Origin of the sequence: Nocardia sp. NPDC046473 (assembly GCF_040645995.1) — a bacterium.
GTDB lineage: Bacteria > Actinomycetota > Actinomycetes > Mycobacteriales > Mycobacteriaceae > Nocardia.
Genome location: NZ_JBEYZJ010000005.1, coordinates 398,903 through 512,446 on the forward strand (window position 1 = coordinate 398,903; position 113,544 = coordinate 512,446).

Here is a 113,544-nt window from a genome sequence, read left to right on the forward strand (position 1 = left end):
TGGCATCCGCCGCTGATGTATGCCGAGCACTATCGCGCTGTTGGTCAAGCCCGGATCATGCTCGTCGGCACCGCCCCTGAACGCTGGATTTCCGAGCGCCGGTTGTGGCAGCGCGCCAAGGATGAAGCCAACGAATCCCGTTCCGGGCTGACCGATTTCAGCACCGGCCGCGCACCGCGGGCAGGGCGACCGCACATCCACGATGGCCGGTTCCTCGGCGAGGTGGAAGGCCAGCGCGGTTGGTGGGCACTGGAGGTCGAACTCAGCGTCAAACACGGCGCACACATGGATACCGCCCTGCAGGGCGCATTGCGCGCCGCCCGCGACGCGACTCCGGAGTCGGTGGTCGGTCTCCTGTATCTCTGCCGGTCGGCATCGGTGGCCGACAACGTCAACGCCGCCTATGACCGGCTGCCGCGCGAGCTGGCCGAGCTCTCCCTGCTGTTCGCGATCGGTGATTTCGACGACGAGTGGACCAGCTACCTCGCGCGCCGCAACAAGGCCAAGGCGGCAAAGCGCCATGGCGGCAACGGACTTCACATCACAGGCAGGGCGTCATGAGCAACCAGAATTGCCAACCCATCCTCACCCCCACCGATTGCGACCCGCTCGGCACCAACACCACCACGCCGACACCGGCAACGCCGACCGCGGTGCAGGAGCCGTCGCACACCGGGCTTATTCGCCCCGACGCGCCGCCGATCAAACACCTGGACGGATTGCAACTGCCTGACCTGTCCGGCATCGCACACGTGGCGACCACGGCGACGGTGTGCGGGGTGGTGGTCGTGGCGATGCTGGTCATGATCGTGGCCGTCGCGGCGCGGTGGCCGTTGGCGCCACATCGGTTGCGTAACTTCGCGATCGCCTCACTGCTGCTGCCCGCGACCTCTGCGCTGGCCGGCGGTTCGTGGTCGGTACCCGCGGTGCTGTTCGTGGCCGGCGCCTCCCGCGTCACAGATGGCGACTGGGCCGGACTGCGGATGATGCTCGCTCTCGGAGCGCCGTTCGCATCGCTGATCGCCTCCTACTGGTGGGCAAAGTTCGTGCACAAAACCAACAGCGTCGGCCTCAAGTCACTCGGTCGCACCGAGCGAGTCCAGCATGCGATCGCGGCCCGCAAGTTCAAGGGCGCGGCTCGTGCGGCGAAGCTCGGTGCCCCCTACAGCGCTGGCGATTCGATCGTGCTGGGCCCGCTGGCCGACCGCACAACCTCGAATCCGTTGGGGGTCTGGTCGGAGCTGACCGCGCGCCATCAGTCGTGGCTGGCGATCCCCCACAAGGAAGCCCGCCGCCACTTCGGGATCTTCGCCACGACCGGTGCAGGCAAGACCGAGCTGATGAAGCGCTACGCGCTGGCGACGTTCGACTACGAGTGGCGCGCCTGGCAGCAATGGAAAGACGTCCCAGGCATGCGCAAGAAGCATCCCCGCCCGCTGCTGGCCGTGATCTCCTGCAAGGGCGGCGAGGACGACAAAGACCTCGGAATCGAGTTGCGGGCCAACGCAATCACGATGGGCATCCACCCGGACCGGATCGCGATGATGCCGCTGGCCGACCGGCTCGACATCTGGACGGGAATGCCCGCCCGCGACCTGCGCGCGATTGTCGGTGACCTGCTCAACGCGGGCGAAGCCAGCACCTCAGAGGGCCAGCATTTCGACGAGATCCGCCGCCGGATCGTGTCGCTGGTGGTGGACGCGCCGGTCGGGCCGCCGCGCAACTCGACGGAGTTCCTGGAGCGGCTCAACGAAGAGAAGCTGCTCGACATCTGGGGCAACGCCCCGGACGTGAAGCGCATGATCGAGGCGGCGCAGGCGGAGAAGACTCCGCAGCTTGATGACGCATTGATCAAGTGCACCAACTTGTTCGACCTGCTGCAGGACCACCACGGACACGTCGTGTTCGACGGCGGCAAAGACATCAACGACCTCGACGTGCTGTTCGTGACCGTGCCTGGGCTGGACAAGGACGCCGCGCGCGCCCAGGTCGCGGCGATCCTGCGCCTGATCATGCAGCGCGCCGGGCGCACCGCCAAGGACCAGCGCCGCTCGGTCACCATCGTGCTAGACGAAGCCAGCGCGCTGACCACCAAACAGGGCTCGATCGGACTGGAGGAAGTCCTTGAACGCGGCCGTTCCCAGGGCGTGGCAATGGTGCTGTCCTCGCAGTCACCCGAGGGCGTGGCCGCCGATCAGTGGTCGCTGAATCGGCTGCTAAAAGCCTGCGCGGGCGGAGTGGTCATCGGCTACTGCGAGAACGCCGGAGACCTGTGCAAGCACTTCGGATCTATTCGCCGGATGCTGCCCTCGCGGCACCTGATCAAGGGTCAGCGGCACGGCGATGAAGGCCAAGTCAGCGTCGGGGAGATGTGGCTGGTCGACCCCGACCGCGTTCGCCGCTTCGAGACCGGCCAGGTCGTGTACGCCAAGGCAGGACGCGCCCAGTGGGGCCACGTCGTCCCCGTCGACCCGAGCGAACTCTCCCCGCTGCCTGGAACCGCCGCCGCTGCGGCTGCATCAACTTCAGGCGCCGAAGTCGCCGCCTGACCAATCCGCATCTCCCTGATTCATCCAATTCGATTGTGAGGCAGCACCAATGCGCATTATCCGTAACCACGACCACGACGACGAAGACCCCGACGACTTCGAGCCGAACGACCCGAAAGACCAGGGCGAGAAGCTGGCCGACGAGGTCTCCGATTTCCTCGCCGCCGTCGCCGAACGAGCACCGTTCCCTACTGGGCAGGACGCACCGGGCCCGACCGAGCAGGCGATGAAACCCGCACTGCACCTGGTCAAAACCGATGCCAGCGCCGACCGGGAGGTCAACGACGAGTGGACAGTCGCCGCGATCAAGTCCCGTGGTCCGCGACCGCGGCTAGTGCGCGCCGGGGTGGGCGGCTCGGCTGTTGTGATCGCTCTGTCGGTATTCGCGACCTGGGGCGAACCGTCCAGTGTGGTTGTCCCGATCTCGGTCTACGGCTTCGGCTGGATCGCCTACCTGTGGTGGAACGCCGCTCTCCGGCCACCGATCCCGCAAGCAGTCGCCGTAATCACCACCGCATTCAACCGGTCCATCGCCGCCATCTTCAGCTTGGTTGTCGGACGGTTCCGCGCCCTGCTCAATCGAGCCGACGCGGCACGGACTCGGCACGAAACCACCCGCACCGCAACCACCTAACCCGACACCGAAGGAGACGAAACGCCATGCCCGACAACCAGAACGAACCGATCCTGCCCATCCCCTCAGACCTCTACCTCGAAGTGGGTGCGGTCCAAGACCAGCTGGAAGACCTCCAGCGCAAGCTGCTCGATCTGCAGCAGCGCTACCACGAATTGGGCCAGTCACCACGATCACTGGACGTCGACAACCTCGGTGACCCGATCAGCCCCCTCCATGCCACCCAGAACACCGAGGGGTGGCTGGCCAGCGCCGACAGCAACCTGTGGCGAGCCAGCGAACAGCTCAGCCGGGCACGCGGCTACGCCAGCCGCTTGAGGCTCACCGCCCAAGCCTGCGAGGAGCGCGAACAGCAACTCTCCCACCGCCCCCCGATCGAACGCACTCGATAACCACCGCCTGAAAGGACCACGGCAATGTCTGAAATGGACGAAATCACCAGTGAGGCCCGCAAGTTCGTCGTCTCGATGAGCTCCATGCTGCGCCAGCACGCCCAAGCCTCGAACTGGCTGGAACGCAACCTGATCCGCCGCGATATCACACGGCAATGGCGAGCCAAGCTCAAGCAGCAGCGAGCCGAACGCAGTCACCAGCTCACCTGGACCGTCCACGGCGTCGACAACTACCGCATGCACGCCCTGGCTGCCGCACAACGCCAGAACGACTCGCGCGTGGACGAGGACCGGCGCCGCCGCGACGCCGCCGCGTTGATACGCCACTACGAAGAGAAGCGTGACCGCATCCTGGGCAACGAGCACCTCACCGAGATCGAAAAGGGCATCGCCCTCGATGGTCTTGACGCTGCCACGGTGTTCCCCGCGTACAAGCCGGGCAAGCTCTTTTCCCGGGCACACAAGGTGCGCGGGATCGAAGCACTGCGCTACCGCGCCCAGGTCGCACGGGCACGTGACTCCGCCGGCATGGCGCGTCCGCTGCTCCGAGTGATGTCGTACGCGCCTGCCGAATCCCGCAGCCGCGACGAGCAACTCGAACGCCTGCACACCCCAGCTCCAGACCGAGCGCCGACCGCGACGGACAGCAAGCCGTTCGTTGCTCTGGTGGGACCGGCCGACGTGATCCACCTCGAAGAACACGAGTACGCGGCGGTGCCACATCAGGACCGGGACCGGTTGAAGCGCTTCGCTACTCGCGAGCAGGCCTATGAGTGGACATTGACGCAGCTCGACACCTACCGAACCACCAGCAATCGTGGCGGGGAGGACTTCACCGCCTCCATCCGCGAGGTCGGGCGCAGCAACAGCAGTGAGATCGCCAACGGCCCACTTGGGATGGTCGCCGACGAAGTCCGCGGGCTGCACGCCGAACACCGGCGGCGCCAGGACCATAGCCGAACGGAGGGCCAGCAGGCCCGCCCGGTCGAGCAGCCGCCCGACACCAGCGCGGATCAGGAACGATTTGCCAAGATCGAGCGCCGCCTGGGGGAGATCGCCGCCGACCGGGACCGGCTGACCAACCGCGTCGGGATGCTGCAGCGTGGACTGGACGCGGTCACCGCAGACCGAGACGAGTTCAAACGGCAGCTGGCCAAGTCCGACGGCCGAATCGAGGCGCTGAAGAACCGCAACCAACGCCTTGCGGCCGAGATCGAAGAACTGCGTCAACGTCCCCAGGTTGGCAAGGTCGCAGCCGAGCGTGACCGCTACAAGCGTGAGCGCGACAAAGCCTACGAAGACCTCGATGACACGTTAGTCAGGCTCACGGAACGGGATCGCCACGGTAGCCGCGAACGTGCTGAGTTCGACAAACTCGGCAACACCCAGCGACAGCCCCGCGAGACCGATCAGGATGTCGACGGCGTGAAGCGAAACGGGCAGCCGCGCAACGGAACCGAACGGAGCCGTTGACGTGAAAGACACCCCATCGTCGCTGAGAATCGACCCCGAAACCCTTCGGCGCGCCCGGCTCACCGTCGCCGGACACGCGGCCAATCGCGCCGACGCCGGGGAACTGCTGGCAATGCTCGGACTGACCGAGCAACAGCCAACCCGACCCGTGCCACGGCCTAACCCGATGCGCAATCCAGGCAGTTGCGTGAAATGCGGTGTGGCGACCGGTGATCGGCGCGCAGCCGGTCACGGTGGCGCTCGCTACGGCGGGCGCGGCCGCTGCGACGCCTGCTATAAGCGCCTGATCCGTGCCGAACGCAAAACCGGTCAGCGCGCACCGACTCCGCAGCGACGCGTGATCGAACGGAGCCGCTGAGATGGAACGCGAACACGAAGAAGCGATGCGGACGGAGTTCGTCGCGGCAGACCGACTCAACGCGAAGGCTTTCCGCGACCACTACGCGGGACGATGCACCGAAACCGAGTTCCAGCAGCAGATCGAGCAAGGTGCCGAGATCGATGACCGCTGGGTGACTGGCCCGTATCGCGAGCAGTGGATATTCCTGCGCAACGCCTGCGACGGCTGGCACCTCAATCCCGAACGGATGCAACGCGAGCTGGCCGCGGACGGTCTCGATGACGTGCAACGTCGCAGCCTCGAACAGGCACAAGAGATCGAACAAGACCGCGCGAGCAGACGACAGCAACTCCTGCGTCAGTACGAACGGAGCCGCCAGAGATGAACCACAACGACGAGCTGCGCGTCCCGAGTGACGCCGAGATTCAGGCGGCGGCAAGCGAACTGCGGCAGACGATCGCACTCAAGACCGGGGAACTGGCCGACCGGCTCCTCGACCGTCCAGAGTTCGGCACCGCGGACTGGAAGCGAGACCGGGACCAGCGCGACACCCCCGAAGGGCGTCGGCGGCTGGCGAAATGGCACCTGACCAAGATCCGCATCGACCGTGCCGCCGACATTGATCCGATCGGAAATGTGCTCAACGCCCGCGGTTTCGGTGCCAGCTGGGACCAGATCGGCGCCGCGTACGGAATCAGCACCGAAGACGCCGCCGCCCGCTGGGAGCGGCCAGCGACCAGCTACATCGAACACTTCAGCGGAACCAGCATCCTCCCGACACGCGAAACCGGCACCAGCACAACCGAAACCGAGCCGACCGAGCAACGGCCACACAACCGGATCGAACGGAGCCGCTGACATGGAACGCGAACACGAAGAAGCCATGCGCGTCGACTTCGCCGAACACACGCGTCTGAACGCCGAGCTGTTCCACGCCGAGTACCTCGACCGCTGGGACGCCGACACCGATGAGCAGGCGCGCCAGCGTGACCAGATCCACGAACGCTGGTCGGCCAGCCCACACGCCGAGCAATGGAACTACCTGCGCAAGGCGCACCACGGCTGGGGACTGCACCCTGATCGCACCCGCCAGTTCATGGACTGGGTCGAGCACTACCGCGACCTCGGACACGACCAGGTCACCGACGTGCAGCGGCGAAGCCTGGAACAAGCCCGCGAGCTGGCCGGGGAGACCTTCCCGGTCGACTACGAACGCAACGCGCCCGACGTCGCCAGATTCACCCCGCAGACACCGGTACCCGTCTTTGGTGCCGCTCGCCAGCGTCGCGGGATCGAGCGGGGGCGGTGAGAAATCATGGAATCGCCTGTGCCGCAGGGTCGTTCGTGGCAGATCATTATCGCCGCGTTGGACCGCAAGGTCGGGAACGGGAAAGGCTCCGGAACCGGATGGGTGCGCTACTTGTGCCCGGTCCACGAAGCCGACGGACACCACCACAATCCATCACTCGGAGTGCGGTACGACCCGAGCCAGTCCAAGACGATCGTTCGCTGTTTCGCCGGGTGCGATGACCGGGATGTGCTGTCGCGGTTGGATCTTCGAGTCCGCGACATGTTCGACCGGCTACCCGAGCGCGACCCGAACCGCGGCGACCGACGGTGCCAGCCACCCCAGCCGCAGGTTCGGCGAGAGCTGAATCCAGTCGACAGGGCAATCGAAGCGGCATGGTTCCCGGCGTCCAGGAAACAGGATCTGGGGGAGCAGACCGGGCCTCCGGTGAATGTCGACACTTACGTCTACCGCTGGCACACCGGCCAGATCGAGGGCGCGGTCACCCGCGTGCACACCCCACACGAACACGGATACAAGAAGGACTTTCCGCAGCAGCACTGGACCGGAACCGCATGGGAACCAGGAGGTTTCGCACCGATCCCGTGGCGCCTGGATCATATCCGCGAAGCCCTCGATACCGGCCGCGAGATCTTCGTGTGCGAGGGCGAGAAGGACGTGCTACGCGCCAACCAAGCCGGACTGATCGCTACCTGCAATGCCATGGGAGCAGGCAGCTGGAAGCCAGAGCATGCGCGCTGGCTGGCCGGGGCGGGGCGGGTGATTGTGGTCGCCGACCGCGACCGCCCCGGCTACCGCCACGCCGCCAAAGTCGCCGACACCCTCGAAGGCCGGGTCGGGGAGGTCAGGGTCCTGCAAGCCCGCGGCGGCAAGGACCTCTGCGACCACTTCGACGCCGGATACCAGCTCGAAGACCTCGAACCCGTCCCGTACCTCGACAGACCACAACAACAGAGGTTTCGGCCACCCGTAGGCCGAACCCGCAGCCGCTGAATAGACCACGAAAGGACACCGGATGAACCACCCGACTCCCGATCCCCGCGAAATCCACGACCGCGCCCAGCAACTCGAACGCGGGGTGTTCAACGCCACCGCCGCTGCGAACAACCCGGACATGGTCTACCCCGACTGGCCCGACGACGTGCCGTTGCCCGACCTCAGCCACGACGTGGTCACCGCCGAGGCCGCTTACTACCACCACCTGACCCAGCATCGCGAGCACCTGGAACGCGACACCGCTTTCCAGTCCGACTACGAGTTCCTGGACTGGCTGCGCGCCGAGGGCGCCGACCTGCGCGACTACCAGAGCTGGAGCTGCGACCCGGAAGAACCGCTGCGCCGCAGCGACCGCCGCCGCAGCCGCTGAACACTCTTTCACCTTCATACGCATTGCATCCCCGGAGGAACACATCATGAGCATCGACTACAGCCAGCGATTCAAGGCCGCCGCAAGCAAGCCGCCAAGCGCGTTTGGTAAGAACACCCCACCCAGCACCACCATCTACGGGCGCATCGTAGAGATCGGCGAGCAGCCGAAACTGAAGTACAACGGCGCGCCTGGTGAGGTCGACAAGGACAAGAAGGGCAACCCGGTCCTGCAGCTGTTCATCACGATCGACACCCCCGCCGGACCGCGCAACTTGTACCCGACATGGCGGATGGAACAAGCAATCGGCACCGCCCTGGAAAAGGCCGGCGCCGGAGCGTTCGAAATCGGTGCCGTGCTCTCGGTCACCTACGTCGGCCAAGACCCCAACGACGAACGCGCCAAGCTCTACACCGCCGTCTACACCCCGACCGGCACGAACGGCGGTGCATGAGCCGTGACCGAATCCTGGTCCGGTGCAGAAGCGGTGCGCAGCAACAACGCTGCGCACCGCAGCGCACCAGATATCAGCGCGCGGGCGGTGGGTGTGCCGCCGAGGGCGTGGCCGGTACTGCTGCTGGCGCTACCGGCGTTCGTGGCGATCTGGTCCGGCTGGGTCGGACTCGGTGAGCTGACCGGGTTCGGCCCGGTGCACCCGCTGCCCGGGATCGCCGACGACTTCACGATCAACACCGCCATCACCCTGCCGATCGGGATGGAGGCATACGCCTCCTACGCGCTCTACGTGTGGCTATCGGGCCGGATCCGCTCGGACCGAACCCGCAGCTACGCCAAGTATTCTGCGTTCGGCAGCCTCAGCTTGGGCGCGGTCGGGCAAGTCGCCTATCACCTTATGCAAGCCGCGGGAATGACGACGGCACCCTGGCCTGTCACCGTGCTCGTTGCCTGTCTTCCTGTTGTGGTTCTCGGCATGGGTGCAGCGCTGGCGCACATGATCGGCGGTGAGCACCGTCATGGACCGGCCGTGCGCAGCGAACCGGAACCGGTGCACAGCCTCGAACCAGTCCGCACCATGGCGGTGCGTGAAATACGCACCGAGACCCGCTCGACCTCGACGGAGTTGACCGAATCCCGCACAGCGGGCGATCTCGAACCAGTCGAATGCATCGAAATTGAGGCCAGCGCTGCGCCTGATCGTTGGTCCGTGGTCGCCAATCGTGTCTGCGGAGCAGACCCCGCCGGACGCCGCGATCCTCGCAAGGTAGCCGAGATCCTGCGCCTACGCCACGACCACGGCTGGTCCCACGCCCGAATCGCCGAGCAGGTCGAACTCAGCTCATCAACCGTCACCCGAACCCTCACCGCCGCCCAGGAATACACCAGAAACGAAGGAACCCGACCATGACTGACACCAATGCACGAGACGTACGGGAGCTGACCGAGAACGCCTGGTACACAACTGAGGAAGTGGCCGCGCTGCTGAAGGTGGATGCGTCTAGCCTGCGACGGTGGCGGACCGCCCGACCACCGGACGGTCCTCCGTTTGTCCGGCTGTCGGATCGGGTCACCCGATATAGCGGCGCTGATGTCATCGCATACTTGCAGCACCGACGAATCGATCCGACGGCGGCGTAATGGACAAAGACCAGATCCACATGATCCCGCTCGGCGTTCAGATCCGCGCGGACATCGAAGAGCGGGACCGGGCAACGCCCTTCCGGGCTCGTGTGCGATGGACCGACCCGGTGACGAAGCAACGTCCGTCCAAGTCAGAGGCCTTCGATACCCGCGAGGAAGCCGAGGAATGGGTCGACCGCATTCAGCAGGCCGCTGCGCGCGGTGTGGATCCGAAGACCGCAACGGCGACGCTGGCGGAATACGGCAAGAACAATTGGGACACCGCGATGCGGGGAGTCGAAGAAAAGACCGCAGGCGATGCGTACGCGCCCGGGTGGCGCCTACGGGTTGTTCCGGCGCTCGGGCATCTGCCGGTCACCATGATTTCTGCGGGTGTTGCCGACCGGGCGGTGATGAACTGGATTTCGGACGGGGTGAGCAAGTCCGGGGTCAAGAACAGTTTGGCCGCGCTCGCCCGCGTGCTGGACCAGGCGGTGCGCGACGAGGTCATCGAACGCAATCGAGTTGAGGTGTCCGGGTGGCAGCGCCAGTACGAGCGCTATGAGGACGAGCTGGATGATCCGCGGTCGCTGGCGCTGCCTGACTGGGCGACGTTGACCAAACTTGGGGATGCCTTGGTGGCGGCGTCGGCGGACCAGTACCGAGGCTGGGGGGATGTTGTGATCTTCGCGGCCTGTACGGCCGTGCGCATTGGTGAGGTGTCCGGTTGCCTGGTCGGTGACATCGATACCGACCAATGGATCTGGCAGCTGAGGCGTCAGACCTCGCCGGGGCCCGGAGGGCTGAAGGACAAGGGCACGAAAGGTAAACGGTCTCGCAAGATTCCGATCATCGAAGAGATCCGGCCGTTGGTGCTCAAGCGCATCCAGGCGGCTGGCAGTAAGGCGGAGGCGCGCCTATTTGTCGGACCGCGCGGCGGCCGCATCCAAACCGGTGTGCTGCGTAAGGCCACGCACTGGCACGACGTGGTTGCGAAACTCGGCTACGAGCATCTGCGTCGCCACGACCTCCGGCACACCGGACTCACCTGGTTCGCCGACGCCGGTGTGCCTTTGCATCGGCTCCAGCAGATTGCCGGACATACCGACCCGAGGATCACTCAGAGGTACCTGCACCCCGATATCAAGGCACTGCAGAACGACGGCGATCTGCTGTCGAAGTTCCTAACCGCGCCCACCAGCGGACCGCTGAGTCAGGAGCTGCCAGCCGCTGTGAGCAAGGAACGGTCCCCAAATGGTCCCCAACTCCGCATTGTCAAATGAGAAAATCCCCTCCGACCGCTGGTCAGAGGGGATTTTCTTGGTCGGGCTGACAGGATTTGAACCTGCGACCACCTGACCCCCAGTCAGGTGCGCTACCAAGCTGCGCCACAGCCCGTTCTGCGCCCGTTGCTGGGCGCTCGAAGAGATTACCTCAGGTTGGGCCGGGGGAGCGAATCGCCTGGTTAGCGGCGTGGCGGTGGGGTGAAAGGTGGTTGGGCGCAGGGGGTGTGGTGGTGGGTGTGACGGGGGTCCGAGGGGGTGGGGCGATTGGTGGCGGGCAGTGGGGGCATTCCGAGAAGAAGGAAGGGTCGGGTTCCTCGGGGCCCGGCGGAGTGGAAGGAGACGGCGGGTATGAGTCGGGAGCGGCGACTGGTCGAGGCGTTTGTGCAGCTGGCGGACTCGTTGGTGGAGGATTACGAGCCGGTGGACGTGGTGCAGGAGTTGCTGGATCGCGCCGTTGACCTGCTACCTGTCGATACTGCCGCGGTGTTGCTGGCGGGGCAGGATGGTGAGTTGAAGGTGTTGGCTTCGACGAGTGAGGCGACGCGGTGGCTGGAGTTGCTGCAGATTCAGGCGCAGGACGGGCCGTGTGTGCAGTCGTATCGCAGTAGTGAGCGGGTGATTGTCGAGGACCTCGAGGGGGCACGTGATCGGTGGCCTGCGTTCGCCAAACAGGCTCTGCTGGACGGGTTTCGGTCGGTGTATGCGCTGCCGCTGCGGTTGCGGATGGACCGGGTGGGTGCGCTGAATTTGTTCAGTGCCGGCGAGGAGCAGCTGACCGAGGATGATTTGCTGGTGGGGCAGGCGCTGGCGGATATCGCGAGTATCGCGATTCTGCAGGCTCGGTTGCTGGCCGACCATAAGACGGTCAACGGGCAGTTGCAGTCGGCGTTGCAGAGCCGGATCGTGATCGAGCAGGCCAAGGGCATGTTGGCCGCGCACGGTGATCTCGACCCGGAAGCGGCGTTCGATGCGCTGCGCGGCTACGCCCGGCACACCCGTGGGCGGCTGCCGGAGCTTGCTCGGGCTGTGGTCGACCGCTCCATCGACCCGAGCAAGATCCTCGAGCGCTGAGCTCACATGCGTTCGTGCACGGTCAGTAGCAGGTGGTCGAATCGGGTACGCAGTTCGACCATCGGCCCGTCGAGCGTCGTGACCTCGGACACGAGCTGGGTGGCCAGCGCACGCAATTTGGTCCCGGTCTCCTGGGACCGCCAGATGAGCACCCGAAACGCCTGGTCGGCCGTGATCCCGTAGATGAGCATCAGCGCACCTTTGGCCTGCTCGATCTCGGCCCGTGCGGAGTAGAGCTCGGGCAGCGCGCCGTCGAGGGTCTGCCTGCGGTCTTCTTCGAGCGCGTTGGTGATGTCGACGTAGTAGCCCGACGTGCCGATCACGGTGCCGTTGTCGTCGACCATGTCGTCGCCGACGACGAGGACGTGGTGCACGCACCCTTTGGTGTCGATGATCCGGTGGCGGCTGCAGAACGGCTCGCCCGTCTCGATCGTGCGGGCGATGATGTTGGCCACCTGCTCGCGATCCTCGGGATGTTTGTGCGACAGCAGCAATTCGGTGGACGGCCGCACCGCCCCGGGCTGGTAGCCGTGGATGATCGCGACCTCGTCGGACCATTCCCAGCGCTGATCGGCCAGCCAGAAGCGAAAGGTGCCCGCGCTCTGCGCCCGTCCCGCGCCCAGCACTTCCTCGACCGGTCGAACCGTCTCCGACCCGGCAGCCCCGGCGAGCACCGTGCTCGACGTTTCGTCGCCCCCACGTGCGACATCAACAGACTGATCCAACGACCTGCCCCTCTCAACCTAAGACCGATGTCAGTATCAATTTCGGTCGGCTGACGGGGTCTGGGGCAGCACGGTCCGGTCGACAAGAGTACCTGGGCGCACCGACTGTTCGTCAGCGAGGCGGGGCGAGGCCGAGAAAGGGGGCGTGACCTGGTGAAACGCTGGGCTCAGACGTACCGGTGGGCCGTGTGTAAGCGGATCCGGGCGGCGCACGTGGCGGGGATGGGCGCGGGCAGTCGGTCGATCCGCGCCGACCGGTGCTGGGGCGAGCTGGGTTGTGGCACAGCGATTCTCCGATCAGACGCGCCGGGCGACGGTGAGCACGTCGGGCACGAGCGGAGCGGGGAGCGGCCTGCGCACCGCGCGTTGTTCGGTGACTCGGAATCCGGCCGCCTCGACCAGCAGTCGCATCTCGTCGGGCGACGGGAAGTAGGCGACGCTCTGAATCGGTGTGGGCTGCAACAACTGGGCGAACCGGTGCCGCGGATTGATCAGCACGATCGCGAGTAGTCCACCGGGGGAGAGGATTCGGTGGAACTCGGCGAGTGCCGCCGGATGGTCGAAGAAGTGGAAGGCGTGCGTCGAGACGACGGCATCCACCGCGCCGTCGGGCAGTCCGAGGTCCTCGGCTCGCCGGTTGACCCAATTCACCTGCCCGGAGCGCGCTTTCGCCTGCCGCAGCATGCCGACGGAGGCGTCGCAGCCGTACACTACATCGGGTTTCCGGTCCTGCTGGATGCGTGATGCGAGAATCCCTGTGCCACAACCGACGTCGGCTATCCGGCGAATGTCGTCGCGCCGCAGCTGCGCGATGATCTCGTCCTGCGGTGGCCGGTAGGCGACCCGCTGTACCAGGGGGATGTTGTACACCCGGGCGAGCCGATTCCAACCCTGGGTGACGAGGCTGTTGAAGGCGCGGGTCGGTGCGTGCGGCATGGCGGCTGACATCGGTGTCCCTTCGGCGTAACTGGCCTCAAGACTAAATTGTCTGAGACAATTTAGGAAGGCTTGGCGGCGCTCAACGGTTTCGCGATGTCCTCGAGCGAACGCCCTTCCGCCTGCACGCCATACGCCAACTCGACGAGCCCGGCGGCGAACATCGCGGCGGCCCCGATGGCGAAGGCGAGCGCGGTCTTGCCCGGATCGCCGTCGGCGGCCAGCTTCGAGAACACCAGCGGTCCGGCCACGCCACCCGCGACGGTGCCGATGGCGTAGAAGAACGCGATGGCCATGGCGCGCGTCTCCATCGGAAAGATCTCGCTCACCGTCAGATACGCCGCGCTGGCGCCACACGAGGCGACGAACAGCACCGCGGTCCAGCACGCGGTCAGCGTCACCGCGGACAACGCCCCGGCCGCGAAAAGCCATGCCGTGCCGAACAAGAGCACCGCGGAGCCGAGATAGCAGCCCGCGATCATCGGCTTGCGCCCCACCGTGTCGAACAGCTTGCCGAGCAGCAGCGGCCCGAGGAAGTTGCCGAAGCAGATCACGGCGAAGTAGTACCCGACCCGATCGTCGGCCACGTGGAACGACTTCGACAGGATGAGCGCGTAATTGAAGGTGATGGCGTTGTACAGGAACGCCTGCCCGATGAACAGCGAGAGCCCGAGCACGCCGCGCTTCGGATACTGCCGCACCATCACCTCGGCGATCTCCCGGAAGCTGATGGTGCGCCGCTGGTGAATCTCGATCCGCTGATCCGACACGTCTTCCAGCTCGCGGCCGGTGTCGGCGCGGACCTGCTTTTCGATGTCGGCGACGGTCCACTCGGCTCCGTCCTCGCGCTCGTGGATGAACATCCATCGCGGACTCTCCGGCACGTGTCGGCGCGCTACCAGAATGATCAGCCCGAAGATGGCGCCGAGCGCAAAGGTCAAGCGCCAGCCGATATTCGCCGGAAACAGGTTGGTGTTCAACGCGACGATGGACAGCAGCGAACCGCCGACCGCGCCGAGCCAGAATGTCCCGTTGATGACAATGTCGATGCGCCCCCGATACTTTCGCGGGATGAGCTCATCGATCGCGGAGTTGATCGCCGCGTACTCGCCGCCGATGCCGAATCCGGTGAGGAAGCGGAACAGGATGAACCACCACATCGAAAACGACAGTGCCGTCATCGCGGTCGCGAACAGGTACACGGCGAGGGTGATCAGGAACAGCTTCTTGCGGCCGAATCTGTCGGTGAGCCAACCGAAGAACACTGCACCGCAGCCGGCCCCGGCGACGTACATCGCCGCCGCGAGCCCGGAAACCTGTGCCGCAGTGATGGATATGCCGCTACCCGGTTCGGAAAGCCGGCTGGCCACGCTGCCGACGACGGTGACCTCCAGGCCGTCCGGGATCCAGACGGAGCCGAGCCCGATCACCACCATCCAATGCCAGCGCGACCACGGCAGTCGATCCAACCGCGCCGGAATATCGGTCGATATCGTCGTCACAGGCCACCCGCCTTCGGTCAGTGCCGACCGGTTACCCGAGGGGATGGCAAATATTCAGAGCAGGGTGAGGCTGCCGTTCGGTCCGTCGAGGGTGGCGATCAAGCCAGGTCGCAGGCCCGGACGCACGGTGAGATCGGCCGACAACGCACGCAAACGAGCCGAGGTTTGCACGGGATCCGGATGCACGGCCTCGAACGCGCGCAACGTCACCTGCGGCAGGCTCTCGGCGGGATGCGCGGTCGCACCCCAGTCGATAAGGAACGGAATCACACCCGTGTGTTCGCCCGGCAACGTCAGCCGCCAGCGCAGCACCTGCCCGTCCGGCGTCTCGCGGGACATGTCGGAGGCCGGGCCGGGGTCGTAGCCGGCCGCCCGAGCCTCGGCAACGGCCGCATCGATGTCTGTCACCCGCGCCGCCCAGGTCACCAGCCGCGACTCGGTCAACCCATCGACCCCGAACGGCCGTGGGAGCGCGGGCGCAGGCTGGTCGTCGTCCGGACCGATGATCTCGAGATACCCACCGTCCCCGAGACCGAGCAGAAAATTGCGCGTCCCGCGACCGCTATGCCGCCCACCCGGGACCGGCGCTACGCCGAGCAACCGCGTCACCGTGGCCACAGCGTCCGCCAGCTCCGGCGTCGCGAGCACCAGATGATCCAACCTACTCACACCGCAAACCGTAGCCGGTTTCTCGCACCGCGATCGGCACCGAACGGGAGTGAGCTACGCTGCGCCGAAGTGAAACCTGTTACAGAAAGTGGCCGCGCGATGAAGGTGATGTTCGCACTCTGGAACATCGGCGATCTCCTCGCCGAGGAGCTGACCGCCCGCCTGGCAGCCGCCGGAACCGTTGCCGTGCAGGCGAATATCTCCGACGTCGCGGTGGCGAACGCGATGTTGCGGCTGACCACCTTCGACAAACCGGTGGCGGCAGTTGTCAGCGTGTGGCTGCCCGGCCAACGCGAAACGGCCACCGTCGCAGACATTCTCGCCTCGGTCGCGCAGTGCGTCGCCGGTTGGCGCGTCGAGGAGACGCGGCCGATCGAGCCGCCTATCGTCGCGCTCCGCGAGCGGGCGCCGGGCCTGGCCAACCTCGCCTTCCTGCGCCGACCCGACACCCTGTCGCAGACCGACTGGCTGCATCGCTGGCGCGACCAGCACACCGAGGTCGCCATCGCCACCCAGGCGACCTTCGGCTACGTCCAAAATCTCGTGCTCGAACCCGTCACCGCCGGGGCGCCCGACATCGCGGCCATCGTCGAAGAACTGTTCCCGATCGAGGCCCTCACCGACCCGCACGCCTTCTATGGCAGCGCGGGCGACAACGCCGAACTGACCCGCCGCATCGATCGATTGATGAAGAGCGTCAACACCTTCGGCGCCGACCGCGACATCGACGTGGTCCCGACCAGCCGCTACCTGCTGCGCTGAGCCAACCCCGCGGCATCGATCGCCGCGACCGAGGCGCGCAGTGCCGAGCGGGCGGCCAGCACGGCGGGATGGTCCCCGGTGCCGCGCCGATACGCCAGCAGTGTCCGCCGCCGCGTCGCCAGCGGCGTCAGCGTGACCTCCGCCGGACACGCCAACGCGCCGAGTTCCGGAACCAGCGCCACTCCCTGTCCGGCCGCGACGAGCGCGAGCACGGTGCCGAAGTCGTCGGCATGGTGCCGAATCCGCGGCGTGAAACCCACTGCCTGGCAGGCACGCACGGTCATCGTGTGACACAACGTATCGGGAGTGCCTGCGATCCAGGATGTTTCGCGCCGAGACGCCAACGAATCGCCGGAAAGCGCTGCCAGATAGATGGTCTCCTCGAGCAACGGCTCGGTATCCAGCGCCGGATCTGGCTCGACGGGCACATAGTCGTACTCCTGAACCAGCGCGACATCCAAGGTCTCCGCCCGCAACGCGGCGGGCGCGGTCGCTGGGTCCAGCTCGGTCACCATCAGCTCGAGTCCCGGATGATCGCGGCTCAACGCGACGAGCGCGGGGGACAGGATCGTCCGAACCGCGGTCGGGAACGCGCCGATCCGCAGCGTCCCGGTCAGTTCGGCGCGCGTGGTCGCCAGCTCGGCGGCCGCCTGTTCGAGCACCGCGAGGATCGTCTCCGCGTGCTCGACCAGCGTGCGGGCGGCCGGTGTCAGCGTGACCCGCCGCCCGGTCCGCTCCAGCAGCGGCACGCCCGCCTCGCGTTCGAGCGCGCTGAGCTGCTGGGAAACGGCCGAGGGCGTGTAGGCGAGCGCGTCGGCGACCGCCGCGATGGTCTCGCGATGCGCCAGCTCGCGCAGCAGCCGCAACTTGCGAATATCGAGCATCAGTCAATCTTATGCTCGACTGTAGAAACGTGAACTGGACCTGAACGTTCAAGCTGGTCAAGCTCATACTTATGACGCTCGCAGGCTTATACGTCCCCCTTGTCACGCCATTCACCGCCGACGGCGCGCTAGCCGCTGACGCGTTGGCAGGATTGGCCCACTCGGTCCTGGCCGACGGCGCGACCGGCCTCGTCGCGCTCGGCACCACGGCGGAAGCTGCCACCCTGAGCCCCGCCGAACGCGAACGAGTCGTCGACATCTGCGCTCACGTGTGCCGAGAACATCACGCCCCCTTGATCGTCGGCGCGGGCTCCAATTCCACCGGCGACTCGATCGAAGCGGTCGCGGCCCTCAGCTCGGACGTCGCCGCCGCCCTCACCGTGGTCCCGTACTACACGCGCCCCTCCGAAGCAGGCGTGCTCGCCCACTTCCGCGCCCTCGCCGCCACCAGCCCCGTGCCGCTGATCATCTACAACATTCCGTACCGCACCGGCCGCACCCTCAGCGCCGACACCCTGCGCCAGCTGGCCGAACACCCGAACATCATCGGCGTCAAACACGCCGTAGGCAGCATCGACGACGCCACCATCGAGCTGATGGGCACGCGCCCAGCCGATTTCGCGGTCCTCGCGGGCGACGACATCTACCTCTCGCCGCTGCTCGCCCTCGGCGCGACGGGCGGCATCCTCGCCTCGGCAAACCTCGCCGCCGGGTCCTTCGCCGCCCTCGTCGAGGCCTGGCGCGCCGGTCGGCTCGACGAGGCCCGAGCCCTCGGTCACCGCCTCGCCGCCCTGTCCAGCGCGCTGTTCGCCGAGCCGAACCCCACCGTCATCAAGGCGGCCCTGGCGGCACAGGGCCGCATCCCCAGCCCGGCCGTCCGACTTCCGCTGCTACCCGCCAGCGCGGCCGCGACAGCCGCCGCCCTGACCGCTTTGGGAAATTCTTCTGCCGAAATACCAGAGAAATTGCTGGTGTAGGAGCCGAAGAGGTGGAACGCTGAAGCGGTGACTCAACCTCCGGATAATCAGGCAGCGGCGCCTGACCTGACCGCCGACAAACTAGACCCGGCGGTCTTGAAAGTAGCGAGCGTGGTCGTGCTCGGCGCGATCATGTCGATCCTGGACATCACCGTCGTCAACATCGCGCTGCCCACCTTCCAAGCCGAATTCGAGACGAGCTACGCCATCGCGGCGTGGACGATCACCGGCTACACCCTCGCGCTGGCCACCGTCATTCCGCTCACCGGGTGGGCCGCCGACCGGTTCGGCACCAAACGCCTGTACATGGCGGCGTTGACCTTCTTCGTACTCGGGTCCGTGCTGTGCGCCACCGCATGGAACATCGAGTCGCTCATCGCATTCCGCGTGATCCAGGGCATCGGCGGCGGCATGCTGATGCCGCTCGGCATGACGATCATGACGCACGCGGCAGGCCCGCAGCGGGTCGGCCGGGTGATGGCGGTGCTCGGCGTGCCGATGCTGCTCGGCCCGATCTGCGGCCCGATCCTCGGCGGCTGGCTGATCGAATTCCACTGGCAGTGGATCTTCCTGATCAACGCGCCGATCGGCGTCGTCGCGCTGATCCTGGCCTACGTCGTGTTCCCCGCGGACAAGCCGGAGCCGTCGGAGTCGTTCGACTTCCTCGGCATGCTGCTCGCCTCGCCCGGACTCGCGTTGTTCCTGTTCGGTGTCTCATCGATCCCCGGCGAGGGCACGGTGGTAGCGACAAAGGTGTTGCTGCCCGCGATCATCGGCGCGGTGCTGATGGTGTTGTTCGTGTTCCACGCGCTGCGCACCGAGCACCCGCTGATCGATCTGCACCTGTTCCGCAACCGCTCGCTGACCTTCGCGGTGCTCACCATGGTGCTGTTCGCGATCGCGTTCTTCGGCGGCGCGTTGCTGCTGCCGACGTATCTGCAGCAGGTCCGTGGGGAATCGGCGCTGCAGGCCGGATTGCTGCTCATCCCACAGGGTTTGGGCGCGATGGTCACCATGCCGGTCGCCGGCAAGCTGGTCGACAAGATCGGGCCGGGGAAGATCGTGCTGGTCGGCATCACGCTGATCGCGGTCAGCACGGTGTTCTTCACCCAGCTCACCGTGGACACCTCCTACTCGCTGATGCTCGGCGCGCTGTTCGTGATGGGTCTCGGCATGGGTTGCACGATGATGCCGATCATGACCGCGGCCATCCAGACACTGAGTCATCAGCAGGTCGCCCGTGGTTCGACGCTGATGAACATCGTCAACCAGACCGCCGGTTCGATCGGCACCGCGACCATCTCGGTGGTGCTGACCAACTTCCTGAACAACCGGGAATTCGCCAAGCCGGCGATCGCGGCCAATGCCAATCCGGAGTTCGCGAGCAAGCTGCCGCCCGGCGTGCTGGAGACCGGATTGAGCCAGGCCGCATCGGCATTCAGCCACACCTACATCGTGGCGCTGGTGCTGATCATCCTCACCCTGGTGCCCGCATTCTTCCTGCCGCGCACCAAGCCGAAGAATCCGGAGCTCACCGACGCGGTTGCCGCCGTGCACGTTTAGTGATCACGCGCCGAGATCACCTGCCCGGCAGGTGATCTCGGCGCATGGTTGTCAGCCGGGCAGATCTTCCACGGTGGCCGCTTCGTTCCTGGACAGGTTGATGCCCAGATTCGCCGCGGCGCGCTCCAGATCCTCGTCCTCGCCGTCGCGCATCTCGATCGCGAGGCCGTCGGATGAGAGCACCTCGACGTTGAGGCACAGCGACTGGAGTTCCTTGAGGAGCACCTTGAACGACTCCGGAATGCCCGGCTCCGGAATGTTCTCGCCCTTGACGATCGCCTCGTAGACCTTGACCCGGCCCACGATGTCGTCGGACTTGATCGTCAGCAGCTCCTGCAATGTGTAAGCAGCGCCGTAGGCCTGCATGGCCCAGCACTCCATTTCACCGAAGCGCTGACCACCGAACTGTGCCTTACCACCGAGCGGCTGCTGGGTGATCATCGAGTACGGGCCGGTCGAACGGGCGTGGATCTTGTCGTCGACCAAGTGGTGCAGCTTCAGGATGTACATATAGCCGACGGCCACCGGGTACGGGAACGGCTCGCCGGAGCGGCCGTCGAACAGCGTGGCCTTGCCGTCGGCGCCCACCATCACATCGCCGTCCCGATTGGGCAGCGTCGAGCCGAGCAACCCGGTGAGCTCCTCGTCCCGTGCGCCGTCGAACACCGGGGTGGAGATGTTGCTGTTCGCGGGGGCGGCCCGCATCTCCTCCGGCAAGGTCGCCGCCCAATCGGGTGTGCCCTTGACCTCCCAGCCGGTCTTGCCGATCCACCCGAGGTGGGTCTCCAAGATCTGGCCGATGTTCATCCGACGCGGCACACCGTGGGTGTTCAAGATGATGTCGACCGGGGTGCCGTCCTGCATGAACGGCATGTCTTCGACCGGCAGGATCTTGCCGATAACACCCTTGTTGCCGTGGCGACCGGCGAGCTTGTCGCCGTCCTGGATCTTGCGCTTCTGCGCCACGTACACGCGCACCAGCTCGTTCACACCGGGCGGCAGATCGTCGTCGTCCTCGCGCGAGAACACGCGGATACCAATGACTTTCCCGGATTGACCGTGCGGCACTTTGAGCGAGGTATCGCGCACTTCGCGCGCCTTCTCGCCGAAGATCGCACGCAGCAACCGTTCTTCCGGGGTCAGCTCGGTCTCGCCCTTCGGGGTGACCTTGCCGACCAGGATGTCGCCATCGCGAACCTCGGCACCGATCCGAATGATGCCGCGGTCATCGAGATCGGCCAGCACGTCGTCCGAGATGTTCGGAATATCGCGGGTGATCTCCTCCGCGCCCAATTTCGTATCGCGAGCGTCGACTTCGTGCTCTTCGATGTGGATCGAGGTGAGGACGTCCTCTTCCACGAGGCGCTGCGACAGGATGATCGCGTCCTCGTAGTTGTGGCCTTCCCACGGCATGATCGCGACGAGCAGGTTCTTGCCGAGTGCCATCTCACCGTTCTCGGTGCACGGGCCATCGGCAAGTACCTGTCCCACTTCGACTCTCGCGCCCTCATCGATGATCGGCCGCTGGTTGACGCAGTTGCCTTGATTCGATCGAGCGAACTTGCGTAGGCGGTAGCTCTTGCGAGTCCCGTCGTCGGCCATCACGGTGACGTAGTCGGCCGAAACCTCTTCCACCACACCGTCTTTCTCATTGACGACGACATCGCCCGCGTCGATCGCGGCCCGTAGCTCCATGCCGGTGCCCACCACGGGGGCCTCGGAACGGATCAGCGGCACCGCCTGACGCTGCATGTTGGCACCCATCAGGGCGCGGTTGGCGTCGTCGTGCTCGAGGAACGGGATCATCGCGGTCGCCACCGAAACCATCTGCCGCGGTGACACATCCATGTAGTCGACCTCGACCGGCGCGACGAACTCCACCTCGTCACCGAAGCGCCGCGCGAGCACCTTGTGCTCGACCAGTCGCCCCTCGGCATCGACCGGCGAGTTGGCCTGGGCGCGGACATACCGTTCCTCTTCATCGGCGGTCAGATAGACCACTTCGTCGGTCACCTGCCCGTCGACCACCTTGCGGTACGGCGTCTCGATGAAACCGAACGGATTGACCCGCGCGAACACCGAAAGATAGCCGATGAGACCGATACTCGGACCTTCCGGCGTTTCGATCGGGCACATCCGCCCGTAGTGGCTGAAGTGGATATCGCGGACCTCGATGCTGGCCCGTTCCCGGGACAGGCCGCCGGGCCCGAGCGCGGAGAGCCTGCGCTTGTGCGTCAGCCCGGCGAGCGGGTTGTCCTGCATCATGAACTGTGACAGCTGCGATGTCCCGAAGAACTCCCTGATCGACGCGCTGACCGGACGAATGTTGATCAGCGTCTGCGGCGTGATCGCCTCGATGTCCTGGGTCGTCATCCGCTCCCGGACCACTCGCTCCATGCGGGACAAGCCGATTCGGAGCTGGTTCTGGATCAGCTCGCCGACCGTGCGCACCCGGCGATTACCGAAGTGGTCGATGTCGTCCACCCCGATCGGCACCTCGACGCCTCCCGCCGCGGTCATCGTCTTGTCGCCCGCGCGCAGATGCGCCAGGTATTCGATGATCGCGACGAGGTCTTGCTCGGTCAGCGTGGCCGAGTCGATATTCAGGCCCAGCTTCTTGTTCATCTTGTAGCGACCGACCCGCGCCAGGTCGTAGCGCTTCTCCTTGAAGAACAAGTTCTCCAGCAGGGTCTGCGCGGACTCCTTGGTCGGCGGCTCGCCCGGACGCAGCTTGCGGTAGATATCGAGCAGCGCCTCGTCGGTGCCCGCCGTGTGGTCTTTCTCGAGCGTCGACATCATGATCTCGGAGAACCCGAAACGCTCGACGATCTGCTCCGCGGTCCAGCCGAAAGCCTTGAGCAGCACGGTAACTGGCTGGCGACGCTTGCGGTCGATGCGGACACCGACGGTGTCGCGCTTATCGATGTCGAACTCCAGCCACGCACCCCGCGACGGAATGACCCGTGCACTGTGCAGGTCCTTCTCGGTGGTCTTGTCGACGGACTGGTCGAAGTAGACACCCGGCGAACGAACCAATTGGGCGACGACGACGCGCTCGGTGCCGTTGACGATGAAGGAGCCCTTGTCGGTCATCATCGGGAAATCTCCCATGAAGACCGTCTGGCTCTTGATCTCACCGGTGTTGTTGTTGATGAACTCCGCGGTGACGAACAACGGCGCCGCGTAGGTCATGTCCTTGTCTTTGCACTCGTCGATAGAGGCCTTGACCTCTTCGAATCGAGGGTCGGACAGCGACAGCGACATGGTGCCCGCGAAGTCTTCGATCGGGGAGAGTTCGGCCAGCACCTCTTCGAGGCCGCCCGCCGTGCTGTTCTCGCCACGTGCGGCGGCGCGCGCCCGCCATTGCGGCGCGCCGATCAACCATTCGAAGGAGTCGGTCTGCACGTCGAGCAGGCCCGGTACGTCCAGGGGCTCACGAATTCTGGCGAACGACACCCGCTGCGGGGCGCCGGGTACCTGGGCTGTTGTGGTGACTTTTTGGGACGAGACTGACACGGTGCGTCCTTCCGCGACCTCACACTGCTGATGAATTGCGGGTGGTCACCTACCCGAGCGAAACTCGCACACCGCAAGAAGTGAGCACCACATCATTGATGGTGTTTCACGAAATTGGGTTCGTGTGGTCGGACGGGAGGCGGCCAGCGCAACGTCCCAAGTTACTCGCAGATTTGGCGCAGCACAATAGGCATTCGATAATTGAGGTCATGTAACAACCACGTCGAATGTTTCCTCTGTAGGAATAGTAACCCCGGGAACCTGCCTGAGTCAAGACTTTCAGTGGAATTTCCATCAATTCGGCAGGTGCGCGAATAGGGGTTATCTACGAGCCTCGTCGAGGAAGTCCAGCACGAGCGGACCCGCGACGGCTCGGAATTCGTCGAAGTAAGCGTGCCGCGCGCCGGGGATCAGCCGCGTCCGCGCGCCCGGGATGCGTTCGGCGAGCAGCGGCGCGTTCGCGGCCGGATTGAACCGGTCCTCGGTCCCGTGCACGATCAGGGTGGGAGTTGTGATGTCCGGCAGCGCATCCCAGGCATCATGTCTGTTGCTGGCCATGAGATGGCGGCGCTTGGCGTAGGCGGGCATGGTGGGATCGCCGAGGGTGTTGTACGGGCCGGCGTTGTGCGCCAACCACTCCGGGGTGTACATCAGCTCGAGCAGGGCCTGGCGCGCCGCGTCCGGATCGGGATCGATGAGCGACTTCCGAATCTCAGGACCGCGTTCGATGCTGTGCTTGCCGCCGGGGGAGGTGCAGCCGAGGACGAGGGTGTGCACCCGCTCCGGATGACGAGCGGCCAGCCATTGTGCGACGCGACCACCCATTGATGTGCCGTACACCGCGGCGTGCTCGATACCCAGGTCGTCGAGCACCGCGACCACGTCGTCGGCGAATCCCACTGTGCTGTAAGGCTCGTCGGGCTTGTCGCTGTCCCCGGTGCCGCGCCAGTCGAGCGTGATGGTGCGATACCGGGTCTGGAAGTCCTCGCGGATTCCGTCCCACCAGTGATGATTGTTGGCCTGCCCGGCCAGCAGTAGCAAGGGCGCGCCCGCGCCTGCGGTTTGATAGGCGAGGCGAACGCCGTTGGCGGCCTTGGCATATGGCACGGTGCTGTTCCTATCGGGTCGGTTGATGGGTGGGACGGAGGCCGTCGAGGACGAGTTCCAGGCAGCGGCGCCACGCGGGTGATCCGGCTGCCTCACCGAGCAGCGAGAGGGCCCACACCAGGTGCACCACGTCTTCATCGCTCGCGTCGGCGCGTACTGAACCCTCCTGTCGAGCGCGATGCAGCAGCGTCGAGAGATGCGACAGCCCACGATGGCACGCCTCGGTCAGCTGCGCGGCAGCGGGATGATCACCGGTGAGGGCCTCGAGCAGGCCGCGGTCGGTGGTCATCTGGCCGAGCAATTCCTCGACGAACCCACTGAGCGCCACCCACGCGTCCGGCTCGGCCGCGGCCCGTGCGCCGAATTCGTCGATCGCGGCGAGGCGCGGCGGTAGCAGCGCGTCGATGAGCGCGTCGCGGTGTGGGAAGTGGTTGTACAGCGTGCCGATGCTGACCCCGGCCCGTCGCGCGATCTCTTCCAGGGACCCGTCGAGTCCCTGCTCGGTGAAGACCCCGGCCGCCTCGCGCAACAGTTTCTCGCGATTGCGGGCCGCATCGCGGCGCAACGGTTTGGTCATGTGCACCATCATACAAAAGTCGAGGGGCTCCTCGACTTCGTGCTATTTTTGAAATTGAGGGACCCCTCAATCTTTGGAAGGAGCTGCATGTCCAGCACGTCAACCGCCGTGATCGTCGGCGTCGGGCCAGGCCTCGGCATGTCCATGGCCAGGCGTTTCGGCAGCGAAGGATTCCGCGTCGCACTGATCTCGCGCAGCGAGGCGCGGCATGAGGGCTATCTGAAAGACCTCGCTACACAAGGCATTGATGCCAGCGCTCATGCCGTCGACATCACCGACCGTGCGCGCCTGAGGTCCGTCCTCGCCGAGATCGCCGACGACGGCGACATCGAGCTCGCCTACTACGGTCCCGGCCCGACCCAGCAGCCGATCCCGCTCACCGAAACAGACGCCACCACAGCGCAATCCGCGTTCGACTGGGTCTGGCCCGCCATCGACATGGTGCACGACGTCCTCCCGGCCATGCGCACCCGAGGCACCGGCGCTCTCCTCTTCGCGGGCGGACTCTCCAGCGTCCGGCCGATGCCCATGCTCGGCCACCTGGCCCTGCCCTCGGCCGCCCTCCGCAACTACGCCGTCACCCTCAACTCCGCCCTCGCCGACAGCGGCGTCTACGCGGCCACCCTCACCATCGGCGGCCTCATCGAACGCGGCGACATCCACACCGTGGTCACCGCCGACCCGGCCCGCTTCGGCTCGATGGCAGGCCACACGCTGAACCCGGATGCCCTCGCCGCCACCGCCTGGGACATGTACCGCACCCGCGACCGCGCGGAAGAGGTATTCGACGCGTTCAGCGGCTGATCAGCCGTTGGTGAGGATGCCGGCTGCGGCGTCGAGGCCCTCGGTGGTTCCGACGATCACCAGCAGGTCGCCCGCGGCGAAGATGAAGTCCGGGCCCGGTGACGGGACCACCGAGCCGCCGCGCATGATAGCGACGATGGAAACCCTTGTCCGGGTGCGCATTTCGGTCTCGCCGAGCGGGCGGTCGGCATAGGGGGAGCCACCGAGGATGGCGAACTGCCTGGTGTTCACGCCCTCGAACTCGCGATGTTCCTCGCGCAGCTGGGCGACCAGCTGCGGGGCGCCGAGCAGGTTGGCCAATGCGGCCGCCTCCGCCGCCGACAACGGAATCTGGTCGGTGGCTTCGGGATTGCCGGACTTGCTGACGATCAGGTAGATCGTGCCGTCCTTGTGATCGATCACGCCGATCCGGCGGCGAACGCCTTTGACCGGAAAGTCCTTGCGCACACCGATACCCGGCAGGCGCGTCACTTCAACGTTCACTCCACCAGCGTAACCGCGCCGACTGCGCGGGAGTGGGATGTCGCCGGTCGGTCGAGCATCGACCTGCTGTGCCGGAGTCGACCGGCAGCGACCGGGCAATCGTTGCGGCACTGCCCGGTCGCCTGCGCCACCTCTCGGCTCAGTCCGAAGGCCCCGCGAGGTGGTAGCGCACGGTGGGACTCCAGAGGAAGAACCCGTTCACGCCTGCGTCGTTCGCGGCGTCGATCTGCGTCCGGACCTCGCCGGGACCGTAGCTGACGCCGAGGCTGAAGTCCTGCAACCAGGGGACGACCTTGGCGCCGGTGCCCTGCGTCTGGGTGCGGAAGTCCTGCAGGGAACGGAAGATGATGTCGTAGGGCTGCGAATTCGGGCTCGCGACACCGTATTCGCCGGCGTTCCAATGCGAGGGATACAGCATCGGCGCGATGTAGTCGACGTACTTGGCCATCAACGGGATGTCCTGCGCGATCTCCTCGGGCCGGGTGGAAGCCACTCCGAACACCGCGGCACTCTGCTCGGCGCCCGCGTCGCGCACGGGATCGCGGCTCTCGTGCAGGAATTCGGCGATCGACACGGTGGGCGAGGTGGTCGAGCCGGGGAAGTGCATCTGCGACAGCGCGCCGTCCGGGCGCCGGATGTAGTCGTACATGATGCCGTCGAAGCCCAGTCTTGCCGCCTCGACCGCGAGATCTATGTTGTATCTGCGGATTTCAGGATTCGCGAAGTTGGTGAAGGCGATCGGGCCGTACCTGCTCGAATACGGCTCGCCGGACGGAGTTTGGATGACCCAGTCCTGATGGCCGTTCTGCCAGGCCCATTCGGCCATCGTCTTGTCGCGGAACGCGACGATCCGGCCCACCACCCGAATCCCCATGTCGTGCAACTGCCGCAACGCCGCGGGGGCGTCGTAGATCCGCATGACGGCACCCGATTCGCGGGCGAGCGGCACCTGGGAGTCGTAGCCGACCTCGCCGTCTTCGTCCTTGATGTCGAGCTGCACCGTGTTGATGCGCCCGTCGCGCGCCATGTTCAGCACGTCCTCGCGGAGTTCGTCGTCGGACCAGCCGTACGCGGTCACGTGCACCGCCTTGATCCGCGGCTGCTCGATCGCCGCCGTGATCGTCTGCGCGGTCTGGTTGCCCGCGGCGTCCACGGCGACCACCTGGGCGCCGGTTTGTGCGCGCGGCATCGCGATCTCGAAGGAGCCGTCGTCGGCCGGAGTCGCCGACAGGTTGCCGACCGATACGCGTTCGGCGTCTTTTGCCTTGCCGCGCAAGGTAACCGGCTGGCGGTAAGAAGTCACGCCAGTGGGCTGCGTCAGTTCCAAGGTCGGTGCCTCGTTGTCCACCGTGAACGTCTTGGACACGCCAGGGCCGGTGCGAAGGAAGCCGAGGAAGCTCGGCGGGATCTCGGCGGTGAACTTGTGCTCGCCATCGGGCAGCGCCCCTGGCCGGTAGACGACCGTGCTGCCGTCGACCGCGCCGGTGACCGGCTCGCCGTCGAGTTCGAGCCGCATGGCGGCGGGGTCGTATTCACCCGCGTCTACCCGCAATGTCATGGCGGACATGGTCGCCGCGCCGACCAGACTGTTCGGGAGACCGGTGACGGTCAATCCGCGGGGTTCGGTGCGGACCCAGCTCAGGGTCACAGAAGCGATAAGAATTGATAAGACTGAGATAACCAGGACTGCCGTCAACCGCCGGTGTCCTGTAACGCCTAGTCGTTCTAGCAACGCACACACCAACTTTCGTCTGGAGATCGCTCAACTATCGCGGGTTCGGCCCGCGCCCGTCGATACTTTGTCCGAGTTGCTTACGCAACGAATTGGTCGCGTTCGCGTACTGTTTGCGCGGTGGCGAAGAACGCGACTATCAGTGTTCGAGTTGTGTTGTCCGTGCTGGTGTTGACGGCCGCGGCCTGCGCCGCGGACCCCGACCCGGCCACCCTTCGGGCGATGGCGCCCCCGCCACCGTCGAGCAGTCCCGTGCCCGATCCGGTCGCGGTGGGCGCCAACGAACTCGGCGTCGTCCCAGTCCTCATGTACCACCAGCTGGCGGCCGAGCCGGACAGCGAATACGACCAGACGCCAGCGAAATTCCGCGCCGAGCTCGATCGACTGCTGCGCGAGAACTACCGTCCGGTGACGACGTCGGCCTACATCTCCGGCGCCTTCGACCTGCCCGCGGGTACCCATCCGGTGGTGCTCACCTTCGACGACTCGACCCTCAGCCAGCTCACGATCACCGAGGACGGCACGGTCGCGCCCGACTCGGCGATCGGGATCCTCGAACAGTTCCGAGCCGAGCATCCCGAATTCGCGCCCACCGCGACCTTTTACGTCAACAACCAGCCGTTCGGCGACAATCCGCGCGCCCTGTCCTGGTTGGCCGCGCACGGTTACGAGATCGGCGCGCACACCGCGACGCACGCGAACCTCGCGCAGCTGGACAGCATCGGCGTGCAACGTGAGCTGGCGGACAACGTCCGCGCGATCGTGGCGGCGGCGCCGGGCCAGGTACGGACGATGGCGTTGCCGCTCGGCATCGCGCCGGACGATCGCGCCCTGGCCACCGCGGGCAGTTGGGACGGACAGAATTACGCGTTCGACTCGGTGCTGCTGGTCGGCGCCGAGCCTGCCCCGTCGCAGTACGGTGAACTCGATCCCACGGCTGTTCCTCGAATCCGTTCGGGCAGAACAGCGGTCGACTTCGACTCGACGTACTGGCTCGACCGGCTCGCGGCGAACCCGGAGCAGCGCTACACCTCGGATGGCAACCCAAAGCAGATCTCCTTCCCTGCGCGCTTATCCGGAACGTTGAACCCGCGGTGGTCGAGTCAGGCCAAGTCGTACTGATTCCAGGTGATGGCGGCTGCCGTTGGCGCGCAGCCCTTTACGTCAGCCGCAGGGAATCGCGGCTGACGTAAAGGTGTTCGATCAGGTTCTGCCGGACGCCGCGTTCACCGCGGCGAACTAGCGGCGAGTTGTTCGAGGACGGCGACCATTCGATCGATCTCGGCGCAGGTGTTGTAGAAGGCGAACGAAGGACGCACCGTCGCTGCCAACCCGAGGCGACGCAGAATCGGCTGGGCACAATGGTGACCGGCCCGCACCGCGATGCCTTTCTCGTTCAACGCCTTTCCGACCTCGATCGGCTCGTAGCCCGCCATGACGAAGGAGAGCACGCTCGCCTTGTCGGCGGCGGTGCCGACCAGTCGGACACCGCGTACCGCGGCGACCCGCGGTGTCGCGTACTCGAGCAGTTCGTGCTCGTAGCGTCCGATCGCGTCCATGCCGAGGCGTTCGACGTATTCGATGGCGGCGCCGAGACCGACCGCGTCGGCGATATTGCCGGTGCCCGCCTCGAATCGTCCGGGCGGCGGCTGGAACAGTGAACGTTCCAGGGTCACATCGCTGATCATGTTGCCGCCGCCCTGCCAGGGCGGAACGTCTTGCAGTATCTCGGATTTTCCGTAGACGACGCCGATTCCGGTGGGCCCGAACAGCTTATGGCCGGAGAAGACGAAGAAGTCGGCGCCGATCGAGCGCACGTCGATGGCGGTGTGCGGGACCGATTGTGCGCCGTCGACGAGGGTGACCGCCCCGGCTCGCTGTGCCTCGGCGACGATCTCCCGCACCGGCGTGATGGTGCCGAGCGCGTTCGAAACATGGGTCACCGAAACGAGTTTGGTGCGATCGGAGAGCAGCTTGGTGTACTCGCCGAGCATCAGCTCGCCGTTGTCGTCCACCGGAATGACCTTCAGCTGGGCGCCGGTCTCGGCGGCCAGCATCTGCCAGGGGACGATGTTCGCGTGGTGCTCGAGGTGCGAGATGATGATCTCGTCGCCCGCGCGAATGTTCTTGCGGCCCCACGTTTGTGCGATCAGGTTGATGCCCTCGGTGGCGCCCCGGACGAAGATGATCTCCTCGGCCGAGGACGCACCGATGAAGCGGGCCACGATGTCGCGGGCCTGCTCGTAGGCGTCGGTGGACCGTGCCGCCAATTCGTGGGCGGCCCGGTGGATATTGGAGTTCTCGTGCTCATAGAAGTGGGTGATGCGCTCGATCACCGAGCGCGGCTTCTGCGTCGTCGCGGCGTTGTCGAACCACACCAGCGGATGGCCGTTGACCTGTTCCCGGAGGATCGGGAAATCGTTGCGCACCGCGTAGACATCGAAGGGTGGATGCGCGTCGGGCACACGGTACGACGCGGGGATCGATGCCGCAGGGCCGGCCGCATTCAGGAAATAGAAGCTCGGCGCCGCGGACGGTTGCTCCGGCGCGGCATCGGGAAAGCGTTGTGGTGACAGCACTCCGCGTAACGACGGCAGCGCGGTGAGGAATGGGTCAGTGTGTATGCCATCGGTGCTGACCGGCGGATGCGCGGGTTGTCCGGCCGCGTCGGCCATCGGCACGTCGCGGCCCCAGCCCGGCACCGATGGTTCCGGGGTACTGCCGCCGGGCGGCGTGGTACCCGAAAACCCCTGTGCGCCAGAAGGTGCCGTGCCGCCGGAGGGCGCGGTGCCGTTGACACCGGGCACCGAAGGCACGGGAGTACGCCCGCCGGGTGGCGTGGTACTTGAAACGCCCTGCACGCCCGACGTTGTCGAAGGCGAGGATGGCGTGCTGCCGCCGGGAGACGCGGCGCTGGAGGCGCCAAGTGCCCCTGGCACTGACGGTTCCGGTGTGCCGCCGCCGGGTGGCGTGGTGCTCGAAACACCCTGCGCGCCCGATGGTGCCGCAGCCAACATATGTCCACCAGGATGCGTCGCACCGGAAAACCCCGGTGCGCCGGCCGCTGTCGCCGCGGGCACCGGAGACGGCACCGGCACATTCGGCGGCGATGTCGGCATATCGGGCTGCGCCACACTCAGGCCCGCCGGTGCGGCGGGCAGACCCGCCGACCCCGACGGCAGCGCCGAGAAGAATGCTCCGGCAAGGCGATTGAGCGTCGCCTCGTCCGGCAGCATCCATTCGGCGCCGCCCTCGTCGGCTGGGCGCGAGATGTCAGCTCCGGTAGGTCGGTGCGTAGTCATGGAACTTGCCCACCTCGGCTCCGTCGAGCACTGCCACCGCATCGTCGGTCAGAATCGCCAGCGAGCAGTACAGCGACACCAGATATGACGCGATCGCGCTGCGATCAATACCCATGAACTTCACCGAAAGGCCCGGTCCCTGTTCACCGGCCAGTCCCGGCTGATACAACCCGATCACGCCCTGACGGGCTTCGCCGGTGCGGATCAGCACGAACTTGGTCTTCCCGCGTTCCACCGGAACCTTGTCCGACGGAATGATCGGAATCCCGCGCCAGGTCAGGAACTGCGACCCGAACATGCTCACGGTCGGCGGCGGCACACCGCGCCGGGTGCATTCCCTGCCGAACGCCGCGATGCCCTGCGGGTGGGTGAGGAAGAACCCCGGCTCTTTCCAGACCTTCGTGATCAGGTTGTCCAGGTCGTCCGGCGTCGGCGGCCCGGCGATCGTCGAGATCCGCTGCTTCTTCGTGGCATTCGCGATGAGTCCGTAGTCCGGGCTGTTGATCAGCTCGCCCTCTTGGTGCTCCTTGATTGCCTCGATGGTGAGCCGCAACTGTTGAGCAATCTGATCGTGCGGGCTCGAATACAGATCCGAGACGCGGGTGTGCACATCGAGGATCGTGTGCACGGCCTTGAGTCGGTACTCCCGCGGGTCTCGCTCGTAGTCGATAAACGTCTCCGGCAGCGGAGACTCGTCGAAGTTATCGCACTGAATATCGACGGTTTGTTCGTCGGTGACCCGGTTACGCCGGTAGATACCGGCTTCGACGGGCACCCAGTTCAGCAGATGAACCAACCACCGTGGGGTGATCGACTCCATCTGCGGAACGCTCTTCGTGGCATTAGCCAGTGTCCGGGCCGCATCATCGCCCAGCGCAACCGGCCGTGGAACAGCTTTAGTCATCGAACCACCTTGGGATCGGCAAATCCACCGTTACCAGCTCGCCCATGCTAGCCCCTGCCTACCGACTTGCCCGGATCGCCCCTATTGCCCGCCTTGCGCCGCGCGCCGCGCCCGGATTTCCGGGCTCATCGGGTGGTGCGTTCGCCGCCGTTGACCGCAAGCACCTGGCCGGTCACCTGCCGGGCCGCGGGCGAGGCGAGGTAGTGCACCGCCGCGGCGATGTCATCGGGAACTCCGGCGCGGCGGGTGTGTGCCGCCGCGACGAGCGAGTCGCGCCGCTCGTCGGTCAGCTTGTCGCGGAAGAACTCCGTGTCGGAGATGTAGCCGGGGGCAACGACATTCGCGGTGATACCGCGCGGCCCCAGCTCCGCCGACAGTTGGACGTTCCATGAGGCGAGTCCGGCTTTGGCCGCGCCGTAGGCTCCCGCGCCCTTGTCCGCGGCGATCGAGCCGATGTTCACCACGGACCCTGCGGTGGTCAGTCGGTCGCGCAGTGCCGTGGTCATCAATACCGCGCTGATCAGATTGGCGTCCAGGTTTGCCCGCCAAGCCTCGGCCAGACTCTTCAGGTCGGTCGGCGCCTCCGTGTCGAAGTCGGTATTGCCGCCCGCGTTGTTGACCAGCACGTCGATCTCCCGGGGGAGTTGATCGACCAGTGCCTCGATCTGCGCGGGATCGGTCGCGTCGCAAACGCGGGCCGTGACACCGAGTTCCGCCGCTGTCGCCTGCAGCGCCTCGGCCCGGCGCCCGGTGATCACCACCGAATCGCCCTCGGCCGCGAAAATACGCGCGATCGCCCGGCCGATTCCGGTGGCTCCGCCGGTCACCACGATGTTGCGTCCCATGTCGATCTCCCTCATCGAGTACATTTAGACCTAAACATAGACTTCATTTAGGTCTAAACGCAACCGAGGAGTGCCATGGACGACAACGATCCGGTCGACGCTATCGCGCTCGCGTGGCTCCGCGAACGGCCGGGCACGCCGGTCGACGGCATCGGCGTCGTGACGCGAATATGGCATCTGGCCAAGGCATTCGGCGACGACCGTCGCCGGGTGCTCGCCGCCGAAGGCGCCGACGCGGCGACCCTCGACCTACTCAGCGTGCTGCGCCGCAGCGGCCCGCCGTACCAGTTGACCACTCGTGAACTCAAAGAACGCACCATGCTCACCGCAGGCGCGATCTCCCAGCGGGTCGCCCGCGCCGAAGGGGAGGGCCTGGTCACCAGAACCACACTCGACGACGGTTCCCGTGGCGTGGTCGTCGCGCTCACTCCGGCCGGGCACGCTTTGGTCGAGCGATTGGTCGATCAAGTACTCGGCCGCGAGCTCGACCTGCTCTCCGGTCTGACCGCCGAACAGCAGGCCACGTTGACCGACCTGCTCCGCATCCTCCATCAGGACCTGATGCCGCGCCTCGGCCTGGGCAAGATCATCCAGGTCGGCTCGGCAGATATTTGAATGTTGTTGCGTGGCAGGCGCCGGGCAGCGCGCGTCAATTCCGATGGAACTCGACATGCGTTCCGTCGGAGCTGGTGTCGTCGCCGGCGATCGATGTTCCGGTAATCGTCAGTACCCAGGTGTTGTTCGCGCAGGTCCCGTATGTGACGGCGGCGTCTACGTAGACGAGAGTCGAATTGCGTTTGGCCTCGGACCAGTTCGCGCCGCAGGCGTAACCCGGAATGTCCATCCGCGCCTTTACCGGCGCATCCTGCGACACCTGCAGGGTTGCCGGATACGTTTCACCGTCGCTCGTCGTCCAGGTGCCGGACCATGATCCGCTGATGCCGAGTGCCATGGTGAACTCGAGGTGGTTGTCACCGGTGAATTCCCCGATGATTCCGGTGATATTGGCAAGCAGTTGGCTGGGCAGGGTCGTGAAGAGGGAGACGGCCACGCTCATCCGGTGCAGCACTCGGTGCGCGTCTTGGTTGCCGACCGCGGCCTCCGCGCCGGTGAGCCCGCATTGCGCCACATCGCCGAGCGCCTTGGTGAATTCGGCGGTGTCGGGCTTGTTCGGGGTGGTCCAGCTTTGGTACAGCGTGACGAGGCAGTCGTAGCCCGCCTTGCTGTTCTGAAACGCCGCGACCAGGGCATCGCCGTCAGCGCCGAGCATGTCGAGACCGGTGAGGATCGTTTCCAGTTGCAGCGCAGCGAGATCGACGTCGAGGTGCAGCTGTGCCGACATCGTTCCAGGCGGAAGGAGCAGCGTGCCGGTGCCTTTCGGAGACAACAGGCCGGATTGGTGGTCGAAGGAGTCGTGCAGGGCCACCGCGAGCTGGTCGGCGCCCGACAAGGGCTGAGCATTGGTGAACTTCCCGGCCGGAGTCGCGGCAACCCGGAAGTACTGGGCAGAGTTCGAAGTGAAGTCGACGGCTATGCCTGCGCCGGTGTCGCGCAGGCACGCGGCGACCACGCCCGGTTTGCTGGGAGCCAAGGTGAGTTTGTTCGGACCGATGTTGATGTCGCTCTTGTCTTTACACGGCGAATCGAGACTGCCCGCCACCGTCTGCCAGGCTTGTCTGACGGCGCGATCGAGGGCGGCCCCGGCATCGACGAGTGTGACTTGAAAGGTGCTGAGATGATCGGTGGTGGTGGTCAGCGTCTTCGACGCGGTATCCCAATTCGGTAGCAGCAGATCGGGTTTCGACTTGTCACCGCCCTGCTCGACCGCGATCACCGGACGGACCGAATCGGTGAACTTGCCGTACAGGTCCGGGCTGCCCGACAGATCGAACTTCAGGGTGACCGGTTTGCCCGGCTGTGCGCCGTTGCCGAGCACGAGCACGACCGGTGGCGCCGCACCGACCTCGACGTCGAACGCCTTTGCGGTAGGTGCCGGCGCCGCCGACATCACCAGGTGCGTACCGACATCGGCGACCCCGGTCGGCGCGGTGGCGGTGACGCCGATCGCGCCGACCTTCCCGCTGACCGTCACGCCGGAGGCGGTGACCGACCCGCTCGCCACCTGGGATGTAGGCGTGGCGGAAACCGTCGAAGAACGCAGATCAGATCCACCGCCACAGCCCGAAGCGGCCAGCGCGACTGTCACCGCCACCAGCACCAGCACCAGCACCGGCGTCAAAGGAAAAGACCACCGTTGCTCGGCCATTGCGCATACCTCGATCGCGGCACCGACACGTCTCGAGCGCTGGCCATTTGCCCAGCTACCGCCGCATCTCCGCTATTGTCGCGCCCGACCCACGGTCAGCGCTGTCGGTCGTTCGGGCGACAGTTCCCCAGGGTAGGTCAGCGCAAGGCCAGCGCGAGGAAGAAGTCGACGCGGTCTTCGAGGCGAGACAGGTCGCGGGCGGTGAGTTCTTCGATGCGCTGGATGCGGTAGCGCAGGGTGTTGACGTGCACGTGCAGTAGATCGGCGCACTTGGTCCAGGAGCCGGAGACCTCTAGGAAGGTTTCCAGGGTGTGCACGAGGTCGGCACGATTGTCCTGGTCGTAGGTGGTGAGCGGGTCAAGGAGGCGGAGCCGGAACATGCGGCGGACCTCGTCGGGGACCGAGGCGAGTAGCAGCATGTGGGTGGCGAGTTCGTCGTGGCCGACGACGCTGGCGGGTTGTAGTCGGCCCGCGGCCATGCGGCGGGCGTAGCGGGCTTCTTCGACGGCACCGCGCAGGCCTTCGCCGTCGACCACGCCGCTGACGCCGACGGATAGTCGGCTACCGCGTAGGCCGGGCTCCAAAGCGGTTACCGCACGGTTGATTTCATCGATCACGGGAGTGTCCGGGCCCGCCGGAATCAGTGCGATAGCCTCGCCGTCCACCACACCGGCGGCGGGCCTTCTGCCGAACAGGATTTCGCGCAGCAGCACGCGTAACTCGCCGGGGCGCAACGTGTCATCGGCGGCGGCCGCGACCGCGATATAGGTCTCGGCGGGCCCGAGCCCGGTGAGTTCCAGCCGCGAAATGATCTCGGTCGGCTTGGCATCGGACACGATCAACTCGATGAGTTCTTGGGCGAGCCGCCCCTCGGCGCTCTGCCGATCGTCCTGTCGCGCGCGTTCCAGCGACACGACGGCGGCGAGCTCGCCGGCCAGCGCGCGCCGCTCCTCGGGCCATTCGGTGTAGTCGCCCTCGAAGACCAGGAACCAGTCGGCGGCCCGCGATGTCCGATGCTCATCCACCGCGAACAGCGAAAACCGGCTGCCCTCGTGCAGAAACGTCACCGGCAGCCGACGGGCGCTGAGAAACGCCGCGGTCACCTCAACCGGCGGCGGTGTGCCCGGCCCGGCCACCGCGCGTCCGGTCGACGACACCACCCAACATCGCATGCCGAGATCGCGTTCGATGAGTTCGAGCACCGAACCGAGCCCGGCACCCGAAACGAGCTGCCGATGCCGGTCCAGGATCGCGGTCAGATCCGCCGCCCGCCCGGTCGACAGATTGCGGGTGATCTGCTCAGTGACCTGGGCGAACGCAATATTCTCCGGGACACGGAACAGCGGAATCCGATGCTGACGGCAGGCCTCGACCACATCGGGCGGCGCACCGCCATATCTGGCGTCACCAGCGGCCATCCCCGCCACCCCGGCCTGCGCGAGTGCCCGGACGAACACCTCGCTGTCGGCGGGATCATGCCGCCACTGCAGGCCGGTGAGCACCAGCTCCCCGCCGGACAGGTAGCGACCAGGATCGAGCATGTCCGTGGTCACCACCCAACGCACGAACCGGTCCAGCTCTTCCTCGCCGGTGACGAGCTCGAGCCCCAGGTCCGCCATGGTCAGCAGTGATCGAAGGCGCACGCTGCGAAGGCTAACAGTCGCACCCCTGGTAAATGCCCTTGGACATTCGCACAAAGAGTTGGGTGTGAACTGTCGCACAGTTCAGATTTCTCGTTTCTAGCTGCGGTGTTCCTCGGCGGGTGTACTTGCGGAACAGATTGGCGAACCCCGACAGGAGGTCAGATGGCAGGCGACATCGGATGGCTCAACGCGTTGCCGCCGGACCGGGCCGAGCAGGAATTGCTGACCTGCTGCGCGTCCCGGCAGTGGGCACAGAAGGTGGCGGCCTCCCGGCCCTACCCCGACGCCGCGAGCGCCATCGCCGCCGCCGTTGCCGCGGTGTGTGAGCTGGATTGGCCGGATGTCGAGGAGGCGCTGTCGGCGCATCCGCGCATCGGCGACCGGGCCAAGGCGGAGTTGTCCGAGCGGGAGGCGGCGTGGTCACGCGGCGAACAGTCCGGCGCGGCGACCGCGGATACGGCGGTACGCACCGAGCTGGCCGCGGGCAACCTGGCCTACGAGGAACGTTTCGGCCATGTCTTCCTGATCCGCGCCACCGGGCGCAGCGCCGAGGAGATGCTCACCGAGCTGCGTAAGCGCCTGGCCAACTCGGAGCTCGACGAACGCATCAAGGTGCAGAGCGAACTCGCCGACATCACCCGCCTGCGCGTGCGAAAGCTGCTGGGGGAGTAGTGAGTCTGTCCACCCACGTGCTGAACGCGGTGACCGGTCGCCCCGCCGCTGGGCTGCGGGTGCAGCTGTCGCGGGCCGACGGCACGGTGCTCGCGGAGCGGCACACCGACGACGACGGCCGCATCAAAGACCTGCCCGCGCCCGAATCCGGCACGCACCGGCTGACTTTCGACACCGGCGAGATCAGCCCCTTCTACCCCTCGGTCGCCATCGACTTCACCGTCGCCGACCCAGCCGCGCACTACCACGTGCCGCTGCTGCTCAGTCCGTATTCCTACTCCACCTATCGAGGTAGCTGAACAATGTCGATCAAGCTCGGACCGAACCGATATGGCAAAGCGGAGACCCATGTCGTCAGCGTGACGAAAAACGGTGGCGTGCACGAGATCCGGGACCTCAATGTCGGCGTCGCCCTCTCCGGTGACATGGATGACGTGCACCTGACCGGCGACAACGGCGCGGTGCTGACCACCGACACGCAGAAGAACACCGTGTTCGCGTTCGCCAAGGAGCACGGCATCTCCTCGCCCGAGGCGTTCGGTGTCCTGCTGGCAAGGCATTTCGTAGATTCCCAGCCGACCATCCGTCATGCGCGGGTCAGTGTCGAGGAATACGCCTGGGAGCGCATCGTGCTCGACGCGAGCACCCACCAGCACTCGTTCGTCCGCTCCGGCCAGGAGGTGCGCACCGCGCGGGTGCACTACGACGGCGAAAACGCCTGGGTCGTCGCGGGTTTGCAGGGCCTGGTGGTGTTGAACTCCACCGGTTCGGAGTTTCACGGCTACCTGAAGGACAAGTACACGACGCTGAAGGAGGCTTACGACCGCGTCCTCGCCACCGAGGTGAACGCGGAGTGGCGCTTCACCGGCGAGCCCGGCGACTGGGACAAGACCTACCGGGAGGCCAGGCGCGCGCTGCTCGAGGCGTTCGCCGAAACCTACAGCTACTCACTGCAACAGACCCTGTACGGGATGGGCGAGCGCGTGCTCAACACCTGCCCGGAAATCGCCGAGGTCCGGCTGTCGCTGCCCAACAAGCACCACTTCGTCGTCGATCTGTCCGCCTTCGGACTGGCGAACGACAACGAGGTGTTCTACGCCGCCGACCGTCCCTACGGCCTGATCGAGGGCACCGTGCTGCGCGAGGACGCGCCCGCCGCCGGACCCGCGTGGGAGTGACGATGGATTTCTTACGACCCACCAGCTGGGCGGACGCCCTGGACATCAAGGCAGGCCGCCCGGACGCCACCCCCATTCAGGGCGGCACCGACATGATGGTCGAACTCAACTTCGACAAGGGCCGCCCGAGCGCGCTGCTCGATCTGAACCCATGCCGAGAGTTGTTCGACTACAAGGAGATCGACGGCAAGATCCGGATCGGCTCCGGCGTGCCGTACGTCCGGATCATCAACCGGCTCGGCGGGCAACTGCCCGGCCTGGCCCAGGCGTCCCGTTCGGTCGGCTCGCCGCAGATCCGCAACCGCGGCACCGTCGGCGGCAACCTCGGTGGCGCTTCGCCCGCCGGTGACGCCCACCCGGCGCTGCTCGCGGGCAACGCCGTGGTCGAGGTCGCGTCGGCGGCCCGCGGCACCAGGATGATCCCGATCGACGACTTCTACATCTGGGTGCGCAAGAACGCCCTGGAAGCCGACGAGCTGATCAGTGCGGTCTGGCTGCCGCCCGCCGAAGGGCCGCAGTACTTTTCGAAGGTCGGCACCCGCAACGCGATGGTGATCGCGGTGTGTTCGTTCGCCATCGCGCTCTACCCGAGCACCGGGACGGTGCGCACCGGCATCGGTTCGTCCGGCCCGACGCCGCTGCGCGCCGAGCCCGCCGAGGAATTCCTGGCCGCGCAGCTGCCGTGGCACGATCCGGCGCCGCTCACCGACCGGGTGCTGCGCGAGTTCGGCGCGCTCGTCGCGGCCGCCGCCAAGCCGATCGACGACGTCCGTGGCACCGCGGATTACCGCAAGCACGCCCTGTCGGTGCTGGCCCGCCGCACCCTGGGCTGGGCATGGACGGACCACCTAGCAGAAAGGAAGGCAGCCTGATGCGCGTGACTTTCGACGTGAACGGCTCGACGGAGACCGTCGACGACGTGTGGGAGGGCGAGAGCCTGCTCTACATGCTGCGCGAGCGGATGGGCCTTCCAGGTTCCAAGAACGCCTGCGAGCAGGGCGAATGTGGTTCCTGCACGGTCTATTTGAACGGCACGCCGGTGTGTTCCTGCCTGGTGGCGGCCGGTCAGGCCGAGGGCTGTTCGGTGCGGACCGTGGAAGGTCTGGCGCGCGGCGCGAAGCTGGATCCGATGCAGCAGGCGTTCGTCGAGGCGGGCGCGGTCCAATGTGGTTTCTGCACACCGGGTCTCATCGTGCAGGCGCACGATTTGATCGAGCACAATCCCGATCCCTCGGATGTGGAGATCCGCGAGGCACTGGCCGGAAACCTGTGCCGCTGCACCGGATACGAGAAGATCCTCGACGCCGTGCGGCTCGCGGCCCAGCGGAAGGCGGCGGCGCAATGAAGACTGTCATCGAAAACGCCTACATCGCACCGGTGGTCGGCCCGGAGATCGCCTCTGGGTACTTGGTGCTCGCGAACGGCAGGATCGAATCCCTCGGCGCGGGACCGGCACCCATCGTGCCCGGCGCGCAACGCATCGACGGCACCGGCTGCCTCGTCACCCCCGGCCTGGTCAACACCCACCACCACCTCTACCAGTGGGCGAGCCAGGGCCTGTTCCAGGACTCGACGCTGTTCGAGTGGCTGACCGGTCTCTACCGGCTCTGGGCCGGCATGGACGCCGACGTTGTATACGGCGCGGCCGCAGCGGGATTGGGCTGGTTGGCACTGACCGGCTGCACCACGAGCAGCGACCATCACTACGTCTTCCCGAAGGGTCGCGGCGACCTGTTCGACGCCGAGGTACGGGCCGCGCACGAGCTCGGCATCCGGTTCCACCCGTGCCGCGGCTCGATGGACCGCGGCCAGTCCGACGGCGGCCTGCCGCCGGACGAGGTGGTGGAGGACCGCGACGAGATCCTGCTCAACACCTCGGAAACCATTGACAAATACCATGATCCGTCGTTCGACTCGATGCTGCGGGTCGCCGTCGCACCGTGCTCGCCGTTCTCGGTGAGCGAAGGTCTGATGACCGACGCCGCGCTGCTGGCGCGCACCAAGAACGTCCGGCTGCACACCCATCTCGCCGAGACGCTCGACGAGGAAGAGCACTGCCGCGAGCAGATGGGTTGCACCCCGGTCGAATACATGGAGAAGCTCGGCTGGCTCGGCGAGGACGTCTGGTTCGCGCACGCGGTGCACCTGCACGACGCCGACATCCGCCGCTTCGCCGAAACCGGCACCGGCTCGGCCCACTGCCCCAGTTCCAACGCTCGCCTCGGCGCCGGCATCGCCCGCGTCTCCGCGCTGTTGCGCGCCGGTGCGCCGGTCGGCCTCGGCGTCGACGGCGCCGCGTCGAGCGAGCTCACCTCGATGGCGGGGGAGATGCGCCAGGCCATGCTGTTCCAGCGGGCCGTGCACGGACCGACCGCACTCACCGCCCGGCAGGCGCTGGAGATCGGAACCCTCGGCGGCGCCCGCAATCTCGGCCGTCAGCAGGAGATCGGCAGCCTGGAGGTCGGCAAGCTCGCCGACATCGCGATGTGGCGGGTGGACGGATTCCGGGCCGCCGTCGAAGACCCGATCTGCGCGCTGGTCTTCGGTCCGACGCCGCCGCTGGCCAGGCTGCTGGTCGGCGGCCGCACCGTGGTCGAGAACGACGAACTGCGCACGGTCTCGCACGACGCGGTGGGCCGCGCAGGCGCCGCTGCCCGGCAACGGCTGATGCGGGGGCGGGCATGACGAGCGGCTGTACGAACTCCCTTGGGAGAGAGGAGAAGCGATGACCACCGCACGCACCACGCGATTCCCCGGTGAAGTCGCCGCACCGGGCAAGGGCGGCATCGGCGAAAGCCCGCTGCGCCCCGACGGCACTCTGAAGGTCAAGGGCGAGTTCGCCTACGCCTCCGATCTGTGGATGGACGGCATGCTGTGGGGCGCCACCCTGCGCAGCCCGCATCCGCGCGCCCGCATTGTCAGTATCGACCTCAGCCAGGCGCTCGCGCTGCCCGGCGTGTACGCCGTGCTCACCCACGAGGACGTGCCCGGCCGCAACGTCTTCGGCCTCGACATGACTTGGGACCAGCCGGTTCTCGCCATCGGCGAGGTCCGCCACCACGGCGAGCCGATCGCGCTCGTCGCCGCGGACCACCCGGAGATCGCGCGGCGCGCGATGGAGGCGATCGTCATCGAATGGGAGGTGTTGACCCCCATCACCGATCCGCTGGCCGTGATCGCCGATCCCGAAGCCAACAAGGTGCAGGAGCGCGGTGGCATCGCCAGGCACCAGCCCGTCCGGGTCGGCGATATCGCGGTCGGCCGGGCCCTGTCCGATGTGGTGGTGACCGGCGAGTACGAGGTCGGCATCCAGGATCAGGCATTTCTCGGCCCCGAGGCGGGCCTGGTCGCGCCGGGGGAGGACGGCGGGCTCGACTTCTACGTCGCGACCCAGTGGATGCACAACGACCTCGATCAGATCGGCCCCTGTCTCGGCTTGTCCGAGGACAAGATTCGGATGACCCTGGCAGGCGTCGGCGGCGCGTTCGGCGGCCGCGAGGACCTGTCGATGCAGATCCACGCAGGCATGCTCGCGCTGTACACCGGCAAGCCGATCAAGATGATCTACAACCGCGAGGAATCCTTCTTCGGGCATGTGCACCGGCACCCGGCGAAGATGCGCTATGAGTACGGCGTGACCAGGGCCGGGAAGATCGTTTTCGCCGAGGTGCAGATCGTGCTCGACGGCGGCGCCTACACCTCGGCGACACTCAACGTCACCGGCAACGCGTCCTCACTCGCGGTGGGCCCGTACGAGATTCCGCACATCAAGATCGACGCGTACGGCGTGTACACGAATAACCCGCCCTGCGGTGCGATGCGTGGATTCGGTGCGGTGCAGGCCTGTTTCGCGCACGAGTCGATGATGGACAAGGTCGCCGAGGCGCTCGAGCTCGACCCGGTCCACGTCCGTCAGGTCAACGCGGTCTCGCAGGGATCGAAGCTGGCCACCGGGCAGGTGGTGCACGCACCGATGCCGATGGCCGAGATGCTCGGTCAGGCCCGCGAAATGCCGCTGCCCGCGGCGCTGGACGCCACCGACATCCGGAACCTGCCCGGTGGGGTCTCGCAAACCACCCACGGCGAGGGCGTCGTGCGTGGCATCGGCTACGGCGTCGGCATCAAGAACATCTGCTTCTCCGAGGGCTTCGACGACTACTCGACCGCCCGGGTGCGGCTGGAAGTGATCGGCGGCGAACCGGTTGCGCTGGTGCACACCGCCGCGGCCGAGGTCGGCCAGGGGCTGGTCACCGTCGAGGCGCAGATCGCGCGCACCGAACTCGGCATCGAGCGGGTCACCATCCACCCGGCCGACAACCAGGTCGGCAGCGCCGGTTCTTCCTCGGCGTCGCGGCAGACCTACATGACCGGCGGCGCGGTGAAAGCCGCGTGCGAGGCGGTGCGGAGGCGCGTACTCGCGCTCGCCCAAGGACGTTTCGGCGCCACCCGCGGACTCCAACTGGTCGGCGGCAAGGTGGTCGCCGACAACGGTGTGGTCTACGCCGCCATCGTCGACCTGCTCGGTGACGAAATTATCGAGGAGACAAGGGAATACCACCACAAGCCGACCACCGGCATGGATCCGGTGACCGGTCAGGGCAACAGTCACACCCAGCTCGCCCTGTGCGTGCACCGGGCCGTGGTGGATGTCGACACCGAGCTCGGCCTGGTCAAGGTCGTCGCCCTGGACGCCGTCCAGGACGTAGGAAAGATCATGAACCGCTTGTCGCTGGAGGGCCAGATCCACGGCGGCTCCACCCAGGGGCTCGGCCTCGCGGTCATGGAGGAAATTCAAGTCCGCGACGGAAAGGTGCTCAACCCGTCGTTCACCGACTACCTGATCCCCACGATTCTCGATACGCCGCCACAGCGGCTGGAGATTCTCGAAAACGCCGACCCGCACGCCCCATACGGGCTGCGCGGCGCCGGAGAGCCACCCACGCTCTCCTCGACACCCGCGATCGTCTCGGCCATTCGGGACGCATGCCGATCCGCAGGTGGAACCGTGCACATCAACCGAGTGCCGGTGCGTCCGGAAGACATCATCCGGAGCAGTTGATCAACAGGGGCTGTGTCTTTTCGTGCCAACGACGAGGTTCGTTCCAGCGGCGGCTCCGTTCCGACGGGGCATCGCTTTGGCGGGGCAGCACTTTCGGAACGGCATCGTTCTCGCGACGGCGGCTTCGTGTCCACGACACAGCACAGACCCCACAACAGCAGAACCGAACCACGCGATCCGGCCGTGACGGCCGGTTCGTAGGTCGGCCATGCCCCGAGGAGGGCACGCCATGACCCAAGTCCAGACCCACTCCTCCGTCCCGGAGCCGGTCACCGGAAGGTCCCCGCTCGACCGATATTTCCGGTTGAGTGCGCGCAAGACCACCATCTCCCGCGAAATACGCGGCGGTATCACCACTTTCGTAGCGATGGCCTACGTTATCCTGCTCGTCCCGCTGATCATCGGCGGGGTCCAGGACATCGACGGCAACAGTCTGAGCATCGCCCAGCTCACCACCGCGACCGCGTTCTCGGCCGGCCTCAGCACCATCCTGATGGGCCTCGTCGGCAACGTGCCGCTCGCGCTGGCCGCCGGCCTCGGTGTCGTTCCGGTGGTCGCCTTCCAGGCGGCCCCGCACATGACCTGGCCGCAGACCATGGGCCTGGTGGTGCTGATGGGCGTGATCATCGTGATCCTGGCCGCGACCGGCCTGCGCACGATGATCATCAACGCCATCCCGCTCTCGCTCAAGAACGCCATCGGCGTCGGGATCGGCATGTTCATCGCGATGATCGGCCTGGTGTCGGCGGGCGTGGTCGGCCATGGCTCGCAGACCGGGCCACCGGTCACGCTCGGCGTCGCCGGTCACCTTTCCGGTTGGCCGGTGGTGATTTTCGCCGTCGGACTGCTGCTCATGCTGGCGCTGTTCATCCGAAAGGTGCCCGGCGCCATCCTGATCAGCATCGCCATCGCCACGGTGCTCGCCATCGCGGTCAACTCGCTGGCGAAGATCGATCCGAAGACGTGGGGTCCGGTCGTTCCGGAGACGCCGAAGGGTTTCTTCGCCGCGCCGGACTTCGGGTTGCTGCTGCACATCGACCTGATCGGCGGATTCGCCAGGGCGGGTGGGCTGGTCGCGGGCGTCGTGCTGTTCACCCTGGTGCTCACCGGGTTCTTCGACGCCATGGGCACCGTGTTCGGGGTGTGTGATGAGGCGGGCCTGCTCGACGAGCGCGGCACCATGCCCGGCCTCGGCAAGGTGCTGACCATCGACGGTGTCGCGCAGGTGATCGGCGGGATCAGCGGCGGCGCGGGCAATACCGTGTACGTCGAGTCCGCGACGGGCGTCGGTGAGGGCGCGCGTACCGGGCTGGCCAGCGTGATGACCGGTGGATTGTTCTGCCTCGCAGTGCTGTTCACCCCGCTCGCGGCCGTGGTGCCGATCCAGGCCGCCGCACCGGCCCTCGTGCTGGTCGGTGCGCTGATGATGACCCAGGCCCGCAAGATCGACTGGGCCGACCTGGAAGTCGCGGTACCCGCCTTCCTGACCATCGTGCTGATGCCGTTCACCTACTCGATCACCAACGGCGTCGGCGCGGGCGTCATCGCGTTCGTGGTGATCAAGGCGGCGCGCGGCAAGTTCAGCGAAATACATTGGCTGATCTGGGTTGTCGGCGTCGTGTTCGCCGGCTACTTCGGCATCACGGCCATCGAACTACTGCTCGGCGGATAGAACGGCGAATAGCAATGCGTGACCTCGCGGCAGAACTCTTGCAATGGCACACGGCGGGCAAGTCCTACGCCGTCGCCACCGTCATCGGCGTCAGCGGCAGCGCGCCGCGGCCACCGGGCGCCGCCCTGGCGGTGGACGCCGAAGGCGTTGTCATCGGCAGCATTTCCGGTGGCTGCGTCGAGGGTGCGGTGTACGAGCTCTGCCGCGAGGCGCTGCGCACCGGGCAGCCGGTGCGCGAAACCTTCGGATACAGCGACGACGACGCCTTCGCCGTCGGACTGACCTGCGGGGGCAAGATCGAGGTGTTCATCCAGCCGATCACCCCCGCCGAGTACGACACGATCGAGGCGCTGCTCCGATCGGCCGAGCCGGTGGCGCTGGTGCGCGACCTGAACACCGGGGCCGCAATGGCTTTGGGGCCGTGGTGGACGCTCGGGGCGACGTTCGACCCGGTCGTGGTGGCCGAGGCCAGGGCGATGCTCGAGGTGGCCGCCACCGGTATCCGCGTCATCGGCTGTGGTGATCGTGAGATCACCATCTTCGTGGAATCCCATGTACCGCCGCCACGCATGATCGTGTTCGGCGCAATAGATTTCGCGGCCGCGGTGACGCGGATCGGCCGGTTTCTCGGCTATCACGTCACCGTGTGCGATGCCCGTCCCGTCTTCGCGACCCAGGCGCGATTTCCCGATGCCCACGAGGTCGTCGTCGAGTGGCCCGACCGCTACCTGGCCCGCACCACCGTCGACTCCCGGACCGTGCTGTGCGTGCTGACCCACGACGCGAAGTTCGATATTCCCTTGCTGGAGAAGGCATTACGTCTGCCCGTCGCTTACGTCGGCGCGATGGGATCGCGCCGCACCCACGACCAGCGGATGGCCAGCCTGCGCGCCGTCGGTCTCTCGGAATCCGAACTGGCCCTGCTGCATTCGCCCATCGGACTCGACCTCGGCGGGCGCACCGCCGAGGAGACTGCGGTCGCCATCGCCGCTGAGATCGTCGCGGTGCGCCGCGGCGGCTCCGCGCAACCGCTCACGACCAGTGACGGCCCTATCCATCGGGATTTGCTTCCGGTCTGGTGAAGCTATTCGGCTGGAGCATCCTACGCTGGAGCATCATACAAAATGCGCTCCGAAATGCTAGAGCAGCTTTGGGTTGATCTCATCTATCCCGATACCGGGTAATCCCTGCATACTTGGTGAAATTCGACACAAAAGGACCCGATTATGCCGTTGATTTTCCTGAACGGTTCCGCCATGCGCGGCGGGCCGCTCAACCATCTGTTGAACGGCGCGCCGTTCGCCGGTGAAGCGAAAACCGCTCCGCGCTACCGATTCTTCTCGGTGGGCGACCGTTTTCCCGGCCTCGACCCGTCGCCGGACGGCGGCTACTCGATCACCGGCGAACTGTTCGACGTGCCACTCGATGTGCTCCGCGAACACCTGCTACCTGCGGAGCCGCCCGAACTGGAGCTCGGCGCGATCGAGCTGGACGACGGCAGGTCGGTCCTGTCGATGGTGTTGCGCCGGCCGCCCACGTCGTACCCGGAGCTGATCGACATCACCCGCATCGGCAGCTGGAAGAAATATCGCGAAGGAGCTGAGTGAAGCATTACGCAGGGGAGTCCGGTCTCCCGAAATTCGACGTCAATTGCTCTATTCTTTTCACCGACCTGCCACTGCTGCAGCGTCCGGCCGCCGCCAAGGCCGCCGGTTTCGACGCGGTCGAATTCTGGTGGCCCTTCGGCGAAGACGCCACACCGGCGGATAATGAGATCGACGCATTTGTTCGCGCGATCGACGACGCCGGTGTGCAGTTGGTCGGCCTGAATTTCATCGATCTCATTCCGGTGGGACGCGGCCTGGTCTCCGTCCCCGGCGAGATCACCAGGTTCCGCGACAACATCGAAGTGGCCGTCGGGATCGCCGAACGCACCGGCTGCCGCGCGCTGAATGCCCTCTACGGCAACCGCATCGCGGGCGAGGATCCGGCGAAGCAGGACGAGCTCGCGCTGGAGAACCTGCGCCTGGCCGCCCGCGCCGCCGCTCGGATCGACGCCACGGTGCTCGTCGAAGCGCTGAATGCCCATGAGTCGCCGCACTATCCGATCGTCAGCGCCGAGCATGCCGTCCGTGTGATCGAGCAGACCGGTGAGCCGAACGTGCGCTTCCTCTGCGACCTCTACCACCTGGCCCGGATGGACGAGAACCTGATCCAGGTGATCAAGACCTACGCCCAGCACATCGGCCACGTACAGATCGCCGACGATCCCGGCCGCGGCCGACCGGGCACCGGCGAACTCGACTTCGCCACGCTCTTCGAAACCCTCAGCGCCGCAGGCTACGACGGCTGGATCGGCCTCGAATACAAAGACCCTGAGCTTGATTGGAAGTGGATGAGATGAGCAAGATCGGTTTTATCGGCCTCGGGATCATGGGCAGCCCGATGGCGGGACACCTGGTCAAGGCCGGACACGAAGTAACCGGCTACGACATCGGCCCCAAGGGCCTGGAAAAGCTCAAGGAGGCAGGCGGTTCCGCCGCCGCCAGTGTCGCGGAGGCGGTCCGGGACAAGGACATCGTCATCACGATGCTGCCCCAGGACGAGCAGATCGAGCAGGTCTTCCCCGACATCCTGCAGAACACCGTCCCCGGCACCCTCTACATCGACTTTTCCACGATCACCCCGAAGACGGCCAAGTGGACCGCGGAGCAGGGCAAGAAGAACGATCTCCGGGTGCTCGACGCGCCGGTGAGCGGCGGTGAGAACGGGGCGATCAACGCGGCCCTGTCGATCATGGTCGGCGGTTCCGAGGCCGATTTCGCGGCCGCGACACCGATTTTCCAGACGGTGGGCAAGACCTTCGCGCTGGTTGGTGGCAGCGGTGCGGGCCAGTGCGTCAAGGCAGCCAACCAGCTCGTCGTCGGCGGTACCTACGCTCTTGTCGCCGAGGCGATCCTGCTGATGGAGAACCTGGGCGCGGACGCGGCCAAGGGACTGGACGTGTTGGCCGGCGGGCTCGCGGGCAGCAAGATCCTCGAGCTCAAGCGCGAGACCATGCTGGCCCGCAACTTCGTGCCCGGCTTCCGGATCGACCTGCACCACAAGGACATGGGCATCATCCTGCAGGCCGCCCGCGAGGCCGAGGTGTCCATCCCGATGGGCGCGCTCACCGCGCAGCTGATCGCGGCGGGCCGGGCGATGGGCTACGGCTCGCTGGACCACTCCGGTCTGCTGCTGGTCGCCGAGGCGCTGTCCGGCCGGGTCGAGGCATGAGGATGCCCGCCGTGGCGCAGGTGCTCGCGCGCCACGAGGAATGCGGCGTTCGGCTGCCCGACGGCTGGGTGCGCAGCGACAAACCTGCCGACAGTGCGGTGCCGCACGCGATGCAATCGTGCAGCACGCGCCAGAACAAGGAGCGTTGAGCATGGCACGGATGCGTACCGTTGACGCGGCGGTGTTGATTCTCGAAAAAGAGGGCGCGACACAGGCGTTCGGTCTGCCGGGTGCGGCGATCAATCCGTTCTACAGTGCGATGCGCGCGCATGGCGGGATCAAGCATGTGCTGGCTCGTCATGTCGAGGCGGCGTCACATATGGCTGAGGGTTATACCCGTGCCACTGCGGGGAACATCGGTGTCTGCATCGGAACCTCCGGTCCGGCAGGTACCGACATGATCACTGGGTTGTATTCGGCGAGTGCGGATTCGATTCCGATCTTGTGTATCACTGGTCAGGCGCCGGTGGCCAAGTTGCACAAGGAGGATTTCCAGGCTGTCGATATCGCCTCGATCGCTGGGCCGGTGGCCAAGTGGGCGGTGACTGTGCTGGAGCCCGCGCAGGTGCCGGGTACGTTTCAGAAGGCGTTCCGGTTGATGCGTGAGGGTCGGCCGGGGCCGGTGTTGATCGATCTGCCGATCGATGTGCAGCTGGCCGAGATCGAGTTCGACATCGACACTTACGAGCCGCTGGTGGTGCATCGCCCGGCCGCGACCAGGGCGCAGGCCGAGAAGGCCGTCGCGATGCTGAATGCGGCCGAGCGTCCGTTGCTGGTCGCTGGTGGCGGCATCGTGAATGCCGACGCGGCCGAGCTGCTCGTCGAATTCGCTGAACTGACCGGTGTTCCGGTGGTGCCGACGTTGATGGGCTGGGGCACGATCCCCGACGATCATAAGCTGCACGCGGGCATGGTCGGCCTGCAGACCTCGCACCGCTACGGCAACGCGACGATGCTCGAATCCGATTTCGTCCTCGGTATCGGTAACAGGTGGGCCAACCGGCATACCGGTGGTGTCGAGACCTACACCAAGGACCGCACTTTCGTGCACGTCGATATCGAGCCGACGCAGATCGGTCGTGTCTTCGCTCCTGATTTCGGTATCACTTCCGATGCCGGTGCGGCGTTGAAGGTGTTCGTCGAGGTTGCCCGTGAGCTCGCGGCGAAGGGTGAGTTGCGCGACCGTTCAGATTGGGCCGGGCAGGTGCGTGCCCGAAAGCAACTGGGCCAGCGCAAGACTCACTTCGACAACGTCCCGATCAAACCCCAGCGGGTCTATGAGGAAATGAACAGGGCGTTCGGACCCGACATCCGCTACGTCAGCACCATCGGCCTCTCCCAGATCCAGGCGTCGCAACTGCTGCACGTCTACAAGCCACGCCATTGGATCAACGCGGGCCAGGCCGGACCGCTTGGCTGGACCCTGCCCGCCGCGCTGGGTGTAGCAACCGCCGTCCCCGACGCCACCGTGGTCGCCCTGTCCGGTGACTACGACTTCCAGTTCCTCATCGAGGAATTGGCCGTCGGCGCACAGTTCAACATCCCCTACATCCACGTCCTCGTGAACAACTCCTACCTGGGCCTGATCCGTCAGGCGCAGCGGAACTTCTCGATGGACTATTACGTCCAGCTCGACTTCGACAACATCAACAGCCCTGAGGTCGCAGGCTACGGTGTGGACCACGTCAAGGTCGCGGAAGGGCTGGGCTGCAAGGCGATCCGCGTCTTCGAACCCGAACACATCGGCCAGGCACTGGAAGACGCCAAGAAGTTGATGGCCGAGCATCGGGTGCCGGTGGTCGTCGAGTGCATCCTCGAGCGCGTCACCAACGTGTCCATGGGTTTGGAGATCGACAATATCGTCGAATTCGAAGAGCTGGCGCTGTCCGCCGCGGACGCGCCCACCGCCACCGTCGCCATCGAGCCGGAGCCGGAACCGGTCGGAGGCGGCAGGTGAGCGGGCCGGACGCTCCGCTCTCGAGACAAGTGCGCGGCGGGTGGCGTGATGGCCATTGCGTCGTCGCCCCCGACAAGTTCAAGGGGTCGCTGACCGCGCCTCAGGTCGCCGCGCACCTCGCCACCGGACTCCGCCGGGTCCGCCCGGATATCCCCGTCGTCACCATGCCGGTGGCCGACGGGGGCGACGGCACGGTCGACGCCGTCGTGGAGTCGGGCTTCGTCCGCTTCCAGACGAGCGCCGCCGGTCCGCTGGGGTTACCGGTGGCCGCCTCGTTCGCGATGAGGGGCGAGGCGGCGGTGATCGAGCTGGCGGAAGCGTCCGGCCTGCGTCGGCTGCCGGTGCGGCCGACCTGCCAAACCGCCATGACGGCAACCAGTTACGGCACCGGCGAGCTGATCCGGGCGGCCGCCACACGCGGTGCCCGCAGCGTAGTGCTCGGGCTGGGCGGCAGCGCCTGCACGGACGGGGGAGTGGGCATGATGTCCGCGCTCGGCGTCCGGTTCCTCGACGAGCACGGACTGGAGCTGCCGCGCGGCGGCGCGGCACTGACCCGGTTGGCCCGCATCGATGCCAGCGAGATGCTGCAGGTACCGGTGATCGTGGCCTCCGACGTGGACAACCCGCTGTTCGGACCACGCGGCGCCGCACAGGTTTACGGCCCGCAGAAGGGCGCGCGGCCCGGCGATATCGACGAACTGGAATGGGGCCTGGCACGTTTGGCCTCGATCGTCGAACGCGACCTCGGTGCCGACGTAGCAGACCGGCCCGGCGCCGGTGCCGCAGGCGGAGTCGGCTACGCCGCGCTCGCGTTTCTCGGCGCGACCGTGCGGCCGGGCATCGAGATCATCCTGGAACTGATGTCCTTCGCCGAGCAGATCGAGGGCGCGCGGCTGGTGATCACCGGCGAGGGCTCGCTCGACTCGCAGACCCTGCACGGCAAAGCGCCGGTCGGGGTCGCTCAGGCCGCGGCGGGCGTCAGCGTGCCGGTCGTCGCGGTGGCCGGGCAACGCTCGCTCACCGACGAGCAGCTGCGCCGCGCGCACATCGAGCACGCGTACGCGCTGACCGACCTCGAGCCCGACCCCGAGGTCTGCATGGCGCAGGCAGGACCCCTGTTGGAACGGCTCGCCGGTGAGATCGCCGGCGCCTGGCTGGGAGCGAGTGCTCATGCATGATCTGGTAATCCGGTCCCGGCGGGTTGCCCTGCCGGAGGGCGTCCGCGCGGCCTCGATTGCGGTGCGGGACGGGAAGATTGCCGCGTTGGCAGAGTACGACGCTGTGCTTCCCGCAGCGGCGACCACCGATCTGGCCGACCTCGTCGTGCTGCCGGGCCTGGTGGATTCGCACGTGCACGTCAACGAGCCGGGGCGAACCGAGTGGGAGGGTTTCGCCACGGCAACTAAGGCCGCCGCCGCGGGCGGGGTGACGACGATCGTCGACATGCCGCTCAACTCGCTGCCGCCGACGGTCACCGTGCCCCATCTGGCGACGAAACAGACTGTGGCGCAAGGGCAGTGCCACGTCGACGTCGCCTTCTGGGGCGGCGCGATTCCCGGCAACCTGTCGTCGCTGCGGCCGCTGCACGAGGCAGGTGTGGTCGGCTTCAAATGCTTCCTCTCCCCGTCCGGCGTGGAGGAATTCCCGCCGCTCGGGCTCGGTGAGGTGGAGCGGGTGATGCGCGAGCTCGCCGAGTTCGACGGGCTGCTCGTCGTACACGCCGAAGATCCGGTGCGCCTGCACGATCCGGTCGACGGGTCGTATCGCGCGTTCCTGGATTCGCGCCCGGGCGCGGCGGAAAAGGCTGCGGTGCAAGAGGTTATCGCGCTCGCCGAACTGACCGGCGTGCGCGCGCACATCCTGCACGTCTCGGCGGCCGCCTGCCTCGAACCGCTCGCCGCGGCGCAGGCGCGTGGCGTCCGGATCACCGCGGAGACCTGCCCGCACTATCTGACCCTCTCGGCCGCCGAGGCATCGTCCACCGCGTTCAAGTGCTGCCCGCCGATCCGTGACGCGGGCAACCAGGACGCGCTGTGGCAGGGCCTGGCCGACGGCGTGCTGTCGTGCGTGGTCTCCGACCATTCGCCGTGCACGCCGGACCTGAAAGAGGGTGACTTCGCGACCGCGTGGGGCGGCATTTCGTCGCTGCAGATCGGTTTGCCCGCCGTGTGGACCTCGGCCGCCGAGCGTGGTTTCCGGCTGACCGATGTCGTTCGGTGGATGGCCGCCGCGCCCGCCGAGCTGGCCGGTTTGTCGCACAAGGGCCGGATCGCGGTCGGCTGCGACGCCGACCTGGTCGCCTTCGACCCGTGGGCGTCGATCACCGTCGATCCCGGCGCCTTGGCGCACAAGAACCCGATCACCCCGTACGGCGGCCGCGAACTCCGCGGCCTGGTCCACGCCACCTGGCTGCGCGGCCGCGTCGCCGGTAACGGCCGCCCGCCCGCGGGCAGCCTTATCTCCTTGCACCACAACCGGATAGGGAACAATGTCTGACTTCACCAGCCTGCCGGACCTGGCGCTGCGCACCAACCGTGCCGGTGTGATCGCCGCCAGCGACGAATCGTTCGAGGAACGCGAAAACCTCATCAACCCTTGGCAACCCCGCTTCGCCGAGCACACTTTCGGACCCAAGGGTCAGGAGTACGACGGCTGGGAGACCCGCCGCCACCGCGGCCCCGGCCACGACTGGGCCATCATCCGGCTCGGCATGCCCGGCGTGATCCGCGGCGTCGTCATCGACACCGCCTGGTTCAAGGGCAACTACCCGCCGTTCACCTCGGTCGAGGCCTGCCGTGTGCCCGGCTATCCGGCACCGGCCCAACTGGATTCGGCCGAATGGGTGGAGATCGTGCCGCGCAGCGCGCTGGGCGGCGACGCGACACACGAGCTGCCGGTCGCCGACGACCGCATCTTCACGCACGTCCGTCTGAACATCTACCCGGACGGCGGCGTCGCCCGCCTGCGCGTGCACGGTGAGGTGGTACCGGACCCGACGCTGCTCTGCGGCCTCACCGTCGATCTCGCCGCCCTCGAAAACGGCGCCCGCACGGTGGCCTGCTCCAACATGTTCTACTCGGCCCCCGACAATATGCTCTCGCCGGGTCTGGCCCGCAACCAGGCCGAGGGTTGGGAGACCGCGCGCCGCCGCGACAGCGGAAACGACTGGGCTGTCGTCGAACTCGCCGCCCAGGGCGTCCCGGCATTGGTCGAACTCGACACCACCAACCTGCTGTTCAACGCCCCCGGCGAGACCCGCATCCTCGCCATCGATCACCAAGGCCCCGAACCACTTCCGCCCACCGACGACGCTGCCTGGTTCGAATTGCTGCCCAGGACAACGCTGCAACCCGACACGCCCCATCGGTTCCGGCTCGCCCCCACCGGCCGTCCCGCGACGCACGTCCGCGTCGACATCTTCCCGGACGGCGGCATCGCCCGCCTGCGTGTGCTCGGCTCACTCACCGCCGAGGCCGAACGAGACCTGACCTCTCGCTGGCTCGGAGCCTGAGCTTCATCTGTCAACTATCTCGCGCGCTACAACGTCACGCGGAACGCGGTCGATCCCGGTAAGACGAACGCTCGTCCGGTAACCACGTCGGCGCTGACGACGGCGGGTCCTGCCGCGGGCAGCTGGACGCTCGGTTCGATCCGCTGGATATCCGATCGCGGATCGACACCGGGCATCACATGGGTCAGCACCAAGCCGTCCTCGGTCAGCTGGAACACGCCCGCCGTCGTCACGTAGTAGATCGTTTTGCCTTGCCGCAGTGCCCGTTTGCCGTTGAACGTGATCTCCTGGACGTGGGCGGTGAGCTTGCGGGGGCCGCCGGTGTCGAGGCGGACTTTTCCTTCCTCGGTGACGGTATCGCGGCCTCGGCTCCACGTTCCGACGAAGATCAGCACCTGCGCACCCGCGGTGATGTCGATGAAGCCGCCCGGGCCGATCGAATGCAATACACCCGGTCCGGTTCGCGACACGTTGACGTTGCCGTCGCGGTCGAATTCGAGCATGCCGAGGCAGGTGACAGCGAGCTCCTCCGCGTACTTGTGGAACATCCAGGCCGAGCTGTTGATGGATTCGGGCGATAGCGCCACCCCGAAGAACCCACCTTGCACCGGAGTACCGCCGAGCACTCCGCTCTCGGTGGAGAAATGGATCTGCTTGCCGAGTTCGCTGTGCGACACGATGCGGGCGACCTCTTCGGGCAATCCGACACCGATGTTGACGAGATCGTCCGGGCGCACCTGTTGCGCCAGCATCTTCGCCGCCAGCCTCGCGACGGCGCGGTCGGCGTCGTTACGGTCGGGCGCGACCCGCATGACCCTGTCCAGGATATCGATCCTTGCCAGCATGCGGTCTTCGTCGACGGTAGCTCCGGGTAGAAAAGCGTCCCACTGCGCGGTCTGGCGGACTGACGCCGTCTGCTCGGCGTACCGGGCGACCACGATCGCATCGATCATGTGTGCCGGAATAGCCGGTGTGGCAGGCGTTTTCGCTTCATCGAGGATGCCTGCCACCATCAGGATGACGGTGCCGCCGTTCGCGCGAGCGGCGAGCGCCGCATCGTGCATTTCGGTGACACAGGTGGCACCTTCGAAATAGACGTTCCCGGTCGAATCCGCCCACGGTGCGAAGAAGAGCGCCACGTCGATGGGCGGCAGCCGATATTCCAGCGAATCGCCGCTCGGCACCGCGAAGCCGGGGCCGGGGTCGGCGCACAGCTGGGATCCGGTGCCCACTCTGGTGTCCATGAACGTACCCACGCCGACGGTGGAGCGCAGCGTGCGAGATCCTCGTGCTTGGGCCTCGATCAGGAACGTGAGCACCCCCTGGGGGAGCACGTGCATGTCCATGGCCGCACTATCGGCGAGCCGCCGCAGCGCGGGCATCGTCTCGGTATGGCCGGTGATGACCGTCGCGAGCAGCCCGGGCTGCGCGAGGTCGTCCAGCGTTCCGGGCAGTCGTCCACGGCCGCCGGCGCCGCCGCAATGAATCCAGGTGAGACCGTGTGGGTGCCGCTGTTCGCGAAACCGGTCGCGCAGCGCGAAGTACAGCGTCGAGGCCCTGCCGTGGGCGCCGAGCCCGGCACCGACAACGACGGCGTCGTCAGGGATCATCCTGGCCGCCGTCCGCGCGGAAACGAAGATCGGCGCCGCACCGGCGGGCCGGAAGTCGGGGTTGTATCGCTTCCAGGTGAGTATCCATCTGGTCAGCCGAACGATGACCCACAGCCAATCGGCGGCCGCGGTCAGGCGTAATCGTTGAACGAGCGTTGCGGTGTCGGTTCTCACCTGTCTGATCGTTCCCCGCGACCAGGCGGTCGGTAATGGCCCTAATGCCCTGATACCTCAGGCCTAACGGCTGTGCCTGTACCCGGGCGGATGCCACCGATAGCGGGGGCAGCAGACGGTGCACCGCTCGCGGTAGTGTCCGATCATGACGATCGGTACCGCCCGCAGTGCGCCTCGATGACCGTCTATGACGCTACGGGGCGGACGTATGTGCTGACCCGGCAACCGGACCCGCGCATCGCCGTCACGATCGACGCTGCGCTGCGTGGCATGGACACCGTGGTCAATATCGGCGCGGGCACCGGTTCTTACGAGCCGAGCCGGACGGTGCTCGCGGTGGAACCCAGTCAGGTGATGGTCGCGCAACGACCGGCAGGCGCGGCTCCCGCGGTTCGCGCGACCGCCGAACGGCTCCCGGTGCGCACCGGCTCGGTGGACGCGGCGCTCGCCGTGCTGACCATTCATCACTGGACCGACCTCGAGCGTGGCATCGCGGAGATGATGCGAGTTGCCCGCCGCCGCATCGCGATTCTCACCTGGGACCACGCGGTGTTCCGGCAGTTCTGGTTGGTTCGTGACTATCTACCGGCGGCGGCGGAGACGGACGCGAAACTTGCCGTCTCACTCGACGGCCTCACGGCATTGTTGAAAGATCCAGTGGTTCAGCCGATCCCGGTCCCGCACGATTGTCGGGACGGCTTCGGGGGCGCCTATTGGCGCAGGCCCGAAGCGTATCTCGACGAAACAGTCCAAGCGGGCATGTCGATGCTGGCCCTCACTCCGAAACCGCTACTGCAAGAGGGATTGTCGCGGTTGCGGGAGGATCTGGCGACCGGCGCATGGCACACCCGCTACGCCGGCCTGCTCGATCAGTCGCACCTGGACCTCGGATATCGGCTTGTCACAGCAGACTTGCCGAGTTGATCACCGGTCGACTCCAGTAATCGCGAGTGCCCGATCCGGCGGCCGATCCGCACGAGCAAGTCGGCGGTCAGCGAAGGATCGCGCGCAGTGTCCCGATCGGTGTAGTCGGCAAGTGCGTACACCTCGGCAAAACCTGTTCGGCTCCACCGGTTTCGAGGGAGCTCGGTGCGGCCCGTGACGGCAATGACGGGAACGGGCTTGGCACGCCGGGCGACGGCAGCGGGTAGCTTGCCCTGCTCGGTTTGCGCATCGAGACTGCCCTCGCCGGTGATGACCAGATCCGCCGCCGCGCAATGTCGATCGAAGTCGAGTAGGTCGAGGAAGAACTCCGCCCCGGAGCTCATGCGAGCGCCGAGCAGCATGGCGGCGAATCCGAGCCCGCCCGCGCTGCCCGCACCGGGCGTCATTGCCAGGCGTTCCGCCTCGGGAAAACCGTTGCAGGACAACATCTCCACCAGGTGTCGGAGCCCTCGATCAAGTAGGTGCACGTCTACTGGATCGGCTCCCTTCTGCGGCCCGTACACGGCAGCAGCGCCTTCGGGCCCGGTCAGCGGGTTGGTGACATCGGAGGCAACAACGAGATCGACCGGCGGCAGGCGCACGGCCGCAGCGGCATCGACCGCCGCGATCCGGAGCAACGCCCGACCACTCGGCGGCAAAACCCGCCCGGCGTCATCAGTGAACCGAAATCCGAAGCCGGTCAGCAGCCCCATGCCCCCATCGGTACTCGCACTACCCCCGAGAGCCAGCACCACCCGGCCCGGCGACAACAGCAGCGCTTGCCGAACAGCCTGTCCCAGACCGAGACTCGACGCGTCGAGCGGCTCCTTCCGGCCGCCGGGCAGGGTGGCCAACCCACAGGTATTCGCGACCTCGACGATGACGGTGTCGCCGCACACCGCCATCCGCCCGCGCCACGGCGTTCCCATGGCCCCCGCGACGGTGCACGACCGAGCCGTGAACCCGGCCGCAACGGCGGCATCGACACTGCCGTCACCACCATCGGCAAGTGGCAGTTGCCTGCTCTCGACACCGGCTCCGGCCAGCCCCTGGGCCAGCCTGACCGCGACCTCGGCCGCAGTCAGGCTCCCCTTGAACTTGTCGGGCGCGACCAAGACCCTCATCCTTCGAGCACCCTGATCAACGCCGCCGCCGAAATAACCGTGGTCACTCCGCCGATCCGAGTCGAGATCTGCGCGAACGGCATCAGATTCATCCGATTCGACGCCGAAAGGATTGCCACATCACCGGTTCCGCCGAGCCCGCTGTGACACACCGTCACCAACGCCGCGTCGACCGGATACATCCCGATGGCCCGCCCCACCCAGAATCCGGTGGCGGCCATCGCGATCACGACGGCGATGCAGGCGGCCACGTACCCCACCGAGATCACGCCCATGATGTTCTTCAACGGCAGATACAACATCCCGAGCCCGATCATCGTCGGATAGATGAAGTACCGGGAGATGACCGTGTAGATCCCGCGCACGCTGTCCTCGACGTCGGCGGGGAAGACACCGAACAGCTTGCAGACCACCGACATGATGATCACGAGCACCGGCGCAGGCAGGTGCACGAACCGTTCCAGCAACGTGGCCAGCACGAACAGTCCGCAGATGAGCAGAATGCCCAGCGCGTGGTTTCGACTGGGCGCGGCGGTGTCCGGCAGCGGCGCAGTCGGCGTGATGTCCGGTGCCGCCACCTTCACCAACTGGCCCCCACCGTCCAGCTGCGGCCGACGGTCACCCAGCCTCCGTAAAAGTCCCGCGAGGATGACCGCCGCGATATTTCCGATGATTGCCGCCGGAATCAGTTCCGCCACATAACTTCCCGAGTCCCCACCCAACGCCGACGCATACGCCGAGGACAACGGAATGACGCCCTCGCCGATGCCGCCACCGATGATCGGCACCACGATGTAGAACAACGCCCGATGAAACCCGTACCCGAACACCATCGCGACACCGATCCCCACCGACACCGCGACAACCGTGCCGAGTACCAGCGGTGGAAAGATGCGGATCAGCCCGCCGACCATCACCTTCCGGCTCATCCCGAGGATGCTGCCCACCACCAGTGTGCTGATGACGAAGTAGAGGAAGTTCGCCTCCTTCATCAAGGCGTTCACCGCGGCCAACGTGTTCGCGTTGAACACCCCGAAATACACCAGCACCGACGGCACCATCAGGCAGATCAGCGCGCCACCGCCGATCTTCGAGATGACCGGCAGGCGATTGCCCAACGGCCCGAGCAACATCCCGAGCCCGACGATCACGGCGAGCCCGCCGATCATGTTCTTCGGTATCGAGTCGAAGACGCCCGCCGCGAGCACCCCCGCGGTGAGGATGATCGGCACGATCAGCGGAATACCGTCCAGCGTCGGCAGCGTGCACGACCGCGCGGTCTTGGCCTGCACACTCATGACCGGGCCATCGATGTCGCGGATTCGAGCCGCGCCCGCACCTGTCCGCCAACGGATTCCGTCGTCTCGGCCCCGCCCATGTCCGGCGTCAGCCCCGACTTCCCCTGGGAGAGCACCGTTTCGACGGCCGCCAGCACCGCATCGGCGGCGGCCTGCTCGCCGAGATGCTCCAGCATCATCGCCCCGCTCCAGATCTGGCCGATCGGATTGGCGATACCCTTTCCGGCGATGTCGGGAGCGGACCCGTGCACCGGCTCGAAAAGACTCGGAAACAGCCGCTCCGGGTTGATGTTTCCACTCGGCGCGATGCCGATGGTTCCGGTGCAGGCGGGCCCGAGGTCGGAAAGAATATCGCCGAACAGATTACTCGCGACGACCACGTCGAACCAGTCCGGATGCAACACGAAATTGGCCGTCAGAATATCGATGTGGTACTTGTCCACCTCGATATCGGGATAGTCCTTCGCCATCGCCGCAACGCGTTCGTCCCAATAGGGCATCGTGATGGAAATGCCATTGCTCTTGGTCGCCGACGTGAGATGCCGATTCGGCCGCCGCTGCGCGAGTTCGAACGCGTACTTCAGGATTCGGTCGACGCCGGTCCTGGTCATCACCGTCTCCTGGAGCACCGTCTCGCGCTCGGTGCCCTCGAAGATCTTGCCGCCGATGCTCGAGTACTCGCCCTCGGTGTTCTCCCTGACCACATAGAAGTCGACCTCGCCGGGCTGCCGACCGGCCAGCGGGCTGGTGATGCCGCGCAGCAGCCGGACCGGCCGCAGGCTCACGTACTGGTCGAAGTGCCGACGGAACTGCAACAGGCTGCCCCACAGCGAAACGTGGTCCGGCACCACCTCGGGCCAGCCGACCGCGCCGAAGTAGATCGCGTCGAAACCGGCCAGCTCGTCGAACCACCGGTCCGGCAGCATTTGCCCGGTCGCGGTGTAATACTCCACGCTCGCGAAGTCGAACTCGGTGAAATCGAGGGTGAAGTCGAATGCCGCCGCCGCGGCGGCCAGCACGCGAACTCCCTGTGGCACGACTTCTTTGCCGATGCCGTCTCCTGGAATGACGGCAATACGGTGCGTTGAACCCATCGTCGCGTTCTCCGATCTCCTCGATAGCGGCCCCGGAATCCGTTGTTGTGGGGCCGATCACAACGGTAGGCTCGGATATTCCGCCGCAAAAGCACGGAACGAGAAAGAGACTCTTTCCCGAATCGAAAAGACGAGGAGGTCGGCGTGCCCGGTGCGTCCACCGACGATGTCACGTTCTTCGACATCGTCGCCCGTTCGCGCAGCCTGACCGAAGCCGCGCGCGAATTCGGCGTCTCGGTGTCCTCGGTGAGCAAGCGGCTCGCGCAGATGGAGGCCAGGCTCGGCGTGCTACTCGTGCAACGCAGCACGCGCAGGCTGACGTTGACACCGGAGGGGGAGCGCTACGCGGCAGGCGCTTCGGTGATCGCCGCGCAACTGGCGGAGCTGGAGGACTCGATCGCCGAGCAGCGCCACGAACTGCGCGGCCGAGTCCATGTCCGATCGACCATCGGCCTCGGCCGGGCTCACATCGCGCCGCTGGTCGCCGAATTCGTCGAGCGAAACCCGCGAGTGCAGGTGGATCTGGAGCTCTCGTCGCTGCCGCTGAATATCGCGGGCACCGGTTTCGACATCGACATCAGGGTCGGCGCCCTCCCGGATTCGCGCTTGACCGCGACCCGGCTGTGGGTCAATCGCCGGGTGCTGTGCGCGTCACCGGAGTACCTGCGGCGCAATGGAACACCCGCGAATCTCAAGGAACTCGAACAACACAGCTGCATCATCCTGCGCGAGAACGAATCCGACTACGCGCTGTGGCGGTTCGACAGCGGCGACAAGGAGATCTCGATCCGGGTGGCGGGCAACCTGATCAGCAACGACGGCGACGTGATCACCCAATGGTGTGTGGCCGGAAGGGGTCTGGTGATGCGGTCGCTCTGGCACGTCGAGCCGCTGCTGCGCGACGGCTCGCTCGTCCAGGTACTGCCCGACATCCAGACCCCCAGCGCCGACATCGCCGCGGTCTACGCCGCGGCCGCCCCGCTACCGCGCCGGACCCGCGCCGTCATCGACCATCTGAAGGCCGGGCTCGGCCGCCGCATCACCGCCGCGGCACGGTAGTACTTGCCGCACAGCCTGATTCAGGCATACAGCTCGACGAACTTGGCCAGCGAACGCTCGATGTCGCCCTTGACCGCCCGCGCCACCCCGGCACCGATCGGCCCGAACAGCGGCCTGCCGCCGAGCTCGATATCGACGGTCACCTCCGAGCCGGCGCCCTTCGACGCCACCAGCAATTCGAGACCGAGCTTGGTGCCACCCTTGCCTGCGCCGGTCAGCAACAGCCGCCTCGGTGCCTCGGCGGCCTTCACCGTCCACGTCACCCGGTTCCGCAAACCCTTCACCGAGGCGACACCGACCAACTGGGTGCCGACCGTCAGCTGCTCGGGCACCTCGCTGCGCCACGCCTCGTGCATCGTCAGCCACTTGTCGAGATCGGCCAGATTGGACGTATGCGACCACGCGTCCTCGGGCGAGATCGGCACATCGACGGAGACCTTCAGCTTTGCCATGGCGGCATAGTATCCGGTACCCGCGGTTCCTCGTAGTTGGTGCCGAAATGCGAAGGTCTGCCCCTTCAGTTCGGCTTCATGATCGGTCCAGACCCGTCCGACCAGGTGCGGTCCGGCGACATCCGGGCAATCTTCACCAGAGTGGCGTTGTTGTCGGGCCTCGCGACACTGTCTGAGAACAAACTGGACGTTCCAGCAAACTTCTGGTCGCGACTGTGGCCGAATACCCTGTTCTCCCACCCGCTTCGGATAGGCGCGGTTGACAGCATGCGTGGGATACGCGGTGCCGCCGATAAATCGGATGATGTGTCCTCTATCGCAACACTGGAAAGACCGCTGGTCATCGCGTGGCAAGCGGTCGTGATCAGCAGTGGCGCAGCATTATTGCGCATGTTGCGGCAGTCGGCATCTGTTGTCTGCAAACGCAATCATGTGAGTGGATCTGAAGAGAACTGGTTGCATAGCTGCTAATGTCGGGACGTCGGGTTCTGGTAACTGTTCGGACACAATCTGTTGTTCGGCAGGTAGCCGGTCCCTCCCGACGTGGACCAGATCCGACCAGGGTGTGCTGGTCGGCGTCGCGAGGAAGGCGAGACGAAGCACATGACGGAGAGTCGATTCCTCGGCGCCAATCGACGACGAAAGAACTGATGAATCAAGATATCGCCGTGGTGCTTTCATGGATCCTCGCCGCTGCTCTCGTGATAGTGGCAGCGGTCGCGTTGTACGCAGTGCAATACGCGCGACAGCAGCGAGCCAGGGCCGAAGCACTCAGCAGAGAGCAACGAGCCGCGGAGGAAGCCGTCGAGCGCTTCGCGACTACCACGATGCCTTCGGTAGCCGAGGCGATCAGACGCTTCGACAGCCAGGCACCCACGGTCGAAGTGCCGCCGGGCCTGGAGAATTCGCGCACCGCGCAGGTATTGCGGTGGATCGCCGAGCGCTACGCCGACGACCTGAGTCTGCTGCGGTCCGAGACCAGGGACCAGACCAACCACGAGGCCCAGCAGGCGATGAAGACCGCCGAGGACAAGGTGCGCACCGAGGTGTCCACCGCGTCCAGGCAGGCGACCAGTGCGGCGGTGCGCTCGTTCGGCACGTCGGTGGTCAGTCTCGGCGCCGACGTCAGCCAGGTGGTCAGCGCCGCGTTGCGTGAGCACCGCAACGACGAGGTGTACGAAACCCTCACCCGCATCGACCACACCGTGCAGCAGATGATCCGCCAGGCGCAGTCCTACGTGATCGTCTGCGGCGGCCTGCCCGGCCGGCGCTGGCCCGCCCAGTCGCTCACCGACGTCATCGGTGGTGCGACCGGCCGCGTCCGCGACTACCTGCGGGTGCGCCCCGGCCAGCTGGACCGGGTGGTCATCAGCCGCGCCGTCGAGCCGCTGGTGCACACCTTGGCGACTCTGCTCGACAACGCGTTGCGCTATTCTCCGCCAACGTCTTTCGTGGATGTCTCCTTCCAGGAGGGCCACCACGGCGTCACCGTGATCATCGACGACGCGGGCGTGCGGATGAACGCCGAGCAGATGGAGGAGGCCAGGCAGGTGCTCGCGCACGAGCGCTCGGTCGACATCCACCAGCTCGGCCCGTCACCCAAGGTCGGCTTCCCCGGCATCGCCGCGCTGGCCCGCCGCTACGGCTTCACCGTCTATATCGACGGCCCGAACGTCTACGGCGGCATGCGCGCGATGGTCTACATCCCCGAGGCGCTGCTGATGACCCCGCAGCCCGAGCAGCAGGAGTTCGTGCCCGCGCGCGAGGTCGAGATCCCGGCCGAGCCGGCGCCCGCGTCGGCCACCACCACCGCCTCGCACCGGGCACCGGAGATCGAAGAGCCAAGTGAGAGTGAGCCATTCGCCGTGCACGAGATCACCAGCGGCGGCTTACCCAAACGACGCCGCCGGACCGTCGCGCTGGCCCCCGTCGGGCCGCGCACCGAGCCCGGCCTGGCCCGGCCCGACGTCGCCGCGGCCTGGCACACCGGTTCGCAGAGCGGCCGTGCAGCCGCCACCGAACAGTCCGATAACTCCGATCACACGGAAGGGATGACATCCTGATGGCCTCAGAGCGCTTGCAAGTCACGGATGTGCGAGGCCGCACTCCCGTGACCGACAGCAGTAACAAGCTGGGCTGGCTACTCGAAGATCTCAGCGTGCCGGGCGTCCGATTCTCGGTCCTGCTGTCCGAGGACGGCTTACGGATCGCGCATTCCGCGGGGATCGAACGCGACCAGGCGGAGCGTTTCTCCGCCGCCGCGTCGGGCCTGCGCTCGCTCGGCAAGGCGCTCGGCGAGTTCTGCGGCGACGCCGACAACGGTGTGCGGCAGAACATGACCGAGTACGACCAGGGCATGATCCTGATCACCGCCGCGGGTGACGGCGCGCTGCTCGGCGTCGCGACCACCCCCGAGATCGACGTCGCGCTCATCGCGCATCGGATGAACGAACTCGCCGGCCGGGTCGGGCACGAGCTGGGCAGCCAGCCGCGCAGGCGCGTTGATGGTGGCGAATTGCCATGACACCACGGGCCCGGCGTGATCCCGATTTGGTTCGGGCATATGTGCGCACCGGGGGACGCACCCGTCCCACTCGCGAGTTGGACCTGGTCACCTTGGTCCGTGCCGCAAAGGACCCGTCACCGGGTGCCGCGCCCGACGCACGCCGGGTCATCAAGCTCTGTAGCCGCCGAGGCACGCTGTCGATCGCCGAGATCGCCGCGTATCTCGATCTGCCGCCGTCCGTTGTCAAGATCATCGCGGCAGATCTGATGGACAACGGACATCTGGTTACGCCTACCCCGGCCGAGAACCTGCCGGAGATCGCTCTGCTCGAGGAGGTACTTAATGGGCTCCGTGCTCTCGCCGTCTGATCGTCCAGTCGACTATGTGCCGGAGACCGTTACTCGTTCCGTAAAGCTTTTAGTGGCAGGCAATTTCGGGGTGGGCAAGACCACCTTCGTGAGCAGCGTGTCGGAGATCAAGCCGCTGCGCACCGAGGAGACGATCACCGAGGCCAGCGTCGGCGTCGACGACATGGCCGGCCTGCCCGGCAAATCCCAGACGACCGTGGCGATGGACTTCGGCCGCATCACGCTGAACCCGCAACTGGCGCTGTACCTGTTCGGTACGCCGGGCCAGCAGCGGTTCGTCCCGCTGTGGGAGGAACTGGCTCGCGGCGCGCTCGGCGCGCTGGTGCTGGTCGACACCCGGCGCATCGAGAAATCCGACGAGGTGCTCTCGGTGCTCGAGGAGCGCGGTGTGCCGTACTCGGTAGCGGTCAACCAATTCGAAGGCTTCAAGAACTTTCCGCTGGGCGAGGTCCGCGACGCACTGGATTTAACGCCCGATACCCCGCTTACCTCCTTAGACGCGCGTGACCGGGGCACGTGCTTGCGATCCCTGATCACGCTTGTTGAATTCCTGTTCCATCGTCAGGAGTCACGACTTTGACCACGCCCCCGCGTTCCTGCCCGGTCCAGCACGGATCACCGATCGACACCGACGGCCCACGGGTGTCGCTGTACTCGGAGGAATTCGCCGCCGACCCGCACCTCGCCTACCGCGAGATGCGCCGCCAATACGGCTCATTGGTGCCGGTGAACCTCTCGCCGGACGTGCCCGCCACGCTGGTGATCGGATACCACACCGCGCTGCGCATCCTCAATGACCCCGAGCATTTCCCGGCCGACCCGCGCGTCTGGCAGAAGGGTGTGCCCGGCGAGTGCCCGATCCTGCCGATGCTGGAGTGGCGGCCGAACGCACTGCGCAGCGCGGGGCTCGATCACAGCAAGTACCGGCAGGCCAACGTGGCCGCCATCGCCGAGGTCGACCTGCACAGCCTGCACGCCACCGTCGAGCGGATCGCCATCCCGCTGATCAACGCGTTCTGTCAGGACGGCGCCGCGGACCTGATCAGCCAGTACGCCTTTCCGCTCACCTTCGCGGTGCTCAACGCCACGCTCGGCTGCTCGCCGGAGATCGGCCAGCAGGTCGCCACCGGCATGGCCGCGATCTTCGAGGGCGTGAACGCCGACAAGGGCAACGCGATGCTCACCGACGCGCTGTTCGATCTGGTCAACTCGAAGCGCAAAGAGCCCGGCGACGACATCACCTCGCGCTTGCTCGCCCATCCCGCCAAGCTCGACGACGTGGAGATGATCCACCAGCTCGTCACGTTGTACGGCGCGGGTATCGAGCCGCAGCAGAACCTGATCGTCAACACGTTGCTGCTGATGCTCACCGACGACCGGTTCGCCGGAAACGTTCTGGGCGGTAGTCTTTCGACGCGCGACGCGCTCGAGGAGGTGCTGTTCACCGACCCGCCGATGGCGAACTATTGCGTGTCCTACCCGAGGCAACCGATACTGATCGATGGGGTTTGGCTGCCTGCGCACCAGCCGGTCGTGATCAGCATGTCCGGCTGCAACAACGACCCGACCATCAGTGTCGGTGAGTACGTGGACAATCGATCGCATCTGGCATGGAGCGTCGGGCCGCACGCCTGCCCCGCCAGGTCGATGGCCTACCTGATTGTGCAGGACGCCATCGACCAGCTGCTGGATGCGTTGCCAGAGTTGGATCTTGCCGTCGCCGCTGGTGAATTGTCTTGGCGGCCAGGTCCTTTCCACCGAGCGCTGGTCTCCCTCCCGGTAGTGTTTCCGAAGTCACCACCGTTGAACGTGTTTTAAGGAGACCCCGATGGACACTGAGCCGCTAGTCCTAGACCCGACGGGCGCCGACATTCAAGGCGAATCCGCGCGCCTGCGGGAGCGTGGACCGGCCACCCTGGTGGAGCTGCCCGGCGGCGTGCGGGCCTGGTCGATCACCGACGCCGATCTGCTGAAGCGATTGCTCGTCGATCCGAAGGTGTCCAAGGATGCCAGACAACACTGGCCCGCCTTCGCCAAAGGTGAAGTGCCGCAGGACTGGCCGCTGTTCCTCTGGGTCGCGGTGAACAACATGTTCACCGCGTACGGCGCCGACCACCGGCGACTACGCAAGCTCGTCGCTCCGGCGTTCACCCACCGTCGCACCGAGGCGATGCGGCCACGAATCGACCGGATCGTCGAGCGGCTCATCGCCGAGCTCGCGGCGCTGCCCAAGGGCGAAGTGGTCGATCTGCGTGAGGGTTTCGCGTATCCGGTGCCGATCGAGGTCATCTCCGAACTGATGGGCGTGCCGGAGTCGTTGAACCCCGGCCTGCGCAAGTGCGTCGACGGCATCTTCGACACCGCCCTCAGCCCGGAGGAGTCGCAGGCCAACTACATGGAGATGTACCGCATCCTCGCGGAGTTGGTGGCCTACCGTCGCGAAAATCCCAGCGATGACATGACCAGCCTGCTGATCTCGCACCGCAGCGAGGACGACGGCTCCAAGCTCACCGAGCAGGAGCTCATCGACACGCTGCTGCTCGTCATCAGCGCCGGCCACGAGACCACGGTCAACCTGCTCGACCAGGCGATCTACGCGTTGCTCACCCGGCCGGAGCAGCGCGCGACGGTGCTCGAGGGCAAGGTCGGCTGGTCGGATCTGATCGAGGAGTCGCTACGCTTCGAGGCGCCGGTCGCGCACCTGCCGCTGCGATTCGCGGTCGATGACATCGAGATCGAGGGCGTGCGGATCGCCAAGGGCGAGCCGATTCTGCCCGCCTACGCCGCGGCCAACCGGGACCCGAAGGTGCACGGCGAGACCGCCGACGATTTCGACGTGACCCGAGTTACCAAGGACCACTTGGCCTTCGGCCACGGCGTGCACCACTGCCTCGGTGCGCCGCTGGCCCGGCTGGAGGCGGCGCTGGCACTGCCCGCCATCTTCGCGCGCTTCCCGAACATGCGGTTGGCGGCGGATCCGGCGGAGCTGGGGACCGTGGTCAGCTTCATCTCGAACGGTCACGGCAAGCTCCCGGTCATCCTGGAACCTGCTGAGTAGTAACAGTTTTCGAGCCAGGGGCGCCGCAATCGTGCGGCGCCCCTTTCGTATGTCTAGGCCTTGCGGGCCAATCCGCTGACGATGAGCTGCTCCCAGACGGTCAGTGCGCGGCCGGGTGTCGTCTCGTCCACGGCCGTCAGATCCGGCCGCCAGCTCGCGCAGGGCACGATGCCGGGTTCGAGGACGTCCAGGTCGCCGAAGAGCGCCGCGATCTCCTGGTCGGTGCGCCAGCGGCCGCGCCCGAACGTCGACTGGAGCGTCTGCTCGGCGGTGGCGGTCTCGCGGTTCTCGCCCGAGCGGAAGTGTGAGATGTACACCATGCTTCCGGCCGCCAGCTGCTCGGACCAGTAGCGCACCACCGCGGCCGGGTCCTCGTCGTCGTTGAGGTGGTGCAGGATGGCGCTGAAGATGATGGCGACGGGCTGGTCGAAATCGATCGTCTCGACGATCTCGCGGCGCTCCCGAATCGTGCGCGGGTCGCGCAGATCCGCCTGGAAGACGGTGGTATTGGTGTCGGTGGCCAGCAGCGCGCGGCCGTGCGCGAGCACGATGGGATCGTTGTCGATGTAGACCACCTTGGCGTCGGCGGTGTGGCGGCGCGCGACCTGATGCACGTTGTCGGCGGTGGGCAGGCCGCTGCCCAGGTCGATGAACTGCCGCATGCCGTCGCGGGCGAGATCGCGGACGGCGCGGATCAGCGCCTGCCGGTTGGTGGTGGCGATCGCGACCGAGCCGGGCAGGTTCTTCTTGAATTGGTCGCCGATCGTCCGGTCGACGGCGAAGTTGTCCTTGCCGCCGAGTAGGTAGTCGTACACCCGGGCGATACTCGGCTTGGATTGGTCGATCACGTGGGTCAGGTCGTTCATCTCGATTGCCCCCTCGTCTGCTGAACTGTGTCGCCTCCTATGTTAGGAGGCCGAGCGGGGGAGAGGGTGTCCTTCGGTATCGAATCGTATTTGACCACAACGCATTTCATCATTGCTGGAGCGACGTTTGACCGCCGTCGACGCCGGGTAGGCGACCAGGGTGCCGATGGAAGGAGATCTCTCATGACGTCAGACCGCCCTGTCGGGCGTTTGCGTAGCGTGGTGCTGGATTGTCCGGAGCCGCGCAAGCTCGCCGAGTTCTATATCGCCCTGCTCGGCCTCGAAATGACCGAGAACGAGGACGACACCTGGGTCGTCACCGTGGACGGCGACGGCAGGCGCATCGTCTTTCAAGCAGCGCCGCAGTACAAACCGCCGCGTTTCCCGGATCCCGGAGCTTCCCAGCAGATTCACTTCGATGTCTTGGTCGACGACATCGAGGAGGCGGAGCCTATGGCGCTCGCGCTCGGAGCAAAACTGGTGCAGCCCAACGATAGCGAGCAGTTCCGGGTCTACGCCGATCCGGTGGGGCACATATTCTGTCTCATGTGGTTGTAGTTGCGCGGCAGCCTGCCAAGGTGGCCGCCGCCAGCTCGGTCACGACATCGGTGACGTCGTGGTCGGCGCGAAAAGCGTTGAGCTGCCGCATCGCTCCGTTGCCGCGGGTCAGCACGGCGGCAACGGAGTCGGTGACGAGTTGCTGGTCGCCGAGCTCGTCGAGGGCCGGACCGACGTGGGCGATGAGCTCGGCGAGCAGGTCCTGCACCGGCATGATGCGTCCGTGTACCGGGTCGACGGCCTCGCCGTCGAGTCCGGTGCGGGCGGCTTTCCAGTATGCCGCGCGCAATACCTCGTCACTGACCGGCGGCGCGGTTATATTGTGCGCCAACGAGTTCTGTGCGGTCATCACCGTCGCGCGGACCAGGGTCGCGAGTAAGACCGTCTCCTCGACCGTCGCGGGCACGTCGCTGACCCGGATCTCCACTGTCGGAAAACTCGGTGACGGCCGCACATCCCAATAGACCATCTTCTTGTCCAGGATGCTGCTGCTCGCCAGCATCATCGCGACCATCGCATCGTATTCGGCGACCGACCCGAAATACGGTGGCGGACCGGCACTGGGCCAGCGCCGCCACAGAATGCTGCGCCAACTGGCGAAGCCCGTATCGATGCCGCGATAGATGGCCGAATTCGCGGTGAGCGCCAAGAACAGCGGCAACCACGGGCGCAGGAAATTACTGACCTGCAAGGCGGTTTCGCGATCGGGCACCGCCACGTGCACGTGACAGCCGCACAGCCCCTGCTCCTGCGCGAGCATGCCGAAGGCGGCCGCGATCCGTTGATAGCGGGGCGTATCGGTGATCGGGAACTTGTCCGGCACGGTCGGCGGAATGGCGACCGCGAGCAGCTGGGTGCCGTTCTTCTCCGCGCAGGCGGCGATTCCGCAGCGCAGGTCGCGCAATTCCGTGGCGAGTTCGGTGGCGTCGTTGTGTACGCCGGTGCTGGTTTCCACCTGGCATCGGGTGAGTTCTAGTTGGAGGTCGATGCCGAGTTCGGCCGCGGTCCGGGCGACCTCGACGTTTTTCGCGACTGGCGCACCGGTTTCGGGGTCGGCGAGGAGAAATTCCTCCTCGACACCGACGGTCGCAGTGGCTGCGTCCATGGGCTTCAGATTACCCGTCAGTCGAGGGTCGGCGGCCCGCGAGACAGCAAGGTCTCGCGGGCCGCCGCGCGCTAGGGGATGTTCGGACCGCCGGGTCAAATGCCGATTAGCTCGAGCACTGAACGAACCCAGTGGCTAACCATTCCGATAATCATCGGACTCTCCTTTCACCACCTCGGGGAACTGCGTCGTAAGCACCAGATTGCCGCAGTTCGGCGCACCCCAAACGGTGATCGCCCGGACGTCCACCGGACATCTCGTTCACCGCACTGTCAGCTTGCGCCAGCGTTGCGGTGCGTCACCGTAGCGGCGTTGAAAGGCGCGGCTGAACGCGGCGTTGGAGGTGTAGCCGATGTCGGCGGCGACGTGGGAGACCGGATCGGTGGTGGAGCGCAGCAGCTCGGCGGCGTGGTCGAGGCGGCGCTCGGTGACGTAGGCCGCCGGGGCGCGTCCGAGCAGGCGGGTGAAGCGTTCGGCGAAGGCGGAACGGGACATCCGGGCGTCCCTGGCCAGCGTCGTCACCGTCCATGGCTTGGTCGGATCCCGGTGGATGGCGGCAAGCACCGGTCCGAGCGCGGGATCCATCGCCGCCGTGAGCCAGCCCGGTTCGGCGTCGTGTCCGGCGAACCAAGCGCGCAGGGTGTGGATGAATAGCAGATCGAGCACCCGCGAAATCATGGCTGTGGCACCAGGATTCGGGCTGGTTACCTCGATGAGCAAGACCGGCAGGATGGCCGCGAGCCAGGGGCGGTGACTCGGGTCCGCCGGAATGTGGATCGCCCGGGGCAACACCGACAACAGCGGGGCCGCGATGGCCTCCTGCACCGCGAACGTTCCGGTGACCCAGCGAGGCGCCTCGGGATCGGCGAGCTCGGAGTCGAGGCGGAAGGTGTCCGAATCCCGCAGCGGCCGCGGCGTCGCGCCGGTGCCGGCGCTGAGCGAATGGGCATCGCCGCAGCCGAGTAACACCAGGTCGCCGGGGCCGAGCAGGATCGGCGGGTCGTCGCCGACGCGCAGCCGGATGGTGCCGCGCTCCACGATGTGCAGCAGCCGGATGCCGTCCGGGATGGTCACCTCGAACGGCGGCGGCGGGGCGAACCGGGCGACGGTGTCCCCGTGCAGTCGGACCGCCTCCAGGATCTCGGAGAAGGCGTCGAGGTCCTCGGACTGGCTGAACACGGTCGACGCTCCTGGAGTTTCGGCAAAGTATCTCGGCTTCTGAAGCATAGCTATTGACTGATTGTCCAGCTAACTTGGAGCTTGCTCGCCGCGAGAGTCCGTAGTTCCATCGTTGAGAGGGTCGAAAAACCATGCGCAACAACACATCTTGCGACAACACGAGCCGTACCGGTTCGGCGGGTCGCGGCCTGCGTGCCGCCGCGCTGACTGTCGCCGCGATCACGCTGGGCATGACCGCCTCGGCCTGCACCGCGTCCGCCGACAGCGAGCCGACGCCCGCGCCGAACGGGAACAAGCCCGCCGTCCTGCTGGTGCACGGCGCCTTCGCCGACGGGTCGAGCTGGAGCAAGGTGGCCGCGCAACTGCAACGCGACGGCTACCAGGTGACGACCGCGGCCGTGCCGCTGCGCGGGCTCACCTACGACGCCGCGTACATCCGCAGCGTGCTGGACGGGTTGCCCGGAAAGACGATCCTGGTCGGCCACTCCTACGGCGGCGCCGTGATCACCAACGCCGCGACGGGTTCGCCCAAGGCGGCCGGCCTGGTCTATGTGGCCGCGTTCTCCCCGGACCAGGGCGAGCCGGTCGGCGCGCTGGACGCGAAGTTCGGCGGGCCGGCCACCAAAATCGGTGTCCCGCACGAGTTCCCGCTGCCCGGCGGCGGGTCCGGTCAGGAGCTGACCATCGCGCCGGACAAGTTCCACGACAACTTCGCCCAGGACCTGCCGGAGAGCGAGACCACCGTGCTCGCCGCCGCGCAACGCCCGATCGCGGTGGCCTCGTTCATGGAGCCGAGCGGTGTCCCGGCCTGGAAGTCGCTGCCGAGCTGGGCGCTGGTGGCCAAGGACGATCACATGATCCCGGCCGACGGACAACGCGAAATGGCCAAGCGGATGAATGCGACCACCGTCGAGCAGTCGGGCAGCCACGCGGTCGCGTTGTCGCAGCCCAAGGCGGTCACGGATCTCATCGAGACCGCTGCGGGCAGCGTGCAGGGCTGAGCATGGGGCCGACCGGACACATCAGCGATTCTCAGGCTCGCGCAATGTTGCCTCTCAGCAAGTAGCGGCAGCCTGGGTTGGCGTGAGTCATCTGGAGTTGCCGTTTCTCGTGCTGTTCGGCACGATCCTCGCCCAGCCGATCGGGCGGCGGCTCGGCGTAGCCCCGGCCGTCTTGATGACGGTGTTCGGCTGCGTGCTCGCGTTGATCCCGGCGGTGCCTGATGTCCGGGTCGCGCCGGATCTGATTCTGCCGCTGCTGCTTCCGCCGCTGCTGTACGCGGCGGCCCGGCGCACCTCGTGGCGGACCTTCGCGCAGAACTGGAGTGCGATCGCGCTGCAGGCGGTCGGGTTGGTGGTGGCCACCGCGGCGGTGGTCGCGGTGGCGGTGCATCTGTGGGAGCCCGCGGTGCCGCTAGCCGTCGCGTTCGTGCTCGGCGCGCTGGTGGCGCCGCCGGACCCGGTGGCGGTCGGCGCGCTGGCCGGTCGGCTCGGGTTGCCGCGCCGGTTGGTCGCGGTGCTGGAGGGGGAGGGGCTGTTCAATGACGTCACCGCGATCGTGCTGTACGGGATCGCGGTGCAGGCGGTGGTCACCGGCGAGTTCTCCGCCATGTCGGCGGCGCTGGATTTCGTGGTGTCCGCGGTGGTCGGCGTTGCGGTCGGGTTGGTGTTCGGCTGGGGCGGCAGTTGGCTGATGCGCAGGCTGGACGAGGCGGCGTGGCAGGTGGCGTTGGGTCTGGCCTTGCCGTTCGCCGCCTATCGGTTGGCCGAGGCCTGGGGTGGTTCGGCGGTGCTCGCGGTACTGGTGTGCGCGCTGTATCTGACCGACGCCGCCACCGATTTCGGCGACAGTGACTATCGGCTGATCGGCGATTCGTTTTGGTCGATCATCGAAATGCTCGTCACCGGAATCGCTTTCGGCCTGATCGGCCTGGAACTGGCGACCGTGCTGCGTGACGTGGGGCCGGATTGGCCGCGCTTCCTCGGTGTTTCCGGTGCGGTGATCGGTGCTGTCGTGGGTGTTCGGCTGGTCTGGTTGATGGCGACCTGGGCGGTGTTCGGTCGTTGGTGGCGGCGTCGAGAAGCCGACGAGCCGTACACCTGGCGCGAGACCATGGTGACGTGGTGGGCGGGGCAGCGCGGCGTGGCCACGGTCGCGCTGGCCTTGGCCGTGCCGTTGACCACCGAGTCGGGCGCCGACTTCCCGTGGCGCAGCGGAATCCTGTTCACCGCCTTCGCTTTGGTGCTGTTCACCTTGCTGATCCAGGGGCCGACGCTGTCACTTGTGGTGCGCGCCACCGGAGTTCGCGTCGATACCGAAGCGGAGCGAAACATGGAGCGCCAGTTGTGGACCCGCATCCTGCGCGCGGAGCTCAGCCGTCTACAGGAGGTGGCGCACACCGAGAACCTGCCCGACGAGGTCTACGACCGAGTACACGTCGGCATCGAAAGACGGCTCGCCAGAGCCGATCCCGAAGCCGCCGACGACGCCAAGGCGGCGGCCGAGCGAAGCTTCCGGCTCAATCGCAAGCTCGACCGGATCAATCAGGAAATACTGACGGCTGGACGTGCCGAGGCGATGACCGCCCGGCGAGAACCCGGCGTGCCACCGGATCTGGTCGATCGAGTGATGCGCCGCCTCGATCTGCGCTCGCCCTAGTCCTTGCTCGGTCGGTACCGCACGTTGACGGCCATCGGTAGGCCGTCCGAACCGATCTCGTGCAGGTGGATCGGGACGCCGCCGGGATTGTCGTACAACCGGATGCCGTCGCCGAGCAGGACCGGTGCGATGTGCAGGTCGATCTCGTCGATGAGTCCCAGTTCGAGCAGCTGACGGCCGATCGTCGGTGAGAACACTTCGAGGTTTTTGCCGCCCGCCGCCGCGCGCGCGATCCGCACCGCTTCGGCGAGGTGGCAATTCAGGAAGGTGACCCGGTCGGCGGGTTGTGCGTCCTCGGGGTGGTGGGTGAGTACGAAGATCGGTCCGTGCCAGGCGCCGCCGTACGGGCGGTTGTCGCCGGCGGCGTCCCAACCCTTGCGGCCGCCGAGCACAGCGCCGGGGGTCTCGACATATTCGCCGATCAGTCCCGGGCGGAACGAGAAACCGGTCAACCAGTCGAGCTCGTTGTTCGGCCCGGCGACGAAGCCGTCCAGGGACATCGTGAAGTGCCAGAGCACCTTTCCGTCGGCGATCTGCGGCTCGGTGTCTCGCATTGGCTTCTCCCAAGAGCTGCTTGCAGTCTGCAATCGGTGGGATCACGGTAGGTCATCTGATTGCGTTTCGCAATTGGTTTGCTGACTTCGCCGTGGTCGGCCTACTTCGCATCCTCACAGCAAACAGCCCGGCGAAGCTCCCGAATCCGCGTCCGGTCTGCTGCTACCGTCCGAGACCGTGACTACGGACAGCGTGGATGCAGCTCGTTCGGACCGACGCCTCGGGCTGCGCCTGTGGCTCTTGCCGGTCGCCATTCTGGCCGTGTTCATGGCCCTGCTCGGCACGATGTATCTCGACTATGTGGTCGATCCGGAAGAGAACATGCACGATTTCCCCATCGCGCTGGTCAATCAGGATGTCGGCGACACGATCGGTGCGGCGGGGCAGGAGCGGCTGGTCAAATTCGGTGACGAGGTGACCGAGGGGCTGAAAAAGGCGGTGCCAGCGGACAAGATCGATCTGCAGGTGCTGCCCGTCAACGAGGCGTCGCTGCGGATGCAGGACAACAAGGTCTACGGCACCATCTTGATTCCGAGTGACTTCAGCAAACGATTGGGCATCCTCGGTGTCGGCAGCGTGGTTCCCGGTGACATCCAACGGCCGATCATCACGTTGCAGACCAATCCGCGCAGCGGTGCCTTCGTCACCGAGATCGTCACGCAGATCGGCACTCAGGCCCTGGACCAGGTGAACAAGCAGGTCGGCGCGCAGTTGACCGAGCAGGTGCAGGCACAACTGACGCCGCCGGGCAGACCGCCCGCACCTGAGCTGAGCGGCGCCACCCGGGTTGCCCTCGCCGAGCCGCTGCAGATCGTCACCCAACCGTTCCATCCGTTGCCCAGCGGCACCGGGCAAGGCCTGACGGCGTTCTTCTACGCACTGCTGCTTCTGCTGGCCGGTCTGGTCGGCTCGATGACCATCCACACGATGATCGACGCGCAACTCGGCTTCGTGCCCACCGAATACGGGCCGTGGTTCGTCCACTTCCCGCCGACACCCATCTCGCGGTTCCATACGTTGCTGATCAAGTGGGGGGTGATGGTGGTGACCGCGAATGTCGTTGCTGGCGTGTTCCTTCTCGTCGCGAAGGCGTTGGGCATGCCGATCGACCACCCGCTCGGACTGTTCCTCTACAGCGCGCTGGCCATCATCGCGGTCGGCGTCACGGGTCTGTCCGTGCTCGCGGCCGTCGGTTCGGCGGGCCTGCTGATCAACCTGATCCTGTTCATCATCCTCGGCCTGCCCTCCTCGGGCGGCACCGTGCCGATCGAGGCGACACCGAAATACTTCGGCTGGCTGGCCTCTTTCGAGCCGATGCACCAGGTCTTCCTCGGTGTCCGCGCGATCCTCTACTTCGACGCCAGCGGCCCGGCGGGCCTCAGTCGAGGCGTCTGGATGGCTGCCCTCGGCCTGGCCGTCGGCCTCGTCCTCGGGCTCGCGATCACCCGCTTCTACGACTACAAAGGCTTGCGCCGCACCGGAACCGGCCGCCCCGCAGCGGCATAGCTGACTCGAGGCGCCAGCCTTGTCCGTTCCGCCCGCAGCCAGCTGCAGTCGTTCGACAACACGCTGCTGCGCGCCGAATATCGCGGTCGCGCACCGGGATTCGGTGATTACGCGGTGATTCGAGCCGGTCTGCCCGCGATCTCGCTCGGCATCGCCGACGCGGCGCTGGCCGCGCTGATCGAGCACGCGCAGTCGCGGGCGATCCTCGACCGAGGTGCTCGCGGGCGAGATCGGCAGGCAGGTGCTCGGCGTGCCGGAACACGAGTAATCCGGATTCGCTAACAGCGGGGCGAAATTGCTCGATACTCGGTTGCCAGCGCTTGCGGCGAAAGGGTCGCGGCGGGTCGAGAGCTGGGAGTCGTCAGATGACCGCCGAACCGGTGAAGATCACGTTGTTCGACTTGGACCACGCCGATGTCCGGGATATCAGCCGCGAATTGGCCACGCAGTCACCGGGATTGACGCCGGAGGCGGTGCCGGGTAGCCGGTACGGCGAGCCGACCATGCTGGTGCTCGCCGTGGCCTTCGCGATTCCGACGATCCAGGCGCTGGCCGCGTGGGCGTTGAAGAATCGCCGCAAACAGCGGATCGAGTTGCGCGCCAAGGTGTTGTACTCCGACGGCAGCGAGGTGGACCGTTCGGCGATCATCTCGTTCAGTGAGAGCGAGGCGCCGGACGCGCAGGTGATCAAGCAGCTCATCGACGGTCTGGGCCTGCGGGGCTTGCCCGAGGGCGACGATGGCGCAAACCCGTAGCTGGACAGACCTTTCCAGCAACCTGACCCACCTCGGTGCCGTCCGGCTCGCCGACCACCTCGACGAGCTGTTGCATCCGGGCAAAGGCTCGCCGGACCTGACGCTCGGGTGCCTGCACGAGTTCACCCATCACTGGTGCTTTCACACGGCGGTCGGCTTCGCGATCACCGGGCTGCAGTACCGGATGGCGCAGGCCGCGCTGAGCGGCAACGAGCGGGCCGTGGATCGGATCCAGCGGGACGCGGTGGCCTATCAGACGGTGACCGCGGTGCTGCGGCCGCTGATCGAGGGATTGGCGCTGTTCGCCGAATTCGATGCGAATACCGTCCGCAGCACGGTGGTGACGGCGCCGATGCTGGCCGCGATCAACCTGTTCTCCGGGAAGGCGCCGCACATCCTCAGCCCCGCGGTGGATGGCAAGCTCGCGCCGATGATCGGTGATCGAGCCGCCACGTTGGCGATGTCGTTGCCGATCAGCGGGCACCTCAGGACGATTCGGGTCAGCGAGGCAGGTATCCGCCGCAAGGTGAATGTGCTCGCGACCAGTCTCGCCGACGACAGCGACGGCTACCTGCTCGGCTACCTGAGTGTCAAGAGCATGTGGCGCGACGTGCGTCGCCGCTGCGGGCGGCTCTACGCCGAAACAGATTTGGCACTCGCCTTGCTGCGCGGGTTCTTCTTCGAGGACCGGCGGCTCGTCGAAATCCTGCTCGGCACCGGCGAAAAGGACATGGGCAAGCTGGCCAACCTGATCGTCGGCCACCTCAACCGACGGGTGCGTGAACTGGCACATATCACCGAGGCCGATGTCGCAACGCTCGAAGACCTGATTCTGCATCACGAGCCGACGGATTCTGCGAAATGGGCTTCCCCGTTGCATGTTTCGTCTGCCCGCTGGCGAGCGGGTCAACGTGAGTATGCGACGTTGCTCGCGGAGCTGGACGCCGAGGCGGAACAGGCGGCCGGCAATGCCGACACGAAACTCGCCGCGGGGTTGCGCCAGGCGTTCGGTGTGCTGCTCGACCGTCGCCATATCGTGCGGCTCGGCACCGAGGATGTTCAGGTGACGGTTGCCAGGCGTGGCAAATACGTTGTGCGGCTCGGCAACTGCGTGCTACTGCGCGGGCGCGCGCCGCAGGCCTCGCCGCAATCTGGTCCCGGCACAGTGGAATTGGTATTCAGCGCGCTGTCCCCGGGCCTGCATCGGGCGGTCGTCGTACACGGCCCGGAGTCGGTGATCGATATCGTCGCACCGGGCATCGGTCCCGACAACGCCGAGGAAAGGGCGCTGTTGCGCACCCACGCGCAACCTGGCGAGCGGTATGTGGAGCTGTTCGAGCGGATGCGGCTCGTCGTCGACAGTGTCCTCGACGGAACGCCGCAGGCTGTCCTGCTCGCCGCTGTTCAGGAACAGCTCCCCGAGGTCGCCCGGAACCTCTACCTGGACAGCGGCCTCAACACAGTGCCCGATGACCGACTCGATGACGTGATGCGCACCCTCGATTCCGGCGGCGTGTACGCGCTGCTCGATTACGACCGCGATCTCCTCGAAGCATTGGTCATCCTCGGCGCAGTGGCCCCGCTCATGCCCTTTCGCGGCCAGCTGCTGGCCGAACTGACCCTGCACGGCTTCACCGACCCGGACACCATCCTGCGCAGGCTCACCGAGATCGAGCAGCGCACCGGCTTCGGCCTGGTCGACGCCGACGACACCAACGTCCTGGTGCACGTCTGACCGTCCTCTTGTTTCGATCACTCGATCGAAGCTGAATATGCAATGGCGGCAAGCCTGCTGGCGTTCACCGGACGCTGATCGAATGGCCTGGCATCGTTCGCCAGGGAGGAAGAGGCCATGACCAGCACCGAGACACATGCCAACGAGCCGGCCACGCACGCCAACGGCGCAGGCACACCGGCCGACGCCACCGTGGTGTCCCGAGTACACGAACTGACCACGGTTTTCGAGCGTGGACTGCAGGAGAACCTGGGCGTCGGCGCGTCGCTGGGGATCCGGCTGGAGACCGCGGGAGACGGCTACACGCGGTACTACCTCGACCCGAACCCGGCCACCATCAACGCCATGTTCACCGTGCACGGCGGCGTCATCGCGACCCTGATGGACACCGCGATGGGCAGCGCCGTGTTCACCAAACTCGGTGATGGCGTGGCCTATACGACGTTGGAGCTCAAGGTGAACTTCATCCGATCGGTCACCCTGGACGGCTCGCGACTCACCTGCGAGGCCAACGCGATTCACGTCGGCAGGCGGACCGCGACGGCCGAGGGACGGATTGTCGACGGCAACGGCAAACTGATCGCGCACGGGTCCACCACGATTCTGGTGCTGAACCCGGAGAAGTAGTCAACGCGAATGGCCCTGCTTCCGAATGAATTTCGGGAGCAGGGCCAATTCTGTGGCCGCCGATCAGCCGAGAGTGTGGCATTCCTCGATGAATCGCACCAATTCGTCCAAACGATCGGTGCGGGCGTCAACCGTACGGTCGATCACTTTCACGAGATGTTCATACGCCTCGGTGTGGTCATAGGACGCCACATCGGCGATCTTCAACGCCCACCGCCAATACCCACGCATGGTGTCGGCCAACGGCATCCGGAAGTTGGCGATCACGTCACGAATCGGCTCCACCGTCGCGTCGCCGTGCACCCGCAGATACCGGCCGACCATATCGGCCATGAAGCTGAAATGCCGGGCCTCGTCCCGCGACAGCCGCGCCAGCACCGACGCGAGCACGGGATCCTCGACCACGTCGCGCAGATGCTGGTAGTACATCTGCGTCGCCTTCTCCTGCACCAGCGCGTAGGCGAAGAACTGCACCGGATGGTCGTAGGGCAGGTCGAACGGCTTCTGCCCCTCGATCGCCAATTCCGCACGCAGCGAACTGCGTTCGGCGATACCGGACGCCTCCTGATAGCGGGTCAGTGCGCGCGAGTGCGTGTCCTCCTCCAACGCCCAGCGGACGGTGAAGTGGTACAGCTCGCGGTTGTGGATGAAGGCCTCCCGGCTGACCGTGTCGTCCACCGGGAAGTACCGGTGGTAGACCTCGAAATAGCCGGGCAGGTGGTCCTCGATGAGCGTGACGAACTGCACCGCCGACCGCTGGCCCTCGGTGAGCCTGCCCGCGTCGGCGCGGGACCAGTCGAACGCGGTCTCCACATCCCAGGCCCGCGACGAGGGGGAGGCGGCGAGGAAGCCGTCCACCGCCTCGGCCACCTCGCCGACCGGAATCAGTGTTGACTCGATATCCATGTGCCTCTCCTGACCGTCAGCGGGCGTTACGACACGTCAGCGCGTAATGCTTTGTCGTGTAACCCCATCCGGCGTTCGCGATTTCCAGGTAGTGCCGCAGCTTCGCGGCCAGACCCGGCCCGTGCGCGTCGATGCGCTCGGCGGACGCGTACACGTTGGCGATCCAGTCGTCGATAGTGCGCCGGTAGTGGTCGGTGAGATCGTCCACCGCGATGATGGCGAAGCCGGCGTCCTCGGCGGCCGTCACCAGATCCGACAGCGGCCGCAGCTCGCCCCAGCCGAAGATGTCCTCGCGCACGAACTCGGTGCCGACCTTGTTGTCGAAGGCGTTGTGCGACGCGGCATTCCGGAAGCAGCTCTCCGAGACATACAGCGTGCCACCCCGACGCAGCACCGCGCGGGCGCGGCGGAAGATCGCACCGAGATCGGGCATGTGCACGATCGAGCCGAGCAGGGTGACCGCGTCGAAGCTGCGTGGTGGCAGCTCGAGCCGCTCGAAATGCCCGACCCGGGTGTGTACCCGGTCGGCGACACCCCGCATGACCGCCTGTTCCGCGATGTACTCGTGCTGCCGCGGCGCCGGGCTGACACCCATTGCGTCACAACCGAATTCCTCGGCCATGAACAGGATCAGCGAACCCCAGCCGCAGCCGACATCCAGGAGCCGTTCGCCGCCGCGCAGCCCGAGCCGGTCGGCGACGAAGCGCAGCTTGTTGCGCTGGGCCTGCTCCAGGGTGTCGGTATCCGAGGTGTACAGCGCGGAGCTGTACTTGCGCAGAGGGTCGAGGAACTGGCCGAAGATATCCGGGTCCAGGTCGTAGTGCTGATTGGTGTCGGCGGTGACGGGCTGGTCGGTGACGGTCACGCCGCCGCCTCCTGCAACGCCCGATCCACGACCTTGACCACATCATTGAGGGTGGACAGCCCGAAGACGTCCTCGTCCTCGAGCTCGATGTCGTAGGTGCGCTCGATCTTGGCGACCATGCGCAGCACGCGCACCGAGTCGACGCCCGCCATGCCGCGCAGGTCGACGTCGGGCAGCAGGTCCGCCGCGGCGATGCCGGTCTCGGTGGCGGCGATCTCGGTGACGGTGCGCAGGGTGTCGGCGGGATTCGTCATGAGTGAACTCCATTCGTAGAGAAGGTATTCGCGGCGGAGAGCGCGTCGGAGAGCAGTGCGACCTCGTCGTCGCCCAGCGTGAGTTGGTGGCGCACATCGTCGAGCGCGAACCGTTGGTAGGCGGCGGTGGAGGTGGCGCAGACGGCGCCGTTGCCGTCGAGGATCTCGGCGCAGGCTTGGATCGGCCGATCCGGTGCCTGGTCGGACAGTGTTGCGATGCAGCGGTATTCGTGGTCCACGAGCAGTGGTGTGATGAAGCGGGTGCGCTGCGAGACCGTGAACGCGGGGTAGTTGCGCGCGAGCACGATCAGGTTGCCCATCACCTCGTCGCAGATCACGCCGATCAAACCGCCGTGCACGACACCGGGATATGACTCGAACTCGCGACCCAGCCGGAACCGCGCCTGCAGGCCGTCCGGGTGCGGGGTGAACGCCAACCGCAGGCCGGTCGGGTTGTGTGGCGAGCAGCCGAAGCAGTGGTAGTCGGGGATTACCGACCATGGCACCTCCACGGCGGTGTCGGGGGCGGTAGCGCGGTCCATCGCGCTAAGCGATCGTGTCGGCGAGTGCGCGGCGGACCTTGGCATTGCTGGACAGGTCCAGTCCCGTCATGTTGGCGAAGGTGCGACGCACCTTGTCGTGCAGCACATCCAGCTCGCCCTCGGCCGCGACCTCCTCGAGGAACAGGTCGAAGCCGGTGTCGATGGTCTCGTGCTCACCCATCTCGCTGATGCCGGCCTTGAAGGTGCTCACCGGATGCTTGATCTTGGCCTCGGAGCTGTACACGTACAGCGTCTCCAACACCGAGGGCAGCTCTTCCGGACGCTGCTCCAGTCGCTTGGTCGCGTAGTGGATGAACTCACGCGCATGCCCGGCCTCGTCGCGACTCGCGTTGAGCAGCAACCCCTTCAGCACCGGCTCCTGCACCCAACTGGCCACCGCACGGTAGATGTGGTTGACCGTGAGCTCGGAGATGATGTTGGTGGCCAGCGTCGCCGACGGCGTGCTGCCCGGTGCGTAGGGCTCGCGCATGGAGTCGACGACCTTGTCGTCCACGCTTTCGCCGATCGCGCCAAGCCAGGAACGAAACGCGTAGTGGTGCTGCACTTCTTGATAGCCCCACACCACCGCGAAGGTGGAGAAGTCGTAGTCGTCGACGAATTCGTTCATGAAGCCGTGCACGGCGGCGATGACGTTGGACTCGCCCATTGTCGCGCTCTTGGCCAGCGTGATGTACTCGGGACGGACCAGCGCGCGGTCGACGGCGTCGAGGTCCAGGTCGGCCAGCTGCCAATGCAGGCGCTCGTAATGGCGGAAGACTTCATAGCTGTGCACAGGTGACTCCAGTTCGGTTGTTGCGAATTGGCATGGTGGTCAGTGCTTTCGGGCGGCGACGAGATGGCGGGCGGCCAGCCGTTGCAGCTTGCCGCTGCTGGTGCGTGGAATGCTGCGCGGCGCGACCAGATACACCTCGACCGCGGCCAGCCCGAGTTCGGCCGCGACCCGCGCCCTGATGCGCTCGCCGAGGGCCTCGGCGGCCGCGTCGGTCAGTTCGGATTCGGCGATCAGCGCGATCACGTCCGCGCCGTCCGGGTCGGTGGCGGCTGTGCAGCGGCCCTTGTAGACGCCGTCGAGGTCGCGCACGGCGGCCTCGACGTCCTGGGCGTAGTAGTTGACGCCGCGCACGGTGATCATGTCCTTGCACCGGCCGGTGACGAAAAGCTCACCGGCGCGCAGGTATCCGAGGTCGCCGGTGCGCAGCCAGCCGTCGGTGAACAGGCCGGCCACGGTTTCGGGCTGGGTAGTCAGGTAGCCGTCGGTGACCGACGGGCCCTGGATGAGGATCTCGCCGACCGCGCCGTCCGGCAGCTCGTGCTCGTCGGTCTGGTCGACGATGCGCAGGCGCAGGCCGTCGACGGCGGAACCGACCGCGGCGACCGCCTTCGCGTCCGGGGCGTCCGACGAAACCTGCTGTGCCTGTGCGTCATCGGAGAGGGACGCGCGATCGACCCACTCGAACAGCGGTTCTCGGCCCACCGGCGGGAAGGCTACGGCGAGGGTGGCCTCGGCCATACCGTAGACGCCGAACATGGTGGTAGGCGCGAAACCCGCTGGCGCGAAACGCTCGCAGAACGCGGTGACCACGTCCCGCGAGATCGGCTCGGAGCCGTTGAACGCGATGCGCCATCTGCTCAGGTCGTAGTCGGTCACCTGCTCCGGCGGTATCGCGGCGAGAAGCGCTTCGTAGCCGAAGTTCGGCATGGCGGTGATCGTCGTTGCGCTGGCGGCGAATTCGGCGAGCCAGCGCGCGGGGTCCTTGACGAACGCCAGCGGCGACCACACGTGGGCAGGGATGCCGCGCAGGATCGCCGAGAGCGTGCCGAACAGGCCCATGTCGTGGAACAGCGGCAGCCAGAATCCGCCGGTGTCGGCGAGATCGAGCGCGATGCCGGTGCGGATCGCGGCCAACCCGCTGAGCACGTTGTGGTGGGTCAGGCGAACACCTTTGGGCGTCGCGGTGCTGCCCGAGGTGAACTGCACGACGGCGAGATCGTCCGGACCGAGGGTGGGCAGCGGTACCTCGTCGTTCTCAGCGAACAGTGTTGCGGTGTCGACCAATTCGACGTTCACCGCTTCGCCGAGCACCGCCGCCAGCTCCGCGAACCGATGCGACATCAGCACGGTCCGCATGCCCGCGGCCTCGACGATGGCCGCGAGTTTATGCGGGTATCCGCTCATCTGCCGTGCACCCGCAGGCAACGGCAGGGGAGTGGCCGCACCACCCGCCGCCGCGACCCCGAACAGGCTGATCAGGAATTCGGGGGCGTTAGGGCACAGGATGCCGACCGGCTCGCCACGCGAGACGCCGCGCCGAACCAGGGCAGCCGCGGCCGACTGGGACCGCCGGTGCAGCTCGGCGTAGTCCACGGTTTCCGACACCGACCAGAACGTGGCAGGCACCCCGGGGTGTCCGGCCGCGATCTCGGCCATGCGGCCGTGCAGGGTTTCGACCGATTCCGCAGAATTCATGACTGCCACGACAACAGCGAATTGTGACGGTCCCTTGAACTGATTGTGAATTGCGGTGTTCGATAAAGAAGGGCGATCAACCAATCGCAGTGCACGATAAAGGAATTCGGCTATAGCTCGATAGGAACGGGTGATCGCCGCCGCTCCGAGGTGTCGGGAAGCCCGACGATGGACCGCGGAATTGCTTTCGCTACCGCAATTTATCCCGTTTTCCAGTTATCCAGGAGTTGCCGGTGAGTTCCGACCATTCGGCGGTCGAGGAATTGACCCCGGTCCAGCTGGCGGTCATCGAGAGCGTCGCACCGCACATGCGGCACAACCCGTATGGCAGCTACGAGGTGCTGCGCGCCGCGGGCCCGTTCGTACCTGGCCCGCACGACATGCACCTGGTGACCCGCCACCACGAGGCGCAGACGATCATGCAGGACCCGCGCTGGAGCCACGCGGAGGAGCCGCAGCTGCTGCACGGCGACAGCGATGTCGAACTGCCCGGCTCGTTCCTGTGGATGGAGCCGCCGGACCACACCCGGCTGCGCGGGCTGGTCAGCAAGGCGTTCACCGCGCGCACCATCAGCGGCATGCGGGAGCGGGCCGAGCAGCTGGTCGACGACCTGATGGCGAAGATGCTGGCCGAGCGCGACGTGGATCTCCTGGATGCGCTGGCCTATCCGCTGCCGCTGACCATGGTGTGCGAGCTGCTCGGCGTGCCGTCGGAATCGCATGACCACGTGCGCGAGATTTCCACCGCTATCGCCCGTGGCCTCGATCCCGACGTGCTGCTGTCCCCGGACGAGCTCGCGGCGCGGACCGCCGCCGTCTACGCCTTCCTGGACTTCTTCGGTGAATTGGTGGAGCAACGGCGCAAAACCCCGCGCGAGGACCTGATCACGGCGCTGGTGCAGGCCGACGACGCGGGCGCCAGGCTCACCTCCACCGAATTGCTCGGCACCCTGCTCATTCTCGTGGTGGCCGGGCACGAGACCACGGTGAATCTGATCGGCAACGGCGTGCTAGCGCTCATTCGAAACCCGGACGAGTTCGAGCGGTTGCGCGCCTATCCCGAACTGTGTGAGCCCGCGGTGGACGAGGTGCTGCGCTACGACGCGCCCGTGCACCTCACCACCAGGACCGCGCACGACGAAATCACCCTCTCCGGGCGCACTTTCGCGCCGGGGGACGCGGTGATCGTGCTGCTCGCCTCGGCCAACCGGGACCCGCTCGCCTTCCCCGACGCGGATCGCTTCGACATCGCGCGCTATGCCCGTGGCCGAAAGTCGGAGCGGCACTTGTCCTTCGGGCTCGGCCTGCACTACTGCCTCGGCGCGCCGCTGGCCCGGCTGGAGATGCAGGTGGTGCTGCGCGCCATCACCGAGCGCGTCGCCACCATGACCCTGCTCGAGGAACCGCCGTACCGGCCGAACGTGGTCGTGCGCGGCATGTCGCAACTTCGCGTCCGGCTGGAAAGTCGATGAGGCACGGCCGCGCACTCAACCAGGAGCCCCGATGAGCACTGCCGTTCCCGCCGATGTCACCTTCGACGCCTTCGAGCCGAGCGAGCGGGCCGATCCGTATCCCGCCTATCGCCGAGTGCGCGATGCCGCGCCGCTGTTCCCCTACGAATTCGGTGACGTCCCAGTCACCTTGATCACTCGATACGAGGAGTGCGCGGCCATCCTGACCGGCTCCGACTGGGGCCACGGTTACGCCGCGGGCATCAGCCCGTTCCGCGACACCACCGCCGCGATCCCCGGCTCGTTCGTCCGGATGGATCCGCCCGAGCACGGTCGCTACCGCAAGCTGGTGGCCAAGGCGTTCACGCCGAAGATGATGGCCGAGATGGTGCCCCTGGCCGGGCGGGTCGTGCGCGAACTGGTCGAGGCGGCGCTGCGGCGCGGTGCACTGGACGTGCTGAACGGGCTGGCCGTGCCGCTGGCGGTGGCGATGGTGCCGGTGCGGCTGCTCGGCGCGGACCCGGCCGACGGCGCGCTGTTCCGGCAGTGGCAGTTGGCGATCGCCCGGGGTAGTGACCCGGATTCGCTGCTCGGCGAGGCGGATGTGGCCGCGCGCGGCATGGCGGCGATGGAGTGCATGGGTTACTTCTCCCGGCTGATCCAGGAGAAGAAGGCGAACCCGACGCCGGATCTGCTGAGCGCCTTGGTCGCCGCCAGCGTGGACGGTCTGTTGACCGAGCCCGAGGTGATCGGCATCGCACTGCTCACCCTGGTCGCGGGCATGGAGACCTCGATCAACCTGATCGGCAACGGCATGCTCGCGCTGCTGCGCAATCCGGAACAGCTTGCGCTGCTTCGGGACAACCGGGAGCTGATGGGCCCGGCGCTGGAGGAGATGCTGCGTTACGACGCACCGACACAGTTCACCATTCGGGTTGCGCTGGCGGACACCATGGTTGGCGAACATCGGTTCCAGCGCGGCGACGGCGTTGTGGTGCTCACCGCGTCGGCCAGTCGCGACGATCGAGTCTTCCCGGACGCCGACACGTTCTACATCACCCGTTACGCCGGAAACCGGCCTGCCCGAAAGCATCTCGGGTTCAGTCTCGGCATCCACTACTGCGTCGGCGCGCCGCTCGCCCGGATCGAGGCCGAAGCCGCGCTCGGTCAGCTGCTCGACGAAGCCCCGAAGTTGGCGCTCGCGACCGACACCGTCGAGTACCAGCCGAGCCTGATCCACCGCGGGATGCTGTCCCTGCCGGTGAGTCTGTGAGCGAGGGGCAGGCAGTGAACCGAGCATTCAGTTCACTTTTCGGGACAGCGGAATCGAGCGTCGGCGCAGTGAAGTCGTGACGGGGTCGCAGCACGCGGTCGTGCTCGGTGCGGGGATTGCCGGATTGCTAGCGGCGCGAGTACTTTCCGATCATTTCGCGCAGGTCACCATCTTCGAGCGGGACAACGTCGAAGGTGCCGATGTGCGGCGCGGGGTGCCGCAGGCGCGGCATCTGCACGGGCTGCTCGATCGCGGTCGCACCATCATCGAACAGCTGTATCCGGGGTTCACCTCCGAGATGGCCGAGCGCGGCGCGACCACGGCCGAGGCACTCGTCGGAACCCGCTGGTATGTCGGCGGATTGCGGGTCGTGCCGACCTCGACGGGACTCACCTCGGTGATGGCGACCCGGCCACTGATGGAATCGGTGCTGCGGCAACGGACCTTGGCCGCGCCGGGGGTTCGCTTGTGTGCGGGGGTCGCTCGCGGACTGATCGGCGACGCCCAGCGGGTGCATGCGGTGTCTGTGTCCGGTGAGTACGGCACGCAGGCGTACCCGGCCGATCTAGTGGTCGACGCGACCGGCCGGGGATCGCGGGCGCCCGTGTGGCTCACCGCACTCGGCGCGCAGGCACCGGGGGAGGATCAGCTCGAGGTCGACCTCGGGTACGCGTCCCGGATGTTCCGGCGCATGCCGGGACAATTGGCCGGCCACTCGTCGGTGATCATCTCGACCGGTGCGAACGGGCGTGGTGGCGGGTCGATTCGGGTCGAGGGCGACCGCTGGCACGTCACCCTGGCCGGGATGCTCGGCGACCATCCGCCGACCGATCCCGTCGGTTTCGTGGCTTTCGCGAACACAATCTCGGCACCGGACATCCACGAGATCGTGACCACCTCCGAACCGCTCGGAGATGCTGTGCCGCACCGATTCCGGTCGCCGGTGCGCCGCCGGTTCGAGCGGCTCGACGCCGCGCCGCAAGGCTTTCTGGTGCTCGGCGACGCGCTGTGCAGCTTCAACCCGCTGTACGCCCAGGGGATGGCGGTGGCCGCACAGCAGGCCCTAGCGCTGCGTGACTGCTTGAGCGGCGGTACCGATGCCGACCTGCCCGACCGGTTCTATTCCGCCGCAGGCAAAGTCGTAGATGTCGCCTGGCAGCTCGCGGCGGGCGCGGACCTCAGCCATCCCGGCGTGCTCGGCCCGCGCACGCCGCGGACCCGCCTCACCAACGCCTACGTCGCGCGCGTCCACCGGGCCGCGCATGTCGATCCCTTGGTCGCGCGGACCTTCATGCGCGTGGCCAACCTCGTCGAACCGCCGACCGCACTGCTGCATCCGCGCGTCGCGAGCCGAATCCTGCTGCGCGGCCACAGTGGAGCCGCCGCCGTTGCCGACCTCGGCGCACAACCGTCCGCCGACCGTACGCCTATCCCCACCGAGCCGCCGAGGTGACGGCCCGCAGCGTCGCGGGCCCGCACCTCCCTACCCATTTCGAACGCTGAGCATTCCGAACGACCGGCAGCACCGGCAGCTCGCCGGTGCACCGCACAGGAGGGACCAACTCGACATGGACTCGTCGCACGCGAGCACGGCTGTCGCGGAACAGGATTCCGTACAGACCGCGATCGCCCACTTGTTCGGCCCTGAAGGCAGAGCCGACCCGTACACCCCTGCCCGCGTCTTGCGTGAGGCCGGCCGGGTGCACCAGACCCCACTCGGTCATCGCCTGCTGACCCGTTACGACGACTGCGTCGCCGTGCTCTCGACGACCGCGTGGAGTCACGCGGAAGAGGCCGCGATGATGCATCCCACGGTATCGCCGGAGGACGCGCCCGAGGAACTGCCCACCTCGTTCCTCTGGATGGAGCCGCCGGACCACACCCGGCTGCGCAACCTGGTGACCAAGGGCTTCACCCCGCGTATGGTGACCAGGCTGCGGCCGCGCATCGAGGAGCTCACCGAGCAGCTCGTCGACAAGGCGCTAGAGGCAGGCGAATTCGATCTCATCGAGTTCATCGCCTACCCGCTGCCGCTGATCATCGCCTGCGAGCTGATCGGTGTGCCGAAGGAGGCCTACGGCCAGGTGCACCAGTGGTCGCAGGACCTGGCGCGCGGGTTCGATCACGACTACACGCTGCCCGAGGAAGCGTTGCAGGCGCGCAGCGCCGGTTCGCGCGGCTTCATGGGCTACTTCCGCGAACTGCTCAACGAGCGGCGCAAGGACCCGAAGGACGACCTGCTCAGCGTGCTGTCGCAGGTCGAGGATCGCGGTGATGTGCTCACCGAGCAGGAGCTGCTTGCCACCTGCATCACCACCTTCGTGGCCGGCCACGAGACGACGGCGAACCTGGTCGGCACCGGCATGCTGCAGCTGATGCGTAATCCGGACCAGATCGCCGCGCTGCGTGCGCGTCCCGAACTGTGTGCCGCCGCGCCGGACGAGCTGCTTCGGCTGGAGCCGTCGGTGCAGATCACCACCCGGGCGGCTACCCGGCCGATCACCGTGGCGGGGCACGACTTCGAAACTGGTGAAGGCGTTGTGGTGCTGATCAATTCGGCCAACCGCGACGACGCCGCCTATGTCGACTCCGATCGAGTCGACGTCGCCCGCTACTCCGATCCGAAGAACCCGGCCAAGAAGCACCTCGGCTTCAGCCTCGGCATCCACTACTGCCTGGGCGCGCCACTGGCCCTGCTGGAGATGGAGGTGCTCCTGGAAGTGTTGCTGCGCAAGGTCAAAGACATCGACCTGCTCACCGACACCCCGCCCTACAAGCCAAACGTCGTGATCCGCGGACTGGAGTCCCTCCCGACGCGATTCACGCCTGCCTGACCGACCCCGGTCGGTACGAGGGACCCGGAGCCGGAGGGGCGCCGGGTCCCCTCGTTTTTGCCGTCACTAGCCGGGTCGCTCATATCGAAGTCAGCACGACGCAATTATCTGTTGTCAGCACTCGGGATCGCGCAAGTGGGTTCTGCCGCAATCGAATTGGGCTCGCAGGCAGATCTCCGGTAAGGGATGCGCACAGCCTGTTGATGTGGATACCATTATCGCGGCTGCACGTATTCGGCTGCAGCGGGGAATAATTGGGGAGTGCAGACAATATGAGCAAGACGTGGGGCCGCGGGGCTCTTTTTGGCATGGGCGGGGTCATGGCGCTGCTCCTGGGAGCAGCGCTCGTTGCACCCGCTACGACCGCAGCACCGATCCGGACCGATGATCAGGGACAGGTTTTACCGCCAACGCTGACCGCGACGGCTAACCCTGACAGAGGTGACGGATTCGGCTTGACCATAGATGTGACGGTCGTCAACCCCAACCCGGAGTTTTCGGCTCTCAATTGCTGGGCGTTCATCGACGACACATTTCCGGTCGCCGGGAACCGCAACCCCCTCATCACCTATAGCGACGGCCGTGATCGTGTCTATCCCGGGCAGACAAAGCAAGTCACTCTTTCGCGCCTCCGGTCAGGTCAGCGTGTCATAACAGCTAGCTGCCATGCGGGCGAAATGCGTCAGAACAAGTACCCGGAAGCGGCGGCTACTCCTATCACCGTGACCGTCGGCCCGTAGCCGACAACACGACCAGGACCCGGAGCCGCAGGGCATCGGGTCCCTCGTTCTACTTTCCGGGGCAGAGTCGCCGCGGGGTGTTGTCGCTCGCGAGCTTCGCATCGACGCAGCCTGCGGGCAGATCGCCGTAGGTTTGGGTGCCGAAGTTCGCGGTGACTGTGAGCTTGCCATCGCCGAAGGTGCTGCGCTGTACCAGGTGGTTTTCGGTGAGCCATTGGAAGTCGGTCATCGGTGCGGTGCCTGCGGCTTCGTGTAGTGGCGCGAAATACTGTTGCAGGCGGGCGATTTCGGGACCGTGGGTGGCGAGTTGATCCTGGTCGAGGGCGAGGTTCAGCGGGGTGTTGTTCAGGATTGCGGTCAAAGCGCGCATTGTTTGTTGGTGCGGCAGTTTGTAGTACGGGAGTTCCCAGCGGTCGAGGTTGATCACCGAGTCGTGCAGGACGGTTTCGTACAGCGGGACACGGTAGGCCGGGTCGAACATGGCCTTGGCCGCGGCGGCGGGTAGTTCGGCGGCCTGGAAGAAGAACTTCGGGGCGCGTTCCGGGGACCAGGCGCCCCAGGTTTCCTTGTCGCGCTCGGACTTCCACAGCAGATCGGAGACGGGAGTCTGGGAGCCATGGCTGAACGCGACCACCGTGCTGGCCCAGGAGCCCGCGGATTCCGAGCCGAGCACCTGCTTGCGGTCCTCGGCGAGCCGCCGCATCCGTGCGAGCCGGTTGTCGCGATCGCGCGTCTGATTCATCGGATGGCCGGGACTGTAATCATCGAAGAATTCACCCGAGGCGTCGACGTCGAGGAAGTAGGTGTTCGCGCCGTTGGCGGTCATGCTCGTATACCGGTCATCGAGCAGTCGCGGATTCTGCGCCAGCGCTTCGGAACTGAGGTAGCAGCCGCGATCGTGGAAACCGGCCGCCGGGGCCCCGGCCGCGTCGCGGACACAGCCGGCCGGCCACATCCCATCGGGCCAGATCGACTCGGGACTGTCGGCGGTTGCCGGGTCTTGGGCGTTGTAGTACGTATCGTAGGGTCCCGCAAGGTATCCCGCCTGTGTGGCCGCGTCGATGGTCGCGCGCGACATCGGATCGCCGCCGGCGCCATCGCCCAGCCACATTCGGCTCAGCCCGAGCTCACGCATCCGCCGTATCGCATCCGGTGATCGCCCGTCGCCCCAGAGGTATGCGTGGAAAGCGCCGAGCAGCTTGGTGATCGATGGATTCTGCCGGATCTTGTCTGCCAGTGATCGGAACTGGCCGTGTTGGGTCAGCCACGCGCGATAGTCCTTGGCAGCGGCGACCGGAGACGAATCGGTGAGAGCGAAGGACACCTGGTAGGTGCGGGTGTCGGCCCTGGCGTCGAATTCGTGTTCGGCCCGCGCCCGCAGTCGCCCGTCGATCGATGTCACGGTCAAGGTGGTGCCGATGTCGGTCGGCGTGATGTAGCTGATGCCGTGCCGGCCAATGCTGTTGCCCCAGAACGGCATGGTGAGTGCATAGCTGAGGTCCATGGGACTGTCGACGAGTGCGGCGTCGGGGGAGTTCCAGAACGGATCGGTGACCGGCAACGAGAGGCCCTCGCCGCGCGGAATCTGCAGTGCCGTTGTGGCAGGGTCGGTCCCGGTCACCGGCCAAGCCAGCCGCTCGTCGCGGTCGCTGTGCAGGACGACCCGGAGCCGGCCGTCGGCGGCGTCGGCGGAGGCGGTCAGTCCCTTGTCGGGATACGTCCACGTCGCTAGATCGCCGGTGATCCGGATGGGGCCTGCCGCGCCGAGGCCACCTACCGCGCTGTCGGAGATCGCGATGCGCGTGCCGTCGCCGGTGACACCGGTGATCGACAGCGAGGTCGTGTCCACGTCCGCCTGGCCGCCACCGATCGGCACCAGCACGTGGTTGCCGCGCTGCTCCGGTCGCGTGCTCGCGGTGTCGCTGTCGCAGGCCGTGATGGTCAGGCCCGCGATCAGTACCGCGGTGGTGAGGGCGATTCCTCGCTCGATGCTCCGACGTCTCATGCCGGGCACGGTTCCGGAGCTGGATGAGAGTTCGATGAGACGACGCCGGGTCCCGGGCCTGCGCGGATCCGGTCCGTAGTATCCGAAAGATGCGCGTTTTGGTGGTGGATGACGAGGACGCGGTCCGCGAGGCACTCGTGCGCGCGATGGACAGCGAGGGCTACGAGACCCGCGCCGCGGGCGACGGTGCCGCCGCGCTCGCCGAGATCGAGCGGTGGCGGCCGGAGGTGGTGCTGCTGGATGTGCTGATGCCGTTCATGGACGGACTGACGGCCTGCCGACGGCTGCGGGCGCGCGGGGACCGCACGCCGATCCTGATGCTCACCGCGCGCGACGCGGTCGCCGATCGAGTCGACGGACTCGACGCGGGCGCGGACGACTATCTGGTCAAGCCGTTCGACCTGGACGAACTCCTCGCCAGGGTGCGTGCGCTGGTCCGGCGGACCTATCCCGAAGACGGCGCGGTCCTGTCCTGCGCGGGTCTCGTGATGGACACCAACGCTCACGAGGTCCGGCGCGGCACCCGCCTCGTCGAACTCAGTCGCACCGAGTTCGCGCTGCTCGAGGTGCTGCTGCGCAACGAGGGGCAGGCGCTGCCCCGCGAGACGCTCATCGAACGCGTCTGGGGCGCCGGCCTCGGCTCGACGTCGAATTCGCTCGAGGTCTACATCCGCTACCTGCGCCGCAAACTCGAAGCCGACAACGAACCCCGGCTCATCCACACCCTGCGCGGCATCGGCTACCGGCTGGCCCCGCCGTGAGGCTGCCCGGTTCGCTGCGCGCCCGCATCGCGCTCTTCTGCGTCGCCGCCATCGCGCTCGCGCTGGCGGGTATGGGTCTGGCCGCCTACGTCGTGGTCGCCCACGAACTCGACAGCTCCCTCGACCTCGGCCTGCGCCGGGAAGCCACCCGTATCAGCCGCACCATCGCCACGGACGCCGACGTCGCGACCGCCTCCGGGGCCTGTCGATACCTGACCGCCCCGAGCTGCGTCCAGGTGGTCGCCGCCGATGGCCGCATCGAGTCCGAGCACGACCCGAACCAGCCATTACCCGTCGACTCCGCCACCACCGCCGTGGCGGCCGGAACCCGGTCGGCGTTCTTCACCGACATCAACCTCGGCGGCTATCCACTCCGGATGTATACCGCCCCACTACGTTCCGGCACCGCAGTGCAGATCGCCCAGCGCGCCGATCCCGTCGACACCAGCCTTCGCCGCGTTGCCTACGCCCTCCTCGCCGCAGCGGCAACCGGCACTCTGCTCGCCATCGCCGTGGGCCTCATCGTCGCCCGCCGAGCCGTAGCACCCGTCACCACCCTGACCATCGCCGCCGAACGCATCGCCGACACCCGCAACCCCCGCCACCACATCACCATCACCGGCCCCGACGAACTCCAAAGCCTGGCAACCAGTTTCAACACCATGCTCGACGAACTCGACCAGGCGCTCACCGCCGAACGCGACTCCCGCGCCGCCCAACACCGCCTGATCGCCGACGCCTCCCACGAACTCCGCACCCCACTGACCGCCCTCCGCACCAACATCGACCTACTCCGCCGAGCCTCTCGCCTGAGCGGCGAACAACTAGACGCCACCGCATCCGCCTTACGCACCCAGTCCGACGAACTATCCGGCCTGGTAACCGATCTCATCGACCTGGCTCGTGCGGACGACCCATCCGCCGCCCCGGAGTCCCTCGAAGACTTACGCCTCGACCTCCTGGTCGTCGACTGCCTGCGTGCCGCCGAGCGCCATTGGCCCACAATGACATTCGAGTCCGAGCTAGATCCCACCACCATCTACGGCGCACCGGCCCGCCTCACCCGCGCCATCACCAACCTCCTCGACAACGCCGCCAAATTCAGCCCACCCCAAGGCGTTATCCGGATCACCCTCCACCGCAGCGTCCTAACAGTCCGCGACTACGGCCCCGGCATCCCACCCGCCGATCTCCCACACATCTTCGACCGCTTCTACCGCTCCACCACCGCCCGCACGAAACCCGGCCACGGCCTGGGCCTGGCCATCGTCAAACAAGTAGCCGACCTCCACGGCGCCACCGCAACCGCCGAACCAGCTCCGAACGGCGGCACTGTTTTCCAGTTGGCCTTCCCGCCGCCAACGCCTGGCCGATCTTCGTGAGCACCGAAATTGCTTCGACCCCGACGGGTAAATGCGCGACCATGGCGAAATGCATGTTGGGTGGCCCGATCGTCTGACGGTGCGTTCGCTGACCCGCAGCGACGCCCACCAGGCAGCCTGCTGGCGGTACGACGGTCCATGGGATATCTATAACCTCAGTGCGACCGACGACCTCCCCACTGCCGCAGCGGGATACTCGGCAGTGGTCGACAGCGCCACTGACCGAATCGTCGGATTCTTCTGCATCGGCCCGGAAGCGCGGGTCCCTGGTCTCGACGAAGACCCCGGCGTGCTCGACCTCGGCGTAGGCCTGGATCCGAAGTGGGTCGGCAAAGGTCATGGCATGGCCTTCGGCGCCGCCGTGCTCGACCACCTCCGCCGAGATCACCCATCGACTCCGGTGCGCGCGGCGATCCAAGCGTGGAACCTCCGGAGTCGACAACTGGTCCGTCGGCTCGGATTCGTTGAGCGCGAACAGCATCGGTGCATACAGAACGGCCGATCCGTCACCTACATCGTCGCGGTCTTGTCCGTCCCTCGTGAGTGAACTCACACTCCGGGCCGAGATCTGCGCGTACGGGCGAGTCGATCGCCACGGTATTGGCGGACGCGGTCGCCGTCGCAGCGTAACGCGCGACGATCCCCAGATTTGCCGCTGGCGTGCTGGGCTCGGATGGAGAAATATAGGCGTGCAAACCGCCGGCGCGACGGCATTGGTGAAAGTTCAGGCCGCCCGCCGTGTTCCAGGAGATGGGAGCGGACCGTGCACGATGTCAGCGATACCACTGAGGCGCGGTCGGGGACGTCCGCCGACGAGCCCGGCGAGTCCTACACCTGGGAGGTCGTTCATGACGGCGCGACCGTCGAGTCGGGTGAGACCCGCTTAGGTGAGGCGCATCCGCTGACGGGTAGTACGGCGGGCCAGCATTACGAGATCGCGTGCGGGGTGTTCGAGCAGGCGTGTGACAGTGCGGTGGAGGAGCATCGTTACGAGGTGATGATGGCGCGGGTCGAGGAGCGGGCCGAACCACGGCCGGTCACTGTCGTCACCGTGAATCTCCGGTATGCGGACGGCAGCATCGCGGTATCGATGACCGCACATCCGCGGCACCGCCCGATTACCGACACCGACATGGCGGAATATCGGGACTACCTGGAGTGGGCTGAGGCAGACCACCGCCGCTTCCTCGAGCAGAAGGCGTTGAACGACGAAACCTTCGACCTCCCATGGGAATCCACCGAGGAGGACTGGACACCGGATGAAACGATCGACCAGTCCGATCCCCGTCTGGCCCGCATCGCGGAACTGGAGGCCGAAGCCGCCGACATCCGCTCGGAAGTCTTCGATCCCGACCACTGCCGCGAACTCCAGTTCCGCGCCGAGCAGAAGCTCCGCGCGACACAGGCGGCGGCCGCCGCGAGCGACGATACCGCGGCCGGACGAGAACTCGCCCACCGCATCGAACGCGTCACCCGCTGGACCACCCTGCTCGCCGAAACCACCGCCGCCTACCTCCAGGCCGCCGCACTGGACGCGGAAGCCGCGCACGTGCGCCGCGCGCTCCAGGCCGACACGCAGCCTGCCGGACTCTCCTGAGCCGGTGGCGATCCGGTGCCTACCGGGTACGCGGTAGACACCGGACAACCTTCACAGCGCCAGCAGTGCGCGATGCCCGATACGCGGATCGGCCAACGGACGCAACGCTATTCGCATCAACGCGAGGGCGTTGTCGTCGCCCGCTATCCGGTTCGCCTTGAGGGAACCACAGGCCAGGCATTGGTGCACGAGCTGCCATTCGCCGTTGTCCCGCGCGGACATGCTCACCGCCTCCATCCGCCCGCGGCACTGCTCGGCGCGGTCGCCAGGGACCCTTCGGTCCACGTGCCGACTGGTCAGGCAGTGCGGGCAGTGGTTGCGGTGGGCGGTGCCCGGTGCGGTGATCGGCACGTCCATCCGGCACCCGATGCAGCGGAACGCGTCGCCGGATTCGCCTGCGCGACCGTGCAATACGTCCTTGGCGCGTTGTGGGCGGCGGCCCACCGGTTTTCTGCGTGGCATGTCGCACCCCCTACAGGTCGCCGAAGACTTCGAGCGGGAACGGTGGTTCGGCCAGCGGCCGGACCGCCATCCGCATCAGGATGAGCTGATTGTCGTCGCCACACACTGGATGCAACGCGAGCTCGTGACAACGGGTGCAGCGGTGTACCACGGCCCATTCGCCGGTGCGCAGCACGGCGATCGACAGCGGCGCCATTCTGGCGCGGCAGTCGGAGGTGCCGCCCTCGACGTGGTCGTGGGTGTGCCGTGAGTTCAGGCAACTCGGGCAGTGGTTGCGCCAACTGTTGTCCGGGGCGAGCGTCGCTACGACGAGACCGCAGCGGACGCAGGTGAAGGTGTCGGTGCGCAGTGCTGCGCTCGGACCGTGAGAGGTGTTGTCTGACACCCGGATTACTCCTTTGCTGAGGGCTGAATGCAGTAACAGCAGGAGCAGGCCGAGCGCGCCTCGAAGCTTATTTAGCGGCTGTGGGCTGTGCGGGCGTGGACGAACCGATACGGTTCGATGCCACGCGGTGAGGCGCGCTCGGCGCAGTCCGGGTCATAAACACTCTTTCTTCCTCGGGCCGTCGGCCCTGGCTCGTCAGGCGCTCTACCAGCGCGGCAGCAACCGTAGCAACGGCGGCTCGCGGGCCGCCACTGATTTTGGCGGCAGCCGATCAGGCCCGATAGTTCCGGATCACCAGTGCCAGGCTGCCCGCCGCGACCAGGGTCGCGACGGCGAACATGGCCGGGTAGCCGAAGTTCACCTGCTGATGCAGGAAGGACAGCAGGGCGGGTACGCCGAAGCCGAGGTAGCTGACCGAGTAGAACACCGCGGTCAGTCCGGCCAGATCGTCTGGGCGCGCGATCCGTTCGATCTCCTGGAGCCCGGCGACCAGCCCGATGCCGTATCCCGCGCCGAGAACGACGGCCGTCGCCAGCGTTGCCCAGAGCGTCAGCGCACCGGAAGCCCAAGCCGCCGTGACCATTCCGCTGGTGACGAAGACGAGCGAGACGACCGCCGCGCGGGCGGTGCCCGGTTTGTCGATCCGCCGCGCGACCGACTGGATCGCGAAACCGCAACTCAGCGTGACGACGCCGACGAGCGCCGAGAACGCGATCGGCGCGCCGTGAATGTGCGGCGCCATCAGCGTCGGCATGATCGCGTATGCGGTTCCGGCGGAGGTGAACAACCACAAGGCGACCGGCAGTGCCACACAACGGAATCGGCGGTGCGCGGCCGCGGGCACCTTCAGGTCATCGATCAACCGTCCCGGATTCTCCTGGGGGAGTACTGTTTCCGGCGCTCGTGCCACCCATAGCGCGGCGACCAGGCATAGCGTCACATTGATCAGATAGGCGAGCGTGTTCGGCCAAGGCGCCCACTGGGCAAGCACCCCGGCGAATCCCGCGCCGACCGCGAAACCACCGGTAAGGCTCATCGCCGAGCGTCGCGCCCCGGTGCCGCCGGGCAAGGCGGGCCCGAACGGCGGTTGCGCGAGCTCCTTCAACCAACTGCTACCCACCGCCATCGCCAGCCCGAGCGCGCCCCCGCACAGCACCCGTCCAGCCGACAGCACCGGCACCGACGCCGACCCGAACGCCAGCAGCAGCGAGCCCGCCGCGCTGATCAGCGGCGCGGGCCGCAGCAACGCGCGACGCCCGAACCGATCCGACAGCGGTCCGCCGATCAACAGTGCGGGCACGATGCCGAGGACGTAGTAGAACAGCAGCAGGTCCACCGTGGTGGCGGGCAGCCCGTGGTTCTTGTACATCACCAGCAGGGGCGTGAATTCGTTGCCGCCCCAGGCGATTGCGAACATCGTGGCGGCGACACCCCACCACGCCTTCGACGCGACCTCGGTGGGCGCGGACCGGACCGCGGTGGTCAGCGTTGCCATCACAGTCCTCGTAGCTCTAGTTGGTGCACGCCGGCGAGGTGCTCGGCCAAGGCGGTGCTGAAGCGGTCCACCTCGCCCGCTTCGATCAGCCCGGCCAAGTCGGCGTGCTGCTCGATGATCCGGTCGATGTCGATCGGGCCGCGGCGCAGCGCGACGCTGTTCATCCGCCGCTGCCGCTCGCGCAGCGAGTCGTAGAAGGCGGCCAGCAGCGGATTTCCCGCCGCGATCACGTACGAGCGATGGAAGTCGGTGTCCACCAGCGCGAACTGGTCGAGATCCCCGGCTGCGGCCAGTTCACGCTGCCGGTCGAGCGACGAACGGAACAGCGATGTCAGCGCCGTGCGATCGGTCGAGGCCAGCGCGCGCACCGCGGCCGCCTCGACCACATAGCGCGCGTAGGCGACGTGCTCGGCCTCGTCCGGCGGTATCGGCACCACCAGCGCGCCTCGCTTCGGGTAGAGCTTCATCCACCCTTCGGTCTCCAGCCGCAGGAACGCCTCGCGTACCGGCGTCCGCGACGTGCCGAGGTCGGCGGCGATCTCGCCCTCGCTGATCAGCTCGCCACCGGCCAATGTGCCGGTCAGGATGCGTTCCTTGACCTCGCGATAGGCCTGCTCAGCTGATGAATACGTCTTAGACACAAGTTGTATCTTAGGCATGATCCGCGGCTGACCGACTGTGAGGTTTGTTACCGGCGACCCTGCTGACCGAAGATCTTGCGGGCGTGAGTGCTCGCGCTGGCTTCAATCTGAGTATTCGACGACCGTTTGGCCATATATGAGAATTATCTTCATAGATATAGACCTGATCTTGCATGATCTTCATACTTTGAGCAGTAACGGTCCATATTATGCGGATCGACTATCGACATCCATCGACATTCAGGAGCGCAGGTGAAGATCGGGGTCCCCCGCGAGGTCAAGAACCACGAGTACCGGGTCGCGATTACCCCGGCCGGTGTGCACGAGCTCGTGTCGCGCGGGCACGAGGTGTACATCGAGTCCGGTGCCGGTCGTGGCTCGGCGTTCGAGGACGAGGCGTACACCGTCGCAGGCGCGCGGGTGCTGAACACCGCCGACGAGGTCTGGGGCACCGCCGAACTGGTGCTCAAGGTGAAAGAGCCGGTCGCCGAAGAGTATTCACGCATGCGCGAAGGTCAGGTGCTGTTCACCTACCTGCACCTCGCGGCCTCCAAGGAGTGCACGGACGCGCTGCTGAGCTCCGGCATCACCTCGATCGCCTACGAGACGGTCACCGGCCGCGACGGCTCGCTGCCGCTGCTGGCCCCGATGAGCGAGGTCGCGGGCCGGCTGGCCCCGCAGGCCGGCGCCTACCACCTGATGCGCAACGGCGGCGGCCGCGGCGTGCTGATGGGCGGCGTGCCCGGCACCCCGCCCGCCAATGTGGTCGTGATCGGCGCGGGCGTCGCCGGCGGCAACTCGATCGCCATCGCGCACGGCATGCGCGCCGAGGTGACTGTGCTCGACCTGAACATCGCCCGCCTGCGCGAGATCGACGCGCAGTACAAGGGCCAGGTGCGCACCATCATGTCCAACCGGCTCGAGGTCGAAAAGGCCGTGCGCGAGGCCGATCTGGTGATCGGCGCGGTGCTGGTGCCCGGCGCGAAGGCGCCCACGCTGGTCTCCAATGACCTTGTCGCGCAGATGAAGCCGGGTTCGGTGCTGGTCGATATCGCCATCGACCAGGGCGGCTGCTTCGCGGATTCGCGGCCGACCACGCACGCCGACCCGACCTACCGGGTGCACGAGTCGGTGTTCTACTGCGTCGCCAACATGCCCGGCGCGGTGCCTTACACCTCGACCGTCGCACTCACCAATGCCACGCTGCCGTACGTGGTTTCGCTGGCCGAGCACGGCTGGCGCGAGGCGGTGGCGAAGGACCAGGGCCTGGCGGACGGTCTCAGTACGCATGGTGGTGTGCTGCTGTCCGCTTCCGTCGCGGCCGCGCACGGTTACGTGGCCGAAAGCCTGGCCGCGTAACACGTTTCGCAAAGGCGGCCGACCCGGTGGGTCGGCCGCCTTTGTCACGTAGTGGGATTCGTCCGCGGCCGCATGTGCTCGAAGATGAGGATCGTCTCGGTCGAGGCGACCGCCGGATGCTCGCTCAGGTTGTTCAGCACGAACCGGCGCAGCTCGTCGGTGTGCGAGGTGGCCACGTGGATCAGGTAGTCGTCGGCGCCCGCGATGAAGTACACGTTGAGCACCTCCTCGAATTCCGACATCTGCTCGCCGAATTCGGCCAGGTGCTGGCGTGCGCTGGCACGCAACCGCACCGCGATCATCGCCTGCAGGCTCCGGCCGAGCGCGGCCGGATCGATATCGGCGTGGAACCCGCGAATCACGCCGCGCTCCACCAGCGCGCGTACCCGTCCGAGGCAGGTAGAAGGTGCGATGCCCGCCGCGGCGGCGAGCGCGTTGTTCGTCATCCGGCCGTCCCGCGCGAGCTGGTCGAGCAGGATTCGGTCGATATCATCGATCGGTACGCCGGCCGGCGGGTGGATCGGCGACACGGGAGGGGTCGAGCCGCCGGGTGAATCACTCTTACGCATACCTCGACCGTACAGAATCTTGTTCGTAAATCCGCCTTATTTGTGAATGATCTTCGTCGAACTGGGGTCTTGCTGTAGTTTATGCGCGCCAAGAGGTGGCGGGCAATCCCTGCAGGAAGTCTTTGCCCGGCAGCACGCGCAGCCGCCACGGGCGCAGCCGCAGCAGGTTGACACCGGGCGACTCCGGCCCGTGCCATCCGGGGATGCCGATGCCACCGGGGTCGTAGCCGAGCGGCATCGGCGTGCTCCGGAACAGCTCCCACACCGTGGTCTTCGTCTCGAGGTCGTCGACCCACTCGGCCGCGCACTCCGCGAGGCACGTGTCGTGCGTCGGCGCCCAGTAATTGCATGCGGCATAAGGACTATGGGCCAACTGTGCCACTTTGGGCGGGGTCTTGCCGGTGAGGATCCATCCGGTCAGCTCCTGCCCGTCCCACTGCCAGATCGGATGCAGGATGCGGCTGCGCGGGCGGCCCGCCGGATCGGTCGTCGACACGGTGGACCAGACAATGCCGTGCGCCAACTCCACGAAACGTGGTGCGATATCGCCCAATTCGCTCACATCGGCCACTGTAGCGTCGCGCCTGGTCTCAGACCACCGGTCGAGCGTGCGGTCGAGCCTGTTCCAGCTGCGCGGCCACCGTGAGGATGGTCGTTTCGCCGTTGCTCGGGCCGATCAGCTGAACCGCGAGCGGCAGGCCGTCCGCGCCGACGCCCGCGGGCAGTGACGCCGCCGGGTGGCCGGTCACGTTCCACAGCGTGGTGTAGGCCACCAGCGGAATGGACCGGAGCTGGGCGCGCACGGTGCTCACGCCGTCGAGCTCGCCGATGCGCGGCGGCCGGCCCGCGAGGGTGGGGGTGAGCAGCAGGTCGCAGTCGACGAAGATCCGATCGACCTTGTGCGCCAAGGCCTCACCCTGCCGGATGGCCCATTCGACGACCGGACGCCGCGCCCAGGCGCCCATCGTGATGGTCTGGCGGGTGCGGCGTTCGAGGCGTTCCGGATGCTCGACGTGGTCGGCTTCGTCGCGCACGCCGCCGAAGAACTGGGGGAAGAAGGCCTGCAGCGATTCCGGGTAGTTCGGGTCTATCTCGAACACCGAATGGCCGAGGTCGGCAAGCAGTTTCGCGGTGTCGTGCACCGCGCGCACGTGCTCCGGATCCGGCTTCGCCAGTGCGTTGGGCGATTTCGTGCTGTAGCCGATGCGCAGGCCGGGAGCGGATTGCCGCGCGGCCTGTTCGAACGACATCACCGGCTCTGGTGCGGTGAACCGGTCGTTGGGGGTGTTGCCGCGGATCACGTCGTACACGATCGCGGAGTCCAGTACGCCGCGGGTCAACGGTCCGGTGACCCCGAGCGACCACCAGAGTTGCTCGACCGGCGCGACCGGCACCCGCCCGCGCTGCGGTTTGAGGCCGAACAGTCCGCAGCAGGCCGACGGAATCCGGATCGAGCCGCCGCCGTCGCTGCCGATCGCGACCGGAACCAGGCCCGCCGCGACCGCCGCCGCCGAGCCACCGCTGGAACCGCCGGTCGTGTGGTTCCGATCCCAGGGATTGCGGGTCACGCCGTAGGTGCTCGACTCGGTGAACGGCCACTGTCCGAATTCCGGCATCGTGGTCTTGCCGACGATGACGGCGCCTGCGGCGCGCAACCGGCGCACGACCTCGGCGTCGGCCTCGGCCGGGGTCGAGTTGGCCCGGGTGCCGAAGGTGGTGACCAGACCGGCGACGTCGATCTCGTCCTTGATCGCGATCGGGATGCCGTGCAGCGGGCCGACGCCGCCTGCGGCACGCTCGCGGTCCCGTTCGATGGCCTCGGCCCTGGCCTGCTCGTGTAGCACCTGAGTGAACGCATTCAAATCCGCGGCCGCGTCTATGCCGGTCAAGGTGGCGGCGACCAACTCTTGCGAAGACAGGACTCCTTGCTCGAGCAACTCTCGCTGCTCGAGCACGCCCGCCGCTACGACGTCCTGGAGATCCATCTACCGCTCCTCTCGGCCACACAACGCTGCGTGACCAGCACGACTGAACCGTCGGGCCGAAGACCCGACAGTAGATAGCCGTATGACCATTTCGCAATCAATACGGATGCGGATCACAAGGAGTTCAGTATTTCGGCGAATTGGGTGGGCGATATTCGGGATCGGCCGCGCGCATGGCGGCGACGTCGTCGCGATTGCGGTACGCGGGCATGGACTGCCAGCGTTCGTGTAGCCGCGCCACCGCGTCCCGGTCGAGCTCGACGCCGAGGCCGGGGCTGTCGGTGACCTCGATGGCGCCGTCGGTGAAGGCGAACGGTGCGGTGATGACGTCCTCGGCCTGCCACGGGTAGTGGGTGTCGCAGGCGTAGTCGAGGTGCGCGACGGTGGCGGCGACCTGGGTCATCGCGGCGAGGCTGATGCCGAGATGGGTGTTGGAGTGCATCGAGATGCCCTTGCCGTAGGCGTGGCAGATCGCGGCGAGGTCGCGGGTGGCGTGCAGGCCGCCCCAGAAGTGGTGGTCGGACAGCACGACCTGGACTGCGTTCGCGTCGAAGGCGGGGCGGATCTCGTCGACGGCGGTGACGATCATGTTGGTGGCCAGGGGCATTCCGGTGCGGCGGTGCAGTTCGGCCATGTCGTCGACGCGGGCGGTGGGGTCTTCGAGGTATTCCACGATGCCGGTGAGTTGTTCGGCGACGGTTGTCGCGGTGGCCAGGGACCAGCCGCCGTTGGGGTCGAGGCGTAGTGGGTGTTCGGGGAACGCCTTGGCCAGTGCGGTGATGGCGGCTACCTCTTCCTCGGGTGGGAACACGCCGCCCTTCAGTTTGAAGGAGTGGAATCCACCGTGGGTGCTGAACTTTTCGGCCAGCCGGACGACGCCCTCCGGGTCGAGCGCCTCGCCCCATGCGTCGGTCGGAGCGTCCGGCGCGGGGTGTTCGGCCCACTTGTAGAACAGGTAGCCGGAGTAGTCGACGCGGTCACGTACCTTGCCGCCGAGCAAAGCGTGCACGGGCAGTTCGAGCGCGCGGCCGTACGCGTCGAGTGCCGCGGTCTCGAAGGCCGAGATCACGCTGAGGCGGACCTTGTCGGTGGTCAGCGTGCCGCGCAGGCCGCCAGCGACCGGGTTGTCGTCGAGTAGGCGAGTGTCGCCCGCGCCGAGCAAGCGGATCGCATTGACGGCGGACGCCGGCATGCCGATCAGCTGTTGCGCTAATTCCGTTGCGCGGGAGAGGTATTGGTGGTCGCCGTAGGTTTCGCCGAGGCCGACCGTGCCGCTGTCGGTTTCGATCTCCACGATCAGTCTCGGCGTGTACGGCTGGTGTACGCCACCGACATTGAGCAGTGGTGCGTCGGCGATGAGGATCGGGGTGAGGCGGACGTCAGTGATGACAGCAGACATGGTCAGTCACGCTTTCCGTCGATGCGGCGGGGGAGGCGCCACGGGTTGTCCTCGCGTAGGGCGGGCGGGAGCAGGCTGTCGGGGAAGCCCTGCCAGGCGACGGGGCGCAGGAACCGGTCGATCGCGGCGGCGCCGACCGAGGTCGTGGTGGGTGCGGTGGTGGCGGGGTATGGGCCGCCGTGTTGTTGGGCCCAGGTGACCGTGACGCCGGTCGGCCAGTCGTTCCAGATCAGCCGTCCTGCGAGCGCCGTGAGCGCGGGAAGTAGCGGGCGGACCTCCTCGATCTCGCTGTCCTCGGCGAAGACCGTGGCTGTCAGTCCGGGTTCGAGTGCTGCGAGAAGCGCTTGTAGCTCAGCGGAATTCGCGTATTCGACGATCAGTGCGGCGGGACCGAAGCATTCCTGGTGGAGCAGTTCGCCCCCGGCAAGGAAGTCGGTGGCGGACACCGTCAACAGCGTCGGTGCCAGCAGGTCGGCCTCGATATCAGGCAGGGAAAGCGCTGTGACTGAGCGATGTTCGCGCAGGCTCGTGACTCGGGTTCGGAAGCTGTCGGCGATGCGGTCATTGAGCAGCGGTTGCCCGGGGGTGTCACGCACGGCCGTGCGGAGTGCGTCGGTGAGACCATGGCCCGAAGGAAGCAGTAGCAGGCCGGGTTTGGTGCAGAACTGTCCGGCGCCGAGGGTGAACGAGCCCAGGAAGCCCGCCACGATCTGACGGCTGCGTGCGCGGACGGCATCCGGTAGGACCACGACCGGGTTGACGCTGCCGAGTTCGCCGTAGAACGGGATCGGCCGGGGACGTGCGGTCGCGATGTCGAACAGGGCCCGCCCGCCTGGCACCGACCCGGTGAAGGCCGCTGCGGCAATGACAGGGTGGCGCAGTGCGGTGGTGCCTGCGTCGATGCCGTGGATGACCTCGAAGATTCCGTCCGGTGCGCCCGTCTCGAGCAGAGCTTCGCGGACGATCGCTCCGGTGCGCGTGGACAACCGCGGATGCCCGGGGTGCGCCTTGAGCACGACCGGGCAGCCTGCGGCCAGCGCGGCGGCGGTGTCGCCGCCCGCGACGCTGAACGCGAACGGGAAGTTGCTCGCGGCGAACACCAATGTCGGACCGATCGGCACCACGCTGCGGCGGATATCCGGTCGCGGGCCCATCGGCCACTGCGGGTCGGCATGGTCGACGGTGGCGCGCAGGAACTCGCCATCGGCCAGCACCTCGGCGAACAGGCGCAGCTGAAAGGTGGTACGCGCCAATTCGCCACGCAGGCGCGGGTTTTCCGGAAGGTGTGTTTCCTCGGCGGCGAGCGGGACGAGCTCATCGGCCGCAGCATCGATCGCGTCCGCGGTATGTGACAGCCATCCCGCGCGGTCGGCCGGGGTGGAGTCGGCGAGCACGGTCGCGGATTCCGCTGCCGCGTCGATGATTCGGGATAAATCGTTCGGGTCGGTATCCATGATTCCTTCGAAAGGTCAGGCGCGGGCAGAGTATTCGGCGACGGTCCAGGCGCGGGCTCGGTCGCTGAGCGTGACGCCGAGGCCGGGACGCGCCGACAGGTGCATGCGTCCGTCGGCGATCTCCAGGCGTTCGTCGAATAGCGGATCGAACCATTCGAAATGCTCGACCCACGGCTCCCGCGCGTACGACGCGGCGAGGTGGACGTGCACCTCCATCACGAAATGCGGGGCCAGTTGCAGGTTTTCGCGGTCGGCCATGGCCAGCACCTGTAGGAACGGGGTGATACCGCCGATCCGCGGTGCGTCGGGCTGCACGATATCGGCCCCGCCCGCCCGGATGAGCTGGGCGTGCTCGGCCGCGCTGGTCAGCATCTCGCCGGTCGCGATCGGGGTGTCGAAGGCCGACGTGAGCCGGGCGTGGCCGTCGAAATCGTAGGCGTCCAAGGGTTCTTCGATCCACACCAACCCGAACGGCTCGAACGCCCGGCACATCCGGCGCGCGGTCGCCCGATCCCACTGCTGGTTGGCGTCGACCATCAACGGCACCCGGTCGCCGAGCTTTTCCCGCACCGCCGTGACCCGCGCCAGGTCGACGGCGCTGTCCGGATGTCCCACCTTGAGTTTGATGCCGCCGATCCCGCCCGCCAGCGCCTCCGTCGCCCGGTCGAGCACCTCCTCGATCGGCGCGTGCAGGAAGCCGCCGGAGGTGTTGTAGCAGCGGACCGAATCCCGGTGCGCACCAAGCAGTTTGGCCAACGGTAGCTCGGCACGTTTGGCCTTCAGGTCCCAGAGCGCGATATCGAAGGCCGCGATCGCCTGCACCGCGAGCCCGCTGCGGCCGACCGACGCACCCGCCCACATGAGTTTGTCCCAGATCTTGGCGATGTCACTGGGATCCTCGCCGAGCAGCACGGGGGAGAGCTCACGGGCGTGCGCGAATTGCGCAGGGCCACCTGCCCGTTTCGAGTAGCTGATGCCCAGGCCGACCAACCCGGAAGCGGCGGTGATCTCGGCGAACAGCATCGCCACCTCGGTCATCGGCTGCTGTCGACCGGTCAGGACTTTGGCGTCGCTGATACCGGTCGGCAGGGGAAGCGTGACCGAGGAGATGGTGACTTCGGTGATGGTGTCCAGCGTTGCCGCGCCGGTCATGCCGCGTCCGCTCCGGTGAGGGTCCGGATCAGCGTGCCGAGTTCGGCGCGTTCCTCGTCGGTGAGGTTGGTCAGCGGCGGCCGCACCGGACCGGCGGGACGGCCGATCGCGGTGAGCCCGGCCTTGATGATGGATACCGCGTAACCGGGCCGCCGGTCGCGGATGTCGAGGTAGGGGATCACGAATTCGCGCAGGTGCTTATAGACGGTGTCCCTGTCCCGCGCCCGCACCGCGCGGTAGAACGCCAGCGCGAATTCGGGCATGAAGTTGAAGATCGCGGAAGAGTAAGTGGTGACGCCCATTTCGGTGTACGGAAGGGCGAAGGTTTCCGCGGTCGGCAGCCCGCCGATGTAGGTGAGCCGGTCGCCGAGCCGCGCGTAGATCCGGGTCATCGTCTCGATATTGCCGACACCGTCTTTGAAGCCGACCAGGTTCGGGCACCGCTCGGCCATCCGCGCCAAGGTCACGTCGTTGCAGGTGGCGTTGGCGCGGCTGTAGAAGATGACGCCGAGTGAGGTGGCCGCGCAGATCGTGGCGACATGCTCGATCAGACCCTCCGGGCCTGCCTCGGTCAGATACGGCGGCAACAACAGAATGCCCTCGGCCCCAGCCACTTCCGCCGCTCGGGCCTGCTCGACGGCGGCCGCGGTGCCCGCGGTGGCGGGCGCGATCACGGGTACCCGGCCGCCGGTCTCGGAGACCGCCGCACGCACCACCTGATCGATCTCGGACGGTGTCAGCGAGAACCCCTCGCCGGTGCCGCCCGCGGCGAACAGCCCGGCGACGTCGTATTGCGCCAGCCAGGCGATGTGTTTGCGATACGCGGCCTCGTCGAACGCGAGGTCCGCGTCGAAATGCGTGACCGGGAACGACAGCAGCCCCTGGCCCAGCGCGGGCCCTAGTTCTTCAGCGGATAGATGCGACATTGCTTTCCTTTCAGTGAGCGGGTGGCAGCGAGTCGAGCAGCCGCACGACCCGGGGCAATGCCGGGTTCGCGCAGGTGCGCCGCCACACCGCGTACAGGACAACCGGATCGTCGACGCCGTTCAGCGGCCGGAACCGCACGCCGTCGGGATGGAGGTGACTGGCCGTCTCCGGCACCAGCGCCAGGCCACGGCCCGCGGCGACCAGCGCCAGCATGGTGTGCACCTGAGTCAGCTCGTGCGTCGACGTATAGGGCACGGCCGCAAGGATTCCCGCGACCAGATCGGCGAAATACCGGGCCGGACCGGGCGCGTACACCAGCAGCGTCTCGCCGCCGAGCTCCTCGACCGCGATCGGGCCGTCGGCGGCGAGCCGGTGCCCGTCGGGCAGTGCGAGCATGAGCCGTTCGGAATGCACCAGCTCACAGTCGAATTCGGTGCGATCGAACGGCGGCCGGGCCAGCGCCAGGTCCAGCTTGCCACTGCGCAGGTTCTCGAACTGATCCGAGCTCACCATCTCGCGCAGCACAACCTCGACACCGGGCAGGCCCTGCTCGATGTGATTGAGGAACCGGCCGAGGAAGCCGAACCCGGACGCCGCGGTGAAGCCGATCCGCACCGTGCCCGCGCCGCCCGCCGCGACCAGCCGCGCGGTGCCCGGCGCGCCCTCGGCGAGCGCGAGCAGCCTGCGCGCCTCGATCAGGAACACCTCGCCCGCCGGGGTCAGCTGCGCCTGCCGCTGGCTGCGGTCGAAAAGCTCGACCCCGATATCGCGCTCGAGCTTCTGGATCTGCCTGCTCAGTGGCGGCTGGGTCATTCGGAGCCGCTCCGCCGCGCGGCGGAAGCTGCCCTCGTCGGCGACCATGACGAACCCGCGCACCTGTTCCAGTGAGACCATGGCTGCCAGCCTGCCCGCCTCGGGACGATGATGCGGGTAATCCCGCAGCCACGGGCGGGCGTCGTCGACGTGGCGGGTCATGCGGCGGGCAGGTCGATGATCTCGACCCAGTTGGGATTGCGGCCGACCGGGACGCGCTGCAGTGGCGTGAGCGCACCGGTGTCGTGGTCGATGGCGTAGCTCGTGAGCGCGTTGGACTTCTGGCCCGCCGCCACCAGGAAGCGACCGTGCGGATCGATGGCGAAGCCGCGCGGCTGGGTCTCGGTGGCGGTGTGCCCGAGGAGCTCGAGTGCGCCGGGCACGCCGTCGACGCGGAATCCGACCAGGGTGTCCGAAGTCCGTTCGGACACATAGACATAGCGGCCGTCGGGCGTGACGTGCACGTCCGAGGTCCATGGACTACCGGAAAAGCCTGCCGGCAGTACGGATATCGAGGACATCGGCGTGAGCGTGCCGGTCGGCGGATCGAACAGGTAGCTGCTGAGTGTTCCGTCCAGCTCGTTCGTCGCGAAGGCGACACGGCCGCTCGGGTGGAAGACGATATGTCGTGGTCCCGCACCGAGTTCGGTCCCGACGGCCGCGGGGTGGTTGGGCAGCAGCCTGCCCGAGCTGGCGTCGAACCGGTACTGCATAATGTGGTCCCCGCCGAGAACCGCAACGAACACATGGCGATTCGACGGATCGGCGACGATCGAATGCGCGTGCGGCGCAGTGCGGATGACCTCGTCCGATTGCGCCGCTACCGTGCCGCTCGACGAGATCGGATTGATCGCGATCTTGTCGCCGCCGTAGGAGGCGCTGAACAGGAATCGCCCGGACCGGTCGGTGGCGAGGTAAGCCATGTTGTCCGGTAGTGGCGTGGTGGACAACAGCGTCGGCAGGCCTGTCGCCGGGTCGATGGCAAAAGCCGTGACCGAGAACGGTTCCGAGCGCAGTCCGGCGTAGAGAAACCGGCGGTCCGGGCTGATCGCCAACGGCATCACCGTCCCGTCCACCGGGACCGACCCCACCGGCGTGAGCACGCCGGTGGCATCGAGCCGCAGCACCGAGATCTCGCGGCTGTCGGCATTGGATACATAGACAACGCTGGACATCTCGGCCGTCTGCATCCGAATCACGCCTGCTCCGTGGCGCGCCCGCCGACCCTGGCCCGCAGATCGAGCTCGATCTGCTCCAGGCTGCGCCCGTTGGTCTCCGGCACGAACCGCTGCACCAGCACGAACAACACCACGCTGACACCGGCGAAGCACCAGGCCGACTTGGCCAGGCCGAGATGGTCGTTCATCACCGGGAACAGGAAGGTGATGGCGAACGTCGAACTCCACAGCACCACGCTGCCGACGCCCATACCGACGCCACGCACGCGCAGCGGGAAGACCTCCGCCATCATCACCCAGACCACCGCACCCCAGCCGAGTTCGTAACCGGCCAGATAGACGTTGAGCAGGATCAGTGTCGTCAGCCCGGTGACCGTGTGATTGTCCACGGTGAGCACGATGACGCCGAGCAGGAACAGCGACAACGCCATACAAACATTGCCGAGCAGCAACAGCGGTTTACGACCCCACCGGTCGACCACGAAGATCACCCATGCGGTGAACGCCACCTTCACCACGCCGAGCACGATGGCTGCCAGCAGCGAGGTCGAGTTGCCGAACCCGAGATCGGTGAACATCGTTGGCGCATATAGGTTTACCGCGTTCACGCCGGAGAACTGCTGGCCGACTGCCAGAATGAGCGCGACGACCAATGCGGGCCTGGCCCACGGCGCCCACAGGTCGCGCAGGCGGCCCTTCTGCTGCACGTCCAACTGGTTGACCGTGCGGATGCTGTTGAGCTCGGTGTCGATCTCATTCGATCGATGGGTGCCCGCCAGCACGGCCCGCGCCTCGTCCTCGCGGCCCGCCTTCACCAGCCAGCGCGGGGTCTCCGGCAGTACCGTCAGGCCGAGGAACAGCACCACGGCGGGAATCGCGGCGAGACCGAACATCAAGCGCCAGTTCCCCGATCCGGACAACGCCCAGTCGACGATGTAGGCGATGAGAATGCCGGACACGATCATCAATTGATTCAAAGTCGACAACGCGCCCCGCGCCCTGGTCGGCGCCAGCTCCGACAGATAGGTGGGCACTGTCGCGGAGGAACAACCGACCGCGATCCCGGTGACGAATCGGGCGATCACCAGCACGGTCACACTCGGTGCCGCCGCGCAGCCCAGCGCGCCGATGCCGAACACCACCGCGGCGATCATGATGGTGCGCCGCCTGCCGAGCCGATCGGTGATCCGGCCCGCGATGGCCGCGCCGATGATCGCGCCGGCGGCCAGGCAGCCGCCGATCACGCCCTTGGTCACCGAGGTCAGCTCCCAGGCGTCCTTGATGAACAACAGCACCCCGGAGATGACACCGAGGTCGTAGCCGAACAGGATGCCGCCGAGCGCGCCGAAAAAATAGAGGAAATGTACATTGGTGCCGAGGGCCGATTTCCGGGCCTGCACGGTGGATTTATCTGGCATTGTGCTGCGCTTCTTTCGCGGTCGAGCAAGTGCCCTCAGCGTCACACGCTGAGCGGGCGGTATTGCGGGAAAACGTGATGCGAACTCGGTATCGCGCTATGCGTTTCGAGTACCGGTGCTATGGAAGAGCGCTCTGCTGTCAGAGCGGATTCGGTGTGCCGAGCGGAGTATCGAGAAATGCGCCGCCGATGAATGTCGGCGCCGCTCCGGCCGGGATCTCTTTTGCGAATTTCTCGGCATCGTCGAGGCTGCGGTAGCCGAGCTCCTCGGCCTCCTGCAGCGAAACGACCCCGCGGGTATTCTTCGATACGCCCCAAATGACCCGGAAGCCAGGACGTTCCGCGCTCAGGCACGCCTCGAACAACCGCGCGCCGTCGTCGGGTGACAGCCACATCGACAGTCCGCGAACATCATTCGGCCGGTCGAAGCACGACCCGATCCGGACGCAGATCACGTCCATGCCGAACCTGGAGTGATAGAGACTGCCCAGCGATTCGATCGCCGCCTTGCTGAACCCGTAGTAGGTATCCGGTCGCGAAGGTGCTTCTCCCGCAATGCCATCCGGCCCGGCCTCGCCGATCATCCGGTATCCCACCGCGTGATTGCTCGACGCCAGCACGATCCGCTCGATACCGGCCTGCCGCGCGGCCTCCAGAACGGTATGTGTCCCATCGACATTCACCGCGAGCACGCGCGCCCAGCTGTCCTCGCGACTGATCCCGCCGAGATGGATGATCGCGTCGACATCGTGGCAGGCCGCGGCGATGGTGTCGGCGTCGGTGAGCGACCCGGTGACGATCTCGACCCGCTCATCCGTTGCGGGAGCGGGGAGTTCGGTCAGATCGAGCAAGCGCAAGATGCGATCGGGGCGACGTAGTCGCGGCCGCATCAGGGTGCCGATGCCGCCGCCCGCGCCGGTGATCAGAATTCGAGCCATCAATCCTCCTGTGTCCAGCGGCGAGTGTGGGGTGGATCACTCTCCGTGTGACGTGTCAGAAGGCTAAGGCGCTGGACTGATGCCTGTCCAACACCCTTTCGATATCGACTGATGCCAGCCGAGTATCACTTTCTGCTCCGAAACAAGGCTGGGTGGGTCGGCCATCTGGCCAACCCACCCAACCGGCCCGAGGGACTGGCGTCAGTGCCCCTCGGAATTCCTCAGCCGACCTCGGCGGTATCCACCGAACCCGTGCGCTCCAACTTGGAATGCGTGCGCGAGTAGGTGAAGTACACGACCAGCCCGACGACCAGCCAGACCAGGAACCGCACCCAGGTCTGCCACGGCAGCGACCAGATCAGGTACAGCGAGAAGCCGATGCCGATCAGCGGAACCACCGGCATGAACGGCAGTTTGAACTCGCGCGGCTCGTCGGGCCTGGTGCGCCGCAACACGATCACGGCCACCGACACGACGATGAAGGCCATCAGGATGCCGATATTGGTGAGCTCGGCGACCACGGTGATATCCAGCAGGCCGG

Annotated in this window: 113 protein-coding genes and 1 tRNA gene (2 of these 114 only partly in view); 66 read left to right on the forward strand and 48 right to left on the reverse strand. The window is 66.7% G+C overall.

Features of this window, described 5'->3' with window-relative positions; genetic code table 11:
• The 15 genes in view from ABZ942_RS19785 to ABZ942_RS19855 are tightly spaced (at most 49 nt apart) and all read left to right on the forward strand, a layout consistent with a single transcriptional unit that may run on beyond the window.
• Positions 1–561, forward strand: partial view of a hypothetical protein gene (locus tag ABZ942_RS19785; RefSeq protein ID WP_357383907.1) — the 3' portion only. 498 nt of this gene lie to the left of the window's left edge; only the last 561 of its 1,059 coding nucleotides appear in the window; its start codon lies beyond the left edge, outside the window; its stop codon occupies positions 559–561.
• Positions 558–2,549 carry a type IV secretory system conjugative DNA transfer family protein gene (locus ABZ942_RS19790; RefSeq protein WP_357383908.1) on the forward strand — a complete coding sequence of 664 codons (1,992 nt, stop codon included), beginning with the start codon at positions 558–560 and terminating at the stop codon, positions 2,547–2,549. Before ABZ942_RS19785 ends, ABZ942_RS19790 begins: the two co-directional genes overlap by 4 nt.
• 49 nt (positions 2,550–2,598) lie before the next feature.
• Positions 2,599–3,183, forward strand: a complete 585-nt coding sequence (locus ABZ942_RS19795) for a hypothetical protein (protein WP_357383910.1) — start codon at positions 2,599–2,601, stop codon at positions 3,181–3,183.
• A gap of 26 nt (positions 3,184–3,209) precedes the next feature.
• A complete protein-coding gene (locus tag ABZ942_RS19800; RefSeq protein ID WP_357383912.1) occupies positions 3,210–3,575 on the forward strand; it encodes a hypothetical protein in 366 nt (121 codons plus the stop codon).
• A 24-nt stretch (positions 3,576–3,599) separates the two neighbouring features.
• Positions 3,600–5,048, forward strand: a complete 1,449-nt coding sequence (locus tag ABZ942_RS19805; protein WP_357383914.1) for a hypothetical protein — start codon at positions 3,600–3,602, stop codon at positions 5,046–5,048.
• A gap of 1 nt (position 5,049) precedes the next feature.
• On the forward strand, positions 5,050–5,406 hold the full coding sequence (locus ABZ942_RS19810) for a hypothetical protein (RefSeq protein WP_357383916.1): 357 nt from the start codon (positions 5,050–5,052) through the stop codon (positions 5,404–5,406).
• Between the two features lies 1 nt (position 5,407).
• Complete coding sequence (locus ABZ942_RS19815) at positions 5,408–5,773, forward strand: hypothetical protein (RefSeq protein ID WP_357383918.1); 366 nt, start codon at positions 5,408–5,410, stop codon at positions 5,771–5,773.
• The gene (locus ABZ942_RS19820) at positions 5,770–6,246 is read left to right on the forward strand and encodes a hypothetical protein (protein ID WP_357383920.1); all 477 of its coding nucleotides are present in this window, start codon (positions 5,770–5,772) and stop codon (positions 6,244–6,246) included. Before ABZ942_RS19815 ends, ABZ942_RS19820 begins: the two co-directional genes overlap by 4 nt.
• A gap of 1 nt (position 6,247) precedes the next feature.
• Complete coding sequence (locus tag ABZ942_RS19825; protein ID WP_357383922.1) at positions 6,248–6,697, forward strand: hypothetical protein; 450 nt, start codon at positions 6,248–6,250, stop codon at positions 6,695–6,697.
• Between the two features lie 6 nt (positions 6,698–6,703).
• Positions 6,704–7,690, forward strand: a complete 987-nt coding sequence (locus ABZ942_RS19830; protein ID WP_357383924.1) for a toprim domain-containing protein — start codon at positions 6,704–6,706, stop codon at positions 7,688–7,690.
• A gap of 22 nt (positions 7,691–7,712) precedes the next feature.
• Entirely contained in the window at positions 7,713–8,063 is a 351-nt protein-coding gene (locus tag ABZ942_RS19835) for a hypothetical protein (RefSeq protein WP_357383926.1), read from the forward strand.
• Between the two features lie 46 nt (positions 8,064–8,109).
• Positions 8,110–8,517, forward strand: coding sequence for a hypothetical protein (locus ABZ942_RS19840; RefSeq protein ID WP_357383928.1), 408 nt, complete (start codon positions 8,110–8,112; stop codon positions 8,515–8,517).
• Between the two features lie 3 nt (positions 8,518–8,520).
• Positions 8,521–9,429, forward strand: a complete 909-nt coding sequence (locus ABZ942_RS19845; protein ID WP_357383930.1) for a sigma-70 region 4 domain-containing protein — start codon at positions 8,521–8,523, stop codon at positions 9,427–9,429.
• Positions 9,426–9,659, forward strand: a complete 234-nt coding sequence (locus ABZ942_RS19850) for a helix-turn-helix domain-containing protein (protein WP_357383931.1) — start codon at positions 9,426–9,428, stop codon at positions 9,657–9,659. The genes ABZ942_RS19845 and ABZ942_RS19850 overlap by 4 nt, the downstream gene beginning before the upstream one ends.
• Positions 9,659–10,924, forward strand: coding sequence for a tyrosine-type recombinase/integrase (locus tag ABZ942_RS19855; RefSeq protein WP_357383933.1), 1,266 nt, complete (start codon positions 9,659–9,661; stop codon positions 10,922–10,924). Before ABZ942_RS19850 ends, ABZ942_RS19855 begins: the two co-directional genes overlap by 1 nt.
• A 38-nt stretch (positions 10,925–10,962) precedes the next feature.
• On the opposite strand, the gene ABZ942_RS19860 is transcribed toward ABZ942_RS19855, so the two are convergent.
• Positions 10,963–11,039: transfer RNA gene (locus ABZ942_RS19860), tRNA-Pro, on the reverse strand.
• 236 nt (positions 11,040–11,275) lie between these two features.
• Between ABZ942_RS19860 and ABZ942_RS19865 the strand changes: the two genes are divergently transcribed.
• On the forward strand, positions 11,276–11,998 hold the full coding sequence (locus ABZ942_RS19865) for a GAF and ANTAR domain-containing protein (RefSeq protein WP_357383934.1): 723 nt from the start codon (positions 11,276–11,278) through the stop codon (positions 11,996–11,998).
• A gap of 2 nt (positions 11,999–12,000) precedes the next feature.
• On the opposite strand, the gene ABZ942_RS19870 is transcribed toward ABZ942_RS19865, so the two are convergent.
• The 4 genes from ABZ942_RS19870 to ABZ942_RS19885 form a co-directional block, all read right to left on the reverse strand.
• Positions 12,001–12,723 carry a PAS and ANTAR domain-containing protein gene (locus ABZ942_RS19870; RefSeq protein WP_357383936.1) on the reverse strand — a complete coding sequence of 241 codons (723 nt, stop codon included), beginning with the start codon at positions 12,721–12,723 and terminating at the stop codon, positions 12,001–12,003.
• Positions 12,724–13,020: 297 nt separating this feature from the next.
• The gene (locus tag ABZ942_RS19875; protein ID WP_357383938.1) at positions 13,021–13,671 is read right to left on the reverse strand and encodes a methyltransferase domain-containing protein; all 651 of its coding nucleotides are present in this window, start codon (positions 13,669–13,671) and stop codon (positions 13,021–13,023) included.
• A 50-nt stretch (positions 13,672–13,721) separates the two neighbouring features.
• The gene (locus ABZ942_RS19880; protein WP_357383940.1) at positions 13,722–15,161 is read right to left on the reverse strand and encodes an MFS transporter; all 1,440 of its coding nucleotides are present in this window, start codon (positions 15,159–15,161) and stop codon (positions 13,722–13,724) included.
• A gap of 54 nt (positions 15,162–15,215) precedes the next feature.
• Positions 15,216–15,830 carry a VOC family protein gene (locus ABZ942_RS19885; protein WP_357383942.1) on the reverse strand — a complete coding sequence of 205 codons (615 nt, stop codon included), beginning with the start codon at positions 15,828–15,830 and terminating at the stop codon, positions 15,216–15,218.
• Positions 15,831–15,899: 69 nt separating this feature from the next.
• On the opposite strand from ABZ942_RS19885, the gene ABZ942_RS19890 reads away from it, so the two are divergent.
• Positions 15,900–16,592, forward strand: coding sequence for a hypothetical protein (locus ABZ942_RS19890; RefSeq protein WP_357383944.1), 693 nt, complete (start codon positions 15,900–15,902; stop codon positions 16,590–16,592).
• Here ABZ942_RS19890 and ABZ942_RS19895 read toward each other — a convergent pair.
• Positions 16,577–17,476: a LysR family transcriptional regulator gene (locus tag ABZ942_RS19895; protein WP_357383946.1), complete on the reverse strand. Its 900-nt coding sequence runs from the start codon at positions 17,474–17,476 to the stop codon at positions 16,577–16,579. The two genes, ABZ942_RS19890 and ABZ942_RS19895, sit on opposite strands and share 16 nt — an antisense overlap.
• Positions 17,477–17,547: 71 nt before the next feature.
• Here ABZ942_RS19895 and dapA point away from each other — a divergent pair, with 71 nt between their 5' ends.
• Positions 17,548–18,453 (forward strand): 4-hydroxy-tetrahydrodipicolinate synthase, encoded by a 906-nt coding sequence (dapA, locus tag ABZ942_RS19900; protein WP_357383948.1) that lies wholly within the window; start codon positions 17,548–17,550, stop codon positions 18,451–18,453.
• Positions 18,454–18,480: 27 nt separating this feature from the next.
• Positions 18,481–20,016, forward strand: coding sequence for a DHA2 family efflux MFS transporter permease subunit (locus ABZ942_RS19905; protein WP_357383950.1), 1,536 nt, complete (start codon positions 18,481–18,483; stop codon positions 20,014–20,016).
• 51 nt (positions 20,017–20,067) lie between these two features.
• Here ABZ942_RS19905 and ABZ942_RS19910 read toward each other — a convergent pair whose 3' ends face one another.
• The 3 genes from ABZ942_RS19910 to ABZ942_RS19920 all read right to left on the reverse strand — a co-directional run bounded on the left by ABZ942_RS19910 (position 20,068) and on the right by ABZ942_RS19920 (position 25,216).
• Complete coding sequence (locus ABZ942_RS19910) at positions 20,068–23,532, reverse strand: DNA-directed RNA polymerase subunit beta (protein ID WP_357383952.1); 3,465 nt, start codon at positions 23,530–23,532, stop codon at positions 20,068–20,070.
• A gap of 321 nt (positions 23,533–23,853) precedes the next feature.
• A complete protein-coding gene (locus ABZ942_RS19915; protein ID WP_357383954.1) occupies positions 23,854–24,639 on the reverse strand; it encodes an alpha/beta fold hydrolase in 786 nt (261 codons plus the stop codon).
• 10 nt (positions 24,640–24,649) lie between these two features.
• Positions 24,650–25,216, reverse strand: coding sequence for a helix-turn-helix domain-containing protein (locus ABZ942_RS19920; RefSeq protein WP_357383956.1), 567 nt, complete (start codon positions 25,214–25,216; stop codon positions 24,650–24,652).
• Positions 25,217–25,303: 87 nt separating this feature from the next.
• Between ABZ942_RS19920 and ABZ942_RS19925 the strand changes: the two genes are divergently transcribed.
• On the forward strand, positions 25,304–26,020 hold the full coding sequence (locus ABZ942_RS19925; protein WP_357383958.1) for an SDR family NAD(P)-dependent oxidoreductase: 717 nt from the start codon (positions 25,304–25,306) through the stop codon (positions 26,018–26,020).
• Here the strand turns inward: ABZ942_RS19925 and ABZ942_RS19930 are convergent, their stop codons facing one another.
• Together ABZ942_RS19930 and ABZ942_RS19935 are read right to left on the reverse strand one after the other, a co-directional pair.
• Entirely contained in the window at positions 26,021–26,503 is a 483-nt protein-coding gene (locus ABZ942_RS19930) for a TrkA C-terminal domain-containing protein (protein WP_357383960.1), read from the reverse strand. It lies immediately after the preceding gene.
• Between the two features lie 139 nt (positions 26,504–26,642).
• Positions 26,643–28,151 (reverse strand): putative glycoside hydrolase, encoded by a 1,509-nt coding sequence (locus ABZ942_RS19935; protein WP_357383962.1) that lies wholly within the window; start codon positions 28,149–28,151, stop codon positions 26,643–26,645.
• Positions 28,152–28,355: 204 nt separating this feature from the next.
• Here ABZ942_RS19935 and ABZ942_RS19940 point away from each other — a divergent pair, with 204 nt between their 5' ends.
• On the forward strand, positions 28,356–29,357 hold the full coding sequence (locus tag ABZ942_RS19940) for a polysaccharide deacetylase family protein (protein WP_357383964.1): 1,002 nt from the start codon (positions 28,356–28,358) through the stop codon (positions 29,355–29,357).
• Positions 29,358–29,461: 104 nt separating this feature from the next.
• Here the strand turns inward: ABZ942_RS19940 and ABZ942_RS19945 are convergent, their stop codons facing one another.
• The 3 genes from ABZ942_RS19945 to ABZ942_RS19955 form a co-directional block, all read right to left on the reverse strand.
• Positions 29,462–31,537: a family 2A encapsulin nanocompartment cargo protein cysteine desulfurase gene (locus ABZ942_RS19945; protein ID WP_357383966.1), complete on the reverse strand. Its 2,076-nt coding sequence runs from the start codon at positions 31,535–31,537 to the stop codon at positions 29,462–29,464.
• The gene (locus ABZ942_RS19950; RefSeq protein WP_357383968.1) at positions 31,509–32,441 is read right to left on the reverse strand and encodes a family 2A encapsulin nanocompartment shell protein; all 933 of its coding nucleotides are present in this window, start codon (positions 32,439–32,441) and stop codon (positions 31,509–31,511) included. Before ABZ942_RS19950 ends, ABZ942_RS19945 begins: the two co-directional genes overlap by 29 nt.
• Before the next feature lie 125 nt (positions 32,442–32,566).
• Complete coding sequence (locus ABZ942_RS19955) at positions 32,567–33,286, reverse strand: SDR family oxidoreductase (protein WP_357383970.1); 720 nt, start codon at positions 33,284–33,286, stop codon at positions 32,567–32,569.
• A gap of 75 nt (positions 33,287–33,361) precedes the next feature.
• Between ABZ942_RS19955 and ABZ942_RS19960 the strand changes: the two genes are divergently transcribed.
• Entirely contained in the window at positions 33,362–33,901 is a 540-nt protein-coding gene (locus tag ABZ942_RS19960) for a MarR family transcriptional regulator (protein WP_357383972.1), read from the forward strand.
• Between the two features lie 34 nt (positions 33,902–33,935).
• Here the strand turns inward: ABZ942_RS19960 and ABZ942_RS19965 are convergent, their stop codons facing one another.
• Together ABZ942_RS19965 and ABZ942_RS19970 are read right to left on the reverse strand one after the other, a co-directional pair.
• On the reverse strand, positions 33,936–35,552 hold the full coding sequence (locus ABZ942_RS19965) for a hypothetical protein (protein WP_357383974.1): 1,617 nt from the start codon (positions 35,550–35,552) through the stop codon (positions 33,936–33,938).
• A gap of 137 nt (positions 35,553–35,689) precedes the next feature.
• Positions 35,690–37,195 (reverse strand): PucR family transcriptional regulator ligand-binding domain-containing protein, encoded by a 1,506-nt coding sequence (locus ABZ942_RS19970; RefSeq protein WP_357383976.1) that lies wholly within the window; start codon positions 37,193–37,195, stop codon positions 35,690–35,692.
• Between the two features lie 162 nt (positions 37,196–37,357).
• Between ABZ942_RS19970 and uraD the strand changes: the two genes are divergently transcribed.
• From uraD to alc, 17 genes are all read left to right on the forward strand, one after another.
• On the forward strand, positions 37,358–37,867 hold the full coding sequence (uraD, locus tag ABZ942_RS19975; protein WP_357383978.1) for a 2-oxo-4-hydroxy-4-carboxy-5-ureidoimidazoline decarboxylase: 510 nt from the start codon (positions 37,358–37,360) through the stop codon (positions 37,865–37,867).
• Positions 37,867–38,166 (forward strand): hydroxyisourate hydrolase, encoded by a 300-nt coding sequence (gene uraH / locus ABZ942_RS19980; protein WP_357383980.1) that lies wholly within the window; start codon positions 37,867–37,869, stop codon positions 38,164–38,166. Before uraD ends, uraH begins: the two co-directional genes overlap by 1 nt.
• 3 nt (positions 38,167–38,169) lie before the next feature.
• Positions 38,170–39,045, forward strand: a complete 876-nt coding sequence (gene pucL / locus ABZ942_RS19985) for a factor-independent urate hydroxylase (protein ID WP_357383982.1) — start codon at positions 38,170–38,172, stop codon at positions 39,043–39,045.
• 2 nt (positions 39,046–39,047) lie between these two features.
• Positions 39,048–39,917 carry an FAD binding domain-containing protein gene (locus tag ABZ942_RS19990; RefSeq protein WP_357383984.1) on the forward strand — a complete coding sequence of 290 codons (870 nt, stop codon included), beginning with the start codon at positions 39,048–39,050 and terminating at the stop codon, positions 39,915–39,917.
• A complete protein-coding gene (locus ABZ942_RS19995; RefSeq protein ID WP_357383986.1) occupies positions 39,917–40,390 on the forward strand; it encodes a (2Fe-2S)-binding protein in 474 nt (157 codons plus the stop codon). Before ABZ942_RS19990 ends, ABZ942_RS19995 begins: the two co-directional genes overlap by 1 nt.
• Positions 40,387–41,730: an 8-oxoguanine deaminase gene (locus ABZ942_RS20000; RefSeq protein WP_357383988.1), complete on the forward strand. Its 1,344-nt coding sequence runs from the start codon at positions 40,387–40,389 to the stop codon at positions 41,728–41,730. Before ABZ942_RS19995 ends, ABZ942_RS20000 begins: the two co-directional genes overlap by 4 nt.
• 40 nt (positions 41,731–41,770) lie before the next feature.
• Positions 41,771–44,104, forward strand: a complete 2,334-nt coding sequence (locus tag ABZ942_RS20005; protein ID WP_357383990.1) for a molybdopterin cofactor-binding domain-containing protein — start codon at positions 41,771–41,773, stop codon at positions 44,102–44,104.
• Between the two features lie 229 nt (positions 44,105–44,333).
• A complete protein-coding gene (locus ABZ942_RS20010; protein WP_357383992.1) occupies positions 44,334–45,776 on the forward strand; it encodes an NCS2 family permease in 1,443 nt (480 codons plus the stop codon).
• Between the two features lie 14 nt (positions 45,777–45,790).
• The gene (locus ABZ942_RS20015; RefSeq protein ID WP_357383994.1) at positions 45,791–46,858 is read left to right on the forward strand and encodes an XdhC family protein; all 1,068 of its coding nucleotides are present in this window, start codon (positions 45,791–45,793) and stop codon (positions 46,856–46,858) included.
• A gap of 144 nt (positions 46,859–47,002) precedes the next feature.
• On the forward strand, positions 47,003–47,383 hold the full coding sequence (locus tag ABZ942_RS20020) for a gamma-glutamylcyclotransferase (protein WP_357383995.1): 381 nt from the start codon (positions 47,003–47,005) through the stop codon (positions 47,381–47,383).
• The gene (locus tag ABZ942_RS20025) at positions 47,380–48,180 is read left to right on the forward strand and encodes a TIM barrel protein (protein ID WP_357383997.1); all 801 of its coding nucleotides are present in this window, start codon (positions 47,380–47,382) and stop codon (positions 48,178–48,180) included. Before ABZ942_RS20020 ends, ABZ942_RS20025 begins: the two co-directional genes overlap by 4 nt.
• Positions 48,177–49,052 carry an NAD(P)-binding domain-containing protein gene (locus ABZ942_RS20030; protein WP_357383999.1) on the forward strand — a complete coding sequence of 292 codons (876 nt, stop codon included), beginning with the start codon at positions 48,177–48,179 and terminating at the stop codon, positions 49,050–49,052. Before ABZ942_RS20025 ends, ABZ942_RS20030 begins: the two co-directional genes overlap by 4 nt.
• Positions 49,053–49,063: 11 nt before the next feature.
• Positions 49,064–49,201, forward strand: coding sequence for a hypothetical protein (locus tag ABZ942_RS20035; RefSeq protein WP_357384001.1), 138 nt, complete (start codon positions 49,064–49,066; stop codon positions 49,199–49,201).
• A 2-nt stretch (positions 49,202–49,203) separates the two neighbouring features.
• The gene (gcl, locus tag ABZ942_RS20040) at positions 49,204–51,009 is read left to right on the forward strand and encodes a glyoxylate carboligase (protein ID WP_357384003.1); all 1,806 of its coding nucleotides are present in this window, start codon (positions 49,204–49,206) and stop codon (positions 51,007–51,009) included.
• A complete protein-coding gene (locus ABZ942_RS20045; RefSeq protein ID WP_357384005.1) occupies positions 51,006–52,187 on the forward strand; it encodes a glycerate kinase in 1,182 nt (393 codons plus the stop codon). The genes gcl and ABZ942_RS20045 overlap by 4 nt, the downstream gene beginning before the upstream one ends.
• A complete protein-coding gene (gene allB / locus ABZ942_RS20050) occupies positions 52,180–53,505 on the forward strand; it encodes an allantoinase AllB (RefSeq protein WP_357384007.1) in 1,326 nt (441 codons plus the stop codon). The genes ABZ942_RS20045 and allB overlap by 8 nt, the downstream gene beginning before the upstream one ends.
• Complete coding sequence (gene alc / locus ABZ942_RS20055; protein ID WP_357384009.1) at positions 53,498–54,520, forward strand: allantoicase; 1,023 nt, start codon at positions 53,498–53,500, stop codon at positions 54,518–54,520. Before allB ends, alc begins: the two co-directional genes overlap by 8 nt.
• 26 nt (positions 54,521–54,546) lie before the next feature.
• Here alc and ABZ942_RS20060 read toward each other — a convergent pair whose 3' ends face one another.
• The gene (locus ABZ942_RS20060; RefSeq protein WP_357384012.1) at positions 54,547–56,304 is read right to left on the reverse strand and encodes a hypothetical protein; all 1,758 of its coding nucleotides are present in this window, start codon (positions 56,302–56,304) and stop codon (positions 54,547–54,549) included.
• Between the two features lie 135 nt (positions 56,305–56,439).
• On the opposite strand from ABZ942_RS20060, the gene ABZ942_RS20065 reads away from it, so the two are divergent.
• Positions 56,440–57,228 carry a class I SAM-dependent methyltransferase gene (locus ABZ942_RS20065; protein ID WP_357384014.1) on the forward strand — a complete coding sequence of 263 codons (789 nt, stop codon included), beginning with the start codon at positions 56,440–56,442 and terminating at the stop codon, positions 57,226–57,228.
• On the opposite strand, the gene ABZ942_RS20070 is transcribed toward ABZ942_RS20065, so the two are convergent.
• Genes ABZ942_RS20070 through ABZ942_RS20080 form a run of 3 tightly spaced genes read right to left on the reverse strand, consistent with a single transcriptional unit; the run spans position 57,174 to position 60,744 of the window.
• Complete coding sequence (locus ABZ942_RS20070; protein WP_357384016.1) at positions 57,174–58,352, reverse strand: glycerate kinase; 1,179 nt, start codon at positions 58,350–58,352, stop codon at positions 57,174–57,176. The genes ABZ942_RS20065 and ABZ942_RS20070 overlap by 55 nt on opposite strands.
• The gene (locus ABZ942_RS20075; RefSeq protein WP_357384018.1) at positions 58,349–59,650 is read right to left on the reverse strand and encodes a 2-hydroxycarboxylate transporter family protein; all 1,302 of its coding nucleotides are present in this window, start codon (positions 59,648–59,650) and stop codon (positions 58,349–58,351) included. Before ABZ942_RS20075 ends, ABZ942_RS20070 begins: the two co-directional genes overlap by 4 nt.
• Entirely contained in the window at positions 59,647–60,744 is a 1,098-nt protein-coding gene (locus tag ABZ942_RS20080) for a tartrate dehydrogenase (protein ID WP_357384020.1), read from the reverse strand. The genes ABZ942_RS20075 and ABZ942_RS20080 overlap by 4 nt, the downstream gene beginning before the upstream one ends.
• Before the next feature lie 144 nt (positions 60,745–60,888).
• On the opposite strand from ABZ942_RS20080, the gene ABZ942_RS20085 reads away from it, so the two are divergent.
• Positions 60,889–61,803, forward strand: coding sequence for a LysR family transcriptional regulator (locus ABZ942_RS20085; RefSeq protein WP_357384022.1), 915 nt, complete (start codon positions 60,889–60,891; stop codon positions 61,801–61,803).
• A 20-nt stretch (positions 61,804–61,823) separates the two neighbouring features.
• Here ABZ942_RS20085 and ABZ942_RS20090 read toward each other — a convergent pair whose 3' ends face one another.
• Positions 61,824–62,255: an SRPBCC family protein gene (locus ABZ942_RS20090; RefSeq protein ID WP_357384024.1), complete on the reverse strand. Its 432-nt coding sequence runs from the start codon at positions 62,253–62,255 to the stop codon at positions 61,824–61,826.
• Between the two features lie 78 nt (positions 62,256–62,333).
• On the opposite strand from ABZ942_RS20090, the gene ABZ942_RS20095 reads away from it, so the two are divergent.
• From ABZ942_RS20095 to ABZ942_RS20125, 7 genes are all read left to right on the forward strand, one after another.
• Positions 62,334–62,726, forward strand: coding sequence for a hypothetical protein (locus tag ABZ942_RS20095; RefSeq protein ID WP_357384026.1), 393 nt, complete (start codon positions 62,334–62,336; stop codon positions 62,724–62,726).
• 179 nt (positions 62,727–62,905) lie between these two features.
• Positions 62,906–64,318, forward strand: a complete 1,413-nt coding sequence (locus tag ABZ942_RS20100) for a sensor histidine kinase (RefSeq protein WP_357384028.1) — start codon at positions 62,906–62,908, stop codon at positions 64,316–64,318.
• The gene (locus ABZ942_RS20105) at positions 64,318–64,779 is read left to right on the forward strand and encodes a roadblock/LC7 domain-containing protein (RefSeq protein ID WP_357384030.1); all 462 of its coding nucleotides are present in this window, start codon (positions 64,318–64,320) and stop codon (positions 64,777–64,779) included. Before ABZ942_RS20100 ends, ABZ942_RS20105 begins: the two co-directional genes overlap by 1 nt.
• Entirely contained in the window at positions 64,776–65,129 is a 354-nt protein-coding gene (locus ABZ942_RS20110) for a DUF742 domain-containing protein (RefSeq protein ID WP_357384032.1), read from the forward strand. Before ABZ942_RS20105 ends, ABZ942_RS20110 begins: the two co-directional genes overlap by 4 nt.
• A complete protein-coding gene (locus tag ABZ942_RS20115) occupies positions 65,104–65,709 on the forward strand; it encodes an ATP/GTP-binding protein (protein WP_357384033.1) in 606 nt (201 codons plus the stop codon). Before ABZ942_RS20110 ends, ABZ942_RS20115 begins: the two co-directional genes overlap by 26 nt.
• Positions 65,706–66,947, forward strand: a complete 1,242-nt coding sequence (locus ABZ942_RS20120; protein ID WP_357384035.1) for a cytochrome P450 — start codon at positions 65,706–65,708, stop codon at positions 66,945–66,947. The genes ABZ942_RS20115 and ABZ942_RS20120 overlap by 4 nt, the downstream gene beginning before the upstream one ends.
• A gap of 10 nt (positions 66,948–66,957) precedes the next feature.
• Entirely contained in the window at positions 66,958–68,187 is a 1,230-nt protein-coding gene (locus ABZ942_RS20125) for a cytochrome P450 (protein ID WP_357384037.1), read from the forward strand.
• A gap of 53 nt (positions 68,188–68,240) precedes the next feature.
• On the opposite strand, the gene ABZ942_RS20130 is transcribed toward ABZ942_RS20125, so the two are convergent.
• Positions 68,241–69,053: an SAM-dependent methyltransferase gene (locus tag ABZ942_RS20130; protein WP_357384039.1), complete on the reverse strand. Its 813-nt coding sequence runs from the start codon at positions 69,051–69,053 to the stop codon at positions 68,241–68,243.
• A gap of 183 nt (positions 69,054–69,236) precedes the next feature.
• On the opposite strand from ABZ942_RS20130, the gene ABZ942_RS20135 reads away from it, so the two are divergent.
• Positions 69,237–69,611, forward strand: a complete 375-nt coding sequence (locus ABZ942_RS20135; RefSeq protein WP_357384041.1) for a VOC family protein — start codon at positions 69,237–69,239, stop codon at positions 69,609–69,611.
• Here ABZ942_RS20135 and ABZ942_RS20140 read toward each other — a convergent pair.
• Both ABZ942_RS20140 and ABZ942_RS20145 read right to left on the reverse strand, forming a co-directional pair.
• Entirely contained in the window at positions 69,598–70,716 is a 1,119-nt protein-coding gene (locus ABZ942_RS20140; RefSeq protein WP_357384043.1) for a glutamate--cysteine ligase, read from the reverse strand. The two genes, ABZ942_RS20135 and ABZ942_RS20140, sit on opposite strands and share 14 nt — an antisense overlap.
• A gap of 261 nt (positions 70,717–70,977) precedes the next feature.
• Entirely contained in the window at positions 70,978–71,943 is a 966-nt protein-coding gene (locus tag ABZ942_RS20145) for an AraC family transcriptional regulator (protein WP_357384045.1), read from the reverse strand.
• Between the two features lie 83 nt (positions 71,944–72,026).
• On the opposite strand from ABZ942_RS20145, the gene ABZ942_RS20150 reads away from it, so the two are divergent.
• On the forward strand, positions 72,027–72,896 hold the full coding sequence (locus ABZ942_RS20150; protein ID WP_357384047.1) for an alpha/beta hydrolase: 870 nt from the start codon (positions 72,027–72,029) through the stop codon (positions 72,894–72,896).
• A gap of 82 nt (positions 72,897–72,978) precedes the next feature.
• Complete coding sequence (locus ABZ942_RS20155) at positions 72,979–74,553, forward strand: Na+/H+ antiporter (RefSeq protein WP_357384049.1); 1,575 nt, start codon at positions 72,979–72,981, stop codon at positions 74,551–74,553.
• On the opposite strand, the gene ABZ942_RS20160 is transcribed toward ABZ942_RS20155, so the two are convergent.
• On the reverse strand, positions 74,550–75,107 hold the full coding sequence (locus tag ABZ942_RS20160) for a dihydrofolate reductase family protein (protein WP_357384051.1): 558 nt from the start codon (positions 75,105–75,107) through the stop codon (positions 74,550–74,552). The two genes, ABZ942_RS20155 and ABZ942_RS20160, sit on opposite strands and share 4 nt — an antisense overlap.
• A gap of 226 nt (positions 75,108–75,333) precedes the next feature.
• Between ABZ942_RS20160 and ABZ942_RS20165 the strand changes: the two genes are divergently transcribed.
• From ABZ942_RS20165 to ABZ942_RS20185, 5 genes are all read left to right on the forward strand, one after another.
• A complete protein-coding gene (locus ABZ942_RS20165; RefSeq protein WP_357384565.1) occupies positions 75,334–76,614 on the forward strand; it encodes an ABC transporter permease in 1,281 nt (426 codons plus the stop codon).
• 114 nt (positions 76,615–76,728) lie between these two features.
• Positions 76,729–76,896, forward strand: a complete 168-nt coding sequence (locus ABZ942_RS20170; RefSeq protein WP_357384053.1) for a hypothetical protein — start codon at positions 76,729–76,731, stop codon at positions 76,894–76,896.
• 83 nt (positions 76,897–76,979) lie between these two features.
• Positions 76,980–77,369, forward strand: coding sequence for a hypothetical protein (locus ABZ942_RS20175; RefSeq protein WP_357384055.1), 390 nt, complete (start codon positions 76,980–76,982; stop codon positions 77,367–77,369).
• Positions 77,353–79,104: a hypothetical protein gene (locus ABZ942_RS20180; RefSeq protein ID WP_357384057.1), complete on the forward strand. Its 1,752-nt coding sequence runs from the start codon at positions 77,353–77,355 to the stop codon at positions 79,102–79,104. Before ABZ942_RS20175 ends, ABZ942_RS20180 begins: the two co-directional genes overlap by 17 nt.
• A 117-nt stretch (positions 79,105–79,221) precedes the next feature.
• Positions 79,222–79,731 (forward strand): PaaI family thioesterase, encoded by a 510-nt coding sequence (locus ABZ942_RS20185; protein WP_357384059.1) that lies wholly within the window; start codon positions 79,222–79,224, stop codon positions 79,729–79,731.
• 63 nt (positions 79,732–79,794) lie between these two features.
• Here ABZ942_RS20185 and ABZ942_RS20190 read toward each other — a convergent pair whose 3' ends face one another.
• Genes ABZ942_RS20190 through ABZ942_RS20215 form a run of 6 tightly spaced genes read right to left on the reverse strand, consistent with a single transcriptional unit; the run spans position 79,795 to position 84,786 of the window.
• Positions 79,795–80,637, reverse strand: a complete 843-nt coding sequence (locus ABZ942_RS20190) for an acyl-ACP desaturase (RefSeq protein ID WP_357384061.1) — start codon at positions 80,635–80,637, stop codon at positions 79,795–79,797.
• 16 nt (positions 80,638–80,653) lie between these two features.
• Positions 80,654–81,502 carry a class I SAM-dependent methyltransferase gene (locus tag ABZ942_RS20195; RefSeq protein ID WP_357384063.1) on the reverse strand — a complete coding sequence of 283 codons (849 nt, stop codon included), beginning with the start codon at positions 81,500–81,502 and terminating at the stop codon, positions 80,654–80,656.
• Positions 81,499–81,756, reverse strand: a complete 258-nt coding sequence (locus ABZ942_RS20200) for an acyl carrier protein (RefSeq protein ID WP_357384065.1) — start codon at positions 81,754–81,756, stop codon at positions 81,499–81,501. Before ABZ942_RS20200 ends, ABZ942_RS20195 begins: the two co-directional genes overlap by 4 nt.
• The gene (locus tag ABZ942_RS20205; protein WP_357384067.1) at positions 81,753–82,298 is read right to left on the reverse strand and encodes a PaaI family thioesterase; all 546 of its coding nucleotides are present in this window, start codon (positions 82,296–82,298) and stop codon (positions 81,753–81,755) included. The genes ABZ942_RS20200 and ABZ942_RS20205 overlap by 4 nt, the downstream gene beginning before the upstream one ends.
• Before the next feature lie 4 nt (positions 82,299–82,302).
• Positions 82,303–83,091: a ferritin-like domain-containing protein gene (locus ABZ942_RS20210; RefSeq protein ID WP_357384069.1), complete on the reverse strand. Its 789-nt coding sequence runs from the start codon at positions 83,089–83,091 to the stop codon at positions 82,303–82,305.
• 39 nt (positions 83,092–83,130) lie between these two features.
• Entirely contained in the window at positions 83,131–84,786 is a 1,656-nt protein-coding gene (locus ABZ942_RS20215; protein WP_357384071.1) for a fatty acyl-AMP ligase, read from the reverse strand.
• A gap of 233 nt (positions 84,787–85,019) precedes the next feature.
• Between ABZ942_RS20215 and ABZ942_RS20220 the strand changes: the two genes are divergently transcribed.
• The 5 genes from ABZ942_RS20220 (at position 85,020) to ABZ942_RS20240 (ending at position 91,084) form a co-directional block, all read left to right on the forward strand.
• The gene (locus ABZ942_RS20220; protein WP_357384073.1) at positions 85,020–86,258 is read left to right on the forward strand and encodes a cytochrome P450; all 1,239 of its coding nucleotides are present in this window, start codon (positions 85,020–85,022) and stop codon (positions 86,256–86,258) included.
• Between the two features lie 31 nt (positions 86,259–86,289).
• Entirely contained in the window at positions 86,290–87,510 is a 1,221-nt protein-coding gene (locus tag ABZ942_RS20225) for a cytochrome P450 (protein ID WP_357384075.1), read from the forward strand.
• A gap of 76 nt (positions 87,511–87,586) precedes the next feature.
• Positions 87,587–88,963, forward strand: coding sequence for an FAD-dependent monooxygenase (locus ABZ942_RS20230; RefSeq protein ID WP_357384077.1), 1,377 nt, complete (start codon positions 87,587–87,589; stop codon positions 88,961–88,963).
• Between the two features lie 115 nt (positions 88,964–89,078).
• Positions 89,079–90,344, forward strand: coding sequence for a cytochrome P450 (locus ABZ942_RS20235; RefSeq protein ID WP_357384079.1), 1,266 nt, complete (start codon positions 89,079–89,081; stop codon positions 90,342–90,344).
• Positions 90,345–90,616: 272 nt separating this feature from the next.
• The gene (locus ABZ942_RS20240; RefSeq protein WP_357384081.1) at positions 90,617–91,084 is read left to right on the forward strand and encodes a hypothetical protein; all 468 of its coding nucleotides are present in this window, start codon (positions 90,617–90,619) and stop codon (positions 91,082–91,084) included.
• Positions 91,085–91,133: 49 nt separating this feature from the next.
• Here the strand turns inward: ABZ942_RS20240 and ABZ942_RS20245 are convergent, their stop codons facing one another.
• The gene (locus ABZ942_RS20245; RefSeq protein WP_357384083.1) at positions 91,134–93,089 is read right to left on the reverse strand and encodes a glycoside hydrolase; all 1,956 of its coding nucleotides are present in this window, start codon (positions 93,087–93,089) and stop codon (positions 91,134–91,136) included.
• Positions 93,090–93,178: 89 nt separating this feature from the next.
• On the opposite strand from ABZ942_RS20245, the gene ABZ942_RS20250 reads away from it, so the two are divergent.
• The 4 genes from ABZ942_RS20250 to ABZ942_RS20265 all read left to right on the forward strand — a co-directional run bounded on the left by ABZ942_RS20250 (position 93,179) and on the right by ABZ942_RS20265 (position 96,829).
• Positions 93,179–93,850, forward strand: a complete 672-nt coding sequence (locus ABZ942_RS20250; RefSeq protein ID WP_357384085.1) for a response regulator transcription factor — start codon at positions 93,179–93,181, stop codon at positions 93,848–93,850.
• Positions 93,847–95,232, forward strand: a complete 1,386-nt coding sequence (locus ABZ942_RS20255) for a HAMP domain-containing sensor histidine kinase (RefSeq protein ID WP_357384087.1) — start codon at positions 93,847–93,849, stop codon at positions 95,230–95,232. The genes ABZ942_RS20250 and ABZ942_RS20255 overlap by 4 nt, the downstream gene beginning before the upstream one ends.
• A 79-nt stretch (positions 95,233–95,311) precedes the next feature.
• On the forward strand, positions 95,312–95,779 hold the full coding sequence (locus tag ABZ942_RS20260) for a GNAT family N-acetyltransferase (protein ID WP_357384089.1): 468 nt from the start codon (positions 95,312–95,314) through the stop codon (positions 95,777–95,779).
• 216 nt (positions 95,780–95,995) lie between these two features.
• Entirely contained in the window at positions 95,996–96,829 is an 834-nt protein-coding gene (locus tag ABZ942_RS20265) for a hypothetical protein (RefSeq protein ID WP_357384091.1), read from the forward strand.
• Positions 96,830–96,880: 51 nt separating this feature from the next.
• On the opposite strand, the gene ABZ942_RS20270 is transcribed toward ABZ942_RS20265, so the two are convergent.
• The 4 genes from ABZ942_RS20270 to ABZ942_RS20285 form a co-directional block, all read right to left on the reverse strand.
• Complete coding sequence (locus ABZ942_RS20270; protein WP_357384093.1) at positions 96,881–97,291, reverse strand: RNHCP domain-containing protein; 411 nt, start codon at positions 97,289–97,291, stop codon at positions 96,881–96,883.
• Between the two features lie 10 nt (positions 97,292–97,301).
• Entirely contained in the window at positions 97,302–97,676 is a 375-nt protein-coding gene (locus ABZ942_RS20275; RefSeq protein WP_357384095.1) for an RNHCP domain-containing protein, read from the reverse strand.
• Positions 97,677–97,947: 271 nt separating this feature from the next.
• A complete protein-coding gene (locus ABZ942_RS20280) occupies positions 97,948–99,171 on the reverse strand; it encodes an MFS transporter (protein WP_357384097.1) in 1,224 nt (407 codons plus the stop codon).
• Entirely contained in the window at positions 99,171–99,812 is a 642-nt protein-coding gene (locus ABZ942_RS20285) for a GntR family transcriptional regulator (RefSeq protein ID WP_357384099.1), read from the reverse strand. The genes ABZ942_RS20280 and ABZ942_RS20285 overlap by 1 nt, the downstream gene beginning before the upstream one ends.
• A gap of 252 nt (positions 99,813–100,064) precedes the next feature.
• On the opposite strand from ABZ942_RS20285, the gene ald reads away from it, so the two are divergent.
• A complete protein-coding gene (ald, locus tag ABZ942_RS20290; RefSeq protein WP_357384101.1) occupies positions 100,065–101,171 on the forward strand; it encodes an alanine dehydrogenase in 1,107 nt (368 codons plus the stop codon).
• A 44-nt stretch (positions 101,172–101,215) separates the two neighbouring features.
• On the opposite strand, the gene ABZ942_RS20295 is transcribed toward ald, so the two are convergent.
• The 12 genes from ABZ942_RS20295 to ABZ942_RS20350 all read right to left on the reverse strand — a co-directional run.
• A complete protein-coding gene (locus tag ABZ942_RS20295) occupies positions 101,216–101,740 on the reverse strand; it encodes an Lrp/AsnC family transcriptional regulator (protein WP_357384102.1) in 525 nt (174 codons plus the stop codon).
• A 79-nt stretch (positions 101,741–101,819) separates the two neighbouring features.
• Positions 101,820–102,302 (reverse strand): pyridoxamine 5'-phosphate oxidase family protein, encoded by a 483-nt coding sequence (locus ABZ942_RS20300; RefSeq protein ID WP_357384104.1) that lies wholly within the window; start codon positions 102,300–102,302, stop codon positions 101,820–101,822.
• A gap of 28 nt (positions 102,303–102,330) precedes the next feature.
• Positions 102,331–103,725: an amidase gene (locus ABZ942_RS20305; protein ID WP_357384106.1), complete on the reverse strand. Its 1,395-nt coding sequence runs from the start codon at positions 103,723–103,725 to the stop codon at positions 102,331–102,333.
• A 124-nt stretch (positions 103,726–103,849) separates the two neighbouring features.
• On the reverse strand, positions 103,850–105,130 hold the full coding sequence (locus ABZ942_RS20310) for a glucarate dehydratase family protein (RefSeq protein WP_357384567.1): 1,281 nt from the start codon (positions 105,128–105,130) through the stop codon (positions 103,850–103,852).
• Positions 105,127–106,578, reverse strand: a complete 1,452-nt coding sequence (locus ABZ942_RS20315; protein WP_357384108.1) for an aldehyde dehydrogenase (NADP(+)) — start codon at positions 106,576–106,578, stop codon at positions 105,127–105,129. The genes ABZ942_RS20310 and ABZ942_RS20315 overlap by 4 nt, the downstream gene beginning before the upstream one ends.
• 15 nt (positions 106,579–106,593) lie before the next feature.
• Complete coding sequence (locus ABZ942_RS20320; RefSeq protein WP_357384110.1) at positions 106,594–107,730, reverse strand: mandelate racemase/muconate lactonizing enzyme family protein; 1,137 nt, start codon at positions 107,728–107,730, stop codon at positions 106,594–106,596.
• Entirely contained in the window at positions 107,727–108,656 is a 930-nt protein-coding gene (gene kdgD / locus ABZ942_RS20325; RefSeq protein ID WP_357384112.1) for a 5-dehydro-4-deoxyglucarate dehydratase, read from the reverse strand. The genes ABZ942_RS20320 and kdgD overlap by 4 nt, the downstream gene beginning before the upstream one ends.
• A 10-nt stretch (positions 108,657–108,666) precedes the next feature.
• Complete coding sequence (locus tag ABZ942_RS20330; RefSeq protein WP_357384114.1) at positions 108,667–109,632, reverse strand: LysR family transcriptional regulator; 966 nt, start codon at positions 109,630–109,632, stop codon at positions 108,667–108,669.
• Positions 109,629–110,660, reverse strand: a complete 1,032-nt coding sequence (locus ABZ942_RS20335; protein ID WP_357384569.1) for a beta-propeller fold lactonase family protein — start codon at positions 110,658–110,660, stop codon at positions 109,629–109,631. The genes ABZ942_RS20330 and ABZ942_RS20335 overlap by 4 nt, the downstream gene beginning before the upstream one ends.
• Positions 110,661–110,665: 5 nt before the next feature.
• Positions 110,666–112,066, reverse strand: coding sequence for a sugar porter family MFS transporter (locus ABZ942_RS20340; RefSeq protein WP_357384116.1), 1,401 nt, complete (start codon positions 112,064–112,066; stop codon positions 110,666–110,668).
• Between the two features lie 139 nt (positions 112,067–112,205).
• Positions 112,206–113,003: an NAD(P)-dependent oxidoreductase gene (locus ABZ942_RS20345; RefSeq protein ID WP_357384118.1), complete on the reverse strand. Its 798-nt coding sequence runs from the start codon at positions 113,001–113,003 to the stop codon at positions 112,206–112,208.
• Between the two features lie 221 nt (positions 113,004–113,224).
• Positions 113,225–113,544: the 3' end of an amino acid permease gene (locus tag ABZ942_RS20350; protein ID WP_357384120.1), read on the reverse strand. It continues 1,117 nt past the right edge of the window; only the last 320 of its 1,437 coding nucleotides appear in the window; its start codon lies off the right edge, out of view; the stop codon is at positions 113,225–113,227.

Excerpts from the sequence above, each read along its gene's own strand:
- ABZ942_RS19790 (WP_357383908.1), top strand. The coding sequence starts at position 558 with ATGAGCAACCAGAATTGCCAACCCATCCTCACCCCCACCGATTGCGAC.
- ABZ942_RS19795 (WP_357383910.1), top strand. The coding sequence starts at position 2,599 with ATGCGCATTATCCGTAACCACGACCACGACGACGAAGACCCCGACGAC.
- ABZ942_RS19800 (WP_357383912.1), top strand. The coding sequence starts at position 3,210 with ATGCCCGACAACCAGAACGAACCGATCCTGCCCATCCCCTCAGACCTC.
- ABZ942_RS19805 (WP_357383914.1), top strand. The coding sequence starts at position 3,600 with ATGTCTGAAATGGACGAAATCACCAGTGAGGCCCGCAAGTTCGTCGTC.
- ABZ942_RS19815 (WP_357383918.1), top strand. The coding sequence starts at position 5,408 with ATGGAACGCGAACACGAAGAAGCGATGCGGACGGAGTTCGTCGCGGCA.
- ABZ942_RS19820 (WP_357383920.1), top strand. The coding sequence starts at position 5,770 with ATGAACCACAACGACGAGCTGCGCGTCCCGAGTGACGCCGAGATTCAG.
- ABZ942_RS19825 (WP_357383922.1), top strand. The coding sequence starts at position 6,248 with ATGGAACGCGAACACGAAGAAGCCATGCGCGTCGACTTCGCCGAACAC.
- ABZ942_RS19830 (WP_357383924.1), top strand. The coding sequence starts at position 6,704 with ATGGAATCGCCTGTGCCGCAGGGTCGTTCGTGGCAGATCATTATCGCC.
- ABZ942_RS19835 (WP_357383926.1), top strand. The coding sequence starts at position 7,713 with ATGAACCACCCGACTCCCGATCCCCGCGAAATCCACGACCGCGCCCAG.
- ABZ942_RS19840 (WP_357383928.1), top strand. The coding sequence starts at position 8,110 with ATGAGCATCGACTACAGCCAGCGATTCAAGGCCGCCGCAAGCAAGCCG.
- ABZ942_RS19850 (WP_357383931.1), top strand. The coding sequence starts at position 9,426 with ATGACTGACACCAATGCACGAGACGTACGGGAGCTGACCGAGAACGCC.
- ABZ942_RS19855 (WP_357383933.1), top strand. The coding sequence starts at position 9,659 with ATGGACAAAGACCAGATCCACATGATCCCGCTCGGCGTTCAGATCCGC.
- ABZ942_RS19865 (WP_357383934.1), top strand. The coding sequence starts at position 11,276 with ATGAGTCGGGAGCGGCGACTGGTCGAGGCGTTTGTGCAGCTGGCGGAC.
- ABZ942_RS19875 (WP_357383938.1), bottom strand. The coding sequence starts at position 13,671 with ATGTCAGCCGCCATGCCGCACGCACCGACCCGCGCCTTCAACAGCCTC.
- ABZ942_RS19895 (WP_357383946.1), bottom strand. The coding sequence starts at position 17,476 with ATGCTCGATATTCGCAAGTTGCGGCTGCTGCGCGAGCTGGCGCATCGC.
- dapA (WP_357383948.1), top strand. The coding sequence starts at position 17,548 with ATGACGCTCGCAGGCTTATACGTCCCCCTTGTCACGCCATTCACCGCC.
- ABZ942_RS19920 (WP_357383956.1), bottom strand. The coding sequence starts at position 25,216 with ATGACCAAACCGTTGCGCCGCGATGCGGCCCGCAATCGCGAGAAACTG.
- ABZ942_RS19925 (WP_357383958.1), top strand. The coding sequence starts at position 25,304 with ATGTCCAGCACGTCAACCGCCGTGATCGTCGGCGTCGGGCCAGGCCTC.
- ABZ942_RS19945 (WP_357383966.1), bottom strand. The coding sequence starts at position 31,537 with ATGACTACGCACCGACCTACCGGAGCTGACATCTCGCGCCCAGCCGAC.
- ABZ942_RS19950 (WP_357383968.1), bottom strand. The coding sequence starts at position 32,441 with ATGACTAAAGCTGTTCCACGGCCGGTTGCGCTGGGCGATGATGCGGCC.
- ABZ942_RS19955 (WP_357383970.1), bottom strand. The coding sequence starts at position 33,286 with ATGGGACGCAACATCGTGGTGACCGGCGGAGCCACCGGAATCGGCCGG.
- ABZ942_RS19960 (WP_357383972.1), top strand. The coding sequence starts at position 33,362 with ATGGACGACAACGATCCGGTCGACGCTATCGCGCTCGCGTGGCTCCGC.
- ABZ942_RS19965 (WP_357383974.1), bottom strand. The coding sequence starts at position 35,552 with ATGGCCGAGCAACGGTGGTCTTTTCCTTTGACGCCGGTGCTGGTGCTG.
- uraD (WP_357383978.1), top strand. The coding sequence starts at position 37,358 with ATGGCAGGCGACATCGGATGGCTCAACGCGTTGCCGCCGGACCGGGCC.
- pucL (WP_357383982.1), top strand. The coding sequence starts at position 38,170 with ATGTCGATCAAGCTCGGACCGAACCGATATGGCAAAGCGGAGACCCAT.
- ABZ942_RS19990 (WP_357383984.1), top strand. The coding sequence starts at position 39,048 with ATGGATTTCTTACGACCCACCAGCTGGGCGGACGCCCTGGACATCAAG.
- ABZ942_RS19995 (WP_357383986.1), top strand. The coding sequence starts at position 39,917 with ATGCGCGTGACTTTCGACGTGAACGGCTCGACGGAGACCGTCGACGAC.
- ABZ942_RS20000 (WP_357383988.1), top strand. The coding sequence starts at position 40,387 with ATGAAGACTGTCATCGAAAACGCCTACATCGCACCGGTGGTCGGCCCG.
- ABZ942_RS20005 (WP_357383990.1), top strand. The coding sequence starts at position 41,771 with ATGACCACCGCACGCACCACGCGATTCCCCGGTGAAGTCGCCGCACCG.
- ABZ942_RS20010 (WP_357383992.1), top strand. The coding sequence starts at position 44,334 with ATGACCCAAGTCCAGACCCACTCCTCCGTCCCGGAGCCGGTCACCGGA.
- ABZ942_RS20015 (WP_357383994.1), top strand. The coding sequence starts at position 45,791 with ATGCGTGACCTCGCGGCAGAACTCTTGCAATGGCACACGGCGGGCAAG.
- ABZ942_RS20020 (WP_357383995.1), top strand. The coding sequence starts at position 47,003 with ATGCCGTTGATTTTCCTGAACGGTTCCGCCATGCGCGGCGGGCCGCTC.
- ABZ942_RS20030 (WP_357383999.1), top strand. The coding sequence starts at position 48,177 with ATGAGCAAGATCGGTTTTATCGGCCTCGGGATCATGGGCAGCCCGATG.
- gcl (WP_357384003.1), top strand. The coding sequence starts at position 49,204 with ATGGCACGGATGCGTACCGTTGACGCGGCGGTGTTGATTCTCGAAAAA.
- allB (WP_357384007.1), top strand. The coding sequence starts at position 52,180 with ATGCATGATCTGGTAATCCGGTCCCGGCGGGTTGCCCTGCCGGAGGGC.
- alc (WP_357384009.1), top strand. The coding sequence starts at position 53,498 with ATGTCTGACTTCACCAGCCTGCCGGACCTGGCGCTGCGCACCAACCGT.
- ABZ942_RS20070 (WP_357384016.1), bottom strand. The coding sequence starts at position 58,352 with ATGAGGGTCTTGGTCGCGCCCGACAAGTTCAAGGGGAGCCTGACTGCG.
- ABZ942_RS20075 (WP_357384018.1), bottom strand. The coding sequence starts at position 59,650 with ATGAGTGTGCAGGCCAAGACCGCGCGGTCGTGCACGCTGCCGACGCTG.
- ABZ942_RS20080 (WP_357384020.1), bottom strand. The coding sequence starts at position 60,744 with ATGGGTTCAACGCACCGTATTGCCGTCATTCCAGGAGACGGCATCGGC.
- ABZ942_RS20090 (WP_357384024.1), bottom strand. The coding sequence starts at position 62,255 with ATGGCAAAGCTGAAGGTCTCCGTCGATGTGCCGATCTCGCCCGAGGAC.
- ABZ942_RS20095 (WP_357384026.1), top strand. The coding sequence starts at position 62,334 with ATGATCGGTCCAGACCCGTCCGACCAGGTGCGGTCCGGCGACATCCGG.
- ABZ942_RS20100 (WP_357384028.1), top strand. The coding sequence starts at position 62,906 with ATGAATCAAGATATCGCCGTGGTGCTTTCATGGATCCTCGCCGCTGCT.
- ABZ942_RS20105 (WP_357384030.1), top strand. The coding sequence starts at position 64,318 with ATGGCCTCAGAGCGCTTGCAAGTCACGGATGTGCGAGGCCGCACTCCC.
- ABZ942_RS20110 (WP_357384032.1), top strand. The coding sequence starts at position 64,776 with ATGACACCACGGGCCCGGCGTGATCCCGATTTGGTTCGGGCATATGTG.
- ABZ942_RS20115 (WP_357384033.1), top strand. The coding sequence starts at position 65,104 with ATGGGCTCCGTGCTCTCGCCGTCTGATCGTCCAGTCGACTATGTGCCG.
- ABZ942_RS20125 (WP_357384037.1), top strand. The coding sequence starts at position 66,958 with ATGGACACTGAGCCGCTAGTCCTAGACCCGACGGGCGCCGACATTCAA.
- ABZ942_RS20130 (WP_357384039.1), bottom strand. The coding sequence starts at position 69,053 with ATGAACGACCTGACCCACGTGATCGACCAATCCAAGCCGAGTATCGCC.
- ABZ942_RS20135 (WP_357384041.1), top strand. The coding sequence starts at position 69,237 with ATGACGTCAGACCGCCCTGTCGGGCGTTTGCGTAGCGTGGTGCTGGAT.
- ABZ942_RS20140 (WP_357384043.1), bottom strand. The coding sequence starts at position 70,716 with ATGGACGCAGCCACTGCGACCGTCGGTGTCGAGGAGGAATTTCTCCTC.
- ABZ942_RS20145 (WP_357384045.1), bottom strand. The coding sequence starts at position 71,943 with ATGCTTCAGAAGCCGAGATACTTTGCCGAAACTCCAGGAGCGTCGACC.
- ABZ942_RS20150 (WP_357384047.1), top strand. The coding sequence starts at position 72,027 with ATGCGCAACAACACATCTTGCGACAACACGAGCCGTACCGGTTCGGCG.
- ABZ942_RS20160 (WP_357384051.1), bottom strand. The coding sequence starts at position 75,107 with ATGCGAGACACCGAGCCGCAGATCGCCGACGGAAAGGTGCTCTGGCAC.
- ABZ942_RS20175 (WP_357384055.1), top strand. The coding sequence starts at position 76,980 with ATGACCGCCGAACCGGTGAAGATCACGTTGTTCGACTTGGACCACGCC.
- ABZ942_RS20180 (WP_357384057.1), top strand. The coding sequence starts at position 77,353 with ATGGCGCAAACCCGTAGCTGGACAGACCTTTCCAGCAACCTGACCCAC.
- ABZ942_RS20185 (WP_357384059.1), top strand. The coding sequence starts at position 79,222 with ATGACCAGCACCGAGACACATGCCAACGAGCCGGCCACGCACGCCAAC.
- ABZ942_RS20190 (WP_357384061.1), bottom strand. The coding sequence starts at position 80,637 with ATGGATATCGAGTCAACACTGATTCCGGTCGGCGAGGTGGCCGAGGCG.
- ABZ942_RS20200 (WP_357384065.1), bottom strand. The coding sequence starts at position 81,756 with ATGACGAATCCCGCCGACACCCTGCGCACCGTCACCGAGATCGCCGCC.
- ABZ942_RS20205 (WP_357384067.1), bottom strand. The coding sequence starts at position 82,298 with ATGGACCGCGCTACCGCCCCCGACACCGCCGTGGAGGTGCCATGGTCG.
- ABZ942_RS20215 (WP_357384071.1), bottom strand. The coding sequence starts at position 84,786 with ATGAATTCTGCGGAATCGGTCGAAACCCTGCACGGCCGCATGGCCGAG.
- ABZ942_RS20225 (WP_357384075.1), top strand. The coding sequence starts at position 86,290 with ATGAGCACTGCCGTTCCCGCCGATGTCACCTTCGACGCCTTCGAGCCG.
- ABZ942_RS20235 (WP_357384079.1), top strand. The coding sequence starts at position 89,079 with ATGGACTCGTCGCACGCGAGCACGGCTGTCGCGGAACAGGATTCCGTA.
- ABZ942_RS20240 (WP_357384081.1), top strand. The coding sequence starts at position 90,617 with ATGAGCAAGACGTGGGGCCGCGGGGCTCTTTTTGGCATGGGCGGGGTC.
- ABZ942_RS20245 (WP_357384083.1), bottom strand. The coding sequence starts at position 93,089 with ATGAGACGTCGGAGCATCGAGCGAGGAATCGCCCTCACCACCGCGGTA.
- ABZ942_RS20250 (WP_357384085.1), top strand. The coding sequence starts at position 93,179 with ATGCGCGTTTTGGTGGTGGATGACGAGGACGCGGTCCGCGAGGCACTC.
- ABZ942_RS20270 (WP_357384093.1), bottom strand. The coding sequence starts at position 97,291 with ATGCCACGCAGAAAACCGGTGGGCCGCCGCCCACAACGCGCCAAGGAC.
- ABZ942_RS20280 (WP_357384097.1), bottom strand. The coding sequence starts at position 99,171 with ATGGCAACGCTGACCACCGCGGTCCGGTCCGCGCCCACCGAGGTCGCG.
- ABZ942_RS20295 (WP_357384102.1), bottom strand. The coding sequence starts at position 101,740 with ATGCGTAAGAGTGATTCACCCGGCGGCTCGACCCCTCCCGTGTCGCCG.
- ABZ942_RS20305 (WP_357384106.1), bottom strand. The coding sequence starts at position 103,725 with ATGGATCTCCAGGACGTCGTAGCGGCGGGCGTGCTCGAGCAGCGAGAG.
- ABZ942_RS20315 (WP_357384108.1), bottom strand. The coding sequence starts at position 106,578 with ATGGATACCGACCCGAACGATTTATCCCGAATCATCGACGCGGCAGCG.
- ABZ942_RS20320 (WP_357384110.1), bottom strand. The coding sequence starts at position 107,730 with ATGACCGGCGCGGCAACGCTGGACACCATCACCGAAGTCACCATCTCC.
- kdgD (WP_357384112.1), bottom strand. The coding sequence starts at position 108,656 with ATGTCGCATCTATCCGCTGAAGAACTAGGGCCCGCGCTGGGCCAGGGG.
- ABZ942_RS20330 (WP_357384114.1), bottom strand. The coding sequence starts at position 109,632 with ATGACCCGCCACGTCGACGACGCCCGCCCGTGGCTGCGGGATTACCCG.
- ABZ942_RS20335 (WP_357384569.1), bottom strand. The coding sequence starts at position 110,660 with ATGCAGACGGCCGAGATGTCCAGCGTTGTCTATGTATCCAATGCCGAC.
- ABZ942_RS20340 (WP_357384116.1), bottom strand. The coding sequence starts at position 112,066 with ATGCCAGATAAATCCACCGTGCAGGCCCGGAAATCGGCCCTCGGCACC.
- ABZ942_RS20345 (WP_357384118.1), bottom strand. The coding sequence starts at position 113,003 with ATGGCTCGAATTCTGATCACCGGCGCGGGCGGCGGCATCGGCACCCTG.